At 72.8% G+C, this 115,343-nt stretch carries 88 protein-coding genes and 1 pseudogene (1 of these 89 cut by a window edge); 41 read left to right on the top strand and 48 right to left on the bottom strand.

What is annotated here, in order from left to right:
• Positions 1-219 precede the first annotated feature (219 nt).
• Both OG702_RS34060 and OG702_RS34055 read left to right on the top strand, forming a co-directional pair.
• Positions 220-975 carry an SDR family NAD(P)-dependent oxidoreductase gene (locus OG702_RS34060; RefSeq protein ID WP_327292819.1) on the top strand — a complete coding sequence of 252 codons (756 nt, stop codon included), beginning with the start codon at positions 220-222 and terminating at the stop codon, positions 973-975.
• A gap of 267 nt (positions 976-1,242) precedes the next feature.
• Complete coding sequence (locus OG702_RS34055) at positions 1,243-2,703, top strand: NCS2 family permease (RefSeq protein WP_327292818.1); 1,461 nt, start codon at positions 1,243-1,245, stop codon at positions 2,701-2,703.
• Positions 2,704-2,930: 227 nt separating this feature from the next.
• On the opposite strand, the gene OG702_RS34050 is transcribed toward OG702_RS34055, so the two are convergent.
• Positions 2,931-3,881 carry a DMT family transporter gene (locus OG702_RS34050; protein WP_327292817.1) on the bottom strand — a complete coding sequence of 317 codons (951 nt, stop codon included), beginning with the start codon at positions 3,879-3,881 and terminating at the stop codon, positions 2,931-2,933.
• 344 nt (positions 3,882-4,225) lie between these two features.
• Here OG702_RS34050 and pdxR point away from each other — a divergent pair, with 344 nt between their 5' ends.
• From pdxR to OG702_RS34035, 3 genes are read left to right on the top strand one after another with little or no spacing between them, the layout of a single operon-like run.
• Positions 4,226-5,656 (top strand): MocR-like pyridoxine biosynthesis transcription factor PdxR, encoded by a 1,431-nt coding sequence (gene pdxR, locus OG702_RS34045; RefSeq protein WP_327293471.1) that lies wholly within the window; start codon positions 4,226-4,228, stop codon positions 5,654-5,656.
• Positions 5,653-6,210: a GNAT family N-acetyltransferase gene (locus tag OG702_RS34040; RefSeq protein WP_327292816.1), complete on the top strand. Its 558-nt coding sequence runs from the start codon at positions 5,653-5,655 to the stop codon at positions 6,208-6,210. The genes pdxR and OG702_RS34040 overlap by 4 nt, the downstream gene beginning before the upstream one ends.
• 24 nt (positions 6,211-6,234) lie before the next feature.
• Positions 6,235-7,029: an integrase gene (locus OG702_RS34035; protein ID WP_327292815.1), complete on the top strand. Its 795-nt coding sequence runs from the start codon at positions 6,235-6,237 to the stop codon at positions 7,027-7,029.
• On the opposite strand, the gene OG702_RS34030 is transcribed toward OG702_RS34035, so the two are convergent.
• Entirely contained in the window at positions 7,002-9,962 is a 2,961-nt protein-coding gene (locus OG702_RS34030) for a tetratricopeptide repeat protein (protein ID WP_327292814.1), read from the bottom strand. The genes OG702_RS34035 and OG702_RS34030 overlap by 28 nt on opposite strands.
• On the bottom strand, positions 9,959-11,833 hold the full coding sequence (locus OG702_RS34025; protein WP_327292813.1) for an HSP90 family protein: 1,875 nt from the start codon (positions 11,831-11,833) through the stop codon (positions 9,959-9,961). Before OG702_RS34025 ends, OG702_RS34030 begins: the two co-directional genes overlap by 4 nt.
• A 263-nt stretch (positions 11,834-12,096) precedes the next feature.
• Here OG702_RS34025 and OG702_RS34020 point away from each other — a divergent pair, with 263 nt between their 5' ends.
• From OG702_RS34020 to OG702_RS34000, 5 genes are all read left to right on the top strand, one after another.
• Positions 12,097-13,503 carry a GNAT family N-acetyltransferase gene (locus OG702_RS34020; protein WP_327292812.1) on the top strand — a complete coding sequence of 469 codons (1,407 nt, stop codon included), beginning with the start codon at positions 12,097-12,099 and terminating at the stop codon, positions 13,501-13,503.
• Positions 13,504-13,682: 179 nt separating this feature from the next.
• The gene (locus OG702_RS34015) at positions 13,683-14,120 is read left to right on the top strand and encodes a hypothetical protein (RefSeq protein WP_327292811.1); all 438 of its coding nucleotides are present in this window, start codon (positions 13,683-13,685) and stop codon (positions 14,118-14,120) included.
• Positions 14,117-16,417: an FxSxx-COOH system tetratricopeptide repeat protein gene (gene fxsT, locus OG702_RS34010; RefSeq protein ID WP_327292810.1), complete on the top strand. Its 2,301-nt coding sequence runs from the start codon at positions 14,117-14,119 to the stop codon at positions 16,415-16,417. Before OG702_RS34015 ends, fxsT begins: the two co-directional genes overlap by 4 nt.
• A 105-nt stretch (positions 16,418-16,522) precedes the next feature.
• Entirely contained in the window at positions 16,523-18,211 is a 1,689-nt protein-coding gene (locus OG702_RS34005) for a DUF885 domain-containing protein (protein ID WP_327292809.1), read from the top strand.
• Between the two features lie 74 nt (positions 18,212-18,285).
• The gene (locus OG702_RS34000) at positions 18,286-18,810 is read left to right on the top strand and encodes a GNAT family N-acetyltransferase (protein ID WP_327292808.1); all 525 of its coding nucleotides are present in this window, start codon (positions 18,286-18,288) and stop codon (positions 18,808-18,810) included.
• A gap of 82 nt (positions 18,811-18,892) precedes the next feature.
• On the opposite strand, the gene OG702_RS33995 is transcribed toward OG702_RS34000, so the two are convergent.
• The gene (locus OG702_RS33995; RefSeq protein ID WP_327292807.1) at positions 18,893-19,396 is read right to left on the bottom strand and encodes a rhodanese-like domain-containing protein; all 504 of its coding nucleotides are present in this window, start codon (positions 19,394-19,396) and stop codon (positions 18,893-18,895) included.
• Between the two features lie 94 nt (positions 19,397-19,490).
• Between OG702_RS33995 and OG702_RS33990 the strand changes: the two genes are divergently transcribed.
• Positions 19,491-19,937, top strand: a complete 447-nt coding sequence (locus tag OG702_RS33990; RefSeq protein WP_327292806.1) for an Lrp/AsnC family transcriptional regulator — start codon at positions 19,491-19,493, stop codon at positions 19,935-19,937.
• 31 nt (positions 19,938-19,968) lie between these two features.
• On the opposite strand, the gene OG702_RS33985 is transcribed toward OG702_RS33990, so the two are convergent.
• Both OG702_RS33985 and OG702_RS33980 read right to left on the bottom strand, forming a co-directional pair.
• A complete protein-coding gene (locus OG702_RS33985; RefSeq protein ID WP_327292805.1) occupies positions 19,969-23,115 on the bottom strand; it encodes an SMC family ATPase in 3,147 nt (1,048 codons plus the stop codon).
• Positions 23,115-24,275, bottom strand: a complete 1,161-nt coding sequence (locus OG702_RS33980) for an exonuclease SbcCD subunit D (RefSeq protein WP_327292804.1) — start codon at positions 24,273-24,275, stop codon at positions 23,115-23,117. The genes OG702_RS33985 and OG702_RS33980 overlap by 1 nt, the downstream gene beginning before the upstream one ends.
• Before the next feature lie 525 nt (positions 24,276-24,800).
• Here OG702_RS33980 and OG702_RS33975 point away from each other — a divergent pair.
• Entirely contained in the window at positions 24,801-26,033 is a 1,233-nt protein-coding gene (locus OG702_RS33975; protein ID WP_327292803.1) for an enolase C-terminal domain-like protein, read from the top strand.
• Here OG702_RS33975 and OG702_RS33970 read toward each other — a convergent pair.
• Positions 26,018-26,644: a YigZ family protein gene (locus tag OG702_RS33970; RefSeq protein ID WP_327292802.1), complete on the bottom strand. Its 627-nt coding sequence runs from the start codon at positions 26,642-26,644 to the stop codon at positions 26,018-26,020. The two genes, OG702_RS33975 and OG702_RS33970, sit on opposite strands and share 16 nt — an antisense overlap.
• A 102-nt stretch (positions 26,645-26,746) precedes the next feature.
• Here OG702_RS33970 and OG702_RS33965 point away from each other — a divergent pair, with 102 nt between their 5' ends.
• Positions 26,747-27,154, top strand: coding sequence for a CoA-binding protein (locus OG702_RS33965; protein ID WP_327292801.1), 408 nt, complete (start codon positions 26,747-26,749; stop codon positions 27,152-27,154).
• Between the two features lie 24 nt (positions 27,155-27,178).
• Here the strand turns inward: OG702_RS33965 and OG702_RS33960 are convergent, their stop codons facing one another.
• Together OG702_RS33960 and OG702_RS33955 are read right to left on the bottom strand one after the other, a co-directional pair.
• Positions 27,179-27,709 (bottom strand): YbaK/EbsC family protein, encoded by a 531-nt coding sequence (locus tag OG702_RS33960; protein WP_327292800.1) that lies wholly within the window; start codon positions 27,707-27,709, stop codon positions 27,179-27,181.
• 44 nt (positions 27,710-27,753) lie between these two features.
• Positions 27,754-28,557, bottom strand: coding sequence for an acyltransferase (locus OG702_RS33955; RefSeq protein ID WP_442814671.1), 804 nt, complete (start codon positions 28,555-28,557; stop codon positions 27,754-27,756).
• Between the two features lie 57 nt (positions 28,558-28,614).
• Between OG702_RS33955 and OG702_RS33950 the strand changes: the two genes are divergently transcribed.
• On the top strand, positions 28,615-29,193 hold the full coding sequence (locus tag OG702_RS33950) for a gamma carbonic anhydrase family protein (protein ID WP_327292799.1): 579 nt from the start codon (positions 28,615-28,617) through the stop codon (positions 29,191-29,193).
• 90 nt (positions 29,194-29,283) lie between these two features.
• Here the strand turns inward: OG702_RS33950 and OG702_RS33945 are convergent, their stop codons facing one another.
• Together OG702_RS33945 and OG702_RS33940 are read right to left on the bottom strand one after the other, a co-directional pair.
• Positions 29,284-29,943, bottom strand: coding sequence for a DedA family protein (locus OG702_RS33945; RefSeq protein ID WP_327292798.1), 660 nt, complete (start codon positions 29,941-29,943; stop codon positions 29,284-29,286).
• 151 nt (positions 29,944-30,094) lie between these two features.
• On the bottom strand, positions 30,095-30,547 hold the full coding sequence (locus OG702_RS33940; RefSeq protein ID WP_327292797.1) for a DUF4442 domain-containing protein: 453 nt from the start codon (positions 30,545-30,547) through the stop codon (positions 30,095-30,097).
• Positions 30,548-30,619: 72 nt separating this feature from the next.
• On the opposite strand from OG702_RS33940, the gene OG702_RS33935 reads away from it, so the two are divergent.
• The gene (locus tag OG702_RS33935) at positions 30,620-31,771 is read left to right on the top strand and encodes a hypothetical protein (protein WP_327292796.1); all 1,152 of its coding nucleotides are present in this window, start codon (positions 30,620-30,622) and stop codon (positions 31,769-31,771) included.
• Between the two features lie 109 nt (positions 31,772-31,880).
• Positions 31,881-33,170, top strand: coding sequence for an MFS transporter (locus tag OG702_RS33930; RefSeq protein WP_327292795.1), 1,290 nt, complete (start codon positions 31,881-31,883; stop codon positions 33,168-33,170).
• 171 nt (positions 33,171-33,341) lie between these two features.
• On the opposite strand, the gene OG702_RS33925 is transcribed toward OG702_RS33930, so the two are convergent.
• Positions 33,342-34,193 carry a spermidine synthase gene (locus tag OG702_RS33925; RefSeq protein WP_327293469.1) on the bottom strand — a complete coding sequence of 284 codons (852 nt, stop codon included), beginning with the start codon at positions 34,191-34,193 and terminating at the stop codon, positions 33,342-33,344.
• Positions 34,194-34,450: 257 nt separating this feature from the next.
• Positions 34,451-35,629, bottom strand: a complete 1,179-nt coding sequence (gene tuf, locus OG702_RS33920) for an elongation factor Tu (protein ID WP_327292794.1) — start codon at positions 35,627-35,629, stop codon at positions 34,451-34,453.
• Positions 35,630-36,058: 429 nt separating this feature from the next.
• On the opposite strand from tuf, the gene OG702_RS33915 reads away from it, so the two are divergent.
• Positions 36,059-37,276, top strand: coding sequence for an MFS transporter (locus OG702_RS33915; protein WP_327292793.1), 1,218 nt, complete (start codon positions 36,059-36,061; stop codon positions 37,274-37,276).
• Between the two features lie 71 nt (positions 37,277-37,347).
• Positions 37,348-38,160 (top strand): TVP38/TMEM64 family protein, encoded by an 813-nt coding sequence (locus OG702_RS33910; RefSeq protein ID WP_327292792.1) that lies wholly within the window; start codon positions 37,348-37,350, stop codon positions 38,158-38,160.
• Here the strand turns inward: OG702_RS33910 and OG702_RS33905 are convergent.
• Positions 38,114-38,731, bottom strand: a complete 618-nt coding sequence (locus tag OG702_RS33905) for a flavin reductase family protein (RefSeq protein ID WP_327292791.1) — start codon at positions 38,729-38,731, stop codon at positions 38,114-38,116. The genes OG702_RS33910 and OG702_RS33905 overlap by 47 nt on opposite strands.
• Positions 38,732-39,211: 480 nt before the next feature.
• Here OG702_RS33905 and OG702_RS33900 point away from each other — a divergent pair, with 480 nt between their 5' ends.
• The 4 genes from OG702_RS33900 to OG702_RS33885 all read left to right on the top strand — a co-directional run bounded on the left by OG702_RS33900 (position 39,212) and on the right by OG702_RS33885 (position 42,805).
• Positions 39,212-40,390, top strand: a complete 1,179-nt coding sequence (locus tag OG702_RS33900; protein WP_327293468.1) for a Cmx/CmrA family chloramphenicol efflux MFS transporter — start codon at positions 39,212-39,214, stop codon at positions 40,388-40,390.
• Positions 40,387-41,397, top strand: a complete 1,011-nt coding sequence (locus OG702_RS33895; RefSeq protein WP_327292790.1) for an IS481 family transposase — start codon at positions 40,387-40,389, stop codon at positions 41,395-41,397. Before OG702_RS33900 ends, OG702_RS33895 begins: the two co-directional genes overlap by 4 nt.
• A 116-nt stretch (positions 41,398-41,513) precedes the next feature.
• On the top strand, positions 41,514-42,308 hold the full coding sequence (locus tag OG702_RS33890) for an enoyl-CoA hydratase/isomerase family protein (protein WP_327292789.1): 795 nt from the start codon (positions 41,514-41,516) through the stop codon (positions 42,306-42,308).
• A 119-nt stretch (positions 42,309-42,427) separates the two neighbouring features.
• Complete coding sequence (locus OG702_RS33885; protein WP_327292788.1) at positions 42,428-42,805, top strand: hypothetical protein; 378 nt, start codon at positions 42,428-42,430, stop codon at positions 42,803-42,805.
• A gap of 96 nt (positions 42,806-42,901) precedes the next feature.
• On the opposite strand, the gene OG702_RS33880 is transcribed toward OG702_RS33885, so the two are convergent.
• Positions 42,902-43,468, bottom strand: coding sequence for a TetR/AcrR family transcriptional regulator (locus tag OG702_RS33880; RefSeq protein WP_327292787.1), 567 nt, complete (start codon positions 43,466-43,468; stop codon positions 42,902-42,904).
• A 378-nt stretch (positions 43,469-43,846) separates the two neighbouring features.
• Here OG702_RS33880 and OG702_RS33875 point away from each other — a divergent pair, with 378 nt between their 5' ends.
• The 4 genes from OG702_RS33875 (at position 43,847) to OG702_RS33860 (ending at position 46,955) form a co-directional block, all read left to right on the top strand.
• Complete coding sequence (locus tag OG702_RS33875) at positions 43,847-45,079, top strand: epoxide hydrolase family protein (protein WP_327292786.1); 1,233 nt, start codon at positions 43,847-43,849, stop codon at positions 45,077-45,079.
• Between the two features lie 93 nt (positions 45,080-45,172).
• Positions 45,173-45,643 (top strand): nuclear transport factor 2 family protein, encoded by a 471-nt coding sequence (locus tag OG702_RS33870; protein WP_327292785.1) that lies wholly within the window; start codon positions 45,173-45,175, stop codon positions 45,641-45,643.
• A gap of 196 nt (positions 45,644-45,839) precedes the next feature.
• On the top strand, positions 45,840-46,229 hold the full coding sequence (locus OG702_RS33865) for a VOC family protein (RefSeq protein WP_327292784.1): 390 nt from the start codon (positions 45,840-45,842) through the stop codon (positions 46,227-46,229).
• A 198-nt stretch (positions 46,230-46,427) separates the two neighbouring features.
• Positions 46,428-46,955 (top strand): DUF5959 family protein, encoded by a 528-nt coding sequence (locus tag OG702_RS33860; RefSeq protein WP_327292783.1) that lies wholly within the window; start codon positions 46,428-46,430, stop codon positions 46,953-46,955.
• Here OG702_RS33860 and OG702_RS33855 read toward each other — a convergent pair.
• The 4 genes and pseudogenes from OG702_RS33855 to OG702_RS33840 form a co-directional block, all read right to left on the bottom strand.
• Positions 46,947-47,242 (bottom strand): annotated as a pseudogene (locus tag OG702_RS33855) (hypothetical protein); the annotation flags it as partial. The gene OG702_RS33860 and the pseudogene OG702_RS33855 overlap by 9 nt on opposite strands.
• Before the next feature lie 512 nt (positions 47,243-47,754).
• A complete protein-coding gene (locus OG702_RS33850; RefSeq protein ID WP_327292782.1) occupies positions 47,755-48,255 on the bottom strand; it encodes an RICIN domain-containing protein in 501 nt (166 codons plus the stop codon).
• A 307-nt stretch (positions 48,256-48,562) separates the two neighbouring features.
• A complete protein-coding gene (locus OG702_RS33845) occupies positions 48,563-49,585 on the bottom strand; it encodes an alcohol dehydrogenase catalytic domain-containing protein (protein WP_327292781.1) in 1,023 nt (340 codons plus the stop codon).
• A gap of 385 nt (positions 49,586-49,970) precedes the next feature.
• The gene (locus OG702_RS33840; RefSeq protein WP_327292780.1) at positions 49,971-51,101 is read right to left on the bottom strand and encodes an SMP-30/gluconolactonase/LRE family protein; all 1,131 of its coding nucleotides are present in this window, start codon (positions 51,099-51,101) and stop codon (positions 49,971-49,973) included.
• A gap of 383 nt (positions 51,102-51,484) precedes the next feature.
• On the opposite strand from OG702_RS33840, the gene OG702_RS33835 reads away from it, so the two are divergent.
• Positions 51,485-51,823, top strand: a complete 339-nt coding sequence (locus tag OG702_RS33835; RefSeq protein WP_327292779.1) for a putative quinol monooxygenase — start codon at positions 51,485-51,487, stop codon at positions 51,821-51,823.
• 84 nt (positions 51,824-51,907) lie between these two features.
• On the opposite strand, the gene OG702_RS33830 is transcribed toward OG702_RS33835, so the two are convergent.
• The 4 genes from OG702_RS33830 to OG702_RS33815 all read right to left on the bottom strand — a co-directional run bounded on the left by OG702_RS33830 (position 51,908) and on the right by OG702_RS33815 (position 56,782).
• Positions 51,908-53,800, bottom strand: a complete 1,893-nt coding sequence (locus OG702_RS33830) for a phospholipase C (RefSeq protein ID WP_327292778.1) — start codon at positions 53,798-53,800, stop codon at positions 51,908-51,910.
• A 276-nt stretch (positions 53,801-54,076) separates the two neighbouring features.
• A complete protein-coding gene (locus OG702_RS33825) occupies positions 54,077-55,372 on the bottom strand; it encodes an amidase domain-containing protein (protein ID WP_327292777.1) in 1,296 nt (431 codons plus the stop codon).
• Between the two features lie 11 nt (positions 55,373-55,383).
• The gene (locus OG702_RS33820; RefSeq protein WP_327292776.1) at positions 55,384-55,695 is read right to left on the bottom strand and encodes a WXG100 family type VII secretion target; all 312 of its coding nucleotides are present in this window, start codon (positions 55,693-55,695) and stop codon (positions 55,384-55,386) included.
• A gap of 151 nt (positions 55,696-55,846) precedes the next feature.
• Positions 55,847-56,782, bottom strand: coding sequence for an RICIN domain-containing protein (locus OG702_RS33815; protein WP_327292774.1), 936 nt, complete (start codon positions 56,780-56,782; stop codon positions 55,847-55,849).
• Between the two features lie 344 nt (positions 56,783-57,126).
• Between OG702_RS33815 and OG702_RS33810 the strand changes: the two genes are divergently transcribed.
• Positions 57,127-59,913, top strand: a complete 2,787-nt coding sequence (locus OG702_RS33810) for a P-loop NTPase fold protein (RefSeq protein WP_327292773.1) — start codon at positions 57,127-57,129, stop codon at positions 59,911-59,913.
• 151 nt (positions 59,914-60,064) lie between these two features.
• Here the strand turns inward: OG702_RS33810 and OG702_RS33805 are convergent, their stop codons facing one another.
• From OG702_RS33805 to OG702_RS33790, 4 genes are all read right to left on the bottom strand, one after another.
• Positions 60,065-60,484: a hypothetical protein gene (locus OG702_RS33805; RefSeq protein WP_327292772.1), complete on the bottom strand. Its 420-nt coding sequence runs from the start codon at positions 60,482-60,484 to the stop codon at positions 60,065-60,067.
• A gap of 491 nt (positions 60,485-60,975) precedes the next feature.
• Entirely contained in the window at positions 60,976-62,037 is a 1,062-nt protein-coding gene (locus OG702_RS33800) for an aldo/keto reductase (RefSeq protein ID WP_327292771.1), read from the bottom strand.
• A gap of 149 nt (positions 62,038-62,186) precedes the next feature.
• Complete coding sequence (locus tag OG702_RS33795) at positions 62,187-63,245, bottom strand: zinc-dependent alcohol dehydrogenase family protein (protein WP_327293467.1); 1,059 nt, start codon at positions 63,243-63,245, stop codon at positions 62,187-62,189.
• Between the two features lie 67 nt (positions 63,246-63,312).
• Positions 63,313-64,086 (bottom strand): class I SAM-dependent methyltransferase, encoded by a 774-nt coding sequence (locus tag OG702_RS33790; protein WP_327292770.1) that lies wholly within the window; start codon positions 64,084-64,086, stop codon positions 63,313-63,315.
• Between the two features lie 219 nt (positions 64,087-64,305).
• On the opposite strand from OG702_RS33790, the gene OG702_RS33785 reads away from it, so the two are divergent.
• A complete protein-coding gene (locus OG702_RS33785) occupies positions 64,306-64,800 on the top strand; it encodes a cupin domain-containing protein (protein ID WP_327292769.1) in 495 nt (164 codons plus the stop codon).
• A 28-nt stretch (positions 64,801-64,828) separates the two neighbouring features.
• Here OG702_RS33785 and OG702_RS33780 read toward each other — a convergent pair whose 3' ends face one another.
• Both OG702_RS33780 and OG702_RS33775 read right to left on the bottom strand, forming a co-directional pair.
• Positions 64,829-65,464 carry a TetR/AcrR family transcriptional regulator gene (locus OG702_RS33780; RefSeq protein ID WP_327292768.1) on the bottom strand — a complete coding sequence of 212 codons (636 nt, stop codon included), beginning with the start codon at positions 65,462-65,464 and terminating at the stop codon, positions 64,829-64,831.
• A gap of 114 nt (positions 65,465-65,578) precedes the next feature.
• Complete coding sequence (locus tag OG702_RS33775; RefSeq protein ID WP_327292767.1) at positions 65,579-66,316, bottom strand: SDR family NAD(P)-dependent oxidoreductase; 738 nt, start codon at positions 66,314-66,316, stop codon at positions 65,579-65,581.
• A gap of 392 nt (positions 66,317-66,708) precedes the next feature.
• Between OG702_RS33775 and OG702_RS33770 the strand changes: the two genes are divergently transcribed.
• Positions 66,709-67,953, top strand: coding sequence for an NAD(P)/FAD-dependent oxidoreductase (locus OG702_RS33770; protein WP_442814670.1), 1,245 nt, complete (start codon positions 66,709-66,711; stop codon positions 67,951-67,953).
• Between the two features lie 42 nt (positions 67,954-67,995).
• Here the strand turns inward: OG702_RS33770 and OG702_RS33765 are convergent, their stop codons facing one another.
• Positions 67,996-69,996 (bottom strand): FUSC family protein, encoded by a 2,001-nt coding sequence (locus tag OG702_RS33765; RefSeq protein WP_327292765.1) that lies wholly within the window; start codon positions 69,994-69,996, stop codon positions 67,996-67,998.
• A gap of 319 nt (positions 69,997-70,315) precedes the next feature.
• Here OG702_RS33765 and OG702_RS33760 point away from each other — a divergent pair, with 319 nt between their 5' ends.
• Positions 70,316-70,555 carry a hypothetical protein gene (locus OG702_RS33760; protein ID WP_327292764.1) on the top strand — a complete coding sequence of 80 codons (240 nt, stop codon included), beginning with the start codon at positions 70,316-70,318 and terminating at the stop codon, positions 70,553-70,555.
• 86 nt (positions 70,556-70,641) lie between these two features.
• On the opposite strand, the gene OG702_RS33755 is transcribed toward OG702_RS33760, so the two are convergent.
• The 6 genes from OG702_RS33755 to OG702_RS33730 form a co-directional block, all read right to left on the bottom strand.
• Entirely contained in the window at positions 70,642-72,321 is a 1,680-nt protein-coding gene (locus OG702_RS33755) for an FAD-dependent oxidoreductase (RefSeq protein WP_327292763.1), read from the bottom strand.
• Between the two features lie 10 nt (positions 72,322-72,331).
• The gene (locus OG702_RS33750) at positions 72,332-73,630 is read right to left on the bottom strand and encodes an NAD(P)/FAD-dependent oxidoreductase (protein WP_327292762.1); all 1,299 of its coding nucleotides are present in this window, start codon (positions 73,628-73,630) and stop codon (positions 72,332-72,334) included.
• Between the two features lie 126 nt (positions 73,631-73,756).
• A complete protein-coding gene (gene htpX / locus OG702_RS33745) occupies positions 73,757-74,659 on the bottom strand; it encodes a zinc metalloprotease HtpX (RefSeq protein WP_327292761.1) in 903 nt (300 codons plus the stop codon).
• 180 nt (positions 74,660-74,839) lie between these two features.
• Positions 74,840-75,307, bottom strand: a complete 468-nt coding sequence (locus OG702_RS33740) for an SAM-dependent methyltransferase (RefSeq protein WP_327292760.1) — start codon at positions 75,305-75,307, stop codon at positions 74,840-74,842.
• Between the two features lie 92 nt (positions 75,308-75,399).
• On the bottom strand, positions 75,400-78,291 hold the full coding sequence (locus OG702_RS33735; RefSeq protein WP_327292759.1) for a SpoIIE family protein phosphatase: 2,892 nt from the start codon (positions 78,289-78,291) through the stop codon (positions 75,400-75,402).
• A gap of 94 nt (positions 78,292-78,385) precedes the next feature.
• A complete protein-coding gene (locus OG702_RS33730; RefSeq protein WP_327292758.1) occupies positions 78,386-79,273 on the bottom strand; it encodes a LysR family transcriptional regulator in 888 nt (295 codons plus the stop codon).
• A 125-nt stretch (positions 79,274-79,398) separates the two neighbouring features.
• Between OG702_RS33730 and OG702_RS33725 the strand changes: the two genes are divergently transcribed.
• A complete protein-coding gene (locus OG702_RS33725) occupies positions 79,399-79,800 on the top strand; it encodes a carboxymuconolactone decarboxylase family protein (RefSeq protein WP_327292757.1) in 402 nt (133 codons plus the stop codon).
• Between the two features lie 18 nt (positions 79,801-79,818).
• Here the strand turns inward: OG702_RS33725 and OG702_RS33720 are convergent, their stop codons facing one another.
• The 4 genes from OG702_RS33720 to OG702_RS33705 form a co-directional block, all read right to left on the bottom strand.
• A complete protein-coding gene (locus tag OG702_RS33720; RefSeq protein ID WP_327292756.1) occupies positions 79,819-81,315 on the bottom strand; it encodes an IMP dehydrogenase in 1,497 nt (498 codons plus the stop codon).
• 160 nt (positions 81,316-81,475) lie between these two features.
• The gene (locus tag OG702_RS33715; protein WP_442814759.1) at positions 81,476-82,273 is read right to left on the bottom strand and encodes an AraC family transcriptional regulator; all 798 of its coding nucleotides are present in this window, start codon (positions 82,271-82,273) and stop codon (positions 81,476-81,478) included.
• A 115-nt stretch (positions 82,274-82,388) separates the two neighbouring features.
• The gene (locus tag OG702_RS33710) at positions 82,389-83,477 is read right to left on the bottom strand and encodes an alanine racemase (RefSeq protein ID WP_327292754.1); all 1,089 of its coding nucleotides are present in this window, start codon (positions 83,475-83,477) and stop codon (positions 82,389-82,391) included.
• 200 nt (positions 83,478-83,677) lie between these two features.
• Positions 83,678-84,889, bottom strand: coding sequence for a cytochrome P450 (locus OG702_RS33705; protein WP_327292753.1), 1,212 nt, complete (start codon positions 84,887-84,889; stop codon positions 83,678-83,680).
• A 454-nt stretch (positions 84,890-85,343) separates the two neighbouring features.
• Here OG702_RS33705 and OG702_RS33700 point away from each other — a divergent pair, with 454 nt between their 5' ends.
• Entirely contained in the window at positions 85,344-86,135 is a 792-nt protein-coding gene (locus OG702_RS33700; protein WP_327292752.1) for an AfsR/SARP family transcriptional regulator, read from the top strand.
• A 67-nt stretch (positions 86,136-86,202) separates the two neighbouring features.
• Here the strand turns inward: OG702_RS33700 and OG702_RS33695 are convergent, their stop codons facing one another.
• Positions 86,203-89,046: a helix-turn-helix transcriptional regulator gene (locus tag OG702_RS33695; RefSeq protein ID WP_327292751.1), complete on the bottom strand. Its 2,844-nt coding sequence runs from the start codon at positions 89,044-89,046 to the stop codon at positions 86,203-86,205.
• A 484-nt stretch (positions 89,047-89,530) separates the two neighbouring features.
• Between OG702_RS33695 and OG702_RS33690 the strand changes: the two genes are divergently transcribed.
• Positions 89,531-90,691 carry an LLM class flavin-dependent oxidoreductase gene (locus tag OG702_RS33690; RefSeq protein WP_327292750.1) on the top strand — a complete coding sequence of 387 codons (1,161 nt, stop codon included), beginning with the start codon at positions 89,531-89,533 and terminating at the stop codon, positions 90,689-90,691.
• Positions 90,692-90,709: 18 nt separating this feature from the next.
• Here the strand turns inward: OG702_RS33690 and OG702_RS33685 are convergent, their stop codons facing one another.
• Positions 90,710-91,318: a TetR/AcrR family transcriptional regulator gene (locus OG702_RS33685; RefSeq protein WP_327292748.1), complete on the bottom strand. Its 609-nt coding sequence runs from the start codon at positions 91,316-91,318 to the stop codon at positions 90,710-90,712.
• Positions 91,319-91,857: 539 nt separating this feature from the next.
• Here OG702_RS33685 and OG702_RS33680 point away from each other — a divergent pair.
• Complete coding sequence (locus OG702_RS33680) at positions 91,858-92,679, top strand: SAM-dependent methyltransferase (RefSeq protein WP_327292747.1); 822 nt, start codon at positions 91,858-91,860, stop codon at positions 92,677-92,679.
• A 95-nt stretch (positions 92,680-92,774) separates the two neighbouring features.
• Here OG702_RS33680 and OG702_RS33675 read toward each other — a convergent pair whose 3' ends face one another.
• Positions 92,775-93,551, bottom strand: a complete 777-nt coding sequence (locus OG702_RS33675) for an AfsR/SARP family transcriptional regulator (RefSeq protein WP_327292746.1) — start codon at positions 93,549-93,551, stop codon at positions 92,775-92,777.
• Positions 93,552-93,982: 431 nt separating this feature from the next.
• Here OG702_RS33675 and OG702_RS33670 point away from each other — a divergent pair, with 431 nt between their 5' ends.
• The 5 genes from OG702_RS33670 to OG702_RS33650 all read left to right on the top strand — a co-directional run bounded on the left by OG702_RS33670 (position 93,983) and on the right by OG702_RS33650 (position 99,054).
• Complete coding sequence (locus OG702_RS33670) at positions 93,983-94,210, top strand: acyl carrier protein (RefSeq protein ID WP_327292745.1); 228 nt, start codon at positions 93,983-93,985, stop codon at positions 94,208-94,210.
• A gap of 164 nt (positions 94,211-94,374) precedes the next feature.
• On the top strand, positions 94,375-94,944 hold the full coding sequence (locus OG702_RS33665; RefSeq protein ID WP_327292744.1) for an allene oxide cyclase barrel-like domain-containing protein: 570 nt from the start codon (positions 94,375-94,377) through the stop codon (positions 94,942-94,944).
• A 5-nt stretch (positions 94,945-94,949) separates the two neighbouring features.
• Positions 94,950-96,008 (top strand): 3-oxoacyl-ACP synthase III family protein, encoded by a 1,059-nt coding sequence (locus tag OG702_RS33660; protein ID WP_327292743.1) that lies wholly within the window; start codon positions 94,950-94,952, stop codon positions 96,006-96,008.
• A gap of 158 nt (positions 96,009-96,166) precedes the next feature.
• Positions 96,167-96,994: a 2-oxo acid dehydrogenase subunit E2 gene (locus tag OG702_RS33655; RefSeq protein WP_442814669.1), complete on the top strand. Its 828-nt coding sequence runs from the start codon at positions 96,167-96,169 to the stop codon at positions 96,992-96,994.
• A 44-nt stretch (positions 96,995-97,038) separates the two neighbouring features.
• Positions 97,039-99,054: an FAD/NAD(P)-binding protein gene (locus OG702_RS33650; protein WP_327292741.1), complete on the top strand. Its 2,016-nt coding sequence runs from the start codon at positions 97,039-97,041 to the stop codon at positions 99,052-99,054.
• Positions 99,055-99,103: 49 nt separating this feature from the next.
• Here the strand turns inward: OG702_RS33650 and OG702_RS33645 are convergent, their stop codons facing one another.
• From OG702_RS33645 to OG702_RS33625, 5 genes are all read right to left on the bottom strand, one after another.
• Positions 99,104-99,823 (bottom strand): SDR family NAD(P)-dependent oxidoreductase, encoded by a 720-nt coding sequence (locus OG702_RS33645; RefSeq protein ID WP_327292740.1) that lies wholly within the window; start codon positions 99,821-99,823, stop codon positions 99,104-99,106.
• Positions 99,824-99,936: 113 nt separating this feature from the next.
• Positions 99,937-101,145 (bottom strand): cytochrome P450, encoded by a 1,209-nt coding sequence (locus OG702_RS33640; protein WP_327292739.1) that lies wholly within the window; start codon positions 101,143-101,145, stop codon positions 99,937-99,939.
• Between the two features lie 80 nt (positions 101,146-101,225).
• Positions 101,226-101,471, bottom strand: a complete 246-nt coding sequence (locus tag OG702_RS33635; RefSeq protein WP_327292738.1) for a ferredoxin — start codon at positions 101,469-101,471, stop codon at positions 101,226-101,228.
• Positions 101,468-102,703, bottom strand: a complete 1,236-nt coding sequence (locus OG702_RS33630; protein ID WP_442814668.1) for a cytochrome P450 — start codon at positions 102,701-102,703, stop codon at positions 101,468-101,470. Before OG702_RS33630 ends, OG702_RS33635 begins: the two co-directional genes overlap by 4 nt.
• A 229-nt stretch (positions 102,704-102,932) precedes the next feature.
• Positions 102,933-104,456, bottom strand: coding sequence for an MFS transporter (locus OG702_RS33625; protein WP_327292736.1), 1,524 nt, complete (start codon positions 104,454-104,456; stop codon positions 102,933-102,935).
• Positions 104,457-104,755: 299 nt separating this feature from the next.
• On the opposite strand from OG702_RS33625, the gene OG702_RS33620 reads away from it, so the two are divergent.
• On the top strand, positions 104,756-115,343 hold the 5' portion of the coding sequence (locus tag OG702_RS33620) for a type I polyketide synthase (protein ID WP_327292735.1). It continues 4,316 nt past the right edge of the window; 10,588 of the gene's 14,904 nt are visible here — the first part of the coding sequence; it begins with the start codon at positions 104,756-104,758; its stop codon lies off the right edge, out of view.

The following is a 115,343-nucleotide window of genomic DNA, read 5'->3' as shown; positions in this document are numbered from 1 at the left end:
TTTATTAAAGGTCCTTGCACTACTAGGGACGATAGAGCCGGGCGCCGAACTTGGTCAAGACCAATCCTCGAACCGGTACACGCCGACCGGAAGGGGATATGTGTGCCGTTCACGCGATGTTGACGGAGTGCTGCGATAGCGTTCGTGATCATCGGGGTGCGCCGCTGACGGCAGCGACCACTGCGACGGCCGCGGTACGGCGCGAGGGAGCGGATGGCGATGGGCGAGGTCACGCTGGTCACCGGCGGCAGTCGCGGCATCGGGGCGGCGGTGGCCGTGCGGCTGGCCGGCGCGGGACACCGTGTCGGCCTCGGCTACGAACCCGCCGGGGACGCCGAGGAGGCGGCCGGGGAGGTCGCCCGGCGGATCCGCGAGCGGGGCGGCGCGTGCCTGCTCTTCCCGCTCGACACCGGCGACGCCGGCCAGGTCGACGCCTTCTTCGACGCGGTCAAGGAGCAACTGGGCCCGGTCACCGGGCTGGTGAACAACGCCGGGATCACCGGGCCGCTCGGCCGCTTCACCGAGACGCCGGTCGAGGTGATGCGGCGGGTGGTGGACGTCAACCTGATGGGCGCCCTGCTGTGCGCCCGGCGGGCGGCGCTGGAGATGTCCACGCGGTACGGCGGCGACGGCGGCGCGATCGTGAACGTCTCGTCGGGCGGCGCCACGTCCGGCAACCCCGGCGAGTACGTGCACTACGCGGCGAGCAAGTCGGCGGTGGACGCGCTGACCGTGGGGCTGTCGAAGGAGCTGGGTCCGGACGGGGTGCGGGTCAACTCGGTGCAGCCGGGGATGGTGGTCACCGGCGTCCACGCCCCGGCGGCCGACCCGGCGGGGCCGTGGCGAGATCCCGAGCACGTGCCGATGCGGCGCCCCGGCCAGCCGGAGGAGATCGCTGGCGCGGTCGCCTGGCTGCTGTCGGCGGACGCCTCGTACACCACGGGTGCGGTGCTGCGGATCGCCGGCGGCCTCTGACCGGCGGGCTCCGACGGGCGGGTTCCGCCGGCCGGCTCCGACCGGCGGGCTCTCAGTGCGGGCGGTCCGGCGCGGCTCATTACTGCGCCCAGGTGGGCGGGTCGTGTCGGGAGTGTTGACCTGAGCATGGCCGAAACCCGACGGTGATACCGGGTAACGCCGCGGAAACCCGCCCGGGCCCGCGGGCGAGGACAATCCGTGTGCCCCGCCCGCCGAGCACGTACGCGGCACCGCCGCCGCGCAGGTTCGCCAAACCAGAGGAGCACCATGTCAGGACCCGCCGTGGACACCGAGATGCCGGTGTCCGCACCGCCCCCCGGAGGCAACGCGCTGGACCGCTACTTCCGTATATCGGAGCGCGGTTCGACGCCGGGACGGGAGATACGGGGAGGCTTCGCCACCTTCTTCACGATGGCGTACATCCTCGTCCTCAATCCGATCATCCTGTCCGGGGCGACGGACAAGTTCGGTCACCACCTGTCGACCACCCAACTGGTCACCGCCACCGCCCTGGTGGCCGCGGTGATGACCGCGATCATGGGTGTCGGCGGCAATCTGCCGCTGGCGGTGGCGGCCGGACTGGGGCTGAACGCCGTGGTCGCCTTCCAGCTCGCACCCAAGATGAGCTGGCCGGACGCGATGGGCCTGGTGGTGCTCGAAGGCCTGCTGATCTGCGTGCTGGTCGCCACCGGGCTGCGGGAGGCGATCATGAACGCCATCCCGCTGCCGATCAAGCAGGCGATCAGCGTCGGCATCGGCCTGTTCATCGCTTTCATCGGCTTCATCGACGCCGGATTCGCCAGCCGTATCCCCGACGCGGCCAAGACCACCGTGCCGGTGCAGCTGGGCGGGACGGGCACGCTCACCGGCTGGCCGGTGCTGGTGTTCTGCCTCGGGGTGCTGCTGACCGTGGCGCTGGTCGCCCGCAGGGTCAAGGGCGCGATCCTGATCAGCATCGTGGTGATGACCATCGTGGCGATCATCGTCAACAAGGTCGCCGACCTCCCGGCCGGCGCCTGGGGGCTGACCGCCCCGAAGGTGCCCCACGACATCGTCGCCTCCCCCGACTTCGGGCTGATCGGCCACTTCAGCCTCTTCGGCGGCTTCTCCGAGGCCGGGGTGGTGACAGCGTCGCTGTTCGTCTTCACCCTCGTGCTGTCCGACTTCTTCGACGCCATGGGCACGATCGTCGGGATCTCCAGCGAGGCCGGACTGCTGGACGACAAGGGCAGGGTGCCGAACATCGGCCGGGTCCTCTTCATCGACGGCGCCGCCGCCGTGGCGGGCGGTGCGGCCTCCGCGTCGTCCAGCACCGCCTACGTGGAATCCGCGGCGGGCGTCGGCGAGGGCGCCCGGACCGGCCTGGCCAGCGTCGTGACCGGGGCGCTCTTCGCGGTGGCCCTCTTCCTGTCGCCGCTCGCGGCGGTGGTGCCCTCGCAGGCGGCCGCGCCGGCACTGGTCGCGGTGGGCTTCCTGCTGATGGCGCAGGTGCGCAACATCGACTGGACGCAGTACGACATCGCGATCCCGGCCTTCCTGACCATCGCCGCGATGCCCTTCACCTACAGCATCACCAACGGCATCGGGGCGGGCTTCCTGTCCTTCGTCGCCATCAAGCTGGCGCTCGGCAAGGTCCGGGAGATCCACCCGCTGGTGTGGGGCGTGTCGGTGTGCTTCCTGGCCTACTTCGCGATCGACCCGCTCCAGCAGCTGCTGGGCGTGAAGTAGCCCTGCGGCGCGGACCAGTTGTCCCGGGTCCGTACTGAACGCGCCTCCGCGCCGCGTCCGCCCGAGGAGGGGACAGGCAGACGCGGTGCGGCCGCGGGCGCCCCGACCGGGACGGGGGCGCCCGGTCGGGGCAGCTGGCCGGGCCGATGCCGCGCACCGGCCCGTACTGAGACAACTCCCCCCATCCCGCCGGAGTTCCCGCCGCCGGACAATTACCCCGGACGATCTCAGCGGCGCGCCGGGGCCGGCCGGGCCGCCGCCAAGGCCGGCGCCCTGACCTGCGCGGCCGGCCGCCCGGCGCGGTCCGGCCGGCGGCTCGCGCCGACCGCCACGCCGGCGGCCACCAGTGCGCTGCCCGCGAGTTGGGCGGCGCCGAGGGTCCCGAGCGCGACCAGCGGCGCGGTCAGCGCGGCCGACACCGGGATCAGGCCGGAGAAGAGCGTCGCGCGCTCCGCGCCGAGCCGCTGCATGCCGGCGTACCAGCACACGAAGCCGATGACGGTGGCGACCACCGCCTGCCACCCGAGCGCGGCCGCCTCGGCGCCGGTCGGCACCCGCAGGACGCCCGTGCCGTCCATGACCACGCCGATGACGGCGGCCTCGACGGCGGCCAGCCCGCACACGCACGCGGACAGCAACAGCGGCCCCAGCGGGGCCACCAGGGGTGCCGCGAGCAGCGCGAAGCCCACTTCGCCGCCGAGCGCGGCCACCGACCACAGCAGCCCTGGCAGGTCCGTACCGCCCCAGCCCTGGACGACGAACGCGCCCGCCGCCACCATGGCGGCGCCCGCGGTGCCGGCCGGGGTCGGCCGCCGCCGCGCGGCGAGCGGCACCAGCACCGCCACCACGATCGGCGCGCAGCCGACGAGCACGCCGGGCACGGCGGGTTGCGCGCTGCGCTCGGCGGCGAGCACGGACAGGTTGAAGCCGACCATCCCGACGCCCGCCACCGTTGCGGCCAGCACCCACTGCCGTGCCCGCAGCGCCGCCAGCCGCCCCCGCCCGCCGGCCCGCCGCGCGGGCCACGCAAGCAGCAGGCACGCGACGCCGTAGCGGACGGCCTGGCCGCCGGCGTGCGGATAGTCGACGAGCGCCCCGCCCGCGGTGAAGGACGCGCCCACAAGGACGCAGGCGAGGGCGGCGAGGAGGATCCCGGCGCGGTGGGAGGAAGAAGTCATGGGGGCAACGCTAGAAGCGGGAGTGGTCTGGTTTAAGGTCCAATTCCATGGGAGCGAAGAGGACCAGTGTGGCGGGTTCCCCGGCAGACGTGCAGGCGGACCCCGGGGCGCCCGCGCCCGGGGGCGGGCCGGACGGGGCGCGGTCCCCGCAGCACGGGGCCGGCGGCACGGCGGCCGGCGGCGGGGGCCACCCGGCCACCGCGCCGGGGGCGGGAAGCGGGGCCCGCACGGCGCCGAGCCCGAGCACCCGCCCCGGCACACCGCGGCACACCACCCACGACGCCGCCCCCGCGCCCGGGCCCGGGGGCGGCGGGGGCCACGGGTGGTCGGGGGCCGCGTGGGAAGTGCTGGTCGAAGGCGGGGGTGGGCGGGGGCGGGGGCGGGCCTTGCAGGCGGGGTTGCGGGAGGCTGTGCGGGACGGGCGGCTGGGCGCGGGGACGCAGTTGCCGTCGAGCCGGGAGCTGGCCGCCGACCTCGGGGTGTCCAGGGGCCTGGTCACCGACGCCTACGCGCAGCTCACCGCCGAGGGGTATCTGACCAGCAGGCAGGGTGCGGGCACCTGGGTGGCCGACCTGCGGCAGGGCCCTGAACCGCCGACCCCGCCCGCCTTCGCCGCCGACGACCGCGGCGGGCCGGACGACCTGCGGCCCGGGCTGCCGGACCTCGCGCTCTTCCCGCGGGCGGCCTGGTCGGCCGCGCACCGCCGGGTGATGGCCACGCTCCCGCACCGCGCCTTGGGCTACCCCGATCCCCGCGGGCTGCCCGAACTGCGGGCGGCGCTCGCCGCGCTGCTCGGGCGGCGGCGCGGGGTGGCCGCCGACCCCGACCAGGTGATGGTGACCGCCGGGGTGGCCCAGGCGCACACCCTGGTCGGCCTGGCGCTGCACGCGCGCGGGGAGCGCAGGACCGCCGTGGAGGACCCGGGCAGCCCGGAGCACACCGCGCTGCTCGCGGCCACCGGCCTGACCGCGGTGCCGGTCCCGGTGGACGGCGAAGGCCTCTCCGTCACGGCGCTGGAGGCCACCGGCGTACGGTCGGTGGTGGTCACCCCCTGCCACCAGTTCCCGTCAGGTGTGGCCTGTTCCGCGGCCCGGCGGGCCGCGCTCGCCGACTGGGCGCGGGATCGCGGCGGCGTGGTGGTCGAGGACGACTACGACGGCGACTTCCGCTACGACCGGCAGCCGATGGGCGCCCTCCAGGGCCTCGCGCCCGGCCATGTCGTCTACACCGGTTCCGCGAGCAAGTCGCTGGCGCCGGGGCTGCGGCTGGGGTGGCTGGTCGGGCCGCGGGATCTCGTCGCCGAGGCGGCGCAGATCAAGCGGACGATGGACCTCGGGCACTCGGTGACCGAGCAGGCGGCGCTCGCCGACTTCCTCGTCTCCGGGGCGTACGACCGGCAGCTGCGACGCTGCCAGCGGCTGTACCGGGCCCGCAGGGACGCGCTGGTCGCCGCGCTGTCGCGGCATGCGCCGGGCGCCGAGGTGAGCGGCATCGCGGCCGGGCTGCACGCGATCGTCACCCTGCCCGAGCGCTACGGGCCCGAGCCGCGCTTCCTCGCCGCGGCTGCCAGGGCCGGTGTCGCCGTCCGGCCGCTGTCGGACTACCGCACGGCGGCGCGGCCGGCCGGTGAGGGGGACGACGGCCGGGTGCGGCTGGTGGTGGGCTACGCCCATCTCCCCCCGGAGGCGGTCGCCCGCGCCGTACGCCTCCTGGTGCAGGGGCCGGTGCGCGATGCACGTAGATTGTCGGGCGAGGCAGGGGAGGCCGGCAGATGACCGTCGAACTCATCGTGCCCGCGCAGGCGGGCAGGCAGAGACTGGTGCTGCGGGCGTGGGCCGCGCGGGACGCGGAGGCGCTGGCGGCGGCGCACCGGGACACCGGCATGCGCCGCTGGCTGATGACCACCCTCGACGGCACGGAGGCGGCCGAGCGGTGGATCGAGCAGCAGGCCCGGCTCTGGGAGGGCGGGCTGCGCTACAGCTTCGCGGTACTCGACCAGGACGGCACCCGGCCCGTCGGTCATGTCGCGGTCAAGCGGAAAGCGGCCGGCGCGGTGTCCGCGGAGATCGGCTACTGGACGGCGGCGGCGGTACGCGGCCAGGGCATCGCGCCCCGGGCGGTGGACGCGGTGACCCGGTGGGCGCTGGGCGGCGGGACCGGCCGGCCTGCGCTGACCCGGCTGGAACTGCTGCACGCGGTGGGCAACGCCGCCTCCTGCCGGGTGGCGGTGAAGTCCGGCTTCCCGCTGCGCGAGGAACTCGCACCGCACCCGCCGAAGTTCCCGGAGGCGGGCCACGTCCACGTACGCGAGCCGGACGGGGACGCCTGACCGGCGCGGGGACGGGGGCAGCGCATGCGGGTGACGACGGCGAGCACGCGGAAGCGGGCGGGTCGGCCGAACGAGGACTTCGCCGGCGCGGTGCCGGCTGCCGTGGTGGTCATCGACGGGGCCGGCATCCCCGGCGGCGACTCGACCTGCCGGCACGGCTTGGCGTGGTACGCCGACCGCCTCGGGGGCTGCCTGCTTGGCCTGTTGGCCCTCCTGCCGGACCGCGGCCTTTCCGCGCTGCTCGCAGAGGCCATCACGCAGGTGACCGACAACCACCGCGACACCTGCGAGGTCGCGGACCCCATCAGCCCGTCCGCGGCCGTGGCCGTGCTGCGCCTGTCCGGCGGCCGGGCCGAGTATCTGGTCCTCGGCGACATCGTCGTCGTGCTCGACCGGGCGGACGCCGCGCCGCTGGTCGTCCACGACCCCCGGGAAGTGGTCGTCAGCGGGTCGTACGAGCCCGCGCTCAAGGAGGCGGGCGCCGGCAGCGACGAGTACCGCCGCGTCCTCGGCGAGCTGCGCGCCCGCCGCAACCGGCAGGGCGGCTTCTGGGTGGCCAAGGACGACCCCGGGGCGGCGGGCGAGGCGATCACCGGCAGCTGTCCGGTCGCCGCGCTGACCGGTGCCGCGCTGCTCAGCAACGGGGCCGCCCGGCTCGTGGACCGCTTCGGGCTCGCCGACTGGCCCGCGGTCATGGCGGTGCTGGCGGCCCGCGGCCCGGCCGAGATCATCGGCCGGGTCCGGCAGGCGGAGGCGCGGCACTCGGTGGCGCCGGACGACGCCACGATCGCCTACTGCGCCGAGCTGTCCGGGTCCTGATCCGCGGCGGCTGCCAGCAGGGTCGCCGCCTCCTCCCTACGCTGCTCGGCGACGGAGCCCTCGACGCCCTCGTATGCGGCGGTGACCGAGCGGGCGCGGGCCGTGGCCGCCGCCGGGCGGGACAGATCGAGTTCGAGCCAGCCGGCCATCAGGGTCACCGCGGTGCGCCGGTCGCGGACGGTGTCGCCCAGCGGGGCGAGGGTCGCGACGGCGAGGTCGAGGAGGCCGACGGCCTCCACGTAGCGGGATGCGGCCGACGGGTCCTCGGCGGGGAGCGCGTCGTCCGAGCGGACGAGCAACTCGGCCGTCTGGCGCTGGGTGTCGGCGAGGTCGAAGCGCTGCTCGGCGGCGAGATCGCTGCCGGCGGGGGCGGCCGCCAGCGCGCCGGCGGCCGTCTTCGCAGCGGCGTCCATCAGCGGCCGGGCGGCGGCCGGCCCGCCGCGGCCTTCCCGCAGTTCGAGCCAGCCGCGGGCACGCAGCGTCCGGGTGACGGCGTGCGGGTCGCCGATCTCCCGCCACAGCTCCTCGGCGCGGGCGTAGGCGCTGACCGCCTGGTCGGTGAGCCCGGGCGCGCGACTGAGGGCGTCGGCGGCGAGGTTGGCGAGCATGGCGTGGTCGTGCGGTTCCTCCCAGCCCTCGGCGATCGTGGCGGCGAGCAGGAACTGCTCGGCGGCCTCCCGAGCCTCGCCGAGGTCGAGTTGGCACTCGGCGATCCACCACCTGGCCTGGACCACGTCGCCCTCGCCGTGGCAGCGTACGAGGTCGGGCAGAACCGACTCCAGGACCGCGACGCACTCCGTGGTGCGGCCGAGCCGGCGCAGCGCGCCGCCGAACATCAGCCGGGCGGTGGCGCCGTCGCCCTCGCTGTCGTCGGCCTCGTCGGCCCACTGGCTCGCGTCGAGGGCGTGGCTCGCCGCCGCCTCGTGGTCGCCGAGGCCGCCGTGCGCCTGGGCGACCAGCAGGTGCAACTGGGCGCGGTACGCGGGTTCGAGCAGCTCGCCGCCGTGGTCGAGGGCGGCGAGGCCGTGGCGCACGGCGTCCGCTGCCTGTCCGTGGCGCAGGCTGAGGTCGGCGAGCACGCTCTCCGGATCGGCGGCGTACCAGGGACGGCCGGCCCGGTGGTACAGCGCGACGGCCCTGGTGAGCAGTTCGGTCGCGGTCTCGTGGTCGCCGCGTCCGGCGGCGAACCGGCCGAGCATGGCGGTCGCTTCGGCCTGCCTGGCCATCAACGCCGCCTCGCCGGTGTGCGGTCGGCACTGCTCGGCGATCTCCGCCGCCTGGTCGGCCGCGGCACTCAGGACCGCGTCCTGGTCGGCGGCGTCGGCCGCGCTCCGCGCCAGGACGCGGCTGCGCACCAGCAGCGCACCGGTCAACTGGCGGAGGGTGGCGCGGCCTTCGCCGTGCAGGGTGCGCAGCAGCGCGCACTGCTCGTCGACGTCGGCCAGGGCCGCCGCCGTCTCGCCGGACAGCGCGCGGGCGTAGCCGCCGCGTGCGCGGCAGGCGGCGGCCTCGCCCGGTTCTTGCGCCTCCTCGAAGAGCGCGGCGGCGCGGGCGAACAGCGCCGCGGACCGGCCGGTGTCGTTGATGGCGGCCATGCCCGCGTGGTCGGCGACCTCGGCGCGGCTCTTGGCGTCGAGCGGGGTGCCGCTGAGCTCCGCGGCGCTTTCCACCGCGGCCCATGCCGCCGTGGTGCCCGGGTTGCCGCTCTCGGTGAGCCGGCGGGCCTCGGCGACGAGTTCGGTCAGATCGGGCTCGGGCGCTCCGTCGCCGACAGGCGGGGCGGAGACCGGCGCCTCGGCGGCGGGTGCCAGCCTGGGGGCGCGGACGCCGAGCGGGAGCCGCGCGAGCAGCGGGCCGCGGGACATCCGGGCGCGTACCGCGGTGGAGACCGCGTCGGTGCCGTTGCGGCCGTCGAAGCGCGCCGCGAGGTCGAGCGCCCGGCTCTCCGCGTGGTCGTGCAGCGCGGTGGCGGTCCACAAGGTGCCGTCGGGGCCGGGGAGTTGCTGGTCGCCGTGGCCGAGCGCGCACAGCCGGGCGGTGAGCAGCGCGGCGACGGCAAGGTGGTCCATCAGGCTGTCGGGGTCGCCGGTGGTGGTGAAGTGCGCGGGGTGCTGGGCGAGGATCTCCAGCCCCCGGGCCTCGTTGCCGGACAGCGCGCAGAACTCGATGTGCCGGGCGACCGAGGCGCGCATGCTCTCCATCGTGCGCACCATGCGGTAGCCGCGCAGGTGGTGGGCGCGCGCCTCGTCGGAACGGCCGAGCCGCAGCAGCGGCAGCAGCGAACTGGCCAGCACCGCGTGCGGCTCGTGGGCGCAGGTCAGCTCGCCGCCGAGCACCGGCTGCCAGCTCTCCAGCGCCTGCTCGTCCTGGCCGAGATACGCCTGCCACTCGCCTTGGAGGTGGAGCTCGCAGGCGTGGCAGTCGCTCATCCGGTCCCGGTCGGCGGACTGCCAGGCGGCGTAGGCGCGTTCGGCCACCGGCAGGTCGCCGATGTGCCGGGCGATACGGAACTCGCCCTGCCGCACGGCCCGTTCCGAGTAGCCGGCGAGCCGGTAGCGGTGCGCCATCTCGGCCTGCCACTTCTGGATGGCGGCGAGCGGGATGTGCGGCTGGTCCAGCAGGCCGCTGGAGACCCATTTGAAGTACCAGTGCAGGCTGTGGGCGGCGAACCGGTCGAAGTCCGCGGGGTCCTCGTCCCACATCTTCAGCACTCTGGCGAAGGGCACGAACTTCTTGTCGGACTCCGAGCTGTAGTTGTAGGCGATCAGCAGGTTGAACAGCGCCTCCACCAGCAGCGGGCGGTCGCCGCTGCGTTCGGCCTCCTCCGCCAGTCGCTCCGCGCGGGCGTTGCGGGCCGCGCCCTCAGGCTCGGCCCGGTTCTCGCCGATCGCCCGGCGTATGTCGTCGGCGCCGCGCGGGGTCCCGGTGGTCACCGGCCCTCCTCCTGTTGCCCGTTGCGGTTCCCGTCCTGGTCCGTGGAGTGGTCCGGGGAGCGGTCCGCGGAATGATCGGTGGAATGGTCGGTGGCCCACTGCAGCAGGTCGAGGAACGCCCGGTTGAGCAGCGCGGTGTCGGCCGGGCGCAGCGGGCGCTGCGACATCAGCAGGGCCTGGCCGTAGAGCGCCTCGACGGCGGTGCCCGCCAGCTCACCGGAGTCGAGGGTGCCGATCCGGCGGACCAGCGGGTTGAGCTGGTTGAGCACCAGGCGGGCGCGGGGGGCGCTGCCGCGCAGCGAGCCGAGGATGCCGGCCCACAGGTCGTCGGCCTGCTCCTCGGCCTCCTCGCGGGCGCGTTCGTGCCGCGCGGCCCGGTCGTCGAGATGCAGCGCCGGCACCGTCAGCGGGTGGAAGGAGCGCAGCACGACGTCGCAGCCGAGCGGATCGAGGGCGGCCCGGGCGGCGGCGAGGAAGCCGGCCAGCGCCAGCTCCTGCGCGGGGTCGACGGTGTCGAGGTGCGCGGTGACCGTGTCGGCGTCGAGTTCGGCGACCTGGGCGCCGGTCCTGACCAGCGGCAGCATCTCGACCAGGTCGGCGTCGTAGGTGTAGCCGCCGTTGACCACGCCGATGCCCTGGGCCGCGGCGATCCCGGCGACCTGGCGGAACTCCTCGACGGTGCGGGTGAAGTGCACGACCGGGTGCCGGCCGGCGAACTCGTCGAGCGGCAGCCGTCCTTCGGTCGTCTCGAAGGGCAGCCAGGGCAGCATCACCCGCAGCAGGTCGGGGTCGTGCCGGGCGAGGGTCTTCACGCCGAGGTGGTGCACCGACAGGAAGTGGCCGAGGCGTTCCGGCTCGCCGGCGGCGAGCGCCGTCATCCACTCCTTGATCCGGTCGCCGAGCGCGTCACGGACGGCGGCCAGCGTCTCGTCGGCGTAGAGGTGCTCGCGGGACGCGGTCGGCCGCAGGCTGTCGGTGTCGATGACGCAGCGGACGAAGAAGGCCCATTCCGGCAGCAGTTCGGTGGCCTGCTCGGTGAGCAGCATGCCCTTGAGGTGCACCCGGTGCCCGGCCCGCTGGGCGGGGCTGACCGATGACGGCAGCACGTAGGCGACGCCGCGCAGGCCCGCGACCGGCACGTCGAGTTCGATGCAGTCCAGCGGCAGGAAGCCGAACTGCCGCTGGCAGTAACGGGACAGCTCCAGCCGCCGGGCGCCGGGACCGGAGTAGGCGCGGTCCCATACCGGCGGCCGTTCGGTGATGACCGTGCCGTCTACCCGGACCTCGTAGGGCAGCAACGCGCCGAAGTCCGTGGCCAGTTCGGTGACCCGCTCGGAGCCGAACCACTCGCCGGAGCCGCGCCGCGCGGTCAGGTGCACGGTGGTGCCCGGCTCCGTGCGGGCGTCGTCGGGCAGGGTGCGTACGGTGTAGGAACCGTCGTCGCGCGCGGTCCACTCGACCGGCGGCGCGCCCGGCGTGCGGGCGGAGCGGCTGACCACCCGGATGGTGTCGGCGACCACGAAGCAGGCCAGCAGGCCGATGCCGAACTGTCCGAGGAAATCGGCCCTGGCCGACTCCAGGCCGTCACGTTTGGAGCTGCGGCCGATGGTGGCGAGCAGGTTGTGGACATCGGCCTCGGTCAGGCCGATACCGCAGTCCTCCACCCGCAGGCCGCCGGGGGCGGTGTGCAGCAGGACGTGCCCGGGCGGGGCCGCGGGATCCTCGGCGCGGCGGGCGGTGACCGCGTCGACGCCGTTCTGCAGCAGTTCGCGCAGGTAGACCCGGGGGCTGGAGTAGAGGTGATGGGAGAGCAGGTCCACCAGGCCACGGAGATCGACCTGGAAGGTGTGCGGTGTCTGTTCGGCAGTCATCGTCGCAGCGCCGGTGGGGGTGATGCGGCGCGGGTAGGGCGGCACGGGTCCGCGGCGGGGGAGGTCGGGCCATCGTAGGGGGCGGGGGCCGTGGTTGACCATGGTCCCCGGCAGGTTGTGGCCGGCGGGCGCGATAATCGGTTTCGAACCTGCGGCGGACGGCAAAGAGGTTGAAAACGTAAGTTAACCGAGAAGATCCGCCCTTTACCGTCTGGTCACGGCATGTTCGTGATCACGCAACACGAGTTCGCCATTCTAGGCGTATGCCTCAAACGACTCCTGTGCCTCCTGTTCGGGCCGCAACCCGGCGCCGACACTGGGGCCGCGACCTCACCGAAGTGGCCGCGCTCTTCGCGGCGATGGCGACCGCCGACCTGATCGCCGATCTGGTCAACCACGGCCCGGACGGCGGGTTGTTGCTGATGACGTCGGCGGCGGCGCTGCTCGCCGCGGCCGGTGCGCACCTGTGGTGGACCCGGCGGCCGGGCCGCCCCGTGGCCGCCGCCGCCCCGGCCGAGCCCGCCGTCCAGGAGGCCGCCGCGCCGGAAGCCGCGCGAGAGGCCCCTTCGCATCAGGACCCGGAGCCGACGCTGTGGCGGCTGCGCACCACCGTGCAGGACGCCCCGGGCAGCCTCGGGGCGGTGTGCACCGCACTCGCCCGGAGCCGGGTGGACATCGTCACGCTGCAGACCCACCCGCTGGCCGAGGGCGCCGTCGACGAGTTCCTGCTGCGGGCACCGGCGGCGCTGCCGGCCGCGGCCCTGGTGCTGACCGTCGCCGACGCGGGCGGTACCGACACCTGGCTGGAGCGGGCCGACGCGCACGACCTGGTCGACACCCCGACCCGGATGCTCACCCTCGCCACCCGTACGGCCCTGGACGCCGCGGAACTGCCGCTGGCGCTGCGGCAGTTGTTCGGCCGCTGCACCATCAGGTCCACCCCGGCGCCGCCTGCCGCCGACCGGGGCGGCGAGCTGCCGCAGGACGCGCTGCTGCACACTGTGATGCGGCTGCGGGACCCGTCGGGCGGCACGATCACCGTGCAGCGCGACCACCTGCCCTTCACACCGACCGAGTTCGCCAGGGCCCGCGCCCTGGTGGAGCTCGACGCCAGGCTCGGGGTGCGGATGCCGGAGAGCCGCCACGTGGTGACGCTCCCCGAGGGCAACGAGCTGACCGTACGGAGGGCCGGCCCCGAGGACCGTGCGGCGGCGCTCGCGATGCACGAGCGCTGCTCCCCCGGCACGCTGGCGCTGCGCTACCACGGCCCAGCCGAGGACGCCGACCGCTACCTCGGCCACCTGCTCAGCCCGCGCTTCGGTCAGTCCCTGGCGGTGGAGACCGCATCGGGCCGGCTGGTGGCCCTGGGCCACCTGCTGTGGGACGGGGACGAGAACGAGGTCGCGCTGCTGGTCGAGGACGGCTGGCAGCGCCGCGGCATCGGCGCGGTGCTGCTGCGCAAGCTGGTCGAACTGGCGGCGGAGGCGGGGCGCGAGAGCGTCTACGCGGTGACCCGCGCGACGAACACCGGCATGGTCGCCGTGATGCGGGAGCTGGGCCTGCCGCTCGACTACCAGGTCGAGGACGGCACGCTCGTCATCACGGCGACCCTCCCGCGGACGCCCACCCCCTCCTCGTCGGCCCTTCCCTGGGTCGCGGGCCGCCGCTAGGACGCGTCCGACGCCCCGCATGGCCCCGGCGTCCGGCACTCACCGTCGGTCGTCGGCGCGGCGCCTCGCGCGGTCCGCCTTTGCCGGGCCCGCAGTGGGTTTCGGCGTTTTGTGCACGTGAGGTGTGGTGCCTTCCTAGGCTTGGCATCACCGGGGTGATGGCGTCAGGGGGGTTTGCGGTGGACACGGAGATCGTTCAGCTGGTGGAGCAGGCGGGACCGTATCTGACGGCCGCGGTCGGCGCCTACGGGGCGGCGGTGCTCGGCCGCGCCGAGGACGCGGCGACGTCGGCGGCGGCGGACGCGACCGCGAACGTGGGGCGGCGGCTGCTGCGTGCGGTGTGGCACCGGGGGGACGCGGCGGAGCAGGCCGCGCTGGCGACCGCGGTGCAGGAGGTCGCCGAGGAGTCCGGCGACGAGGACGCGGCGGCGGCGCTGCGGCAGCAGGTCAAGCGGGCCTTGCGGGATGACGCGGCCCTGCGGGCCGAGGTCGCCGCGCTGCTGGGCACGGCGGGCGGGGTGACGGTGAACGTGTCGGGGGCGCGGGCGATCGGCGCGCAGCACATCGGGATCGCGGTCTCGGGCGACAACGCCACGGTCCACCCGCCCCGGTCATGAGCGCGGCGGGTCCGGGAGAGCCGGTGCGGGTCGAGGCCTCCGGCGACCGGTCGATAGGCGCGGCCGGCTCGATCGCGGTGGCCGTCAGCGGGGACAACGCCCGGGTGGTGACGCTGCCCCAGGAGGCCGTGCACTGGGCGCGGGAGGTGCAGGTGCCTCCCGGGACCGGCAGCCTGCCGGGGGCCGCGTCGGGGCTGCTGGTCGGCCGGGAGGACGACCTGGCCCGGGTGCACCTCATGCTGGCCTCCGGCGCGGGCGCGGCGGGCGGCGTGGTGGTGACGCAGACCGGGGCGATCCACGGGCTGGGCGGGGTCGGCAAGTCCACGCTGGCGCTGCACTACGCGCACCGGTTCCGGGCGCGCTACGGCCTGGTGTGGTGGGTGACCGGGAGCTCGCCCGAGGCGATCGTGTCCGGGCTGGCGGCGCTGGCGATGCGGCTGTGCCCGCAGTGGGCCGGCACGGCGGCCGTCGACGAGCGGGCGGCCTGGGCGATCACCTGGCTCGGCTGGCACACCGGGTGGCTGCTGATCTTCGACAACGTCGAGGACCCGTCCCACCTGCACCCGTATCTGGGCTCGCTGACCGGCGGCCACGTCCTGGCCACCAGCCGCCGGGCCGTCGGGTGGCACCGGGTGGGTCCGGCGATGCCACTGGGCCTGCTGGCCCCGGACGCGGCCGCGGACCTGCTGTGCCGGCTGGCCTTCGACGGGCGGGCGGCGACAACCGCGGAACGGGAGCAGGCGGACGCGCTGGCCCGGGACCTGGGGTTCCTGCCACTGGCGCTGGAGCAGGCCGGCGCCTATGCGTACGAGACCGGCACGCCGCTGGAGGACTACCGGCGTTCGCTGGGGCTGATGCTGGGCGAGACGGCGGGCGAGATCGACTCCGAGCGCACCATCGCGCGGATCTGGGACCACACCCTGCACGCCGTCGAGGCCCGCGAACCGGTGGCGGTGGAACTGCTGTACGCGATGGCCTGGCTGGCCCCCGACGACATCCCCCGCACCCTCCTCGCCGCCCTCGCCCCGGATCCGCTCACCCTGGGCAGGGCGCTCGGGGCGCTGCACGCGTACAACATGATCTCCTTCACCCCCGACCAGGGCATCAGCGTCCACCGCCTGGTGCAGACCGTTCTGCGCGCCCGCAGCACCCGGCTCGGCCCGCCTCCCCAGGGCCGGCACGAGGCCGAGGAGGCCCTGGGCAAGGCGCTGCCGCCGGGGCAGGACGCCCGGCACACGGCCCAGTGGGAGCGCCTCATCCCGCACGTGCTGGCCGTCCTGGACTCGACCCCGCCGGACCACGTCACCTCGTCCGAGGCCGGCGACACCTTCTACGCCTGCGCGCAGCATCTGAGCCGCCAGGGTCGGGACGCCCAGTCGCTGCCGCTGCGCGACGCGATCCTCACCCAGCGGGAACAGGCGTTCGGCGACACCCACCCGGAAACCCTGTCGGCCCGGCACAACCTCGCTGTCGCCTACCGGGACGTGGGTGATCTGCGGCGGGCCATCGCCCTGTTCGAGACCACGCTCGCCCAGCAGGTGCAGGCGCAGGGCGACACCCACCTCCACACGCTGATCACCCGCAACCAGTTCGCCATCACCTACCGGGTGGCGGGCGAGCTGGACAAGGCCATCCCGCTGTTCGAGACCACCCTCGCCCAGCAGGTGCAGACGCTCGGCGACACCCACCCCACCACCCTGATCACCCGCAACCAGCTCGCCATCGCCCACCGGCTCGCGGGGGATCTGGAGAAGGCCGTCCCGCTGTTCGAGACCACCCTCGCCCAGGAGATCCAGGCACAGGGCGAGACGCACCCGGACACCCTGATCACCCGCGCCAACCTCGCCGGCGCCTACCGGGACGCGGGGCAGGTGGCGCGGGCGATCGCGCTGTTCGAGACCACCCTGGTCCAGCAGGTGCAGACGCTCGGCGACACCCACCCCGACATCCTGACCACCAGGAACAACCTGGCCGGTGCCTACGGGGACGCGGGGGAGGTGGACAGGGCCATCGCGTTGTTCGAAACCACCCTCGCCCAGCAGGTGCAGGTCCTCGGCGACACCCACCCCACCACCCTGATCACCCGCGCCAACCTCGCCTCCGCCTTCCGGCAGGCCGGGGATCTGAAGCGGGCGATCGCCCTTTTCGAGGCCACCCTCGCCCAGGAGGTGCGGGTCCTCGGCGAGACGCACCCCTCCACGGTGATCACCCGCGCCAACCTCGCCGCGGCCCGTGAGCGGGCCGCCAACGCCCGGCAGGGCATGACCGCCGGCCCGCCGCCGCTGCCGCCCGGCTGACCGCCGCCGCCCGGCTGACCGCCGCCGCCCGGCGACACGCCCGTGTCAGGCCCGAACGTCACAATGATGGTGACGCGGCACCCCGTCTCGTATGAGGATGGCGCCATGTCCAATCTCACCAGTTCCTCGCTCCCCCGCCAGGTCGCCGACGCCTACGTCGACGCCCTCGTCGAACTCGACCCGTTGCTCGGCACCTATCTCGGTGTGCCCGGCGCGGGCCGCCGGCTCCCCGACTTCTCGCCTGCCGGAGCCGACGCGCTCGCCGCGCTGGCCCGCGGCACCCTGGACCGGCTCACCGAGTCCGAGGCGGTGCCGGGGGCGGACAGCGACGCCGAGCGGCGCTGCGCGCGGCTGCTGCGCGAGCGGCTGACGGCCGAACTCGCGGTGCACGCGGCGGACGAGCACCTGCGGGCGGTGAGCAACATCAACTCCCCCGCGCACCACATCCGCGAGGGGTTCACGCTGATGGCGACCGAGACCGCCGAGGACTACGCGGACCTCGCCGCCCGGCTGCGGGCGGTGCCGGCCGCGCTGGCCGGCTACCGCGCCGCGCTGGCCGAGGGCCTGGCGCGCAAGCTGCCGGCCGGGCCGCGGCAGGTCGAGACGATGGTGCGGCAGCTCGGCGAGTGGAGCGGCGAGGACGGCTCGGGCAGCTGGTTCGTCGGCCTCGTCGCGGACGGTCCGCAGGAGCTGCGCGACGAGCTGGACGCGGCCGCGGCCGAGGCCACCGCCGCCTTCGTCGAGCTGCGCGACTGGCTGCGCGACACCTACGGCCCGGCCGTCGCGGGCGCGCCTGACACCGTCGGCCGCGAGCGGTACGCCACCTGGTCGCGGATGTGGAACGGCACCGACCTGGACCTGGACGAGGCGTACGCCTACGGCTGGTCCGAATACCACCGGCTGCGCGGTGAGATGGCCGGCGAGGCGGAGAAGATCCTGCCGGGCAAGGATCCCTGGGAGGTGCTCGCGCACCTCGACGAGCACGGGCAGGCCATCGAGGGCGTGGACGCGGTGCGGGACTGGCTGCAGGCCCTGATGGACGAGGCGATCGAGGCGCTCGACGGCACGCACTTCGACCTGGCCGACCGGGTCAAGAAGGTCGAGGCGCACATCGCGCCGCCCGGCGGCGCCGCGGCGCCGTACTACACCGCGCCATCCGAGGACTTCTCCCGGCCGGGCCGCACCTGGCTGCCGACGATGGGCCGCACCCGCTTCCCGGTCTTCGACCTGGTCTCGACCTGGTATCACGAGGGTGTGCCCGGGCATCACCTGCAGCTCGCCCAGTGGGCGCACGTGGCCGGCGACCTGTCCCGCTACCAGGCCAGCATCGGGCTGGTGAGCGCCAACGCCGAGGGCTGGGCGCTCTACGCCGAGCGACTGATGGACGAGCTGGGCTTCCTGTCCGACCCGGAGCGGCGGCTGGGCTATCTGGACGCGCAGATGATGCGGGCGGTGCGGGTGATCGTCGACATCGGCCTGCACGCCGGCCTGGCCATCCCCGCGGACTCCCCCTTCCACCCCGGTGAGCAGTGGACGCCGGAGCTGGCGCAGGAGTTCTTCGGCCGGCACAGCGGGCGCAAGCCGGAGTTCATCGAGAGCGAGATCATCCGCTATCTGGGCATGCCGGCCCAGGCGATCGGCTACAAGCTCGGCGAGCGTGCCTGGCTGGTCGGCCGGGAGGCCGCGCGTGCCGCACACGGCGACGCCTTCGACGCGAAGGCGTGGCACATGGCCGCGCTGTCGCAGGGCTCGCTCGGCCTGGACGACCTGGTCGCGGAGATCTCCGCGCTGTAGCCCGCGCCTCGCCGCGCCCGCCCGGGCGCGGCGCACCCCGTCCATCCCGTGACCCGACAAGGCGGTACGGCCAGATGACCCTGCACGCTTCCCTCGACGGCGGCCGGCTGGTCCTGACCCAGGGCCGGCTGACCCTGCGCGAGCAGCTGCCGCAGGATGCGGCGCAGTTGGCGGACGGCAAACCGGCCGGGCTGACGTGGATCGACGGGGTGCCGGGCGAGGGCACGATCGGGGCGGCCTCGATGACGGTCGCGGCAGCCGTGGCCGGGCTCTACCGGCCCGGCTGGGGCGTCTTCGCGATCCAGCGCACCATCGACGGCACCGCGCTGGGCGGCGCGGGCTTCCACGGGCCGCCGGACGGCGGGGCGGTAGAGATCGGCTACGACCTGTCCGTATCGGGCCGCGGTGCCGGCTGGGCCACGGAGGCGGCCCGCGCGCTGTGCCAGTGGGCCCTGGGCCAGCCGGAGGTCGACTTCGTCATGGCCACCACCGAGCCGGCGAACGCCGCGTCGCAGGCGGTGCTGGACCGTGTCGGCTTCCACCGGGTCGCCGACCGGGGCGAGCTGTGGGCGTACGAACTGCGCCGGCGGCCCGCCTGACCGCTGGAGCGCCGCCGGCGGTACGGGCGGGCGACGTATCCCACCTGCGTTGCCGCTGCGCCCGCCGGCCGCACGGGCGCGGTCAGCAGCCGCACGCGTCGGAGCCGAAGGGCGCGGTCAGGTCGTCCGGTTCGCGGCGCGCCGGGCCGGCGGCCGTCTCGTAGCCGAAGCCCTCGCGGATCCAGTATTCGATGCCGCCGAGCATCTCCTTGACCTGGTAGCCGAGCCCGGCGAGGGCGGCCGCCGCGCGTGCCGCGCCGTTGCAGCCGGGGCCCCAGCAGTGGACGACGACCGGGACCGCGGGGTCGAGGAAGGCGGTGCTCGCGGTGAGGCGGCCGGTGGGAAGGTGGACGGCACCCGGAATGTGGCCCTGTTCCCACGCCTCGGTGCTGCGGGTGTCCACCAGGACGAAGCCGGGGTCGCCGCCGGCGTCGAACGCGGCCGCGACATCGGAGACGTCGGTGTGGAAGGCGAGGCTCGCCGTGAAGTAGGCGGCGGCGTCGGCGGGCGTGGCGGGCGGCACCCGGAGGACCGCGTTGACGCTGGTCACGGCGGGCTCGCCGGCGACGAGGTGATCGGTTGTCATGGCCGAGAATCTACGGTCCGCGGCACCCACCGGGAAGTGGGATTCCCCGGGCTTCAACTTGATCGGCCGGGCTTTGCACTGGTAATCCTGCCAGATGACCGCTTATTCCCTGGACGCCACCGACTGGCGGCTGCTGGAAGCCCTGCAACGCGACGGCCGGGCCAGTTACGCGGAGCTGGCGCGTACGGTCGCGATGTCGCCGAGTGCCGTCACCGAGCGGGTGCGCCGGCTGGAGGAGGCCGGGGTGATCACCGGCTACTCGGCGGTCATCGACCACGAGCGCATCGGCCTGCCGATCCTGGCGATGGTCAGGCTGCGCTATCCGACCGGCAACTACAAGCCCTTCCACGACCTGCTGGCCGGCACGCCGGAGATCCTGGAGGCGCACCACGTCACCGGCGACGACTGCTTCGTGATGAAGGTGGCCGCGCGCTCGATGCGGCATCTGGAGGAGACCACCGGCCGGATCTCCGGGCTCGGCGCGGTGACCACCAGCATCGTCTACTCCTCGCCGCTGGAGCGCCGCCCGCTGGTGCTGTGAAGGGGGCCGGCCGGCGCTGCCGCCCCGGGGGTCAGCGCGTGCGCAGCCGTACGGTGGAGCCGTCCCGGCCCTTGGTGATGTGCAGTTGGGCGGGGATCCGGTCCCGCAGGTCGGCGACATGGCTGACGATGCCGACCGCCCGGTCGCGTTCGCGCAGCCCGTCGAGGACGTCAAGGACCTCGTCCAGGGTCTGCTCGTCCAGGCTGCCGAAGCCCTCGTCGATGAAGAGGGTGTCCAGGCGCATGCCGCCCGCCTCGTCGGTGACCACGTCGGCCAGGCCGAGGGCGAGGGCGAGCGAGGCGAAGAAGGTCTCGCCGCCGGACAGCGTCGAGGTGTCGCGCTCGGTGCCGGTCCAGGCGTCGACCACCATCAGGCCCAGCCCCGACTTCGTCCTGCCGCCGCCGCGGGCGTCGCTGTGCACGAGGGTGTAGCGGCCGCCCGACATGCGCTGCAGCCGCAGGCCGGCCGCCGCGGCGACCTGTTCCAGCCGGGCCGCCAGGACGTAGGTCTCCAGCTCCATGCGGTACTGGTTCTCGGCGGAGGTGGCCGAGGCCAGGTCGGACAGCCGGGCCACGCGGTCGTACGCGGCCCGGGCCGGGGCGAGTTCGCGGACGGCGGCGGTGGCCTCCGCGCCCAGCCGGTCGAGTTCGGCGCGGCGGGTGGCGGTGGCGGACTCCGCGGCGGAGGCCTGCCGCAGCCGCAGGTTGGCGGCGTCGAGCGCGGCCTGCGCGGCGGCCGGGTCCGCGGCGGGCAGCGCCGCGGCTGCCGCGGGTTGCGACGCGGCGAGGTCGGCATCGGCGGCCGCCTCCTCCTTGGCCCACGCCTGCACCTCCCGTTCGGCCTCCCACAGCCGGGCTGGCGGCAGCACGGCGGCCGACGCCTCGTCCGGGGAGCCGAAACCGGCGCGGCCGGCGGCGTCGGCGAGCGCCGACTCGGCGTCCGCGAGCCGTTGTTCGCTGTCGGTCCGCTCCCTGACCGCGTGTGCCGCGCGGTCCAGCAGGGCGATGGCGGCGGTCAGTTGCTCCCTGCGGGCGGCGACGCTGGGATGCCCGTCGCGCGCCATGGCCACTTCCTGGCTCAACCGCTCGTACTGCTCGTCCAGTTCCTCGCGGCGTGAGGTGCGGGCGGCGGCGCGGTGCAGCGCGTCCTGCTGCGCGGCGGTACGCCGGTCGCGTTCCTGCTCGGCGCGGTCGAGGTGGGTCCTGGCCTCGGCCACGTCGGCCGTCGCGCGGGCCGCGGCGCCGTACTCCGCCTCGACCACCGTAAGGGCGGCGGCGAGTTCGGCCTGCGGGGTGTCGCCTGCGGTGGCGGTGGCCGCGTCGAGTCCGGTGCGCAGCCGGGTGACCCTCTCGCGTGCGGTGTCGTGGCCGGCGGTCCGGCGCTGGAATTCGGCGGAGGCGGCCTCCTCGTCGGCGCGGGTGACCCGGTCGGCGGCGGGGCGGGCGGGCGCGGGGTGCACGGCGGACCCGCACACCCGGCAGGGCTCGCCGTCGGCCAGTCCGGCGGCCAACTCGGCCGCGATGCCGGAGATCCGGCTCTCCCTGAGGTCCTGCCACGCGTCCCGTGCGTCCGCAGCCCGGTCGCGCGCCTCCCTCGCGGTGTGCTCGGCGCGGGCCAACTCTCCTGCCAGCGCGTCCCGTTCCGCCGCCGCGGCACGCCGCCGCCGGACCTGCTCCAGCTCGCCCGCCAGCTGCCCGGCGCGCGCGGCGGCCGCCAGCGCGGTGTCGAGCCGCGCCTGCAGGCCGGCCCGGAGCCGTGGCCACTCGGCCAGCCAGCCCTCGGCGTCCCGTACGGCCTCCTCGTCGGTCCGCTCCTCGCGCTCCAGCCGCTCCCTGCGCGCGGCGACCTCGCGTACCCGCGCCTCGCCCTCGGCGGCCGCCACCAGGCCGCCGAGCACCTCCCGCAACTCCCCGGCCCGCCGCGCCAGCACCTCGACGCGCAGCCCGGTGCGCGCCTGGGTCGCGGCGTCGGCGACTGCCTGCGTCCGGCCCTTCGCGATGGCGGTGCCGCGCACCGGATCAGCGAGGTCCGCGCCGGCGTCGGGAACCGGGGCAGACCGGGCCCGGCCTGTCACGGTCGCCGGGTGGTGACCGGGGGTGCGGGCGGCAGGCACCGCGCCCCGCGCCGGCTCGCCGGCCGCGTCGAGGGCGGCCTGTGCGTGGCGCTCCAGGGTTCGCGCCTCGGCGTACTGCGAGGCGGCCTTGTCGCGGTGGGTGAGAGCCGGGTCGACCGTGGTGGCGCGCTGGGCGCGGGCCACGGCGGTACGGGCCGCGTCACGGGCGGGCTGCTGCCCGGCCAGCGCGGCGGAGCGCAGGACGGCCTGCCGGTGGCGCTCCTGGAGCGCGTACAGCTCGCGGGTGCGTTCTGCGGCAGCCGCCGCGACCGCGTGGGCCCGCTCGGCCTGGTCGAGGGCCGCGCGGGCGATGTCGTGCTGCTCGCGGGCGGTGCAGCGCAACACGGCAGCGTGCCCGAGGAATTCCGCTGCCTGGACGGGCTCGGCGTCCGTGCCGGTGTCGCCGGCCGCCTGCCGCATCCGGGCGGCGAGCCCGGCGAACTCCCGGTCGCCCTGGCCGAGTCGCTGGGCGGCGTCCTGCTTGCGGTCCCGCAGCCGGTGCTCGACCGCCTTGAAGCGGCGGGTGTCGAAGAGCCGGCCGAGCAGCGCGGCCCGCTCGGTCGCACCCGACCGCAGGAAGGTGGCGAACTCGCCCTGCGGCAGCAGCACCACCTGGCAGAACTGCTCGCAGCTCATCCCGACCAGCTGCCGGATCTCCTCGCCGATCTCCTGGTGGGACTTGGACATGGCGTGCCACTGCCCGTCGCGCTGCTCGCGCAGCAGCGTGACGGCCTTCTCGGTCGTCACCCCGCTGCCGCGTTTCTTGGCCCGCGGCTGCTCCGGACGCCGGGTGATCTCCAACCGACGTCCGGCGAGGGTGAGTTCGAGCAGCACCTCGGTCGGTGTGCCCGGTGCCGCGTGGTCACTGCGCAGCCGGGTGGCGGGCCGGGCGCCGGGGACCTGGCCGTAGAGGGCGAAGCAGACGGCGTCCAGGACGGAGGTCTTGCCGCCGCCGGTGGGGCCGTGCAGCAGGAAGAGGCCGGCGGTGGACAGCTCGTCGAAGTCGACGCTCTGCTCCGCGGCGAACGGGCCGAAGGCGGCGAGCCGCAGCCGGTGCAGCCGCATCAGTCGCGCTCCGCCGTGGCGGCGGTGGCGCGCACGCCGTCGAAGGCCTCGCGCAGCACCAGGCGCTCGCGCGGGTCGGGCGCGCTGCCGCGGACGTGGGCGACGAAGTCCTCGGCGATCTGCTGGTCGCTGCGCCCGGCGAGCCGGCGGGCGTAGGACGCGGCGGGGTCGTCCGCCCGGCCCTCGGGGTCGAAGCCGAGGCTGAGGATGTGCGGGAAGCGCGCGGCGAGCGCGGCCATCGGTTCGTAGGGGCGCACCGGATCGGTGAGGGTGGCCTCGACCCAGGCGTCGGCGTGCGGTTCGTGCGCCGGGTCGGCGAGCAGGTCGTCGAGCCGGCCGCGCAGCCGGGCGAGCGGGCGCGGCACGGGAGTGTCGAGGCGTTCCGCGGTGATCTCGCCGCGCGCGCCGAGGTCGACCAGCCACATGCTCTTGCGGTGGTGCTCCTCGGAGAAGGAGTAGGCCAGCGGTGAACCCGAGTAGCGGACGCGCTCGGTGACGGTCTGGCAGCCGTGCAGATGGCCCAGCGCGGTGTAGTCGAACCCGTCGAAGAGCGCGGCGGGCACCGACGCGACGCCGCCGGCGGTGATGTCGCGCTCGCTGTCGCAGGGCGCGGCGCCGGTGACGAAGGCGTGCGCCAGCACGACGGAGCGGGTGCCCGCGGGCCGGGCGGCCAGGTCGGCCCTGACCCGGTCGGCCGCGGCGCCGAGCACCGCGGTGTGGTCGGCACGCTCGGCGCCGACCGCCTCGCGGACCAGGGCGGGTTCGAGGTACGGCAGCCCGTAGACGGCTACGTCGCCGTGCGTGTCGCGCAGCATCACGGGCCGGTCGCAGGTCGCCGGGTCGGTGCGCAGGTGGATACCTGCCCGGCCCATCAGGCCCGCGCCGACACCGAGCCGGCGGGCCGAGTCGTGGTTGCCGGAGATCATCACCGCGGGCACGCCGAGGTCGGCCAGGGCGTGCAGCGCGCTGTCGTACAACTCGACCGCGGACAGCGGTGGTACGGCCCGGTCGTAGATGTCGCCGGCGACCAGCACGGCGTCGACGTGCTCGGTACGGACGGCGGCGACAAGGTGGTCGAGGAAGGCCCGCTGGGCGTCGAGCAGGCTCACCCGGTGGAAGGACCGGCCCAGATGCCAGTCCGATGTGTGCAGCAGTCTCACTCGGCCGCCCCGACGTGCACGCTCGTCCTCGCCGTTCCTCGATGTCCGCGGTGATCCGGATTCTAGGCGGTGACGGTACCGCTGCGGGCCGAACCCCCGCAGACGACCACCCCGAACCTTTCGTCGGAGGTATCGAAAAGTGTCGGGCTGGATCCGCGCCAACTCCGCGCATATTCCGGGCAATTCACCGGATTCAACGAAGCGCTCACCGCGCGGCGGTCCGATGTCCCGCCGTCGGCTTGCCGCTTCCCCCACACCCCTCAACGCGCGGAGCAACCAGGGGCGGCGGAGCGGATCCGGCCTGGCCATTGACCGGTTGGCAGGCGCGGCCTACAGTCTCTGAATATTCGCATTCATGACGAGCGTTCATATGTATGGTCAATGTGAGGCTTCCGTGCTCGACAGCGCACCCCTCTCCCCGGCGGTCACGCTCACCTCAGTAGATTCGGCTGATCTTCCGATACTTTCGGATCGAGCGGCCGGTGGCGAGCCGGACGGAGCGGTCGGCCGCGCGGAGGCCGCCCGGTGAGCGGCCGGATCCGGGTCACGGGCGCCGACATCACCCCGGTGGCCTTCCACGACCTGTCGCTGCCGCACGGGGCCGGCCCGCACCCGCCGTACGCCCTGCGGGCGATCGTCGAGGTCCACACCGACCAGGGCGTCACCGGCCTCGGCGAGACCCACGCCGACCAGGAGCAGCTGACGCGGCTGCGGGCGGCCGTCGGGACGATAACCGGCATGGACGTCCACACGCTCGGCGGGATGCACCGCAGGATCGCCGAGGCACTGCACGGTGACACCGTCGCCGGCGCGCACGGACTGGCCGCGACCATCACCAGCAGCGCCGCCGACCGGGTCTTCGCGCCGCTCGAGGTGGCCTGCCTCGACATCCAGGGCAAGGCGGCGGGGCTGCCGGTCAGCGACCTGCTCGGCGGCGCGGTGCGCGAGAGCGTGCCCTTCGGCGCGCACCTGTTCTACCGGCGGGCCGGCGGCCCCGGCGGCGAGCCCGACCCGTGGGGCGAGGCGCTCGACCCGGACGGCATCGTGGCGCAGGCGCGGCGGATGGCCGAGGAGCACGGCTTCGGCGCGATCACCCTCAGGGGCGGGGTGATGCCACCCGAGGAGGAGATCGAAGCGGTACGGGCGCTGCACAAGGCCTTCCCGGGCGTTCCGCTCCGGCTGGACCCCGGCGCGGCCTGGACCGTGCCGACTTCGGTAAGGGTCGCCGGCGAACTCGACGGCGTCCTGGACTACCTGGAGGACCCGACTCCCGGCCAGCAGGCCATGGCGGAGGTGGCCCGACGCTCGCCGGTGCCGCTGGCCACCAGCAGGTGCGTGACCGCCTTCGACGAGCTGTCCTCCGCGGTGGCCCGCGAGGCGGTACAGGCCGTGCTCGCCGACCACCACCGCTGGGGCGGCCTGCAGCGCTCCCTGCTGCTGGCCGGCATCTGCCGCACCTTCGGCCTCGGCCACTCCCTGCGGTCCGGATCCCACCTGGGCGTCAGCCTGGCCGCGACGACCCACCTGGCGGCCGCCACCCCGAACCTGACCTACGCCTGCGGCACCCGCAGGCCGTGGACGCCGGAGGAGGTCGTCGTCCCCGGCGCACTGGAGTTCACTGACGGGGCGGTAGGGGTGCCGACGGCGCCGGGGCTGGGCGTCGAGCTGGACCGGGACGCGCTGGGCCGGCTGCATGAGCGGTACCGGCGCCGCGCACCGCGCGGGCAGCAGCAGCCCGCGCCTCACACGTCCACGTAGGCGCTGCCCGCCGTCTCGCAGGACGCCGCGCCCGAGGTCACGTCGGCCAGCCAGGATCTGAAGGCGGGCACCTCGCCCTCCGGGACGCCGAGGGCGAGGGTCACTGCGGCGCCGTAACCGACCTCGCGCAGGGTGTGGCCCGCGGAGCGCAGGTCGTTCTCCAGCCGGCCGGCGTGCGCATGGCCGACGGTGACGGTCAGCAGGGTCAGCCGGCGCCGCTCGACCGTGCCGATCTCGTCCAGCGCCGCCGACACCGCACCCCCGTAGGCGCGGGCCAGGCCGCCCGCGCCGAGCTGGACGCCGCCGTAGTAGCGGGTGACGACGGCCACGGTGTCGCGGACCTCCCGGGCGAGCAGCACCTGCAGCATCGGGGTGCCCGCGGTGCCGCCGGGTTCGCCGTCGTCGCTCGCCCGGTGCAGCCGCCCGTCGGGGCCGATCACGTAGGCGAAGCAGTTGTGCGACGCGGTGGGGTGGGCCCGGCGTACGTCACGGATGACGGCCTGCGCGGCCGCCTCGTCGGGGGCGGGGGCGAGGGAGCACAGGAAACGGGAGCGCTTGATCTCGCTCTCGTGGACGCCGACCCGCGCCACCGCCAGATACCGGTCGATCATCGCTCCAGCCTAGGCCGTGTCCGACAGATCCCGCCTGGCCCGGGGAATGCCGGCGGGCGTCCGCCGGTTCGAAGGGGACAGGACGAGAGTGCGGAGGACGGCGTGTACGGCGACGCGGCGGAAGTACGGAAGATCCTGCTGGAGACGGGCGACACCTGGGCGGTGGTCGGCCTGTCCAACAACACCTCGCGGGCGGCGTACGGCGTCGCCGCGGTGCTGCAGCGGTTCGGCAAGCGGGTCGTGCCGGTCCACCCGAAAGCGGAGCCGGTGCACGGCGAGCAGGGCTACGCCTCGCTGGCCGACATCCCCTTCCCGGTGGACGTGGTGGACGTCTTCGTCAACTCCGCCCTCGCCGGCCAGGTCGCCGACGACGCGGTGGCGGCCGGCGCGAAGGCGGTGTGGTTCCAGCTCGGCGTGGTCGACGAGGCGGCGTACGAGCGGACCAGGGACGCCGGGCTCGACATGGTCATGGACCGCTGCCCCGCGATCGAGATCCCGCAGCTGGACTGACGCGCCAGGTGTACGCCGGCCGGCTCAGACGCCGAGGCCGTCGAGGACCACCGCGCCCGGCAGCCCGGCGAGGTCCTTGCCCGGCACGATGAGCTTGCCGCGGCGTGCCCCGCTGCCGATCAGCACCCATGAGGTGTCGGCCACCGCCGCGTCGATCAGCAGCGGCCAGTCCGCGGGCAGGCCGACCGGGGTGATGCCGCCGTACTCCATGCCGGTGCCGCCGACCGCGGTGTCCATCGAGGCGAAGGACGCCTTGCGGGCGCCGAGGTGGCGGCGGACCGCGCCGTTGACGTCGACGCGGGCGGTGGACAGCACCAGGCAGGCGGCGAGGGTGACATCTCCGCCGCGCTTGCCGGCCACCACCACGCAGTTGGCGGACTGCCGCAGCAGTTCCTCGCCGTAGGTCGCCACGAAGGCGGCGGTGTCGGCCTTCGCAGGGTCGGTGTCCACATGGATCATCCCGGCGCTGACGGCTGCCGCCACCGGTGGCGGCAGCAGGTCACGGCGCTCGGTGGCGGGCAGGGCGTCGTCGAAGGGTCCGATCGGGGCGCGCATACAGGGGAATCTAACAAACCGCAGCGGCACCCGCGTGCCGCCCCTCAGGCCTGCTGTTCCAACTCCCCGGTGTCCAGCAGCTGTTCGGGGGCGGCCTCGGCCGGGAAGGGGACCGGCGCCGGAGTGCGCAGCGGCGGCTGCCAGTTGGCGGTGCGCTCGTCCCAGCGCCGGACGATCCGGGCCGGTGCGCCGGCCACCACCGCGAAGTCCGGCACCTCGCCGCGGACCACGGCACCCGCCGCGACCACCACGTTCCTGCCGAGCCTGGCGCCGGGCAGGATCACGCAGCCGGCCCCGAGCCAGCTGCCCGCGCCGATCTCGACCGGGGCGGTCCGCGGCCACTGCTCGCCGATGGGTCGCCCGATGTCGTCGTAGGAGTGGTTGATGCTGGTCAGATACACGTACGGGCCGCAGTAGACCTTCTCGCCGAGGGTGATGGGGGCGAGCGCCACCACGTGGCTGCCGCGGCCGAGCACCACCCCGTCGCCGAGCCGCAGCACCGGGTCAGGGCCGAAGCCGCTGCCGGCGTCACCGTCCGGGAGGGCGTCGGTGGGCATCAGGCCGACGGTGAGGGTGACCTGCTCGCCGATGATGCAGTAGTCGCCCAGCTGGATCCAGCGCTCGCCGAAGACGGTGCCCAGCGGGTGGGCGAGCCGGGTGCCGGGGCCGATCCGGCCGAAGTGCAGCAGTCCTGGCCGCTCCGCGGTGACCGCGCCGGCGTTCTGCGCCCAGCGCCGGGCCCGGTGCACCAGCCGTGAGGCTGCCCGCCGCCGCCAGGCCGCGGCGGCGGTCGCGGCCGAGGTCACAGCCGCGGTCGCGGAAAGGAACACGTTCTCATTCCTGGGCACGGATTCACCGTATACGGTGCCGGAGGACAGCGGCGGACCGGCATGGAGGCGTGTGCGATGACAGACCGGACGAGTGAGCCGGCCGACCCGCCGCGCACGGCGGCGGGCGCGCTGGTCGCCGGCATCCTCGGCGTACGCCCGGAGATCGACCCGGCCGCCTACGTGGCACCCACGTCGGTGGTGCTGGGCCGGGTGACGCTCCGTGCCGGAGCGAGCACCTGGTACCACGCGGTGCTGCGCGGCGACTGCGAGTCGATCTCCGTCGGGGCGGGCTCCAACATCCAGGACAACTGCTCGGTGCACGCCGATCCCGGCTTCCCGGTGGTCGTCGGCGAGGGCGTCTCGGTCGGGCACAACGCGGTGCTGCACGGCTGTGTGATCGAGGACGGGGTGCTGGTCGGGATGGGCGCGACCGTGCTGAACGGTGCCCGGATCGGCGCCGGTTCGCTGGTCGCCGCGCAGGCGCTGGTGCCGCAGGGGATGCAGGTGCCGGCCGGTTCGCTGGTCGCCGGTGTCCCGGCCCGGGTGCGGCGGGAGCTGACCGAGGAGGAGCGGGCGGTGGTCCGGCTCAACGCCGAGCACTACGTGGCGCTGGCGGCGGCGCACCGGGACGCGGTCGGCGACGGGCGGGGCTGAGGGCCCGGCGGAGGCCCGTACGCAGCGTCCGGTGGAGGCCCGGGGGGTGGGCCCAGGGGCGGGAGTGTGGCCCGGGTCACTCGGACCAGGTCACTCGCCGGGCTGCGCGGCCGCCACTTCGATCTCCTCGGCGGGCGCTTCCAGCTCGGCCTGCACCCTGGCGGCGCGGCGCCTGACGAGGACCAGCGAGCCGATGCCGAAGAGCACGGCGATGCCGAGCCCGACGTAGCCGAACCGCTTGAGCCACGGCTCGGCGACCTGGCCGACGTAGTAGATGACGGCGGTGATGCCGCCGGCCCAGACGATGCCGCCCAGCGCGTTGGCGACGAGGAACCTGCCATAGGGCATCTTCAGCACGCCGGCCAGCGGCCCGGCGAAGATCCGCAGCAGGGCCACGAAGCGGCCGAAGAAGACCGCCCACATGCCCCAGCGCTGGAAGGAGCGCTCGGCGGTGGCGACATGGCCGGGTGAGAAGTGCGAGGGGAATCTCTTGCCGAGCTTGTCCAGCAGGGGCTTGCCGCCCTTGTGACCGATGGCATATCCGATGGAGTCGCCGCCGATCGCGCCGATGATCGCGCTCGCCGCGACCAGCCACGGGTTGGCGTGGCCCTGCGAGGACATGAGGGCGGCGGTCATCAGCACGATCTCGCCGGGCAGCGGGATCCCCAGGCTCTCCAGGCCGACCACCACGCCCACCATCAGGTAAACAGCGACCGGTGGGACGTCGTTGAGCCAGTCCTGGACGTGCACGGCCGGTCCCTCCCCACGACAACGCTCTGACGGTGCGCGCGTGGCGCACTTCCAGGAAGACTAACCGACGGGCTGCGCAAAGCATTCCGGGCACGGCGGCCGCTCAGGACGGGCGGCGGCCGGGGTGCGGTTGCCCGGCACGGCCTCTTCGTCAGCTGTTGGGGCGCAGCGTCCAGATGATCGTCATGTGGGAGGTCTCGGCGCCGTCGGCCCGCTGCACGGACACCTCGACGGGGAACTCGGGGCGGGTACCAGCGTCGAGTTCCGCGACGACCTCGGCGGCCGGGCGGCCGAGCACGGCGGTGGCCGTGAGCGGACCCCTCGCCAGCTTCGTCCAGCCGATCTCGGCGCGCACCGGCAGCGGTACGGCCCTGCCGAGCTGGTCGCCGAACGCCGCGAGCACGACGGCGCCGCTGGCGGACTCGGCGAGGGTGAACATCGCGCCTGCGTGCGGTCCTGCGACGTGGTTGTGGTAGTCGGGGTCGTCGGGCAGCGCGAGCATCGCGCGCTCCGGGGTGGTCTCCAGATATTCCAGCCGAAGGGTGCGGACCATCGGCACGGTGGCCGTCAGGAGTTCGCCGATCGAGGGCAAGGTGTCGGACATGCCCGCATGTTACCAGCCAGTAGGACGATCTGGCGTGGAACCCGTGGCCCTGCTCCCCTAGTGTTTCCAGCCATGTGGCCAGGAGAGCAGCAGCCGGGGGGACAATCCGGCGGACAGCAGAACCCATCGGGCAATCCCCCTCAGCAACCGCAGTCACCGTACGGGCCGCCGCCCAACCCGTACGCCCAGCCCGGCTATCAGCAGCCGGCCCAGCCCCAGCCCGGGCAGCAGCCTCCGGCCCAGCCGTACGGGACTGCGCCGGGCCCGCAGCCGTACGGGACGCCGTCGCCCTACGCGCAGCCCGGCTACCTGCCGCCCACGCAGCCGCCCGGCGGCTATCCCACCCCGCAGGCCTGGGGTCCGCCGGCGCCAGGCGGCCCCGACGGCCGCCCGCCCCGCGGCCGCGGCCGCGGCAAGGCGACCGTCTGGGTCGCGGTCGGCGTGGCTCTCGCGGTGGTGGCCGCCGCGGTGGTCACGGTGGCCGTGGTCTCCGGCGGCGGCAAGAAGAACGACGCTCAGGACCACACCACGCCGCCTGCCACCGTGACCACGAGCGCGCCCGCACCGGCGCCGACCGGCACCCTGGAGCCCGGGGCCACCGGCGGTGACGACGGGGCGCGCGGCCCGGCCGGGTCGACCGACGTCTCGCCGGTCATCCCCGGCTGGCAGGCGGTCAAGCGCCAGGAGCGCAACTCGGTCTTCGACGTGCCGCCCGACTGGACCGTGGACAGCGAGAGCATGAGCATCGGCTACGGGGACGAGTCCGGCAAGCCGCAGGTCGCGGTGGGCGCCCCCGCGTACTTCAAGAAGGACGTCTGCACCGACGGCAAGAACAGCGTCTCCAGCGCGAGCGCCGGCACCAAGGGCGGAGCCGGGGCGTCGAGCCTGCAGGCAGCGGCCGAGAACGAGGCCAGGGCCTGGGCGAAGTGGGCCTTCCAGGAAAAGGGCAAGGGCACCGTCTCCAAGGCCCTGAACAGCAAGGCGTTCCACAACTCCTACGGGATCACCGGCTGGCAGGCGCAGGCCACCACCACCGCGGTGCCCAAGGCCGACAAGTGCTCCTCGAACGGCATCGCGTACACCGTCGCCTGGCTCGACCCGTCCCAACCCGACAAGCCCACCCCCGTGGTGTGGGTGCTGTGGGCGCGGCAGGGCGTGCCCGACCAGATCGCGCAGTCCGTGGTCGACAAGATCAAGAGTTCCATCCGGCCGATGAAGAAGTGAGCGGGTCGGCCGGGGAAGAGCTGAGCGGGAGGCAGCGCCCGTACGCGGCCGCCCGCTGACGTCGCCTTAATGGGTTGGCAGTCCGCCGGGGGTCGGCGATAGTCCCCTGATGGCAGAACACCACGACCCGCGCCGGCCGGGTTTCCCGCCTTGGGCAGGGCGGAACTTCCGGTTGCTGGTGGGTGCGTCGTTCATCACCGGCATCGGCAACTCCGGTGCCACCGTGGCCGCGGCCTTCGCGGTCATCGAGTCCGGCGGCAGCGCCACCGACGTCGGTCTGGTGGCGGCCGCCCGCACCGCGGGGATGGTGGTGCTGCTGCTGGTCGGCGGCGCGGTCGCGGACCGGCTGCCGCGGCAGCGGGTGATGGCGGTTGCGAACATCGTCAACGCCTGCTCCCAGGCGCTTTTCGCCGCGCTGGTGCTCACCGGGCACGCCACGCTGTGGCAGATGGCGGCGTTGACCGCGGTCGGCGGCGGGGCGCTGGCCTTCTTCTCCCCCGCCGCCCAGGGCCTGCTGCTCGCCACCGTCGAGCCGGCGCACGCCGGCCAGGCCTTCTCCGTCTACCGGCTGGCCACGAACGCGGCGACGATCGGCGGCTCTGCGGTCGGCGGCGCGCTGGTGGCCGCCTTCGGGGCCGGCTGGGTGCTGGCGGTCGACGCCGCCGGCTTCGCGGTGGCCGCGGCGATGCGGGCCCGTATCGACGTCGCGCACGCCGACCGGGGACCGCGGTCCGGCGGCATGCTGCGTGAACTGCGGGAGGGCTGGCAGGTGGTGGCCTCCACATCCTGGCTGTGGGGCATCGTGCTGCAGTTCGCCGTCGTCAACGGCATGGTGAACGCGGTCGAGGCGGTCTACGGCCCGCTGGTCTCCAGGGAGAGCCTCGGCGGCGCAGGACCGTGGGGACTCGCGCTGGCCGCGGGCGGGGCGGGGACGGCGCTGGGCGCGGTGCTGATGATGCGCTGGCGGCCGCGCCGGATGCTGGTCGTCGGCACCCTCGGGGTGTTCCCGCTGGCCCTGCCCTCGGCGGCGCTCGCGCTCACGCTGCCTGCCTGGGCGCTGGCCGCGGTGATGTTCGGCGGCGGCGTGGCGATCGAGGTCTTCGCGGTCAACTGGATGCTCGCGCTCCACCAGGAGGTCCCCGAGGACCTGATCTCCCGGGTGTCGGCCTTCGACTGGCTGGGCTCGGTCGCGCTGACCCCGCTGGCGCTGGCGCTGGCAGGACCCGCGGCGTCGGTCTTCGGCCGTACGCGCGCACTGTGGGGGTCGTCGGGGCTGGTCGTCCTGCTCAGCCTCGCGGTCCTGCTGCTGCCTGACGTCCGCCGGATGGAGCGCAAGCCGCGTCCGGCGAGCCCGCAGCCGGTACGGACACCGGCGCAGGACAGCAACGCGGCGTTGTGACGACGCCTTCGCGGACCGGCCGGGGCCGCACTCGGCCGGGTGACGCGCTCACGGCATGGGCGGAGGTCCGTCCGCGAAGCCGGACGCGCCACAGGTACGTACGCGAGCCCCGGCCTCCCGCCAGTGGCCCGGCGCGGCCCCGTGTGACCGCGCCCACTCGCCCGGGCCCGGTCAGCCGACGGTGAATGCGCCCTCGGGCGGCCGCGGTGAGGCTGTCGCCGAGGCGTCGTCGACCGGGTCGGCGCCGCCGGTGAGCCGGGACAGCGCGGCCCCGTGGACGACGCGCGCCGGGAAGGCGTCCGCGGCGCACAGCCGGGACAGCGCCTGGACCGGCAGCGGGCGGCGGCTTGCGACCAGCACGGCGTTGCCGAAGCGGCGGCCGCGCAAAACCCCCGGCTCCGCCAGCAGGCACAGGTCACCGCCATCGGCGCCGTCGTACGCCAACGCGGCCCGCAGCGTGGCCAGTTGCGAGCGCAGGAAGGTGAACGGCGCAGCGTCGGCGACATTGGCCAGGTAGACGCCGTCGGGGCGCAGCACGCGCAGCGCCTCGCGGACGAACTCCACCGACGTCAGCGCCGCGGGCGCCCGGGAGCCGCCGAAGACGTCCGCCACCACCAGGTCCGCGGTGGCGGTGCCTGCCGCCGCGAGCCAGCCCCGCGCGTCGGCGGTGTGCACGGTCACCGAGGGATCGGGCAGCGGCAGCACCTCGGCGACCAGCGCGGCCAGCCGCAGATCGGCCTCCACCACCTGCTGGGCCGACCCCGGCCGGTCGGCGGCGAGCCAGCGGGCCAGCGTCATCGCCCCTCCCCCGAGGTGCACCGCCCGCAACGGTTCGCCCGCGGGGAAGGCGGCCGCGACGGCGTAGGCGATACGCCGTACGTACTCGAACTCCAGGTGCGCCGGGTCGTCGAGGTCCACGTACGACTGCGGCGCTTCGTCGACGGTGAGCAGCCAGGCCCGCTCGCGGTCGATGTCGGGGAGCAGCCTGGCCGTCCCGAAGTCCACCGTACGGACCACCGGCACCGGTTCCGGGGTCGGCGCGGCTTCGGGCGCCCCGGCGGGCGCGGGGTCCGCGGTCGGCGCGGGGTCCGGGCTCCGCGGCGCGTCCGGCGCCGATGCGGGATCCGGCGCCGATGCTGCGTCCGGAGTCCGGGCCGGTGTCTGCGCCGACGTCGGGGCCGGGCGGTCCTCGTGCTGATCCACCGGCCCATTGTCGCCTGTCCCGCACGCGGGACCTGCCGCTGCCCGGTACGTGATCACGTACCGGGCAGCGGCAGGGCTCAGATCAGTGCGGTCACCGTGCCGGCGCCGACCGTGCGCCCGCCCTCGCGGATGGCGAAGCCGAGGCCCGGCTCCAGCGGCAGCGCGCGCCCGAGGTCGACGACGACCTCGGCCGTGTCACCGGGCAGCGCCATCGCGGCACTGCCGAGGTCGACGTCGCCGGCCACGTCCGCGGTGCGGATGTAGAACTGCGGCCGGTAGCCGGTGGTCACCGGGGTGTGCCGGCCTCCCTCCGCCGCGGGCACGATGTAGACGCGCGCGGTGAAGCGGCGGTGGGGTGTGACGCTGTCCGGCGCCGCGACGATGTCGCCGCGCCGCACCTGGCCGCGCTGCACACCGCGCAGCAGCAGCGCCACGTTGTCGCCGGCCTGCGCCGAGTCCATCGGCCTGCCGAAGGTCTCAAGACCGGTGACCACGCTGGTCAGCACCTCCCCCGCCGCCGTGTGCAGCTGCACCCGGTCACCGGGCGCCACCGTCCCACGCTCGACCGCACCGGTCACCACGGTGCCGCGCCCGGTGATGGTGAGGACGTTCTCCACCGACACCAGGAACGGCGCGTCGGTGTACCGCACCGGCACCGGCACGTATCCGTCGACCGCGTCGAGCAATTCGCCGATCGTCGCCGTCCAGCGCGGGTCGCCGTCCAGCGCGCGCAGCCCGGAGACCCGCACGACCGGCAGCTCCTCGCCGGGGTAGCCGTGCGCGGCCAGCAGTTCGCGCACCTCGAGCTCGACCAGGTCGGTCAGCTCGGGGTCGCCGGCGTCCGCCTTGTTCAGCGCCACCACGATGTGCCGCACCCCGATCTGCCGGGCCAGCAGCACGTGCTCCGCGGTCTGCGGCATCACACCGTCGAGCGCGGAGACCACCAGGATCGCGCCGTCCAGCTGGGCCGCGCCGGTGATCATGTTCTTGACGTAGTCGGCGTGTCCCGGCATGTCCACGTGCGCGTAGTGCCGGGTCGCGGTCTCGTACTCGACGTGCGCGATGCTGATGGTGATGCCGCGGGCCGCCTCCTCCGGCGCCCGGTCGATGCGGTCGAACGGCACGAAGGTGCCGCTGCCGCGGTCGGCGAGGACCTTGGTGATGGCCGCGGTGAGGGTGGTCTTGCCGTGGTCGACGTGACCCATGGTGCCGATGTTCAGGTGCGGCTTGGTGCGTACGTACGCCTGCTTGGGCATGACGGTGTCTCCTCCTGGGACGCCGATCTGTCGTGGACCCCTGGGCCTGGCCGACCCTCCCCGTGCGGGGTCCTGCCGGACGTCGGTCCGGGGAGGGTCAGCGTCGGGCGCCGTCGAAGGATGCGTTCCGGAAGGCGGCCCGGGCGGCGGATGCGGCCGGGGCGGCGCAGGCAGCCTTCGACGCGACCGCTGCTGCGGTGGCGTCTGCGAGGAAGGCGAGCCGGAACATGTCACCGATGATGACGGGCCAACGCCCGCGCGTCGAACGGTTTTACCCGCCGGGCCCGTAGGTCCGACACCTGCGTGTCGGTCTACCGTCACCCGCCGGTGACGTGGGGGAATCCGCAGGGTGAGAGAATTTGTTCCGCGGTTGAACTTAGGCCGTCCCACCGGCGGCCCGCCGTCCCCACCCCGTTCGAAGGAAGCTCCATGCCCCTGGCCATCCTCGCCCTCGCGGTGAGCGCCTTCGGTATCGGCACCACGGAATTCATGATGATGGGCCTGCTGCCCGACGTCGCCGACGACCTGGGCACCTCGGTGCCCACCGCCGGGTATCTGGTCTCGGCCTACGCGCTCGGCGTCGTCGTCGGCGCCCCGCTGCTCACCGGGCTCGGCGCCCGCATTCCGCGCAAGCGGATGCTCCTGCTGCTGATGGCGCTGTTCACCGTCGGCAACGCGGCCTCCGCGGTCGCCCCCGGCTACGGGACGCTGCTCGCCGGACGGTTTCTCGCCGGACTGCCGCACGGCGCCTTCTTCGGCGTCGGCGCGGTGGTGGCGGCGCGGCTGGTCGCGGAGGACCGCAGGGCGCGCGCGGTCGCCGCGATGTTCCTCGGCCTGACGATCGCCAACATCGTCGGCGTGCCCGCCGCCACCCTGCTCGGCCAGAACCTGGGCTGGCGGGCCACCTTCCTGGTGGTGACCGTGATCGGGCTGCTCTCGCTGGCCGCGCTCGCGCTGCTCGTGCCGCAGCAGCCCGAGGAGGAACACGGCGGCGTCCGCCAGGAGTTGCAGGCGCTGCGCGAGCCGCAGGTGCTGCTCGGGCTGCTCACCGCGGTGTTCGGCTTCGCCGGGGTGTTCGCCGTCTACAGCTACCTCGCCTCGATGATGACCGAGGTCACCGGTTACGCCGACGCCACCGTGACCGTACTGCTCGCGCTGTTCGGCATCGGCATGACGCTCGGCGCGCTCGCCGCCGGCTGGCTCACCGACCGGGCCCTGCGCCCGACGCTCTACGGCTCGCTGGCCGCGCTCGCCGTGGTCCTCGTCGGCTTCCACTACGCCGCCCAGTCCAAGGCGACCGCCCCCGTCGCGGTCCTGGTCCTGGGCGCGGTCGGCTTCATGACCACCACACCGCTGCAGATGCTGGTGATGAACAAGGCCCGCCGCGCCCCCACCCTCGCCTCCGCCTCCAACCACTCCGCCTTCAACCTCGCCAACGCCGGCGGCGCCTGGCTGGGCGGTGCCGCCATCGCGGCCGGATGGGGCTGGACCTCGCCCGCGCTGGTCGGAGCCGCGCTCACCGTGGTGGGCCTGGCGGTCGCGGTGACCGCGGGAGTCCTGGACCGCGGTGCGCCCTCCGGTGCGACGGTGGTCGCCGCCGTCGCACCCGCCGGGAGCAGGGAGCCCGCGGCGGCGGAAGGCCCGTAACGGCGTGCGCGGGGCCCCGGCCGGCGCCGGTGCGTCAGCAGGACGGCAGGCGGAACGGTTAGGCTCCCCAGGTGCCGCACCGCGTAGGTCTCACCGCCCGCTGCTCACGCGTCCTGCTGTCGCCGTGGGCCAGATTCGCGCTGCTCGTACTGCTGCTGGCCGCGGCCGCCGCCGGGGTGCTGGCCTGGCACCCGCAGCGGCTGATGACGGCGCACGGCTGGCAACCGCACGCCTCGGGCGGTACGGCGGTGCTGCTCTTCGCTGTCGCCTACGGCCTGTGCACCGTCGCCTTCGTACCCCGCCCGCTGCTCAACGCCGCTGCCGGGGCCCTCTACGGCATCCACGCCGGGCTGCCCGCCGCGATCGGCGGCACCGTCCTGGGCGCGGGCCTGGCCTTCCTGCTCGGGCGCTTCCTGGGCAGGGACGCGGTACGCCCGCTGCTGCGCGGCCGGGTCGCGCTGTCCCTCGACCGGCAGTTGAGCAGGCACGGCTTCCGCAGCACGCTGGCACTGCGGCTCTTCCCCGGGGTGCCCTTCGCCGCCGCGAACTACGCCGCTGCCGTCTCCCGCATCCGGCTGCTGCCGTTCCTCGCCGCGACCGCCGCGGGCAGCGCCGCCAACACCGCCGCCTACGTGGTGGCCGGCAGCCGCGCCGCGTCCCCGACCTCACCGGTCTTCCTGCTGGCACTCGGCTTCCTGGGCGTCACGGGAGTGGCCGCGGCGGTCGTGGCCCGCGGCGCACGCGCCCGTTCCCGTACCGCGGCCGATGCGCCGGGCGACGTGCCCGACGGGCCGGGCGGCGTACGGGTCCCGGCCGCATGCACGCAGGTCCCGGCGGTCAGCGACGCCGTCCCTCCTGCCACTCCGGCAGAGAGATCCGCTTGATCTCCGGCAGGTCGCCGAGGGTGCTCCACTCGTCCTTGCCCAACCGGGCCAGCGGCCGCAGCTTGAGCGCGTCCGGCAGCCCGCCGGTCATCACCGCCTCGGACACCGCCGCGTGCACGACCCGCCCGAAGACCACGGTGGAGTCCCCGAGCCTGACGGTGCTGTGCAACTCGCACTCCAGGGCCACCGGCGACGCGGCGACCCGCGGCGCCTTCACCCGCGTGCTCGGCTCCCTGGCGATCCCGACCTCGTCGAATTCGCTCACCCCGCGCGGGAATTCGGTACCCGTCGCGTTGATCTCCTCGAAGAGGTGCTCGGGCGCGAGGTTGACGACGAACTCCCCGCTCTCCTCGACGTTCCGCAACGAGTCCTTCCGCCCCACCGAGGTGAACTGCACCACGGGCGGGCTCACACAGGACACCGAGAAGAAGCTGTGCGGCGCGAGGTTGTCGCACGAGCCGTCTTTGTTGGTCGTCGACACCCAGGCGATCGGCCGAGGAACGACCACCGAGGTCAGGAGCTTGTAGAAGGCTCCACGGTCCAGTTCGTTCGGATCGAAGTCAATGCGCATGCCAGCCAGTATCCACGCGGGGCCGGCGGAACCTCACTACGGGCGGCAGCACGAATGAACCCGGTCCTCCCGGGTGCCGCAGGGCACGAGTCCCGGGCCTGACCACCTGCCCGTCCCCGGGACGATCTCGTCCCACCGCAGGCGCGAGGCGCGGCATCACCCTTGACCTGCGCGGCCCGTTCGTCACGAGTTGCACGGGTTCCTTACGGCGCCTAGCTGTTGCGGGACATGACGTTGGTGACACAGGTCGATGTGGTGCAACCCAGGTGCCTAGACGGGTATCGGTCGGGTAGCGTGCAGTCCATGTCGAGTCCTGAGTCAGACAAGTTGGGGGCTTTCGGTCACGCCGTCAGCCCCCTGAAGCCCTGAGCTCGTAGCCCTGTCGTTGCGCCGCATTCTGTGGTGGGACGAGTGTGCCCGTGGGGCTGGCCGCGGTGACGAGATGACCTTCTCGTGCTTCTCCTCACCTCGGAGCCTTCGATGCCTTTCCCGCTGTACCTGCTTGCCATGGCGATTTTCGCCATGGGCACGTCGGAGTTCATGCTCGCTGGCCTGTTGCCCGACATCGCCTCAGATTTCGACATCACTGTCGGGACAGCAGGTGTGCTCACCTCGGCCTTCGCAATCGGCATGGTCATCGGCGCTCCCCTTGTGGCCGCGCTTGCCCGCAACTGGCCCAGGCGCTCCAGCCTTCTCGGATTCATCCTTACTTTTGCGGCAGCTCACGCTGCGGGGGCCATCTCCGGGAGCTTCCCGGTCCTGTTCGCTACCCGAGTCGTCGCCGCGCTCGCGAACGCAGGGTTCCTTGCGGTCGCTTTGACGGCTGCCGCTGCCCTGGTGCCGCCCGACAAGAAGGGACGTGCGCTGGCCCTGCTGCTGTCGGGCACGACGGTGGCCACGATCGCCGGTGTCCCTGGCGGGTCGGTACTCGGTGCGGTGCTCGGCTGGCGAGCCACATTCTGGGCCGTCGCCCTTCTCTGCCTGCCTGCGGCGCTCGGCATCCTGAAGGGCATCCCGGCGGGATATGTGAAGGAAGAAGTGACGGGCGGGCCGGCCTTGCGAGCGGAGCTCGCCCTGCTCCCAAGGCCACGGTTGATCATGGCGATGCTGCTCGGCGCGCTGGTGAACGCGGCAACGTTTGGAAGCTTCACCTTCCTCGCCCCCGTGGTGACCGATACCGCCGGGCTGGGCGAGCTGTGGATCTCTGTAGTTCTGGTGCTCTTCGGTGCTGGTTCCTTCGTCGGCGTCACCGTCGCCGGGCGACTGTCCGACCAGCATCCCGGTCTGGTCATCGCGGGCGGTGGTCCGCTGCTCCTCGTGGGCTGGCTGGCCCTGGCGGTGCTGGCCGACAGGCCGGTCGCCCTGTGCACCCTCGTGTTCGTGCAGGGCGCGCTGTCGTTCGCACTGGGCAGCACGCTGATCACCCGGGTTCTCTACGAGGCGGCGGGAGCTCCCACCATGGCCGGCTCGTATGCGACCGCGGCACTCAACATCGGCGCCGCCGCCGGCCCCCTCGTCGCCGCGACCACCCTCAGCACCGAGGCCGGGGACCTCGGACCGATGTGGGCAAGCGGGCTCTTGGTCGCTGTCGCACTACTCATCGCAATCCCCCTCCGCGCTGTCGTCACGGCCGGCCAAAGCGCCGAGGTGCTCCAGTGACACACGCGAACGCTCCCCTGAACATTGAAGGACGCCGAAGGCTCGTGGAACGCTGCCGCAGCCGTCCAATCGCCCATGTGGCAGCCGAAGCCGGCGTCTCCCGCGCCTGCCTGTCCAAATGGAAGAACCGATACGACACATACGGCGAGGCCGGGCTGCAGGACCGCTCCAGCGTCCCGCACTCCTCACCGACCCAGACCCCACCCGAGATTGTGGAAGAAATTGAGCGGCTGCGACGGGACAACAAGTGGTCCGCCCGAAGGATCACGCTCGAACTCGCGAACTGTGGCGTGCGGATCAGACAAGGCACCGTGGGCCGGTGGCTGACCCGCCTGGGCATCAACCACCGCCGGTTCCTCGACCCCGACGGGTCCATCAACCGGCGCCCGTCAAAACGGATCACGGCCCGCTACCCAGGCCACATGGTCCACCTGGACGTCAAGAAGGCCGGACGCATCCCAGACGGCGGCGGGTGGCGAGCGCGCGGCCGTGGCTCGGAACATGCCCGGAATGCACAGCGAGCGAAGGCCGCCGGCGCCAGGGGCGGATACATCTACCTGCACTCCGCTGTCGACGGGTTCTCCCGCCTGGCCTATACCGAGCCCCTACCCGATGTGAAGGCCACCACCACCGTGGCGTTCTTCAGCCGCGCCCGAGCGTTCTTCGCCGCCCACGGCATCCACCGGATCGTGCGCGTGGTCACCGACAACGGCGCCAACTACCGCGCCGCCGTCTTCGTGCGCTCCGTGACCTCGGGGGCCTCCCGCCACCAGCGGACCAAGCCCTACACGCCCCGGCACAACGGCAAGGTCGAGCGTTACCAGCGCACCCTCGCTGAAGAGATGCTCTACGCCCGCACCTGGACCTCCGAAGCAGAGCGGGCCCGGGCGATCGCGGTCTGGAACGTCCACTACAACTACCACCGGCCTCACACCACCGCAGGGAACCGTCCTCCAGCCTCACGCCTCCGCACGAGCGTCACTAACGTCATGGCCAGCAACACCTAGCGTTGAATTTTCCTCGGTGCCCACATCGCGGTAGTGGCACGGCGGCATTGTCGCAGCGGACGGGACCACGCAGGTGCCGAGTTCTGCGCCGCAGAAGCCGGAACGGAAGTGATCGTGTGACGTTCGTAGCGGTGGAAACCGACGATCCGGTGGCGACGATAACCCTGGACGGCCCTTCGGGAAACCGCATCAGCTTTCAGATGCGGGAGGAGCTCGACACGGCGGTGGACAAGGTGGCGGCCAGCGGGGCGAGGGCGCTCCTCGTCACGGGCGCCGGCGCCGACTTCTGCCTCGGCGGCGATGTGCGCCAATGGGTGGGTGTCCCACCGAAGGAACTGCAGCCGAAAGTCGCCGTCTACTTCCGCGCGCTGCAGAAGCTGGAGCGCCTTCCCCTCCCCACCATTGCCGCCGTTCAGGGGACCTGCGCCGGCGGCGGCTTCGAACTCGCGCTGAGCTGCGACCTGATCCTGGCGGCGGAATCCGCGCGCTTCACCTTCCCCGAGGCGCATCTGGGCATCATGACGCTGCAGGGCGGAGTTCTCCAGCTCGCCGAGCGCATCGGGCCCACCAAGGCGTTCGAAGTGGTCGCGCTCGGCGATCCGCAACCCGCGCACCGCCTCGCCGGGTGGAACCTCCTCTCCAAGGTCGTGCCGGACGCGGACCTGACGGCGGAGGCCGTGGCCTGGGCCGACCGCCCGAGCCAGGGCCCCACCGCGACCTACGCCGCGACGAAGTCCTTGTTGGCCTTGCGCCGTTCTGCGGGTCACGAGGCCGCCCTGAGCCAGTTGTACGCACTGTCCATGCCGCTGTTCGCGCGTGATGAGGTGCAGGAGGCGATCCGCAGGGCCGCCGAGGCGGCGAACGCCGGCCAACCGGTTCCCGCCGCTCCGTCCGGCTGGACGTGGCCATGACGGAGGCATCTCCTGCCCTGGTCTGACGTGCCAGGCAAGACGCCTTCCGCAGAACTGCCCGAGGAGACACGCCATTTGTCCGATGGCAACGGGCGCCCACCGGGTCAGCCTGGGGACTGATGGCCGGCTGGCGGGACATGTTCGTCGAGGTCATCGAGGAGGGTACCGCCCGCGCCCTCGCGGGGGACTCCGGAGAGCCCCAGGACGGGGCACTGGCCACCCACGCGGCGCCCTTCACCGAACGGGAGCGGGTGCTGGACATCGCCGAGCCGGTCTCAGTGCTCCGCCGCAAGGTGGCAGCGCTGAACGTCCTCGCACCGCAGGCGAGGATCGAGCTGGCCGGCCACACGGGCACGGTCCGAGAGGCCACCGCGGTGTCGCCCCGCGGCCAGGCGGCAACCCCGGGGCCTCCCGGCACTGTGCTCGCCTCGCACGCAGACGGCTGGACGGTCCAGGCTGGGGATGGCCCGGTCCGTCTGGTCGTCGACCCGAGCTGATCCGTCCGACCTGCGGAAACCTGGCCGCTGGCGCGTCACTGACGAGTCCGTCCGCGGGCTGTACCGACCGCCATGGCGGAGCGGGAGGGCGGCCGGCTACGCGTGCTGCATCGGCTCGATGGCGAGAGCGAGGGCCCGGTCGAGGTAGTCCATCCGATTGGTCGCCCTGAGCAGGGCCACGCCGCCCTGGATGGCCGCCAGGATGCTCTTCGCGCAGTCGGTCGCCCTTTCGTGGTCGGGGATCAGCGCGGTGGTGCCGCGGAGCAGGGCCGCTTCCCAGGACACGAAGAGCTCCGTGACGATGTGCTCCGCCTCGGGGGAGGTCTTGCCGAGTTCGGAGGTCAGACTGCCCAGGGGGCACTTGCGCCCGTACATGTCGTAGTGGCGCAGCACTGACTGGCGCCATGCCTGCCAGGACTCCCAGCTACCGAGGTCGTCCAGGTGGGGCCGCTGGGACTCCAGGACCTGTTCCGCCTCGTATCGGGCCACCGCCACGAGCACGTCGATCCGGCCGTTCGGGAAGTAGTGGAACAGCTGACTGCGACCGGTGGAGGTGGCAGTGCCCACGTCGCTCAGTGTCGTCTCCGCTGTGCCCTTCTCACGAATCAGCAAGGCGGCGGCCAGGACGATGCGCTGGCGCGTGGCCAGTCCTTTCGCCGTCATCCCACGATTCATCCATTCATCCTCACACGTCGCCGGTGAGAAAGGTGAAGCCGGCCGGCGCCTCGACGAGTGGCGCACGGTCGTGCGACGGTCCACGCGTAGCGCACAGTGTTGCGGTCGATGCGGATGGACCGGTTCAGCTCAGGAGGGTGGGGGCGTAGCCGGCGTCCAGAGGCCGACCCTCCCGCGAAGTCGTCGCCGCTCGGCCCGGTGTGGGGATGCGCACATATTTCTGTACTTGACGGTCCAATCTGCGCGGTGGATGCTGGGTGCTGACCGCCGAATGTACTGAACGGTACATAGTGTGTGGCATTCCGCGCAATGGCCCCTGTCGCGGCCCCGCAGCGCGCATCTCCTCATCAGAAGGAACACGCCGTCATGACCACCGATTCCGGCCTCGGCCGCCCCCTGGAGCCGTACGCCGTCCACATCGAGCAGAACGTCCTGGACGATTTGCGCTCCCGCCTCAGGACCACCCGTTTCGCCTCCGACCCGGAGAACGAGGACGAGGTCTACGGGCTGAGCACCGCCTACCTCAGGCCTCTCGTGGAGTTCTGGGCCGACGGCTTCGACTGGCGTGCCGTCGAGGCGAAGCTGAACTCCTTCAACCAGCACCGCCTGGACGTGGACGGCACCCCGGTGCACTTCATCCACGAGCGCGGCAAGGGCCCGGCCCCGGTCCCGCTGATCCTGATGCACGGCTGGCCGTGGACCTACTGGCACTGGAACAAGGTCATCGGCCCCCTGACCGACCCCGCCGCCCATGGCGGCGACCCGGCCGACGCCTTCGACGTGATCGTGCCGTCCCTGCCCGGCTTCGGCTTTTCCACCCCGCTGACCAATCCGCGCGAGAACTACGCGAGCATGGCGGAGCGGTTTCACACCCTGATGACCAGGGTGCTCGGTTACGAGAAGTACGGCGTGGGCGCCGCCGACTACGGCGCGCTCGTCGGCGCCAGGCTCGGCCACAAGTACGCCGACTCGCTCTACGGCATCCACCTTGCCAAAGACATGCCACCTGCGATGTTCCAGGGCGACCGCTACTGGGACCTCACGAACGGACAGCGGACCGAGGACCTCCCCGAGGACTCACGGGCCCGGACCCTGAAGTTCCATGACACCTACGTCTCCCACGTCGCCGCCCACTTGCTGGACGGACAGACCCTCACCCACGGTCTGAACGACTCCCCTGCCGGCATGCTCGCCTGGATACTGCGGCGGTGGAAGAAGTGGAGTGACCGCGACGGCGACTTCGAAGCGACCTGGCCCGTCGACGACATCCTGACCTTCGCCACCATCTACTGGGTCACGGAGTCCATCGGTACCTCGATCCGGGCGTACAAGAACGCGAGCCTCTACCCGCCGCAACCCGCGAACAAGCGGGAGCCGTACGTCCAGGCACCGGCGAGCTTCACGATGCAGCTGGGCGACGCTTTCCCCGGTGTGGACAGCGCCGAGGAGCGCATCGCGATCTTCAAGGCCGGCGGTGGCAGGTTCTACGGGGATGTCCGCGACTTCTACGTCCACAAGGAGGGCGGCCACTTCGGCCCCTACGAGAACCCCGAGTTCTGGGTCGACGACCTGCGCGATTCCTACCGGAAGCTGCGCTGAACGCCCTCCCCGAGGTGTGCGGGATCCGCCGCAACGGTCCCACTCGGCCCCTTCCGGGCCGACATGCCCGACCAGACGCAAGAGGAGAACCTCATGAACGACACCGACCGGCTGATCGCCATCGAAGACATCAGACGTGTGATGGCACGCTACGTCTACAACGCCGATCACCATCGCTTCGAGGACCTGGCCGGCCTCTTCACTCCGGACGGCACGTTCACCCCCTACAAGCCCGACGGCTCCATGTGGATGCGCATGGAGGGGCGCGAAGGGATCGCCACATCCATCGGCAGCCGTAACATCCCCGGTGATGTGCTCATCCACCACCTCTTCTCCGACGAGATCGACGTGGAGTCGGAGAACACCGCACGCGGCACCTGGGCGATGGAGGACATCGTCAACCGGGTCGAGCGCGAGGAGAAGGCGGTGGGCCCCGACGGCGCGCCTGTTCCCATGGGCATGCACGGATTCGGCCACTACCACGGGCGCTTCGTGAAGATCGCCGGCACCTGGTACATCGCAGAACTGAAGCAGACGCGGCTGCGCATCGACTTCACCTACTGATCCCCCCAAGGCGGTGGCGCTCGCGGCCCGGAGGCCCCAGCGTCCAGCCGTGACCCGCGCCCCGGCCGCCGCCGCCCTCATCAACTACCCCCGACCCACTAGGTAGACGACAGCGACTAGGGTTACGGCGACATCGCGTGTCGGTCACCGGCTGGGTGAGGCATGGAGGTGTCGGGACATGCCTTCGGAGCATTCCTTGTCAGTCGAGTTGAACCATACGATCGTCCACGCCCGGGACAACCGGGAGTCCGCGGAATTCTTCGCGAAGCTGCTCAGCCTTGAGATCACCGCCGAGTGGGGCCCGTTCATCGCGGTCGGCCTGAGCAACGGCGTCACGCTGGACTTCGCCACGATCCCTGCGGACGGCATCACCTCCCAGCACTACGCCTTCTTGATCTCCGAGGAGGAGTTCGACGCGGCGTACGCGCAGATCAGGCAGCACGGCATCGAGCACTACGCCGACCCCTACCGGAAGCAGCCCGGCATGATCAACCACAACGATGGTGGCCGCGGCGTGTACTTCATGGACCCGGCGGGCCACGCCATGGAACTCATCACCGTGCCGTACGGCGGCTGGACCTCGTAACCCCACGCACCAAGGGCCGCACCCCAGCGTGGAGTGCGGCCCTCATCGCCCTGGTCGACGGCCGGGTCGGGCACCCGCGCAAGCAGCCCGACGCCCTGCTCGGCGACAAGGGCTACGACAGCAACGCCAACCGTCTCTCGCTCATCCGCATGAGGATGCCAGTCCACACCCCGACCGGCCTGTCCACTCCACGGGCACATGATCGTGGCGAGCTCTTGGAACTTCTCACAAAAAGAGATGAAGGATGGGCTCCGTCCAGGCGAGGATCGCTCAGTACTCGGCGATGAAAGGGCAACTATGGACGACAGTTCTCCGAGGGAGCTCATATCCCTCTCAGATGACGAGGGGAACAGCGTCACGGTCAACGTCCTGGGACGTGATACCAGGTGGACCGCAGGACTCGATGCCGAGATCGTCGTCAGGACGCCCTTCGTGTCCGGCCGCATCGATCTGGCGTTGTCCGTTTCCAAGCTGGAAAGCTGGGCCGACGCACTGGGCCGACTCGACGCCGGCGAAGACGTCGCCTGGATGAAGATGAGCAGGGGGCCGTCCATCTTCATCCAGCTCACCGGTGAGCGTGACTGCCCGGAGGTGGTCGTTGACGACGAGTCGGGGTCGATGGTCACCGTGCGCGTCCCCCTCGTCCCGCCGGACGACTGGATTGCCGACCACCGGCAGCGGCTGCACCAGGTGATGAGCTACTGGGTGCCGTTGCTGTCAGGGTAGGGAGACAAGCCGCCGCCAGCAGATGAGCGCACAGCCGAGGGCCAGCAAGGCTTCGTGGATGTCGTCGCGGATCTCCCACCGGATCCGCAGCCGACGAAACCAGTGCAGATGGGCGAACGCACGCTCCACGACCCAGCGTTGAAGCAGCGGGACGAGCTGGGTGACCATACCGGTGGCGTCGGTGGTCAGGTGGTGCTTGCTGCCGGTTCTGCCGCTATCGACAGGGCTTCGTCCTGCCTTGGGGCCCCCCTTAACGCCCGGATGTGGGAGCCGTCGACCGCGGCCCGGCCTCACCGCCTGCGGCGAAGAATGAGATAGAGAGCAGCAACGATCACAAAGAAAAGCACGGTGAACACCAGCGCCGACTGCCCACTGTTCACTGTTCTGGAGTAAAGCCCCCCACCTGCAGCTATGGTCACATGCTCTGCATCCATTGCAGACTCACCACTCCCTGCGAACGTGTGCACGGAAAGAGGACCGAACCCTGACAGCAGAAGTTGCGCCGCAGGTGTGGTCAGCCGGGCGTTACTTCCCCTGGTCAGTTCTCCCCGCGCGGGCGGGGGGGGTAGTCCGCCGTGATCCGGCAGCGGTGATCTGGACAGCGGTGGCGGGAGCAGGCCATCGCCCTCACCCCACGTCTGATGGTGCTTGGCCCGCCTCCGCCCCGCTGTTCCGGAACCTGGCCGCCCGAACGCTCCGAGGGGCTGGAAGCGCAGGTCCGCTCCGGGCTCGGCATCTCGCCGCCGACAGCGCTACTGGACGCGGTTCTTCCGGACAGCGGGGGGCGGAGCCGGGCGGCTCAGTGCTCGGCGAACCACTGCTGGCCGGGGCTCGCGTTCACGTCCGACTGCTGGGTGAGGTAGGCACCGTTGGACTTGCTGTTGCCGGCCGTGGAGATGATGCGGCCCGAGACGGCGTTCATGAGGGTCTGGGTTCCCACGCCGAACCACTTCTCGTTGGCGGTGAGATTGCAGTCCCACAGGACGAGGTTGGCGCCCTGGCTGGAGCTGCCGCCGTACGGGATCAGACACATTCCGCTCTCGTAGTTCATGAGCTCGTAGCCGGTGCTCGAGAGCACCGCGAACCACTTCTGGGAGGGGTCGCCGTTGCAGGTCCACTGGGTCACCTGCGTGTTCCGGGCCCCGCTGCCACCCTTGGGCGTGGCGCACATGCCGAGCTTGTCGTTCTTGATCAGGTAGATGGTGCTCGCAGCTGACGCGGTGTCGGCTCCGGAGAGTGCGGTGCCGAACAGCGCTGCGGCGGACACGAGAAGGGCGGTGACTCTGGCCGACGTGCGCATGTTTCCTCCGACTTATCACCCCGCGGCACCAACGCCGTTGCGGTGGCCACCTACTGGGAACGAATGTTGATACCGTCGGGACTTTAAGGCGTCATGGACATGGCTGTCTACCATTTGACTTACCGTGAGGTAATAGCCGCTGAGCGTACTCGGAGCCGGAAGGGAAATTCGGCTCACAGGTGGGCTTTTTTGACCCATTCAGTATGGGTTTCATAGTTGTGGTGGCCGCCGGAGTAAGGCCCTTGGCACGTTCACCAAGAGGGCGACCACTTCTCCAGGCGCGTCTGCGTACCCGTCGGCGGCTCGACTACCTTCCGGCGGTGAGGACCATCCTGAATGGTGCTTCTCCGGCCAGCATCCTGGCGTAGGCCGTGGCCGCGTCCTCCAGGGGGACCTCTTCGCTCCAGGGACGAATCCCTGAGCTGACGGCGAATCGGAAGGCCTCCTCGCGGTCGAGAGGGGTGCCCGAGATGATGCCGTAGACGCGCTTGGTGCCGAAGATGAGGTCCAGTGCGCCGAACGTCAGATTGTCCTGCGGGAGGCCCACGATGATGAGCTCACCGCGGCGGCCCAGGCCCCCGACCGCGGATGAGATCGCCTCCGCACTGGTCGCGGTGGCCAGGATGACCTTCGCGCCGCCGAGTTCCCGCAGGGACTGCGCGACATCCTGCGTCTCGCTGTCGATGTAGTGGTCCGCGCCGACGTCGCGGGCAGGGCCTGCCTTCTGGGGGCCACGGGCGATCGCCACCGTGACGAAGCCCATCGCGGCAGCCGTCTGGACGCCCAGGTGTCCCACGCCGCCCAGGCCGAGAACCGCGACGAGATCCCCTGGTCTCGCGGCGCTGTTGCGGAACGCGTTGAAGGCGGTGAGCCCCGCGCATGCCAGCGCCGCCGCGTCGGGAGCCGCCAGCCCCTCTGGAATGCGGGAGAGCCCGTTCGCCGGCACCACGACGGTGTCGGCGAAACCTCCGGGATACGAGACGCCGGGCGTCTTGGCTTCGGGGCAGTTGATGCTGTCACCGTCGCGGCAGGCGTCGCAATGTCCGCAGGTACCGGCGATGTAGCCCAGTGCCACACGGTCTCCCTCCTGCCACTCCTCCACCCCGGCGCCGACCGCGTCCACGCGGTCGGCGATCTCGTGGCCGGGCGTCATCGGAAAGGTCGTTCCTGGAAGGTAGCCGGCGATGATCGGGACGTCCGAGTGACAGATCCCGCACGCCTCGACGGCGACTCGCACCTGCCCGGCTCCTGGCTCAGGGGCGTCGATCTGGGTGAGTACGAGGTCTCCACCGGGCTCCGAGACCTGGACGGCTCGAAAGTGTGCACTCATGGGGATCCTCGCTTCGTCAGGCTGCGCGGCAGCTCAGGCAGCTGCGCACGAAGAGAATAACGGTCTTAACCGTCTATCCACCCACAAATGAGCGCAGACTATACGCCAGGTGCACCGCAGATGGACGGATCTCATCCGGCAACCCTGCAGCGCCTCCCGCAACGTCATCTGCGTGTGCGAGGTGAGCGGCGGCATGGCCGGGCGCCCGAACGCGGCCAAGCCCGATCAGCCCTTCACCCGTTTGCTCGAAACGCACCTTCGCCGGCTGCCTGATGGGCGAGACCGCCCACACCATGGCCACCGCAGGAGTGAGAGCACGTCCGCCCGGTTGCCTGTGGTGCCGTTTCCCGCCGGCGGTCCGGCCGGCCGGCGGGAAACGACAGCATTACGGGTGGTAGAGCCGCTCCGCGCGGTCTGGGACTCGGGTTTGCAGCACGACCTGGTCGCTGGTGGGACCGCCGAGAAATGCCTGATTCGTGATCACGGCACGGCCGTCGGCGAGAATGGCAACGCTCGCCGGATTGTCATAGGGAACGGGCAGCGCGCCTGCCTCGGTCGGCGTCGCGGGGGTGCGGGTGATCTCCTTGCCGGTGGAGTCGAGTGTCAGCAGCGCGTTGCCGAGGGCGAGGGCGACGTAGATGCGGCCGCTCTGGCCGATGGCGATTCCGTCCGAGGCCTCGCCGGGCTCGCCCTGCCAGATCTGGTGCAGGGCACCGGCGGTTCCGTCGTGGTTGATGGGGAGGGTGTAGATGCGGCCGGTGCCGGTGGCGATCTGCGCGGGGTCGGTCAGCCCGTAGGTGCACTGGGCCAGCACGATGGTGCGCGGGTCGGCGAGACGGATCCCGCACGGACCGAAGAGGCTCTCCAACCGCTGGTCGGTCAGCCAGACGCGGGCCGGCCCGCCGCCGGGCGGGACCCTCCACACCAGCGCCTGGCTGATGTCGGTGACATACGCTGATCCGTCCGGGCCGAACGCGATGTCGTCGGGGTAGGCGGGCGCGTCGGCCTGGGTGTCCGAGCAGTTGCCGGGCTGAGCGCCAGGCGCCGTGCAGGACGGGACGTCGCCGAAGGTGGCGTAGGTCCGCTGGGCGCCGGTGACCGGGTCCAGCGTGATCATGCGGGCGGGATGGCGGTCCAGGATGTAGAGCAGGCCGTTGCGGCCGGTGGCCATGTTGGTCAGGCCCTGCCCGGTCGTCGCCTGGCCGGTGATGGAGTAGTCCCGGAGCAGCTGCCCGGACTGGGCGCTGTACCGGTAGACGTGGCTGGGCAGGTTGGGGCTGCCGTCGGCGGCCTGGTGGGTCCCCACGTAGACGGACCCGCGGTCGGCCGCTATGCCGACCAGGTGCCCCGGGCTGCCGGCCGGCGGCGCCGCGAAAACCGTGGTGGCCGGGACGCCGGCCGGTGTCTGGCCGGCCGCGATCGCGGCCGACCCCAGCGCCAGCATGGCGGCGATCGGGGCGATCACCAGGGCCCCGCGGCGCCGTGATCTGCGCCTGTCCTGTCGGGTAGTTCTCATCTGACTCCCTCTTGTTCGGTCCTGCCGGGGCCCGAGATGCCCGCCGGAGCGGAGCGGTCTCCCACCGGCTCGTCGCGAACCCGCGGCGGCCCGCAGCAGTCCGCAGCCGGTCACGGCTTTGCGCCGTGCCACGCGAGGATGTTAGTACGCCAACCATATTTCTTCATCACCGATGATCAAGGGTTGGCCTGGTGAGCGTCATGTGCCCGGCTGCCACTTCGGCAGGAGGTCGCGACGGCAGGTGCGGCCCTCCGCCGTAAAAGACCGGGTGTCTCCTTCGTGCCGCCGAACGGGTCGCTCAGGTGCGGCATTGGAGGGGAATCGACACGTCCGGGCACTCGGCTGCCGCGCGTCACCGAGGAGGGAGGCGATCCTTTCTGCCCGTGCCGGAGGGCCGCGAGGCGGCCGAGCGAGAGGACATGCTGATGGCGGTCAAGTACGGGCTGCTCGTGTTGCTTGAGGCGCAGAAGGGGAAGGAGGCTGAGCTTGCCGCGTTCCTGGAGCAGGGGCGGGAAATGGCGGTCGCCGAGCCCGGCACGGTGACGTGGTACGCCTTCCGCACCGACGAGAGCCGGTTCGGGATCTTCGACACCTTCGAGTCGGAGGACGGCCGTCGGGCCCATCTGTCCGGCCCGATCGCCTCGGCGCTCGCCGACGTCACCGAGACCTTGCTGGCGCACCCACCCCGGATCCAGCAGGTGGATGTGCTGGCGGTGAAGTGACGGTCGTCGCGGACGTCAGGAGCGACGCGGAGGGGCCGCCCCGGGCGCCGTGCCGGGGCGGCCCCCGGGGGACGGTGTCCCGGGTCAGGAAGCGGGGCCCCCGTGGCGGTGGCGCCGGGCGAGGTACAGCGCGCCGCCGCCGACCAGCAGCACGCCGCCGGTGACGCCGAGCGCCAGGGCCGCCGAACTGCTCCCGGACTCCGCGAAGTCCTGGGCGGCGGCCGGGCCGCCGCCGCCAGTGGATACGGCCGGCGCGGCGTTCGCGGCGGCCTCCACGGCGGCCGAGCGGTGGACGGGCCGGACGGACTTCACCGAGCCGTCGGTTTTGAGCAGCACCTGACGGTCGTTCGGGTGCCGGAAGTCGAAGGCGCCGTCCAGGCTGCCCGCACGGGTGTCGAAGGATCCGTCGCCGATCCGGCCGGTCTTCCAGTTGTTCTCGATGAAGCGGGTGATCGAGGCCTGCTCGGTGCGGGTGTGGTCGACCGAGTTGACCCTGCTGTAGGGCGAGATGACCAGCAGCGGCTGGCGGGTACCAGGGCCGCAGCGGTCGGCGTAGCCGCCCACGGGGGCCGGGCCCGCCTGGCATGCCGGGCTGTCGACGGACTTGCCGTTGGAGCCGAGCGTGGTGTCCCTTGAGCCGTTGGCCACCTTGGCGTAGGCGTGGTCGTACCAGCCGTCGGAGTCGTCGTACGCGATGACGACGGCGGTGTCCTGCCACTGCGGGGAGGACTGGATGGCGTTGATCTCACTGACCAGGAAGTGCTGCTCGTCGATCGGGTCCGAGTAGCCCGCGTGGCCGTCCTGGTAGGAGGCGGCCTTCAGGAAGCTCACGGCAGGCAGCCGGCCCGCCGCGAGGGCGGCCGAGAAGTCGGTGAGGTCGTAGTTGTGGTTCGCCTGGCCGTTGTGGCCGATCTCGGCGGTGTTCTTCGGCGGCAGGTGGTGCGGGTTCGCCGTCGACTTGTAGTACTGGAACGGGGCGTGGTGCGAGCTGTAGTCGACGGAGGCCGCGCCGCCGACGTTGGGGTGCGTGGCGCCCTGGCAGTCGGCGTAGTCGCCCTGCTTGCCGTCCCACGGGGTGGAGGGGCGGAAGCCGCCCTGGAACCAGCCCCAGGACACGCCCTTGGCGTTGAGCAGGTCGCCGATGTTCTTGCCGGTCAGCGCCGCCAGCGCGTTGGTGCTGGTGTGACTGTTGTCGGCGCAGTCGTCGTAGGCCGGGTCCGGGTCGTTGATCATCGTGCCGACGCCCTTGGCGTCCGGCGAGACGACCGCGTACGGGTCTGGGGTGGCGGTCTGCTCGGGGTTCTCGGTGCCGGTCGACGGGTCCATCGAGATCACGCCGTGCGTCTGGCCGGAGACGAGCTCGATCGCACCTGGGGTGGACGGGCCGTACGCCGAGCTGAAGGAGTTGTCGCCGAGCGTGTAGTGCTGGGCGTAGTTCCACAGCGCGGTGACGGTGTTGCCGTCGTAGTAGTCCATCACGAGGCCGGGTTCACCGAAGAGGTTGCCCGAGCACCTGCTGGTCTCGGTGTTCTCCACGTACGCGTCGGACTCGCCGCCGTTGGCCGCGTACTGCTCAGGACCGTACGAGTGGTTCTGGTCGCAGGTGACGGCCTGGGACGGGCTCAGCCGGGTCGGCGGGTACTGGTTCGGGTTCTTCGTCAGCAGACCGGCGTGGCGGGCGGTGTCGATGTCCCTGGGCGTGTGCCGGTCGGCCGTGAACCGGGTGCCGTCGGTGTTCGCCGCCACGGGATACGAGCCGAAGTAGTGGTCGAACGACTCGTTCTCGTCGTAGATGACGACCACGTGCTTGATCGGGGTGGCGGTCGCGCCCCCTCCCCCGTGGTGCGCGGTGTCGGCCCCGGCCGGCGCGGCGCCGCCCAGCAGTACGAGCGCCGCCGACCCCGCCAATGCCGCCCAGCGTGCCACTCGTGGCCGGGAGCCCCCCGTTTTTCTGGTCGTACCGCTCGTCTCGCTCATACCTGGTCAGCCTCCGCAGTGTGGTGCTCTTCGGCGTGCCGTCGATGGATGTTCACCTGCCGTACATGATCGTCCCAAGGGGCCGAGCATGACAATGTCCCGACAGGCCCATCTGCCACACCGGTTACCGTGGGCGGTGCTGCCGTCGCGGTGGCCGACCGCCCGGCTTCCGGCTGGCGGCATACGTGCGCCGCTCACGTCAGCGACTCGTGCGGCCGGGCCCGTTCACCCTGGCCGACGGCGCGGGCGGCGGGCAGTTCAGGCGGCGATACGGGGTCAGTCCTGGTGCGGGCGAACGATGATCGGTGGGCTCGGTCCGTCGGTTCTCTCGATGGTCGGCTGCCGGAGGTCGAGGTCAGCGTTCTGCGCGGAGCCGCTGTGCTGGGTGTAGTAGACGTGCCCGTCGACCACGGCAGTGACGACGGCCGCGTGGTGGATGGTCGACGGAGAGCCGTCCCCGCGTCCCCAGAAGATGATGTCTCCGGGCTTCGCATCAGCCGGATCGGGAACGGGCTGACTGTTGTTGCTCGTCAGGAAGTCGTTCAATTCCCTGGACCCGGCCCACGAGTAACTGTTGTTGGTGCTGCCTTGGTACCATTTGTGGTCGCTGTCCGACCTTCCCCAGAACTCTGTCTCGTGCCCCTTCTCGTGCAGTCCGGCCGCGAGAAGCGCATGGGACACGAAGTTCGTACAGTTGTCCTGCCCCTTGACATCGATGCCGGAATTGCCCCAGTTGCCGAGGGCGTAGTTGACAAGTTTCACCCTGTCGATCCCGTCACTGCCACGCAATTCCGCCTGCACGCCGGACGGAATGCCGTTCAGCGTGCCGAGGACGCCGGGGGCGGCGAGCTTGAGCCTGTCCTGTTCCTCGGGGCTGAGACCGGCCCACCATTGGTTGACCAGCGCGGGCGGGCCCTTGGGAATCGAGCCCAGGATCATCTGCAGTTCCAGGCGCGAAGCGTCGTTGACGTCGATGTCCTTGAAGCCGCCCAGATATTCCTTGAGTTCCTTCGCGTCCTTCGCGCGGGCTGCGATCTTGCAATCCACGTTGCGGCTGTCAGCGGCGAGCCGTTCCAGTGCGGCCTGCGCCGTCCGGTCAGCCTGGGTGGCCTCGCGAAGAGCCTCCGCGATGAGCTGGGTGACCTGCTGGACCTTCGGATCGGGCAACACCCCCAGCGGGGGCGACGGCTGTGCCCCACGGGCCAACGGCGGTAAGGAGTCGAGCCGGACGGAACCGTCCGCACCGATCAGGATGTTGTTCCGCCCGGCCAGTTCCCTGGCTTCCTGGAGGGTCTCTTGCGCCAGAGTCACCGCGTGGAAGAGTCCCCGGACGATCTCGGCGACCGCGGAGGTGACGACTCCACCTGCCAGGAGGGTGTAGTACGCGACCTGGATCTGCCGGTTCGCGGCCTGCGCGGCCGCGCCGCCCCAGGTGCCCGCGGTCATGTGCTGGACCTCGGTGGCCAGATCGTCGGCCGCGGTGGTCAGGTTCCGGCTCAGCACCGTCCAGTCCTCCGCGGCGCTCGACCACAGACCGGGCTTGGCCGAGGCCAACTGACCGAAAGTGACCATCAGTTCCTCTCTCAGTCGAGCTCGCGGGCCAACTGGCGGAACAACCTGGCGACCTTTTCGTCGGTCTGCTGGTAGTCGTCCGCGGAGTTGTGCAGACCGGTGCCCAACCGCTCTATCTCGCCGCTGATTGCGGAGAGGCGGTCTTCCCAAGTGGTGAGGCATTCCTGCAGAGCGCTGCTGGCCGCCCAGCCTCCGTGGGCCGAAACCGCAGTCGGAGTCGTGCCCTTCAAAATCGCCTTCGACGTGGTGACGTCGTCATTGATCTTTCCTGCACCCGTCCCAGCCTTGTGCAAGGTCGGCGGATGAACGTTGAACCCGGTCATCTCATCAGGATGCCAGCGGCCGGGCGCTCGGGCCATAGCGGGAAGCGGGGTGCTGAACCACCGCCGCACGAGGGGCCGATGGCGCCGGGCCGGGATCACGCCGCCTGCGCACGGATGCCGGGACGGACTTTCCACGAGGCCCGCAAAGCGCTCAGTCCGCTCGGATGAGGAATCTCTGGTCGGCTGCGTGCGTACATTGTTCCTCGGTCGCCTCGGCCCCCTCGGAGGTGTCGTCCCCGGCGATGCCGATGCACCGGCTGCTGTTGACCGGGCGAAAGCGGAAGTCCTCGGCGCCGGCGCTGCCGGCGGGCTCCAGGCGGAACAGCGTGGCCTTGGCGCAGTCGTTCAGGGGTTGGAGCATGCCCTTGACCGGACCGGTACTCATGACCGCCAGGCACCCCTTCCCTTCCACGGGGTGGAGCCATTGGATGCGGTAGAGGCCCTCTCCGACCGGTTCGAGATAGGTGCGCGGCACGGCGGCCTGGGCGCAGGGGAGTTGCACGGCGACGGCGTTGTCGTAGGCCCCTTTGCGGTCCCGTCCGTCGGTCAGGCAGAGGTCGGGCGTACGGGCGGGACGGATGGTGACCCAGCCGTCGGCGGGAAGCCGGGAGGAGGTGCCCGGGCTGTCGGGGAGGAGCGCCCAGGCGGCCAACGCGAGCCCCAGGACCACCAGCGAGGTCGCGCCCGCCACTTTGCGGCGCTTGGTCAGCCGCTTCCTCGGGGTTGCGGGGTCTGCACCTGATGGTCGGGCCGTGGCTTCGCCGTCGGCGGCGGGACCCGGCACCGCGGCAGGCCCGGCAGCGGGGTCCGCGGCGGCGATCCGAGACCTGGCCTCCAGCCAGGCGCCGACCCGCGGCTCGTCCCCGCAGGCGCGGACGAACGCGACCAGCAGGTCAGGGCGCGGCAGGCTGGTCCTCTTGAGGATGTCAGCCAGGGTGCTGCGGGCCAGCACATCTCCGTTTCTGGCGGCCCGTTCCTCCAGGTCGCGGTATGTCAGTCCTGAACGCTCCTTGAGTTTCTGCATCGACTCGACAAAGCCGGCTGCGTCCCGGGCGCTGTGCGGCGACAGTTCCTCCTGGTACTCCACGAACCGCAATCCTGCCGTGGCTGTTAGGCACGGGACAACGGCAGATTCCGCCACGCCCCGCCGGTGCGGGGCCCTTTCCGGACAGCGGCCTGACCAGTGCCGTTGCGGCACCGGGAGGGTGAGGGCGCCAGGAGAGAGGAGGATCAGCCGTGAAAAAGAAGCTCTCGGTTTTTCTGGTGCCTTTGGCCGCATCACCCGGGCGGGTGGCGCTGCCGTCCTCGGCGTCAGCCACGACGGGCTGCCTCAGCGGCACGAGCCACAACAACTGTGCCCGCGGCACCCACGGCCGGAATAGCCATGTGTGACCCCGGTTCCGCCGATAGCGTGGCGGGGTGGAGCCTGGGATGAGCGAGGCGGCGGCGGACAGCCGGGGCGGCCGGGGGCGGGTACGCGTGTCGGTCGCAGTGACGGAGGAGCCGTGGGGACTGGATGTCGACGCGATCGTGGTGTCCGTGGGGGGCGGCTTCGGGCAACTGGCCGCGGTCGTGGCCGGCTACTACCCCGAGGCTCCGTTCGGCTCGGTGGATCTCACGGAGCTGACGCCGAGCCGGCCGGGCCTGGTCAGGCTGCGCGAGCCGGGGACCCGGGGTCGCGGGCCATGGCTGGCGGTCCTCGCCACCCCGCATGACGAGCAGAACGGCTCGCTGAACGTCGACTCGCTCACCACGGCCACCAGGGCAGCGCTCCGGGCGGCCGCCGACATGGGCGCCCTGGCAGTGGCCCTTCCGCTGCTGGCCACCGGTGCGCTGGGGCTGGAGAAGAGCGTGGTCGCGGCGGTGCTGGTCCCTGCCGCGACGGACATGGCCGCCGGGCTGCCGCTCCAGCACCTCGTCCTTCTGACGAACGACGAGGCGGACGTGCCGATCCTGCGGGCGGCTCAGGTGGGTGAGCTGCCCGCCCCCCGGACTCCGTGGCTCGACGGGCGCCGGCCGGCGCAGGCCGCTCTGGTGGGCGGGATGTCCACCGACCGGGTGGATCCGAACACCGGGATCCCTCTCACCGAGGACCGGCTCGGCGCGGCACCGTACGTGTCGATGCTTGCCGCCGTCATCAGCGACCGGAAGACACCCACCCCGCTGTCCGTGGGGATCTTCGGCGAATGGGGCTCGGGCAAGAGCTACTTCATGGGGTTGCTGCGCAGCCGCGTGGCGGAACTGGCCGCGTCGGGGAATCCCGGGTACTGCCAGGAGGTCACGCAGATCGGCTTCAACGCGTGGCACTATGCCGACACCAACATCTGGGCGAGCCTGGGCGACGAGATCTTCCGGCAGCTCGCCGGGCCCGGGCCGAGCACGGAGGACCTCCGCAGGCAGTTGCGGACCGAGCTCGCCCAACGGATGCATCAGCGCAGGGAGTACGACGCGGTCAGGCGGCAGGCCCGGTCGGCCGCCGCCGAGTTGCAGGCCGACGTGGACGCGGCCGCCGCGGACCGGCAGTTCCGGGTCCGCGCCCTCGTCGACGCGCTGAAGGGGTCGCCGGCGTTCGCCCAGCAGGTGCAGAGCCTGTGGCGCAAGCTGGGCGTCACGAGCGACGTGGAGCAGGCCAGGCTGCTGGCCGACGAGTTGCAGGGCACCCTCTCGGAGGCCGAAGCGCTCAGGCGGGCCCCGCGGGACCGGGCGGGCCGGGCTGCGGTCGCGGCAGCCGCGCTGGCGCTGCTCCTCCTGCTGGTCGTCGGGGCCTTCGCGCCCGGGGTCAGGGCCTGGCTGGCACCCGGCGGGGGCGTACTCGCCGCTGCCGCCGGGCTCGGGCTGACGATGCTGACGCGCGCCCGCTCCGGCATACGGGCGCTGCGCTCGCTCTCGGACGACCTTCGCGCAGGCCTCGACCGATCCGCGACGGGCGACGCCGAGCCCGCGGTCGCCGACGCGCTGCACGCCCTGCGGCAGGCAGAAGCGGACCGGCGGGTCGCCGAGGCGCAACTGGACGACGTCATGGCGCACATCGGCGGCCTCGGCCGCCGGCTGACCGAGCTGAGCCCGGGACGGCGGCTCTACAGCTTCCTGAGCGAGCGGGCCGGCGGCGACTCCTACACGGGGAACCTCGGCCTGATCTCCGTGCTGCGCAAGGACCTTGAGCAGCTGGTGGAGCTGATGGCGGACTGGCGTGCCCATCCGGAGCAGGAACGCGCGGGGCACCGCCCGATCGACCGCATCGTCCTCTACATCGACGATCTGGACCGGTGCAGTTCCCGGCAGGTGGTCGAGGTGCTGCAGGCCGTCCACCTGCTGCTGGCGCTCGACCTGTTCGTGGTCGTCATCGGCGTGGACCCCCGCTGGCTGGTGCGCTCGCTGTCCAGCCACTACGGCGAGCTGCTGGACACCGGCGTGCCGCCCGCGCCCGACGAGCCCGACCGCCGGCCGGTGACACCGGAGGACTACCTGGATAAGATCATCAACATCCCGGTCCTGCTGCCCGGCATGCCGGCGCGGGGGCTGCGCTCCCTCCTGTCGTCGCTGGCCGACGTCGGGGACCGGGCCGCGCCTGCCGCCGGGCCCGCGTACGGCGGCCCTGGCGGATCGGCCGACTTCTCGATGACGATCGAGGCGGGCTCGGAAGCCGACAGGGCGCCGGGCGCGACGAGGAGCACACCCTTCCCGCTCCCGCCCCGGCCGCTGACCGAACCGGAACTCGCCGTCCTGTCCGGCCTCGACCTGCTGATCGACACACCGCGCAAGGCGAAGAGGCTGCTCAACCTCTACCGCATGCTCAGGGCGACCCGTGACCTCTCCAGCGCCTCCCGCTTCCTCGGCGAGGACGGGTCACCCGGCGAATACCAGGCGGTGGCGGTTCTGCTGGGGCTCGTCATCGCCGAGCCCGGGCTGCTGCCGCAACTCCTGGACACCCCGCCCGATCCCACCGGGTCCGTCCCGGGCGGCCTGATGCACCGTCTCCCCGACACCTCCTGGCCCGATTTCGTCGCGAGCCTGGAGGTCCGTGACTTCGCCAACGGCGTCGCCGGTGACGTCGGCCTGCGAAATGCCGCCGCGTGGGCCCGCCTGCACGCCGGGGTGCTGCGCGCGTCGGCCGAGGTGACGCTGCCCGACCTGAAGAGTTTCCGCCTCTGGGCTCCCAGAATCCGCCGCTTCTCCTATGTCCTGGCCCGCCCGGACGTCCAGGACCCCCAGCGCTGAGCCGGGCGGCGCCCGCCCGGCAGACGCCTCGCATGGACGCCGAGCCGGTGGGCCGGGTCACGCCGATAACCGCCCGCCGAGCAGCCACTCGATCCATTCCGGCAGACCGACAAGAGGCGGCCGTTTCCGGCCGCCCCTTGTCGCCCCTACATCAGCTGTGAATGGTGAAACAGACCATGTCCTTGTAGTCCGTCCACGAACTGCTGGAACTGATACCGCCGCAGAAACTGCTGTTGTTGGAGAAGCTGCGATTCACGGTGAGCTTCTCCGAGCCGCTGCTTGCGGCGACCCAGGCCGATGCCTTGTGCCAGCTGTCGTCGTCGTCCTGCGCCGTCACGTAACCGACCATGGCGCCGTTGTTTATCTCGGACACCGTCTCGTAGTCCACGTGCAGCCCCGAGCCGACGACGCTGACACACCACTTCGCACCGCAGTGGCTGGAGCTGAACGGCCGCGCGACGACGTTCGGACCTGCTGCCGCGTGGGCGGACGGCGCCCCCGTCAGCCCGATGAGCGCGGCGACCGCGCCGGCGGCCAGGGCACCGGACGCGCGCTTCGTGATCATGTTCATGGAGTACACCCTCTCAGAATTCGGACAATCGAAAACGAGCGGGAAAACAGCGGACACCTAATCCTTGAAATCGATTGACCTGAATCCGTCAAACGATCCGAGATCCGTACCACTATTCCCCCCTCTGCTTCAAAACAGTAGCCGCAGCCAGGTCCGATCTCCACCCGCACATCCAGCAGAAATCGACCCAAAGCATAGGGAAGACGGATTTCGCGATCACAACAAGAAGTAGGAATTCCGCTTGACTCGATATTATTTACCAAAAATTGAGGCAGGGATTCGGAACCCACTCGCCGCGGCGCAACTGAGCCGACCAGGAGGACACCGGGCGGGCGGAAAAAGGGTGCACAACACCCCTTCGTGGGCGGCGGAGGGCCGGGCCCCCGCCGGGTGCCGTGCGGGGGCGACGGCCCGGACGTGGGACACCGGGCGCGGCCGGACGCCGGCTGCGCCCGCCGCCTGAAGGCGATTTCGCGCGCCCGGGGCGCCGGTCAGCCCCTGCTGTACGGCTCGGACGGCACGTCGTCGATGGTGGTGCCGCCCTGCTGCCAGGGGATCGCGACGTCGTTGACGAAGTCGGCCGGGAAGTCGAGCTTCGGCGCGGTGAGTGCGGACAGCTCGGCGAGCTGCTCGTCCGGAACGCTGACGTCCAGGGACGCGAGGTTGGCGTCGAGTTGCTGCACCGTGCGGGCGCCGATGATGGTGGAGGTGACCTCCGGCCGGGCCCGTACCCAGGCCAGCGCCACCGCGGCGACGGAGGCGTTCAGGTCGGAGGCGATGCGCTGCAGGACGTCCAGCAGCGCGAAGGTCGACTCGTTGAGGCGGCCGGCGGTCCAATTGGCCCGGCCGGACCCCTCAGGCGCGGGATTGTCGCGTGAGTACTTGCCGGAGAGCACTCCGCTGGCCAGCGGGCTCCAGGGGGTGACGCCGAGGCCGAGTTCGCGGGCGACGCCGAAGAGCTCGCCTTCGACGGTGCGCTGGAGCAGGGAGTATTCGACCTGGATCGCGGCCACGGGTGACCAGCCGCGGAATTCGGCGATGGTGCCGGCCCGGGCGACTTCCCAGGCGTGGGTGTCGGAGAGCCCGATGTAGCGGATCTTGCCCGCGCGCACCAGGTCGTCCAGGGTCGCCATGGTCTCCTGGATCGCGGTGTGGCGGTCGAAGTTGTGCTGCCAGTAGAGGTCGATGTAGTCGGTGCCGAGACGGCGCAGGGACGCCTCGACCTGCTGCATGATCGCCTTGCGGCCGGCGCCGCCGCCGTTCGGGTCGCCGGGGAACATGTTCCCGCCGAACTTCGTGGCCAGGACCAGGCGGTCCCGCACGCCGGGGTGCTTGGCGAGGTAACCGGCGATCGTCTCCTCGGACTTGCCGTCGTTGTATCCGTTGGCACTGTCGAGGAAGTTCCCGCCCGCTTCCACGTAGCGGTCGATGATGCGGTGGGAGGTGTCGGCGTCGGCGCCCCAGCTTGCGTCGCCGAACGTCATCGTCCCCAGGGCGAGCGGGCTGACCCGCAGGCCGGAGGGGCCCAGGGTGCGGTAGGAGTCGAGTCCCAATGTCTTCTGCCTTCCTCCGTCGACCGAACCTCTGATCCTTCAGAAACCTACCTCCGACGCCCTGCGCTACCGGTGCGGGCCGATCGGCGAGCCGGGTCGACTTTCGGATGCCGTGACCGGGCGCTCTCGAACCCGCGGGGCCGGTGGGGTCAGGCGGGCCGGGCCGCCGGTCGCCGGGGTTCGATCACCGTGACTCCGGCGGGCGAGCCGTCGCTCAGCGCGGCCAGGGCGTGCGGTGCGTCGTCGAGACCGATGACGTCGCCGACCAGCAGATCGGGCCGCAGGGTGCCCGCTGCGAGCTGGCGCATGAGTTCGGGGTAGGCGTGGGCGGCCATGCCGTGGCTGCCGAGGAGTTCCAGTTCCAGGGCGACCACCCGGTCCATCGGCACCGGAACGCCGCCCGCCGGCAGCAGCCCCACCTGCACGTGCCGGCCGCGGGACCGCAGCCCGGCCACCGAGGCCGCCAGGGTGGCCGCGGAGCCCAGCGCGTCGAGCGAGACGTGCGCGCCGCCGCCGGTCGCCGCGCGGACCGCACCGGCCGTGTCGCCGCCGGCCGCACGCGGGTCCACGCACGCCGCCGCACCGAACCGCCGGGCCGACTCCAGCGCGCCCGGCGCCGTATCGACCGCGACGACCCGCGCCCCGCACGCGACCGCCACCATCACCGCGGACAGCCCCACTCCCCCGCAGCCGTGCACCGCCACCCATTCGCCGGCCCGGACGCGGCCCTGCGCGACGACCGCGCGATAGGCGGTGGCGAACCGGCAGCCGAGCGAGGCCGCTGCCACGTACGACATGTCCTCGGGCACCGCGACCAGGTTGGTGTCGGCCGCGTGCAGGGCCACGTATTCGGCGAAGGATCCCCAGTGGGTGAACCCGGGCTGCTGCTGGCGCTCGCACACCTGCTGGTCACCGCGCGCGCAGGCGGGGCAGCGCCCGCAGGCGCAGACGAAGGGGACGGTGACCCGGTCGCCCGCCCGCCAGCCGGTGACCCCGGCTGCCACTGCCACCACCTCGCCGGCCAGTTCGTGTCCGGGCACGTGGGGCAGCGCGATGCCGTCGTCGTGGCCCATCCAGCCGTGCCAGTCGCTGCGGCACAGGCCGGTGGCCCCGACCCGCACGACCACCCCGCCGTCCGGCGGCACCGGATCGGCCACCTCCCGCACCTCGGCCGGCCGCCCGAACTCCTCGAAGACCACAGCCCGCAACTCCGCCACCCCGATCATCGCTCCACGACCCCAGCCAGCACCCTAAGGGGGCCGGGCGGCCGGGCCGCTACCGGTTCCTGAGGGCCAGCACCGCGGGGTCGGCGCGCTCAGCGAGCGGTACGAACCCGTGCTCGCGCAGGTCGTCGGCCATCTCGGCGCGGGGGGTGGGCCACATCCAGAAGGTCTCGCTGTTCTCGATGAGGACACCGTCCTCGGCCCTCGCCCAGTAGTCGAAGCGTGTACGGATCCGGTCCGCCTCCGGCGAGGTCACCACGCGCCCGCCGTACTCGTGCTCGCCGACCCGCTGGCTGGTGAGGACATGCGTGCTCTCACCCTCGGGCAGGTCGGCCGGGGGGAGTTGGAGCAGGAACGTGCCGCCGGGTACGAGGGCGTCGGCGACAGCCGGCCACAGCCTGTCACGGGAGGCGGGCGGGACGCAGGCGATCATGTTGTGGCAGATGGCCACGTCGGCGACCTCGTCCAGTCCCGTCTCGTCGAGCGGTCGCGGGTGCACGGTGACGCGCTCCCGCATGGCCGCCGGCAGGGATGTCAGGCGGGTCATCAGCGGTGCGCGCATGGATCGGGCCGGCTCCACGGCGTGCACGCAGACCCGGGACCCCAGCAGGCTCATCAGGGTGACCCGTCCCGTCCCTGCGCCGACGTCCAGCACGCCGAGGCGGGCGTCCTCCACGTCCTCGCCGTAGAGGCGGCGCACGCATTCCGCGTCCTGGTCGGCTTGCAGGACGTCGTAGAATTCCGCGCTGACCGCATAGCTCCCCGACCGGTCACGGTCGGTCAGCGGCACGGGCGGTCGAGTTCGGTGATTTCCGATGTGCGTCATTTCCGAGCACTCCCGGGGCGGCCTCATATGAGCGCGCCGTCCGGCGCGGAGGCACCTGTCACCCAAGGGTAGTCAGCACATGCGTAGGCCGTGTGCCCGGCGCGCACGATGCTCGCCCGCCCGCGCCCTCGCTGCCCGGCCGTGCATGCGGAGCACCGACCCGCGCTTTACGATGGCGCTGGGGGAAAATGCGCCTACCCGATACCGAGGAGATGGCTCATGTCCTACCCACCGCCGCGTTATCTCGCGGAAGACGGCGAGGTCAACGCCAAGTTCAGGTCCGCCGACACGCCCGCCGAGCTCACGGCGGAGTCCGGCAACGAGACGCACTATCTCGCCACCCAGTCCTTGACCGGAGGCGAGTTCGGCCTTTACCGGATCGACATGGGTCCCGGGTCGCCGGGGCCGAGCACCCATTTCCACCGGTCCATCTCGGAGTCTTTCTTCATCCTGTCGGGAACGATGCAGCTCTTCGGCGGCGAGAAGTGGATCGCCGCGGGGCCGGGCGACTTCCTGTACGTGCCGGTCGGGGGTCTGCACGCCTTTCACAATGAGTCCGATGAGCCGGCGTCGATGCTGCTGCTCTTCTCGCCCGGAGCCCCGCGCGAGGAATACTTCGAGCAGGTGGCCGAGATGGCGCAGCGCGGCGGTGAGGAGTTCAAGGACTTCCTTGTCCGCCACGACAGTTTCTTCGTGGACGAGCCACCGGCCTGACCTGCCGGGCGCGGGGCTGCGTCGCCGGTCAGGCCGGTCCGGCGGGGTCGAGGTCGAGGCGGCCGGGGAGCGGATGCGGCAGTTCGCGGCCGCCGACGACGCGCAGGCCGTCGAGGGCCAGCTGGAGGAAGCGCCGCCACGCCTGCGGATCCGCGCCGAGTACGGGCGCTGCCGTCTGCTGGATGCCGCCGAGCAGCAGCACGATGTCGGTTCCGGTGACGTCGGCGCGGACGGCGCCCGACTCGCGCGCCCTGGCGGTGAGCGCCTCGGCGGCGTCGCAGAGGCGGTCGATGGCATCCCGAACCTCGACGTGTTGCAGTGACGGGCGCCCGATGACCTCGCAGAAGGCACGGTCCGCGGCGAGCACTTCGACGCCGTCGGCCATGAACTCCTCCAGCGCCGCATCCGCGTCATCCGCGGTGACAAGCCGGTCGGCCGTATCGAGGAGCTGGTCGAGCATCCGGAGGGTGATCGCCGCGAGCAGATCCTCCTTCGAGGCGAAATGCCGGAAGACGGTGCCCTTGGCGAGGCCTGCGCGCTGGGCGATCTCGCCGATCGGCACATCCACCCCGTGCTCGGCGAACGCCGCGGTCGCCGCTTCGAGCAGGAGGCGCCGGTTGCGCACCATGTCCGCCCTGGGGCCGGGAGTGACCGCTTCTGTCATGCCTGGCTCCTCCGCTTCCGGTGAGCCAGGCTAACACCAACCTGACCGATCGGTCAGGTTGGCTACGGAGGCGCCGGGACGCAGGGTCAAAGGGAGGTCGCTGGGCTCGTGAGCTCAGCGTGTCTGGTCGGTCGGCCGGACAAGGATCTCGTCGACGGCGACATGATCGGGCTGCGTGACGGCGTAGCGGACGGCGCCGGCGATGTCCTCGGGCTGCAGGGTCCGCATCGAGTCGGCCATGCTCTTGGCCATGGCCTGGATCGCGGGGTCGGTGATGTGGCTCGCCAGCTCGGTCGCGACGAATCCGGGTTCGATGACGATGACGCGTACGCCCTGCGTGGCGACCTCCCGCCGCAGCGCCTCCGCGAAGGCGGTGACGCCGAACTTGGTGGCCCCGTAGACGGCGCCGGCGGCCGACGCGGTACGCCCGGAGGTCGACGAGATCTGCACCACGGCACCCTTGCGGTCCAGCAGATGGGGCAGGGCGGCGTGGACGGCGTACATCGACCCGAGCAGGTTGGTCTCCACCATGCGCGTCCACTGCGCCGTGTCGGCGCCCAGGATCGGGCCGCTGAGCATGACGCCCGCGTTGTTCACCAGGATGTCGAGGGCTCCGAAGTGCTCGACGGTCGCCGCGACCGCGTCGCGCACCGACTGCTGGTCGGTGAGGTCCAGCTCAAGAACCAGCATCCGGTCCTGGTGGTCCTCGGCCAGAGACTTCAGCCGGTCCGCCCGGCGGGCGCCGACGGCGACGACGGCGCCCGCCTCCGCCAGGGCGACCGCGGTCGCCCGCCCGATGCCCGACGACGCGCCGGTGACCAGGACGACCTTCCCTTCCAGGGTGCCGCTCATGTCTTCCGCCAAGGATGTCGTGGACCGGGAGCCCGGCGGGCGGGCCCCGGTCGGCAGTGGCCGGCGCAACAAGATGACCACCGGGTCAGGTTGAGCGCAACAGGCAACATGACCCGCCGGTCATGTTGTGACGCACGTCATCGGACCCGCTCACCGGCCGGAACCACGTAGGAGCCGGCAAGTGGCGCGCCGCCGGAGGGCCGGGCACCCTCTGCCTTGTTTTGCACCCGCCGCGGGGGGAGGTTACGTTCGAAAAGAGGTGGCCCACCGGGCCGACCGCCCGGAGCCGCGAGTCCTCGGCTCCTCCCCCTCACCTGCCCCCTTGCTGACGGTCGCGGTCGCGCGGACCGGCGGGCGACTCCCCCGCACGTGGATCCCACCAGTCATCTGAGATGAGGAACATCGTGTCTTCTGTGCAGACGTTCGTGATCGTGGGAGGCGGCCTGGCCGCGGGCAAGGCCGCCGAGGCGCTGCGGGAGAACGGGCATGGCGGCCCGATCCTCGTTGTCGGCGACGAGGAGGAGAAGCCGTACATCCGTCCGCCGCTGTCCAAGGGATACCTGCTGGGCACGGACGAGCGTGATTCGATCTTCGTCCACCCCGACGACTGGTACCGGGAGCACGACGTCGACCTGCTGCTGGGCTCCCAGGTGCGCGTGGTCGATCCGCAGGCCCGGGAGGTGGAGTTGGACGGGGGCCGCCGCCTGCAGTACGCCAAACTCCTGCTGGCCACCGGCTCGTCCCCGCGCCCGCTGCCGGTCCCGGGAGCGGATCTCGAGAACGTGCTGTATCTGCGCCGGGTGGGCGACAGCGACCGCCTCAGGGCCGCCTTCGTCGAAGGGGCCAGAATCGTCGTGGTCGGCGGCGGGTGGATCGGTCTGGAGACCGCCGCCGCGGCCAGGACAGCCGGCGCGGACGTCACCCTGATCGACCACGGTGAGCTGCCGCTGGTGAAGGTGCTGGGACGCGAGGTCGCCGAGGTCTTCGCCGGACTCCACGCCGATCACGGTGTCCGTTTCCACCACTCCGCCCAGGTGGAGCGCGTCACCGGAACGCAGGGCCGGGTGGACGGCGTCGAGCTCGCCGACGGCACCCGGCTCGACGCGGACGCCGTCGTCGTCGGTGTCGGCATCACGCCCAACGTCGAACTCGCCCAGCAGGCAGGCCTGGAGGTCGACAACGGCATCGTCACCGACGCGCACCTGCAGACCTCGGCCGCCGACGTCTACGCCGCAGGCGACGTCGCCAACGCCTACCACCCGCGCCTCGGCCGGCGTATCCGTGTCGAGCACTGGGCCAACGCCCTCAACCAGCCGCACACCGCGGCGCTGAGCATGCTCGGTCAGGACTCCGTCTACGACAAGCTGCCGTACTTCTTCACCGATCAGTACGACCTCGGCATGGAGTACACGGGCCACACGGAGCCTGGCGGCTACGACCGCGTCGTCTTCCGCGGCGAGAAGGCAGAACGGAAGTTCGTCGCCTTCTGGATGTCCCGCGATCGTGTGCTGGCGGGCATGGGCGTCAACGTGTGGGACGTGATGGACCCGATCCGCTCGATCATCGAGTCCGGCGCCGCCGTCGACGAGGCGGTCCTCGCCGACCCGGAAGTCCCCCTGGACCACATCGCCACGTGAGGACGGGCGTCACGTGAGGACGCGGAGGGACCGTGTCGTCCCTCAGCCGCCAGGGCGGCTCGGCCCGGTGGAGGCAATCGCGCACGCCGCCTCGACCTCGTCCCGCAGGCCTGCGAGGGTGCCTCCGCCGCCGCCCTTCCCGATCGCCGTCACCTCCTCGGCGCGTGGCGTCCGCACCCGGCGCGCGAGGTGGCGAAGCCGTTCCTGGAGCTCGGCCACCTCCGTCATCTCGGGTGGCGCGGCTCCGTAGTTCACCCGGATCCGTGCCGCCGTCGTGGCATCGACGATCCGCTCGACGGCGACGACCAGCGGCAGCCAGGCGGCGGCCTGCGGGCCGGCCGGCGGCGGTTCTGCCAGGGCCCGCTGGAACTCGGAGCGGACGACGGACAGGGCACGGTAGACGCGCCGCCGCGTCCTGGCCCGTTCGGCCTCGTCCTCGTCGCTGAGCACCGCGGTCCCGAAGGCACTCGCCAGGTAGCCGGCCGCGTCGTCGACGGTGTCGGCCAGCCGGTCGCCGATACGCGCGTGCCAGCTCTCCGGCCACAGCAGGTAGCCCATGACCAGGACGATCGCGCAGCCGATCAAGCTGTCGACGAAGCGCGGGAGCACCAGATGGACGCCCTGGTGGCTCAGCAGATCCGTCAGCATCAGCACCACCGGTGTGATCGACGCGGTCTGGAAGCCGTACCCCTTCACCGACGCCGCGGGGATGATCCCCGCCAGGACCGCGATCACCGGGACGTCCACCCAGCCCTCCGCGATGTTCGGCACGATCGCGGCGGCGACCACCAAGCCCACCACCGTGCCGATCGCCCGTGTGACGGCCCTGGAGAAGACCGAACCGAAGTCGGGCTTGAGCACGTAGGTGACGGTGACGGCGATCCAGTACGAGCGGGGCAGCGCCGCGACCGACACGAGGGCCTGGGCGATGCCGATGCAGAGGGCCAGGCGCAGCCCGTAGCGCCACGAGGCCGTGGAGAGCAGGACGTCGAAGGTGGCGCGGCGGGCCCGGAACCGCAGGGTGTTGGGTCTGCCGAGGAGGTCGGCGACGCTGTCCAGGACGGGCGCCCGCTCGTTCACCACGGAGGCGGCGTGGCGCAGTGCGGTGTTGAGCGCACGTTCTGCGGGAGTCCGGGCGGGCGGCGGTTCCGGCGGGCGCCTGCCGGTCCTGCCCTCGGCGACGGCCTGCGCCAGCTCCCGCACCATGCCGGGGATCTCCGGGGCCGCTACGTGGTCGGGCAGGCGCGCGGCCGCCGATGCCTCCACCAGCGGGGTGACCGCATTGAGCTGAGCCAGCAGGCGCAGCCGCGGGCTGCGGGTGCCGATGTCACGGGTGCGGCGCGACAGGATGCCGTCGTAGGCCTCGTTCATCGACGTCGTGACGGCCTGCCGCCGCAGGTCGTAGTCGCCCGGGTCGCCCGCCTCCAGCAGGTCGGCCACGGCGCGATAGCTCCCGGCGATCGCGTTGCGCTCCGGGGCGCCGCGCCGGAACGGCCAGCCGGTAAGCGTCAGCGCGAGGACGAGGGCACCGCCGAGGGGGAAGAGCAGCGGCGCCGTCCAGTGGGGCTCGGGAAAGGTGACACCTGCTCCCAGGACCGCGTTGAGCAGCAGGAGCAGCCCGCAGTAGGAGGCCACCGAGCCGATCGACGAGATCATGCCCGAGACGAGGGCGAGGACAGTCAGCGTCACGACCGCCACCCAGCCCCGGCCGTGGACCAGGATGCCCAGCGCGACGCCGGCCGCGCCGAACGGCTGCGGCACCGCGATGTTCAGGACCCGCAGCCGGTAGGCGTCCGCGCTGTCGCACAGCACCGCGAAGACGGCACCGATGCCCACCAGGGCGCCGTAGTCCGGGCGGCCGACCGCCAGACCCACCGACAGCGGTGCCGCGAGCGCGACAGCGGCTCGTGCGACGGCGGCCCAGGGAACGCGCGCGGGCCGCGGCCGCACCGCGTCGAGCAGCCATCCCGGCGGCGACACCCGCGCGGCTGCCGTGCTCCATCCCCAGCGACGACCGAGCTTCGAACCGGCGGGTTTGACCATGGCCCCCACCATTTCGCACCGCACCCACCGAGGGTCCCGCGGCGCATCCGAGAGACGGACCGGTCACCCGGGAGCCGCAACCGTGCCGGCGCTTCGCCGCCCCCGGCCCACAGCGGGCGCCCTGGATCGCCAGGCCCGCCCGCAACACGGCGTCCGGTCCACGGATCGCCTAACGCCGCGGTTCCACAGATCCGCGCATCCCATCACAATGAGTGTCATTACGGGCGTGCCTCGGTGTCGGGACCGCCGCCGGGCGGGACGGTTGCCCTGTTCGACCCCTGCAGGCACCAACGGGTGCCTGCTCCGACAGGAGATCCCTATGCGTGTTTCCCGCTTTGCCGCCGCGCTCGGCGTGGCAGTCGTCGCCGTGCTGGGCGGTGCGACGGTCGCCTCCGCGGCCGCGCCGTCCGTGGCCGCCGCGTCCGCGTCGCATCACCGTGACAGCCGGAGCGACCACCGCTCCGCGCACCACCACAACCGCCACCACGACAGTGCCCGGTGGAACCACCACCGCCACGACCACCGCTTCGCCGGCCACCGCCACCACTACGGCCGCTGACCCGCACCACCACTGACAGGGCGCCCTCCGGACCTCCGGAGGGCGCCCTCCTGTCGTCACGCCGCGTGTGAGAACAGCGACGGCCGTCAGACGCGGAGTCCGGTGGCGGCGTGGATGGAGCGGACGGCGCTTGCTCCTTCTCCGACGGCGGAGGCGACGCGCTTCATGGATGCGGCGCGTACGTCGCCGGCGGCGAAGACGCCTGGCACGCTCGTTTCGAACGGGAGGGGGGACCGGCCCAGGTCCGACCACACCGGGCTTAGGTCGGCGGCGTCCAGCTGGACGTCGGTGCGGATGAAGCCGCCGGCGTCGAGGGTGATGCCGTCGAGCCAGGCGGTGGCCGGGGCGGCGCCGATGAAGCAGAACAGGCTGCGGCACGGCTGCTGCGTACGGGCGCCGGAATCACGGTCGAGGAGCGTGACGTCCTCCAGCACATCGGCTCCCGACAGCGCGGCGACCTCCGTCGAGGTCCGCACGGTCACCCGCGGATCGGTGGTGAGGCGGTCGACGAGGTAGGAGGACATGTCGGCCTCCATGGTGCCGCCGCGGATGGCGAGGGTGACCTGGCATCCGTTGGAGGCGAGGTAGAGGGCGGCCTGGCCTGCCGAGTTGGCGCCACCGACGACGGTGACGGGCTGCCCCGCGCACATCTGCACCTCCAGGTGGGTGGCGGCGTAGTAGATGCCGGCGCCTTCCAGCCGCTCCCAGTGCTCCAGGGGGAGTTTGCGGTAGCGCGCGCCGGTGGCGACGAGGACCGTGCGGGCGTCGACGGCGGCCCCGTCGTCGAGGAGCACGCGCAGGTGGTGGCCGCCGGTCTCCAGCGCGACGGCCCGGCACGGGCTGGACAGCCGGGCCCCGAACTTCAGCGCCTGGACGGCGGCGCTCTGGGCGAGGTCCGCGCCGCTGATGCCGGAGGGGAAGCCGAGGTAGTTCTCGATCCGGGAGCTGGCGGCCGCCTGGCCGCCGGTTCCCACCGCGTCGAGGAGTACGGTCTCCAGGCCCTCGGAGGCACCGTAGACGGCCGCGGCCAGGCCGGCCGGTCCCGCTCCGACGACGGCGAGGTCGACCGGGTCGCCGCTCTCGGACCGGTAGGACAGGCCCAGGGCCTCGGCCAGCCGGCCCGGTGTGGCGTTGCGCAGCACGCGGTCGTGGATGACGACGGCCGGCAGGTCGGAGGCCGACAGCGGCGTCGAGGCCATGACGCCGCGCCCGGCGGCGCTGCCGGCGTCCAGCCAGATGTGCGGGAGCCGCTGGCGGGCGGCGTAGGTCCGCAGGGCCAGCGCGCCGGCGGAGACGCCGAGGCCGACGATCTCCAGGCGGTGGGCCGCGGCTCCGGTCCGCAGCCGCTCGCGCCGGGCGAGGAAGGTCCGCAGCAGCACGTCGGACAGTTCCGGCTCGTCGGCCATCAGGCGCCGGAGCTGCGCGGGGGAGATGCGATGGATGCGGCCCGGGCTCACCACCCGGGCCAGGAGATGCATCGTCTGCCCGGTCAGCAGGTTGAGCTCGCCGAGGAAGCCGCCGGGGCCGTAGGTGGTGACCAGTTCCTCGTCCCGGTCCTGTGCCGGCGGGATCAGCAGGTCGATCGTTCCGGTGTCGATGACGATCAGGTCGTAGGCCGGGTCCCCGGGACGGAAGACGACGTCCCCGGCGCGGATGTCCTGGACCACCCCGTAGGCGACGAGGCGGGCCTTGAGCGCCTCGGTGAGCTGGGGGGAGGCCGGCGTCCCGGTGGGGTGGTCGGGAGGGTCGTTCCCTGACGCGGTCATACCGGACCTCTCAGGAGGGGGGTGCCGCGGTGTCCAGCGGGACCGCGTACGAGCGGACCAGGCCGAGCTGGACCGCCTGCTTCGGCAGGATCGCGTCGAGCAGCCAGTCCGCGGCGACCCGGGTGCGGTTGCCGGGCATCGCCCACAGGTGGTAACCGCGGGTGACAGCACCGGCCGCGATCCCGGACAGCGGGACGCCCAGCGGGTTGGCGGCCGCTTTCACACCGCCGAGGTCGACGACGAAGCCGAGGTCGTGGTGCTTGTACGGGCGCGGGCTGCCGTAGCCGAAGGAGGCCGCGATGTTGCGCGCGAGGGTCTTGCCCTGCCTTCCCGCGTGCTGGGCGGTCATCGGCGTGTACGAGCCGGGCCTTGCCCGGTCCGGCACGGCGGCGGCGTCACCGGCCGCGTAGACGTCGGGAAGGCCGGGGACCTGGAGGTCGTCGCCGACGACCAGGCGGCCGTTCTGCGTGGACAGGCCGATCACGGCGACCAGCGGGTCGGGGCGGACTCCGACACACCAGATCAGGCTGCGGGTGGCGATCCTCTCGCCGGTACTCAGCAGTACTCCCCCGCGCGTGGCCTCCTTGACCGACTGGCCGGTCCGCACCTCGACGCCGCGTTGCCGCAGCACCCGGTCGGCGGTACGGGACAGGTGGGGGTCGAGCTCGGGGAGCACCCGGTCGGCGATGTCCACCAGCAACCAGCGCGGCGGGTCCCGGTGCTTCAGCACCCGGTGCCGCTTGACCAGGGCGTCGGTGTGCAGCTTGCCCAGGGCGGCGACCTCCGTGCCGGTGTAGCCGGCTCCGACCACCACGAAGGTGCAGCGTGCGACGCACTCCGCCGGGTCGTCCGTGCCGCCCGCCAGCTCGATCTGGCGGGTGGTGTGGTCGCGCAGATAGAGGGCCTCGGGGATGCCCCGGAAGCCGTGCGCGTGCTCGGCGACGCCCGGGATCGGCAGCAGCTTGTTGACGCTGCCGACGGTGAGCACCAGCCGGTCGTACGACATCGTGCCCGGATCGCCTTCAGGGCCGGTGTACGACACCGTGCGCCGGTCCAGGTCCACTCCGTCGACCTCGCCGAGCACCAGCCGGGCCTGCGGCAGAGTGCTCGGCAGCGACACCGCGACCCGGCGGGGGTCGAGCACGCCGGACGACACCTGGGGCAGCAGGGGCAGGTAAAGGAAGTAGTCCGTCGGGTTGATCAGGACGACCTCGGTCTCCTCGCGCAGACCTCGGTGGCGGGTCAGAGCTCGGGCGGCCTCGTATCCGGCGAATCCGGCTCCGACGATGACAACACGGGATCGGGACATAAGTGCTCCCTTCCTCTCGGCGTGCCTGCCCGAGGGGGCGACGCGCAAACAAGAGGGCGAGGCCCGGACGAGCGGTTTTCCGGCACTTGCGCGCTGCTCGCCGCACAGGCGGCGAGCAGCGGTTTCTCAGGCCTGCAGCCCCATCTCGGTGGAGAGCTTGGCCAGGTTGTCCAGCCGGCGCTGCAGGCTCGGGTGGGTGGAGAAGACGGTCGCGAGAGCCGACCCCTCCTTCAGCGCCGGGCTGAAGAAGAAGGCGTTGAAGGAGCGCGCGGTGCGCAGGTCCTCGGTGGGGATCCGGGAGATCGTGCCGCTCACCTTGACCAGCGCCGAGGCAAGCTCCGCGGGACGCCCGGTCAGCTCGGCCGCGCTCCGGTCGGCGGCCAGCTCGCGGTAGCGGGACAGCGCCCTGACCAGCAGGAAGCTCAGCGCGTAGACCAGCAGTGACACGGACAGGACGATCCCGAGCAGCGCGGCGGTGTTCTGGTCGCGCCGGCCGCCGCCGAAGAGGTCGGAGTAGAAGGCGAAACGCACCAGCAGTCCGGCGAGAACGCCGAGGAACGAGGCGACGGTGATGACCGCGACGTCCCGGTGCGCGACGTGCGAGAGCTCGTGGGCGAGCACTCCGTCCAGTTCCCCGGGCTCCAGGCGTCGCAGCAGGCCGGTGGTCACGCACACCACCGCGTGGTCGGCGTTGCGGCCGGTGGCGAACGCGTTCGGCAGGTCCATCTGGGACACGGCCACCCTGGGCTTGGGCATGTCGGCGAGGGCACAGAGCCGGTCGACCGATCCGTGCAGCGCGGGCTGCTCGGCGGGGGTGACTTCCTTCCCGTGCATCGCGAACAGCGCGATCCGGTCGGAGAACCAGAACTGCGCCGCCACCAGGCCGACGGCGATCACCGCCACCAGCACCAGGGATTTCAGCAGCACGATCAGTACGGCGATGAAGGCGACGAACACCAGGCCCAGCAAGAACGTCACCGCCAGCATCCGGACCGTCAGCTGCCGGTCGGGGGCGAATCTCGACTGCACGACCGCTCACCACCTCACTCATGAACCGGGGTCTGTGCACCGGCCCTGGCCGCCGCCGCACCGGACCTCCGGTCGGCGAGCGCCGGAACCTCACCACCAGTGTGCTCCGCTTTACCGGGATACGGCATCACAAATCCCCCCGGCGACGGGGCCAGGGGCTCCCCGGGGCCCGGGGGCGGCCTACGGCTGGAAGTATTCCGCCATCATGCCGGTGACCCATTCCGGCTGCCTGATGTCCACCGGGCTGAACTCACGCATCGCCGGCTTCAGGTCGATGACCGGGGTGCCGGAGACCGCGTCGAGGCCCACTACCGTCAGTTCGCGTCCGTGCACGGATTCGACGGCGCAGCAGGTGACCCCGATGCGGTTGGGACGGCGGGGGCCGCGGCCGGCGAAGACACCCACCGGCGGGAGGTCGGGGCGGCCGCGGTAGGGGGCGGGCTCGCGGTACTCGTCGCGTTCCGGGAACTGGTCGAAGACGAAGAGGACCTCCACGTGCGAGAAGCCCTCCAGGCCCAGGAGGCACGCCTCGCCGAAGCGCTCGTCGACGGTGATCGTGCTGCGGACGGCACCCCAGTTGTCGGTGTTCTGGACGTCCGTGCGGTCGTTCCGGACGGTGCCTATCGGTGTGACCTCGAAGCTCGGCATGGCAAGGTTCTACCGCCTCGCCCGGCGCCGTGCCCAGCCGGGGACGGCCCGTGTGCCAGGGGCGTCCGGTCCGCTGTCCGCGCCGGACGCGGTCATGCGTCAGGGGAGGCGACCGTCGCCCAGATGCATTTCCCCGCGTGGGTGTAGCGGGTGCCCCAGGACTGCGCGCTCAGCGCCACCAGCAGCAGGCCGCGGCCGAACTCCTCCTCGAAGGAAGGGTGCCTGACCTGCGGGGTCGCCTTCGAGCCGTCGTAGACCTCGCACACCGCCCCGCCACCGGCGTCGTCAGCGTCCTCGCCGCCGCCCCCGTCACCGATGTTCAGCAGCCGGACCTGGATGGTGTCGCCGGGCAGTCCGCCGGCGTGCCGCACCGTGTTGCCGACGAGTTCGGACACGATCAGCGTGGTGGCGTCCGCCAGGTCGGGCAGACCCCAGTCGGCCAGGGCGTCGCTGATCAGGTCGCGGGCCTGCCCGGCGGACTCCGGGTCGTGCGGCAGGGTCCACTGCCGGACGTGGCCCTGCGGCAGCCGGTCGGTGACCACGGTGAGCAGCGCCATCTCCGGCAGGGCGCCCGGCAGGTCGTCGGTGACGGTGTCGCACAGGCGCTCCAGCCATTGCGCGCGGGCGTCGCCGCGGGTGGCCTCGATGGGCGGCGAGGCCGCCTGATGGCGGGCAACGGCGTCGATCAGGGGTTGCACGGCTCCGTCGGAACCGTGCAGCAGCCCGGAGGTGTGCAGGAGCAGCAGGGTGCCGGGCGGCAGCGGCAGCGTCGTGGCCTCGGCGGGCACCCGCGCGGCGCCCAGCGGCTCACCCACCGGCATCCGCACCGGTTCGGGGGGCCGGCCCGGCGAGAGCAGGACGGGTGGGGCGTGACCGGCCGAGGCGAGGGTGCAGACGCCGAGGGTGGGGTCGTAGTGCGCCAGCAGGCAGGTCGCGGTGACGGCGGCGCCGCCGAGCCGGGTGCCGAGCCGCTGCGCCACGTCCCCGACGTGGGCGAGGAGTTCGTCGGGCGGCAGGTCCTGGGAGGCCATGGTCAGCACGGACTGGCGCAGGATCCCCATGGCCACCGTCTCGTCCGGTCCGGCGGTGACGTCGCCGACCGCGAGCAGGACCCGGCCGCCGGGCAGGGGTACGACGTCGTACCAGTGGCCGCCCACGCCGGTGGCGTCGCTGCGGTAGCGGACGGCCGAGGCCAGCCCTGGCAGGTGCGGCAGCGGGCCGGGAAGGAGTTCCTGCTGCAGGTGCTCGGCCCGGCGCTGCGCCTCCTCGTAGGCGGCGGCCGCGCGCAGCGCGTGTGCGATCACCACGCCGACGGTTCCCAGCAGCGCCCGGTCGTCCGGGGTGAAGTTCCGTGGCTCGCGCCAGGTGTAGACCGCCGAGCCGACCGTCTGCTCGCCCACGATGAGCGGGGTGACCGCCCAGGCCTGCCGGCCGCCGAGGGTCGCCAGCGGCAGCAGGTGCGGCCACTGGCGGCCCAGCTCCGTCACGGAGGAGATGAACTGCGGCCCGGCGGCAAGCGCCGTGGCCTCCAGCCGCTCGGGCCAGGCGACAGCCTCCATCGCGTCGAGGAAGCCCGCAGAATGGCCGGTGATGCCGGCCAGCCGTGGCGCCGGACCGGTCAGCGAGTAGACGACCAGCCCGTCTGCGCCCACCATCGGCAGCACGTGGTGTTCGACCGCGGCGACGACGTCGGAGGTGTCCACCGCCCTGATGAGCGCGTCGTTCAGTGCCTCCAGCTGCCGGCTGCGCCGGGCGGCGGCCTGCTCCGCCTCGGTCTGGGCCGTGATGTCCGACCACTGGGTGGCGACCAGGCCGCCGACGTCCACCGCGCGTACCGCGTACCAGGAGGTGCGGTCACCGGACCACTGCACCCGCACCGTCGTGCTGCTGTCGGAGTCCGGGACCGAGCGGACCCGGTCGAGGAGTTCGGGCAGGCCCTGGCCGCGCAGTTGCGGGATCTCCTCCCAGGGGACCCGCCCGGTGATCTCGACTCCGGTGCGCGCGGCGAGCCGGTTCGCGGCGGCGTTCGACCATTCGGCCCGGTCGTCGGCCGCGTGCACGTAGACCGGGTCGGGGTGCCGTTCGAGCAGGCCGACGAGCCAGGCGTCCTGCTGCTGCTGGGCCGAGACGTTCCATGCGGTGCCCACCATCTGCGCGGGGCCCTCGTCCGTGCGCTCGAAGGCCGCCCGCAGCTCCAGCCACGACACCTGTCCCTGCCGGTCGAGGACCCGGTAGACCACCGCGAACGGCCGGCCGTCCTCGAAGCTGCGCTGGATCGCGGCCTCGACACCCGGACGGTCGTCCGGGTGGATCCGGGCCATCCAGCCGCTGATGTGCCGGTCCCAGGTTCCGGCGTCCAGACCGGCGAGCCGGATCAGGCCCTCGGTGATCTCGTCGAAGTCCAGCAGCCCCGACGTCAGGTCCCAGCGCCACAAGCCGACGCTGACCTCCCGCATCATCCGGCGCCTGGACGCCCCGCCCGGCTGCTGCCACCAGGGGGTGGCGCCGCTGCGCCAGTGGTGCACCTTCGGCAGGCGGGCGCTGGCGGCCGCCGCGAACGCGCGCAGCGCCTGCCGGGCCGCGTCCTCCGGCGGGCCGTCCAGCAGGATCGACAGGGCTCCGATGGGCGTCCCGTCGGAAGAGGTCAGCGGCGCGGACACCACACCGGCGGGGCGCCGCCCCTCGACCGTGCTGGGCCAGTGATCCGACCAGACCACCTCGCCCAGTGCCACGGCACGAGCCGGCGCCACCGAGGAGGTGCTGCTCAGCTCGTCCCACAGGCGCGCGATCCCGGTCGGCACCCCGCTGACCGCCGCCAGCCGCAGCCCGCCCTCCGGGCCGCCCAGATGTGCCAGGCCGCCCAGACCGCCCAGCGCGCCCACCGCCTGCGCCAGGGTGAGCAGCAGCAGGGCCGAATCGTCCATGTCATCGTCCCGCAGGCCGAGCCACTCCAGCCTGGTGCGGACACCGCCGCTGTCGCTCATGACACCTCGCCCCCTGCCGGTAGGACTCACCACATCCGCGGAGCTCTCCGTACAAGTGTGGATGAACCGGCCGCGTGGTGCGCCTGGGGCGGTCCTACCCGGGGCTCAGCGCGTCGGTCAGGACGGTGCGGATGCGTTCGGTGAGCGGGTTGGCGTCGCCGGTCCGCCACGCCAGGTGCAGGGTGGTCGTGGTGCCGGCCAGCGGGCGGGGGGTCACGCCGACGCGGCGCAGCGCGCGGTGCGAGTCGGCGAGCACGGCGGCACCGAACCTGGCGGCGACCAGGGCCAGCAGCGTCTGCACGCTGCGGCCCTCCGCGCTGATCTGCGGCACGACGCCCGCGCTGTGGCACAGCGCGATGATCTCGTCGTAGGAGCGGGGGGAGACGTCCCGGGGCCAGACGACCAGGGGGATCTGGCCCAGTGCTGCCAGCGGGGCGGGTTCGGCGGACTGCGCCAGCGGGTGGCCGGCGGGCAGGAAGAGGGTCAGCGGCTCCTGCCACCAGACCTGGGTGGACAGCCGGGCGTCGCGCATCGGCAGCCGCTGGACGGCCAGGTCGAAGCGGCCGTCCAGCACACCGGCCGACATCTCGGCGTCGTTGAAACTCTCCTGCAACTGCAGTTCCACGCGCGGGAGTTCGCGCCGCACCCGGCTCAGCGCACCGCCCAGGGGCCCGTTGATGCCCGACCCGGCGAAGGTCACCGTCAGGTGACCGCTCATCCCCTGCGCCGCCAGCCGGACGTCCCTCAGCGTGGACTCCGCCTCGGCGAGCAGGGTGACCGCGCGCCGCACCAGGACCTCGCCGGCCGGCGTCGGCGCGAGACCGCGGCCCTGCCTGGCGAACAGCACCACCCCCAGCCGGTCCTCCGTCTCGCGCAACTGGCGGCTGAGCGTGGGCTGCGTCAGGTGCAGCCGGCGCGCCGCGCCGCTGATACTGCCCTCTTCCGCGATCGCGACGACGTAGGCGAGTAGCCGCAGCTCCATCCATACCTCCCAGGCATGGCAAGTATAGCGAATATACCTCCGGGGCAGATCGGGGGCCGGCTGTCGGCCAGGCTGGTGGCAACGCACCGGACGGACCGGAGCGGTACGGCACCCGAGGAGAATCCATGAACCGCGAAGAGCGCTACGCATACGGAATGAAGGTCCTGGGCGACGTCGACGGCGAAGCGGGCCGGCGGGTTGTCGAGACCCTCGCCGACACCTCACCGGAGCTGGGGCACCAGGTGGTGGCATGGGCTTTCGGCGACATGTACTCCCGCGCCGAACTGCCGCCGCGCGACCGGCAGTTGGTCACCCTGGGCGTACTCGCCGCGCTCGGCGGCTGCGAGATCGAACTCGACGTGCACATCAACGCCGCGCTCAACGTCGGCCTGACCGCGACGGAGGTCAGCGAGGCTCTGCTGCATTCTGCCGTCTACTGCGGCATACCGCGATCGATCAACGCGACTCTCGTCGCCAAGAAGGTCTTCGCCGAGCGCGGTCTGCTGCCCATCACGGCTGCCGGCTGACCGGCCCGCCCGCTGCGTTCAGGAGGCCGTCGCCGGGGTGTCCCGCAGGGTGACGCCGGCGTGGCTCTCCTGGAAGCTCTGCTCCGACACGAGGGTCAGCCTGGCTGTGGACCGGAACTCCGGCAGGCTGGTGGAGCCGCAGGAGACCATCGTGGTCTTGAGTTTGACGACGGTCAGGGCGAGCCCCTCGTTGAGGTCGCCGGCGTAGGGGACGTAGCCGTCCACGCCCTCCTCGAAGACCAGCCCCTGGCCGCCCTGGCCGTAACGCTGCCAGTTGCGGGCCCGGTTCGAGCCCTCACCCCAGTACTCCTTCACGAAGCCGTCACGGGTGGGGAGTTTCGCGCCGGCCGCCTGATCGAAGCGCGCGAAGTAGCGCCCCATCATGACGAAGTCGGCGCCCATCGCGAGGGAAAGCGCCACGTGGTAGTCGTGGCCCAGCCCGCCGTCTGAGCAGATCGGCACGTACTCGCCGGTGCGCTCGCGGAAGGCGTCCCGGGCCGCGGCCACGTCCAGCACCGCGCTGGCCTGGCCGCGGCCGATGCCCTTCTGGTCCCGGGTGATGCAGATGGCGCCGCCGCCCACCCCGACCTTGACGAAGTCCGCTCCCGCCTCGGCGAGAAAGGTGAACGCCTCGCCGTCGACCACGTTGCCGCCGCCGACCGGGATCTCCGGATGGTGCTTCTTCACCCACGACAGGGCCTGCGCCTGCCAGTCGCTGTATCCGTCGGAGGAGTCGAAGCAGAGCACGTCCGCGCCGGCCTCCACCAGGGCCGGGACGGGCTCCTGGTAGTCGTGGGTGTTGATGCCCGCACCGACACGCAGACGCTTGGCGGCGTCCACCACCTGGTTCGGGAAGCGCTTGTTGTCCGCGTAGTCGGAACGGAACACCAGATGCTGCAGGCGGCCCTCGGCGTCCAGCACCGGCAGGCAGTCCAGCCGTTCGTCCCACAACCGCGCGTTGGCTTCGGACAGCGTGACGTCGGGCCCGGCGTGGGCCAGGTCGGCGACGGCGATCATCCGGCCGCTGACGGGTCCGGCCAGATCATGGCGCTGGGGGTGGAAGTCCCGGGACGTCACCAGCCCGAGCAGGCGGCCGGTGGCCGTCCCGTCGTGGGTGACCGCCGCGGTGCTGTGGCCGGTGCGGCGCATGACATCGACCAGCAGGCTCAAGCTGTCGCCTGGGCGGACGTTGGTGTCGCTGGTGACGAACCCGGCCTTGAAGTTCTTCACCTGGCGCACCGCCGCGGCCTGGTCCTGGATCGGCTGATTGTGGTGCAGGAAGCTCAGACCCCCGTTCCGCGCGAGCGCGATCGCGAGGTCGGGCGTACCGACGGCCTGCATGATCGCGGACGTGAACGGGGACTGCAGCTCGATCGCCGCCGCCTCCCCCGCGATGAGCCGCACCAGCGGGGCGCGCAGGTCGACCGTGCCGACCGAGCAGTCCGTCCGGGTCCGGTTCGGCAGGAGCAGGAACTCGTTGAACGTCCGCGAGACCTCGTCGATGATCTGTGCCACTCGTTCCTCCTGACCGGTCGGCCGGGGCCGACTGCCCCGCCGTGAGGATCGCCCCCATGGCCGTGGGCCCGTGGATCGGACGGGGGCGGTCGTGACACGGCACCTTATCGATCAGCGGGGCCTGGGCACGAATCGTGACGTAGGAGGCACGGGGGACGCGTCACTGCGGGGGCTCGACCGCCGGCGCAGGCGGAGCCGGGTGGGCGGTGCCCGCGCCACGGCTCCGGTAGCGGCCGGGGGTCGTTCCCATGATGTGGGTGAACGCCGTGATGAAGCTGCTGGGGTTGGCCCATCCGCAGGCGTAGGCGGTCCGGACGGTGTCGTGGCCGTCGGCGAGGAGCACCAGCGCGTGGTGGAGGCGCAGTTGGGTGCGCCACTCGTAGAAGGTCATGCCGAGCTCGTCGCGGAACAGCCGGCTGAGGGTGCGGGTACTGGCTCCGGTCCGCTTGCCGAGCTCGGCGAGCGTGGCGTTGTCCGCGGGTGTCTCGTGCAGCATCCGGGCGATGGCCTGCAGCCGGTCGTCCCGCGGCTCGGGCAGGTGCAGTGGCTGTTCGTGTGCTTCGACGAGCTCGTCGACCAGGACCCGCAGGAGGCGGGAGCGCGCGGCGGGGCTGTAGTCGGGCACCGCGTCGTCGTAGCTGCGGGGGCCGGTCAGGGCCAGCAGGGCCTCGCGGGCGAGGTCGGAGGCCAGGAACACGACCGGACGGTCCGGCAGGAGCCGGGCCAGGGACGGTGCGAGGAAGACGATGCGCATGTCGGTGTCGCCGTGCGCGCGGTGCTGGTGCGTGAAACCGGCGGGGGTCCAGGCGGCCCGGTTGGCGGGAACGACCGACGTACCGCTCTCGGTGTGGAGTGCCAGGACCCCGCTGGCCGCGTACACCAGGTGTCCCCGCTCGTGCGACTGCGCCGCGCTCATCCCGCCCGACCGCCACAGGTGGCGCCCGCCGGAGGGCCACATCAGTGAGGTCACACCGGCGGTCGGGCGGGGCTGGCGGCGAACGGGCATTTGCTGCCAGCCTAGCGCCGGCACGCCACGCCGTCATCCGGCGAGTCGCCACCGGTACGGGGAGAGCTCAGGTGTTGGCGCCGCGCGCCGCCACCGGCCAGCGGTCGACCACCTCGCGGCCCTGGACGACCACCAGCTCGTCGGCGAGATTCACCGGCGTGCAGACGTGGTTGGGGACGACGGCGACCACCGAGCCCAGCCGCGGTCCCTCGACGCCCGCAGGCAGCCCGACGACGGCGTGGTGCTCCCACAGGCCGCCGACGGTCGCCTGCGGGAAACGGGGGAGGTAGCCGTGGCCCGTCACCCAGGGGGAGGCGTCGGCGCCCAGGACCTTGCTGCCGACGTCCAGGACGAAGCGGTCCGGGGCGGGAACGCTGATCACCGTCGCCGCGGCGGCCAGTGCCAGGTCGTCGGCGCCACAGGATCCGAGGGCCAGCTGGGTGGCGTCGTTGAAGACGTAGACACCGGGACGCAGCTCGTTGACCGGGCCCGGCTGCCACCGGCCCACCGTGGGAGTCGACCCGCCGCTCACCACCTGGATGTCGAGGCCGAGGTCCCGCAACGTCCGCGCTGCCTCGGACAGCGCCCGCTCCTCGTCCCGGGCGGCGCGCTCGCGGGCCTGCGCGTCGTGACCGTAGCCGTGTCCCGGGAAGGTGAACACACCCGCGACGGCCAGGCCCGCGTCCATCGCGGCCTTGCCCACCTCACCGGCGGAGCCGGGCGGCACCCCGGTCCTGTGGTTCCCGCTGTCGACCTCGACGAGCACCTCCACCGGCCTGGCGCTGCCGCGCACCGCGTCACCCAGCCGCTGTACTCCTTCGACCGACTCGGCGCCGACGCGCAGCGCGACCTCGTCCGCCAACCGCCGCAGCCGGCGCGCCTTGTCGGCGTCAGGCCAGACGGGAAAGGCGATGAAGAGGTCGTCCACGCCGCCGCGGGCGAACGCCTCGGCCTCGCTGATCGTGGCCACCGACAGCCCGCGGGCACCGGCCAGCAGCTGGCGGTCCGCGATCTGCAGGCACTTGTGGGTCTTGGCGTGCGGCCGCAGCGCGAAGCCCTGGGACAGCGAGGCCTCAGCCATTCGGCGGATGTTCCGGTCCAGGACGTCCACGTCGACCATCAGCGCCGGTGTGGCCAGCCCTTCGGGCAGCGACATCGCCATCTCCTGCCTCCCGCACTCGAAGCTGTCGGGGCGATCATCGCAGGTCCGGCAGTGGCCGGGGCAGCCGGGCGGCGGGGGCGGCGACCGGGTCACAGGCCGCCGCCCACGCCGTCCGGGGGGCCGGCCGGTGGTCGCGGGGCGGCACTCGGGGAGCCGTACGGCCACCGAGGCGGGTCAGTTCGGCGGCGCCCCGCTCACCACGTGACCGGCAGTGACGTGGGGCCGTAGACCGCCATCTGACCGCGGAACTCCAGCTCCCGGGGCTCCTTCACCAGCCGCAGACCGGGGAAGCGGCGCAGCAGCGCGGCCAGCGACGCCTGCATCTCCACCCGCGCCAGCGGCTGCCCGAGACACTGGTGGACCCCGAAGCCGAAGCCGAGGTGGCGGTTGGCGGTGGCGGGGCGGCTGACGTCGAGCCGGTCGGCGTCGGTGAAGGCGCCCTCGTCGCGGTTGGCGGCCACCAGGGAGACCAGGACGCCCTCCCCGGACCTGATGTCGACACCGCCCAGGGTCAGATCGGCCCTGGCGATCCGGGGCAGGCCCGTCTCCAGGATGGTGTGGTGCCGCAGCAGTTCCTCGACGGCGCCGGGGATCAGCCCGGGGCGCTCGCGCAGCAGCTCCCACTGGTCACGGTTGTCCATCAGGTCCAGGACGCCGAGGGCGGTGCTGTGCGCGGTGGTCTCGTGGCCGCCGAACATCAGGATCATGGCGACGCCCACCAGGTCGCGGCGGGTCACACCGGCCGCCTCGTCCTCCTGCGCCACCATCCGGCTGAGCAGGTCGTCGTCCGGCTCCTCGGCCTTGCGGGCCAGCAGCGCCTGGAGGTAGCCGAGCATGTCCATCCGCGCGGCGCGCACCTCGTCGGGGGTGGCGGTCTGGTTGGTCATCACGGCGGCGCGGGTCTGGAACAACTCCGCGTCCTCGTACGGGATGCCGAGCAGCCGGCAGATGACCAGCGAGGCCAGCGGCAGGGTGAGCAGCGCGGTGAGGTCGCCGGGCGGACCTGCCGCCTCCAGCCGGTCGAGCATGACCGCCACGTCGGACTCGATCAGCGGGCGCAGCGCCTCCATCCGCTTGATGGTGAACTCCGGTACCAGCAGCCGCCGGAAGACGCTGTGGTCGGGCGGGTCCATCCGCGGGAACGTCGGTGGCATGTCGCGGATCTCGGTCTGGGCCGCGGACAGGAACGGGAAGCCGGGCGTGCGCGAGTCCACGCTGAGCCGGGCGTCGCGCAGTGCCTGGCGGGCCTCGGCGTGCCGGGTGACCAGCCACGCGTGGCTGCCGTCGTAGAGCCGCACCCGGCTGACCGGGCCCTGCTCGCGCAGTTTCCCCAGGACGGGGGAGGGATCCAGCGGATGCCCGTCGACGCGCGGCGACGGGTAGGACGGTGCGAGCGTGTCAGACATGTCGGGGGTCTCCGGATCGGCGGACGAGTCGGTGGACGGGTCGGCGGGCGGGGTGCGGCAGCGCGCGCGTGGCGGGATCGCGACGGCTGGAACAGGCGGCTGCCGGAGGCCGCACGGGGACCGTGCGGCATGGCGGACATCCGTCCGGGGAACGGGGCGAACGCGGGCGACTGCGGCGTTTTCGCAGTATGCGGGCACAACGGGCGAGTGCGGTGTACGCACCGTGGGATGTCGTCACCATCCGAGGGTGCGAGCCGGCGCTAAAAGAGCCGTTAAGCCAAGGGGGATTTCACGCCGTTCCGCGCGGAGGCGCGCAGGTACGGTTCCGGCCGCTCTCACCGCCGTAGGCACTTCTGACGATGCGCCCGCCCCGTCGCTCGGGCAACAGTGGTCGCAAGGCGCACGTCCGCCGGGGTCCCTGACGCGCCCGGCACAGCGGAAGACGGAGGTGTCCATGCGCTTCGAGGTACTCGGTCCGCTCCAGGTCTGCGGACCGAAGGGAAGCTTCTCACCCAGTGCCCCGAAGATGGAGGTGCTGCTGACCGCGCTGCTGATCAGAGCCGGCCGGCTGATGTCCAAGGAACAGCTCACCGTGGAGTTGTGGGGTGAGAGCCCGCCACGCCGGGCGGCCGCCTCGCTCCACGTGTACGTGTCCCAGCTGCGCAAGTTCCTCAACTCGGCCGCCGGTACGCAGGAGGGGGCGGCCGCGGCGGGCTGCGAGCTCGTCACGCGGGCGCCCGGCTACCTGCTGCACATCGGCGAACGCGGCCTGGATCTGCACGACTTCCAGGAGGCCGCGCAGCGTGGCCGCCGGCAACTGCGGTCCGGCCGGCACGAGGCCGCGGTCACGTCGTTCGAGGCGGCGCTGTCGCTCTACCGGGGTCCCCTGATCGAGGGACTCGGCGAGGGACCCGCTGTCACCGGAATGGCCACCTGGGTCGAGCAGGAACGCCTGGAGTGCCTGGAGTTGATGGTCGAGGCGTGCATCGCGCTGGGCCGGCACCGGGAGATGGTCAACCTGCTCACCTCGCTCACCTCCCGGCATCCGCTGCGGGAGACCTTCTACCGGCAGCTGATGCTGGTGCTCTACCGCTCGGAGCGGCGGGCGGAGGCGCTGCAGGTCTATCGGTCGGCGCGGGCGGTGCTACGGGCCGACCTCGGCCTGGAGCCCGCGCAGCAGTTGCGCGACCTGCACCAGGCGATCCTGTCCTCGGACCAGGCGCTCGACGTCCCCACGGCGGTGTGACGCGGGGGCCCGGACAGGGCGGCGGCGTACTCGCGACCTCCGCGAGTACGCCGCCGCCGTCCGCGGGTCAGGCCACCTGGGCCATGAGGCGTGCCAGGGCGGCGCGCGAGCCGACGTTCAACTTCGCGTAGATCCGGGTGAGGTGGACGCCCACCGTGCGCGGGCTGATGTGCAACTGGACAGCGATGTCACGGGTCTTGAGCCCCTCGCCGGCCAGCTGGGCGATCTGCCGTTCGCGCTGGGTGAGTTCGCCCAGCGCGGCGGTGCCGCCGCCGGACAGCACCGCGGGGCCGTCGCCGGCGAGTTCGCGGCGGCAGCGCCTGGCCTCCTCGCACATCGCGACCACGCCGTGCCGGCGGCCCAGCCGTTCGGCGTTGTCCAGCATCCGCAGCGCCCGCGGGCCCTGGCCGGTGCGGGCGGCGTGCGGGGCGGCGGCGAGCAGGGCGCGCATCTGCTCGCAGACCATGCCGGCCTCGGCGAACAGCTCGAAGGCGGCCTCGTAGTCGCGCAGCGCCTCCGGGGACCGGTCGGCGCGGGCGTGGCCGGCGGCCATCAGGACGTAGGCCCGCTCGGCGGGCAGGTCAGCGGAGACGGCGGCGGCCCGCTCGGCCCACTCCTCGCCGCAGTCCACGCCGTGCACGGCCACCGCGGCGAAGACCTCGTAGGCGTGCGCGGTCATGCCGGGGATCATGGTCGGCAGGTTCGCCCCGCCGCCGCCCGCGAGCACCAGGTCCTGCGCGGTGCCGGGGTCGCCCTTGACCATGGCGGCGTCGGCCAGCAGCAGCGCGGCCAGCGGGCGCCACCAGGCCTCGGGCCCGCACAGGTCGTCCAGGTCGCCGGTGATGCCGCCGACGTCCGGGATCCGCAGCAGGGCGCCGGAGGTCGCGCTCATCACCCGGGCCAGCCCCGCGTGGTCGGCGGCGCCGGTGGCGGAGGCCACGGTCTGCGCCTCACCGGCGAGTTCGTGCGCGGACGCGACGCCGCCCAGCCGGCAGCGCACCAGGGCGAGCCCGGTGAGCAGGATGGTCAGCAGGTGGACCTCGCCGGTGCTCCTGGCGGCCGCCACGGCACGCTCCAGATGCCCGGCGGCCGCGCTGTAGCGACCGATCAGCGCCTCGCCCCAGCCGAGGACGCCGAGCCGTTCGGGGCCGAGGCCGATGCCCTCGTCCTGCGAGGCGTCCACGGCCCGGGCGCACTCCGACAAGGTGGCGGCGGCGCGGGCGCGGTCGTCGGACAGCGCCTCGGTCAGGCCGCGCAGCGCCAGCGCGCCGCCGCGGGCGTGCGGGTCGGCCGCGCTGTCCCGCAGTACCGCCTCCAGCTCGCCGGGCAGGGGCGTCAACCCCCGTAGCGCGCGGGCCAGTCCGTGCTGGACACCCAGGCGCGCGGCGGTCGGTGCGTCGTGGTCGCGCAGCCGGTAGGTCTCGCCGTGGACCAGCGAGCGGGCCTCGGCCGGGTTGCCGAGCAGGGTCTCGACGGTGGCGAACCAGGCGACGGCGGCAGCGCGTTCGCCGTGGTCGTCGGCCGGCAGGGTGAGCAGGGTCTCCCGCCGCACCTCGCGCACCGATGCGAGCCGGCCCTCGGCGGCGAGCGCCCGTGCGACCGGGAGGCGTATCCGCGCGGTCACGTCGCCGCCGCCGGCCTGCCGGGACAGCCGCATCGCCATGGCCAGCCAGCGGCCCGCGTCGCGCAGCCGGTCGCGGTGCAGCGCCTCCTCGGCCGCTGCGGCCAGGATGACGGCGTCCCCGGCCTCCATCTCGCTGCTTGCGCCCTCGACGTGCCGGACCAGTTCCAGCGGCGGCTCACCGCGGCGGCTCAGGCAGTTCAGCGCTCTGCGGTGCAGGCCGCGGCGCTTGCAGGCGTCCATCGCCTCGTAGAGGCACTGGCGCAGCAGCGGGTGGCGGAAGACCAGGGAGCCCTCCTCCGAGGTGCGGATCAGGTCGTGCTGGACGAGGGAGGCGACGCTGTCGCACGCCTCGCCGAAAGGGATCCGGCCGGCCTGGGCGACGGCGTCGGTGTCGAAGTGGTCGCCCAGGACGGCCGCGGCCGCCAGCACGTCGCGATCCCGGTCGGCGAGCGCCTCGGTCTCGGCCAGCAGCCGGGCGCTGACGCGCTGCCAGGCCGGCACCTCCGACTGGCAGGTCTCGGCGGCGGCCAGCGCGATCAGGTAGAGCGGTATCCCGTCGCCGCGGCGGTGCAGTTCGCGCAGCTCGGGAGCGCGCAGCGGCAGGTCGAGGAGCGCGGCGCTCTGCGGCAGCGACAGCGCGCCCAGTTCGACCAGGCGCAGAGCGCCGGTCTCCGACCCGCGGTCCAGCAGCGCGTGCAGCCGCAGCGGGCTCTGCCGGGGCCGGTGCGCGACCACCACCGCGAGCGGCTCCTCCACCGGCCAGTCGAGCAGGGTCTCCACCAGGTCGACCGATCCCGGGTCGGCGCCGTGGAAGTCGTCGAGCAGCAGCAGGACACCGCGGTCGGCCTCGGCCAGCGCCTCCGCGAGCTCCCGGCGCATCCCGGCGTAGAAGCGGCAGCGACCGCCGCCGTACTTCGACCAGTCTGCGTCCTGGGCGCCGGCCTCCGAGCCCTCGGTGAGGCACTGCACCAGCCGGGCCGCCGCGGGGTGCAGCACCATCGACCGGCTGCCGCGCCAGCCGCCGAGCGCCTCGATGAACGCCTGGTACGGCCGGCCGGCGGTGAGCGTGCCGCCGCACCCGGCCCGCAGGACCACCAGCCCCTTCCGCTCGGCCTCGTCGCTCAGCGCGGTCAGCAGCCGGGTCTTACCGGTTCCCGGGTCACCGGCAATCGCGGTGACGGAGCCGTGGCCTTCCGCCAACTCCTCGAGGATTCCCGTTAATCGCCGATATTCGCTGCTGCGGATTGTGCGGCCGTGGCTCGACTCACCAGGGATGGTGGAGAGCATCTCGAATCCTCCGATGCGACGTTCGGCGGTCGGCTCACAGAGTGACCATTCAGCAGGTTGTCACATGTTCCCAAAATCATACGAAGGATAACACCGCACATCATCGCCGCTCGGGGCGTCAAATACCTGAACGGCTTTCAGCCGCCGCGCGGCGCGGGCGTGACAGGGCCGCGGAGGGCACACCGGGGTAGGGACACCGGCACTGCGACAGCAGGCACGGTCGCGGAAGCGGAACGGCCGCCGGACCCTCGCAGGGCCGTCCAGCAGCGCACTCACCTCCCCCGGCGCGGCAGGACGCCCCCTCGGCGTCAGCCGCGCGAACACTCCGACTTCGCGGCGGACCCCACCCGACACACCGGTAACAGTGCCCAAAGTCGTCCGGTTAAACGCCTTGATTGCATTAACGGGGACAGTCCCCGTATCGTTGCGCTCCGGTACCGCCGCTGGTACCGGCCCTGCTCCGCACCCGTGGAGGACCGACCGCATGAACACCCGCCCCGCCCCCCGTCTGTCCGTCCTGGACGTCTCCCCCGTCTTCGCCGACTCCTCGCCGGCCCGCGCGCTGCGCGAGACCGTCGAACTGGCCCGGCGTGTCGACGCGTTGGGATACCACCGGTTCTGGGTGGCGGAGCACCACGGCATCGACAACATCGCCAGCTGCTCGCCCCCGGTGCTGATCGGGCTGATCGCCGGCGCCACCTCGCGGCTGCGGGTGGGCTCCGGCGGGGTGATGCTGGCCAACCACAGCCCGCTGATCGTAGCCGAGCAGTTCGGCACCCTGGAGGCGCTGCACCCGGGCCGGATCGACCTGGGGGTCGGCCGGGCGCCCGGTGCCGACCGGATCACCGCACACGCGCTGCGCAGGGCCGGCGACGCCGACGACTTCACCGGGCGACTGGGCGAACTGCTCAGCTACTTCGGCCCGTCCGAGGGGTCCGCCGCCTCCACCGACGCGCCCGGCGGCGGCCACCCCGCGGTGCGCGCGCTGCCCGCGCTCGACGCCAGCCCCGAGATGTGGCTGCTCGGCTCCAGCGGTTACAGCGCCGAACTGGCGGGCCTGCTCGGGCTGCCGTTCGCCTTCGCCCAGCACTTCTCCCCCACCCTGGCCGCCGCGGCCGTGCAGTTGTACCGCGAGCGCTTCCGACCGTCGGCGGTGCTGGGCCGGCCGTACGTGGTGATCTCCTCCATGGTGGTGGCGGCGGAGACCGACGAGGAGGCGCGGTGGCAGGCCGGGCCGATGATGCTCACCTCGCTGCTGCAGCGCACCCGCGGCATCAGCGACCTGCACGCGACACCGGAGCAGGCCGCGAAGTTCCCCTACTCCCGCGAGGAGGCGGCCTTCGTCCAGGACCGACTGGCCTCCCACCTGGTCGGCGGCCCGCAGACGGTAGGTGCCAAGGCGCGGGAACTGCTGGACGCCACCGGCGCGGACGAGCTGATGGCGCTGACGATGGTGCACGACCTGGAGACCCGGGTCCGCTCCTACCGGATCCTGGCCGACGAGCTCCTCCCGGACCGGGCGGACACGGACGGCGCGAGCACCGGCGCTACGGACACGGACACCACGGCCACGGACCCCGCGGGCACGGACACCGCGGCCACGGACACCGCGGGCGGTACCCGGGCCGGTGCCGGCGGCGCCTGACGGCTCGCGTACGACCCGTCAGCGGGTCCGCAGCCCGTCGACGACCAGTGACATCATCTGCTCGGCCTGGTCGGGGCCGCCGCTCTGCTCCGACGCGATGGTGATCGCGTTGACCAGCCGCAGCAGCGTCAGTGCGTCGAGATCCTGGCGGATCGCCCCGGTGCGCTGCGCGCGGGTCAGCAGGAAACCGGCGGCCGAGGTGATGGTCTCCCGGCACCAGGAGCCCAGCTCGGCACCCTCGTCCCGCAGCACCAGGACGAACAGGCCCTTGAGCCCGTTGTGCGCGCCGCTGCGCGACATCGAGGCCCGCAGCCACCCGGTGAGGGCGTCGACCGCCTCCTGCGCACCGGCGTCCTCGGCGGGCGCCGAGGTGTAGGCGAGGTCGCGCAGCTGCGAGATCTCGTCGCGGTAGACCGCCTCAAGGAGCGTCTCCCGGTTCGGGAAGTGCCGGTAGAGGGTGGCGTTGCCGACACCGGCACGCTTGGCGATGTCGTCCAGCGAGGCGTCCGCGCCGTGCTCGGCGAAGGCCAGCCCGGCCTCGGTCAGCAGCCGCTCGTAGTTGCGGCGCGCGTCCGCCCGCATCGGTCGCGGGGTCGCGGGCCCCGCGGTGCCGGTGGTGGGCGTCATGTGCACTTCCCCTGCTGCGTGGCTCCGGAACGGGTCGGAAGGGCTGGAGAGGGCCCGCCGGCCCGGCGATCACGCCGGTCCGGCTCGTCCCCATGATAGACGGACCCCGCCCGAAGAGCCTTCTCAGCTCGGACCTTGAGTAAACGGGGGCAGTCCCTGTATCGTCGGTAGCCCGCCGCCCGTGCGGATCGTCCGGGCGAAGACGCCCGGCGGTGCACCTCAGGCGCCCGGCCCCGGCGGTCGTGCGGCGCGTCGCGCCCGCACCACTGCCGCAGGCCGGTCCCGCGGGCACCCATCGGCACTCGACCGGCCGCCACACCGGCCACCGCCTCGTACCGGAACACCGCGGCGCCCGCGCCGCGCCACCCCGAGCACCACGCCGTCGTAGGCGGCAGGGCGCCGTACGGCTCTGCCTCCCTGCCCCGGCATCCCGCAAGCCGTGGCTATTCCGGTATTCCCGTCCCGGCGCGGGCATTCCCTCTCCTGCCCCGCCCGTGCCTTCCCCCTCTTACTCCCCGTCCCTTTCCGGAGGATTACGAATGCGTTCAGGTCTGGCACGCACCGCCATCGAAGTCGCGCAGGTCCGGGCGAACGAATCCGCCCGCGCGGACCGGTTATTCGACGACCCGTTCGCCCGGGTTTTCCTGCAGGCCGCACTCGGCGACGAGCCGGCGGCCGAAGAGCCGACGCCTGAACTGGCGGCGTGGAAGGCGGTCATCGAGTTCAACGTGGTCATCAGGACGCGTTTCTTCGACGACTACCTCACCGAGTCCGCGGCGGCCGGCTGCCGGCAGGTGGTGATCCTCGGCGCGGGCGTGGACATGCGGGCCTACCGGCTGGAGTGGCCGCCGGAGACGCGGATATTCGAAGTGGACCTCGCCGAGGTGCTGGACTTCAAGGAGGAGGTGCTGGACGCCGGGGGCGCCAAGGCGGCCTGCGTGCGCACCCCCGTTCCCGCCGACCTGCGCGGGGCATGGGAGGACGACCTCAAGGCGGCCGGCTACGACCCCGCGGTGCGAACCGTGTGGCTGCTGGAGGGGCTGCTGATCTACCTCAGCGCCGAGGAGGCGGCCGCGCTGCTCGAAAAGATCGGCGCGCTGTCCCCGGCCGGCAGCCGCATCACCTTCGAGCACGCCAACACCGGCCGCGCGTCGGCCGCCACCGAGGCGAAGGCGGTGCCCGCGCTGCGCAAGCTCAACGAGCTGGTCAAGGGCGGCCTCGGCGACCACACCCTGGAGTGGCTGGCCGAGCACGGCTGGGCGCCCTCGCTCCACGACCGCGCCCAGGCCGCCGCCGACTACGGCCGGGCGGTGACCGGCCGCCCGAACGGCGGGCTGGCCACGGCGACGAGGACCGTGTAGCCGCGCCTCCCCGCGGCCCGCCGCACACGGAGCGGGCCGGACGGCGTGAGCGCCGTCCGGCCCGCTGCTGTCCGCGGCTCAGGCCGCGGCGTCGCTCAGGCCACGGGCGCCAGCGGCTGGTCGCCGTCGCGGACCGTGGCGTACAACTCCCGCAGGCCGCGGCCGGGTTCGAGCCCGAGCTCGCGGTCGATGGTGCGGCTGACCTCGCGGTAGGTGGTGAGGGCCTCCGAGGAGCGGCCGGCCAGGTGCAGCGCCAGCATCAGCTGGCGGGCGAAGCCCTCCCGCAGCGGGTGCTCGGCGGTGAGGGCGCGCAGCGGAGTGATCAGGCGTTCGTAGCGGCCCAGTGCCAGCTCCTGCTCGATCCGCAGCTCCTCGCACTCCAGCCGGGCCTCCTCCGCCCAGCGCACGAACTCCTCCACGATCGGACCGCCGCCGAGCCCGTCGAGCACCGGGCCGCGCCACAGTGACAGCGCCCGGGCGAAGGAGCGGGAGGCGGCCTCGTGGCGGCGGGCGGCCGCGTGGGCCCACCCGTCGGCCGCGAGCTCGCGGAAGTCCACCACGTCCAGCTCGCCGGGGTCGACCCGCAGCACGTACCCGCCCGGGCGGGTGGTCAGCCGCTCGTCCTCGTCCTCGGCCGAACCCGACCAGGACGCAAGGGACTTGCGCACCTGGTAGACGTACACGTGCACCGCGGCGGTGAAGCGGCGCGGCGGGCGGTCGCCCCATATCTCGTCGGCCAGTCGGGTGGTCGAGGTGACCTGACCTGCCCGGATGAGCAGCACGGAAAGCAGCGTCTCGACCTTCGGCGCGCTGACCGACTCCGGTCCTTCTCCGGTGACGGCGCGCAGACTGCCCAGCATCTCGAATCTCATAGCGCACTCCTGACGGTCCAGGGCGTGCAAACAGCGCCGGCGGCGTCCCCCGCTTCGGCTAACCTGCGCCCCGCGAACGGTGGTCTGTTGCGGTGCGAGGCGTACCGCCGGTGCCCCGCTCCGCCGTGCAGGGACCCCGCGACGTCCTCGTCGGGGGTCCGGTCCGCTCTCCCGGCGCGGGGGCCGACCCCCGCGCTGCGGCGACCCGGCCGGCCGTCTCCGGGCGCCGCGGGTTGCCGGAAACACCATGGCAGACCGCCCGGCGGGGCCACATCCGAGAAAGTACCTACGTCCGTTCGAGATGCGTATACGCGTTCCGGACCGGCGTGCTCCGCAAGCCGCCGCGGGCTGCGGCTTCAGTACCGCCCAAGGCCCTTCGCCCAAGCTGCCGTCGATCATGCCCACCGCCCTGGTTGTGGAGGACGCCTCCGGTGAACGACATCGACGAATTCCTCACGCTGGTACGTGACGAGATCGGCCTTCCGGTGACCAGCGCGCACGCCGCGGTGGACCTGGACCAGGTGCCCGGCTGGGACTCGGTCCACCTGCTGTCGCTGCTGGCGGTGCTTGAGCGTGAGACCGGCCGGCGCGTGCCGCTGCCCGCGGTGCTCGAGGCGCCGACGCTGGGCGACATCTACACGCTGGCCGTCGGCGGCTGAGCGCCCCGATCACCGCTCCGGTCCGCTTTAGGTCTGCCCAAGCCGCCGCTTCGACCATGGACGGGCGGACCGCCGGTCGCCGCAGCGCGCCCCGCGGCCGACCGCGCCCGCTCGTGTCCGAACGCCGCCCGCCGGACTGGAACCGGCCCGTCCTAAGGATGTTCATGAGGCTCTGGTCAGCCCGTCGTCGTACACACATCGCCCTGGCCACGGCACTGCTCGGCTGTTCGGTCGCCGTGGTGTCCGAGTCGTCCACCGCCAGCGCGGCGGTCGGCCTCGGCGGCCGGCACGGGTCGTGCGTGAACGTGCGAGGTATCACCGAGCAGACCGTCAAGTACGACACGGTGGGTTCGGGCGCCGACGGCACCAGCCCGCCGATGCAGAAGGTCGGCGACACCGCCGTCTACACCGACACCATCTTCGGCACCGGCGGTTCGGTGGTCGGCAAGGCGCTCGGCTACGTCACGATCGTGGCGATCCGGCCGTCCGACGGGCACCTGCTGACGGACTACCAGGAGACGGTGCAGCTCCCGCAGGGCACCCTGAGCGACACCGGGACGCGGCTGGACCGCAACGGGATGATCGGCGGCAAGTGGCTGGACTTCAAGGCCTCGGGCACCGGCGGCGAGTTCGCCGGAAAGCAGGGTTACCGCCGCTGGCGCCTGCTGCCGCCGCTGTCCAACCCGCCGGTGCCGAGCGAGATCGCACAGGTCGAGATCACGTTGTGCGGCTGACGGCGATGAGCGCCCTGACCGCGAACGCCGCGCCGGGCACCGGCGCCGCCCACATCAGGTCGGTCGGCACCGCCCTGCCGGGGCCCGCCATCGACAACGCCACGCTCGGGCAGCGGCTGCGGATGCCTGGCCAGTGGGAGGAGTGGGTCGACACCTTCATCGGCACCAGGACCCGCCACCTGGCCATCGACCTGGACAGCGGCAAGCAGGCCGCCACCCTGGCCGACCTGTGCGAGACCGCGGGCCGCCGGGCGCTGGAGCGGGCCGGGCTCGCGCCGGAGCAGGTCGACCTGGTGGTGATGGGCACCGCGTCCCCGGACGCGCTGATGCCCGCCACCGTCAACGTGGTCGCCGACCGGCTGCGCGTCAACGGCGTACCCACCTACCAGTTGCAGTCCGGCTGCACGGGCGCGTTCCAGGCGATGCACGTGGCGCAGCAGTTGCTGTCGACCGGCGCGTACCGCAACGCGCTGGTGCTCGGCGGCGACGTGACGGCCCGCTTCTACGACTTCGACGTCGACTTCGCCACCCTGCCGCCCGAACACCTCGTGCACTACGTGCTGTTCGGTGACGGGGCGGGCGCGATGGTGCTTGACGCCCAGCCGGTGCCCGGATCGCTGGCCATGCGCCGGCTGTTCACCCAGCTGACGGGTCTGGACCGCGCGCCGGGGCAGACCGTGCACTGGTTCGGGCCGTCCGACCGGGACTCGGCGCGCACACCGGCCGAGGAGGACTACAAGGCGATCGAGCAGTCGGTGCCGGTGATGGCCGCCGAGATCCTCGACGACCTGCTGGACGAGACCGGCTGGGACCGCGACGAGATCGACTTCCTGCTGCCGCCGCAGCTGTCCGGCCGGATGACGACCAAGATCGTCGACCTGCTGGCGCTGCCGTCGGCGACCGAGGTCTCCTGCGTCCGCGACGTCGGCAACAACGGCAACGCCACGCCGTTCTTCCAGCTCGAACAGCTGCTGGCGCAGATCTCCCCCGGCCACCGCGCGCTGGGCGTGTCGGTGGAGTCGAGCAAGTGGATCAAGGCCGGCTTCGCCGTCGAGATGGTCTGAGACGAGTCGCTGAGACGAAGGGAACCCACGATGCACGCTCATCCGACGACGCGGAGCCCGGCAGGGCCGCACGGCCCGCTGGCGCCGCCCGCGGCCTCGGCGGCAGGCGCCCGGCGCCGTCCGGCCGGCCGCGCCCTGACACCGGTCGGCCCGACCGGATGCGGGGTGCGGCGGTGAGGATCGGTCCCGAGGTCCGGCAGCGCCGGCACACGCAGTACTTCACCGGTGCCATCCGGGCCTTCTCGCCGGTCTTCCTCGACACCGACGTCGACATGGCGGGGGTGCTGGCGCACCGGGCCACGCACCCGGGCTTCTCGGTGGTCAGCTACATCGCCCAGGCCACCGGCCGGGCCCTGGCGGCGCACCCGGAGGCCAACGCGGCGCTGCGCGGGCGGCTGTGGCCCCGGCTGGCCCGCTACGAGGGCGTGCACGCGAAGGTCACCCTGGACAAGACGCTCGACGGGCACCGGGTGGTGCTGGCGACGGTGGTGCCCGACGTGGACACCGCGGGCCTGCCCGACATCCAGCAGCGGATCTCGCACTTCCGGGACGGCGACCCGCAGACGATGGCGGAGTTCGGCGCGGTCCGGGTGCTGCACAAGCTGCCGCGCTTCGTGGGGCTGCCCCTCTTCCGGCTCACCATGCGCTCACTGCGGCGCCGCCCGCAGACCCTGGGCACGGTGGCGATCACCTCGCTGGGCCACCGCCCGGTCAACGGCTTCCACTCGGTCGGCGGGACCACCGTCACCCTGGGCGTCGGGCAGATAGCCGACCGCCCCGTGGTACGGGACGGCGCACTCGCCGTCGCCCCGGTGATGCGGCTGAACCTGGCCTTCGACCACCGGGTGATCGACGGGGCGGAGGCGGCCGACCTGCTCACCGCGATCAAGGAGGGCCTGGAGGGGTACCCGCCGGACGACCTCCCGGCCGGACCGGCCACCGGCGCACTCGCCGACCTCCCGTCGGGCTCCGCCCGCACCAGCTGACCGGCGCTCGACGAAAGGCGGACCTCGCGGACATGGGGGACACGGTGAACACGGCAGACACGGACACGGACGTCGCCGGCAGAACGGACACGGCGGAGCGCCCGGGAACGGCGGGCGTGCCCGATACCGGCGGCGCGCCGCCCTTCACCGTGGTAGTCGTCGGGGCGGGGCCCGCGGGCACCTCGCTGCTGGAGCGGATCTGCGCCAACATCCCGGACCTGGTGCCCGACCGCCCGGTGCGCGTGCACCTGGTGGACCCGCACCCGCACGGCGGGGGGCGGGTCTGGCGGCAGGAGCAGTCGGCCCTGATGTGGGCCAACACCCCGATGGCGGCGATCACCGTCTTCCCGGACGAGAACATGGCCTGCGAGGGTCCCAAGCCGCCCGGTCCTGCGATCCTGGACTGGGCCCGTGCGGCCGGCCCTGAGGAGCTGGCCGACCCGGTGGTGGCCGACGAGGCGGCCAGGGCGCACCCGCGCTTCTACCCCTCGCGCCGCACCCTGGCGGCGTACCTGTCCAGCGTGGTGCGGCGGCTGGTGGCCGGCGCGCCGGCCAACGTCGAGGTGGTCACCCACACCGGCACCGCGGTCGAGCTGGTCGACGCCGAGGACCGTACGACCGTACGGCTGGACTCCGGCGTCGAGCTGGCCGCCGACGCGGTGCTGCTGGCGCAGGGCCACCACGACGTGGAACCGGCGCCGCCGGCCCGCGAACTCGCCCGTTTCGCGCAGGAGCACGGCCTGACCTACCTGCCCGCCCAGTACGCCGCCGACGCCGACCTGGACGTGCTGCGGCCGGGCGAGTCGGTCATCGTCCGCGGTCTGGCGCTGTCGTTCGTCGACTACGTGGTGCTGCTGACCGAGGGCCGCGGCGGCTCGTGGACCCGGGACCCGGACGGCACCCTGCAGTACGTGCCCTCCGGCCGCGAACCGGTGCTCTACGCGGGTTCGCGGCGGGGGGTGCCGTACCGGAGCAAGCTCGGCTACAGCCAGCTGCTCGGCGACAAGCCCGCACCGCACTTCCTGACCGCGCAGGTCGCCAAGGAGCTGATCGCCCGGGCCGAGCCGGTGGACTTCGGGATCGACATCCGCCCGCTGATCCACGCGGAGATGGAACTGGCCCACTACCAGGAGCTGTTCACCGGCCACCCCGACCGGGTGACCCGTCCCTGGGCCGAGGTCGCCGGCATCTTCGAGCTGCTGGGCGGCAGGCAGCCCGGCGACCGGGCCCGGGTCGACGCGGTGATCGCGGAGACCGTGCCCGATCCCGCGGACCGCTTTGACCTGCCGGCGCTGGAGTATCCGCTGGAAGGGGTCCAGGTCGACAGCGCCGAGCAGTTGCACGAGCTGATCCTCGGCCATGTCGCGGCCGACCTGGCGCGGCGCGGCGACCAGCGCCACAGCCAGGATCTCGCCGCGATCCACGCGCTGATGAACAGCATGGGGCCGATCTTCCAGCTCCTCAGCTCCAACCGGCTGTCGGCGCGGTCGCGTACCAGGGAACTCGACCCGTGGTTCCACGACTTCTTCGGCTACATCGGCAGCGGCCCGCCCGGGCCGCGCGCCGAACAGCTGCTGGCCCTCGGCCGGGCCGGGGTGGTGCGCTTCCTCGGCGGCGGCCTGGAGGTCGTGCCCGACGCCGGCCGCGGGGTCTTCCTCGCCCGGGGCGTCAACGCGCCCGGCGAGGTGGCGGGGACGGCGCTGCTGGAAGCGCGGTTGCCGACCGCCAGCGTGGTGCGCAACAGTGACGCGCTGATCCGGCGGCTGTACGCGCGCGGGGCGTGCACCGAGGAACAGCTGCGTGACGCGCCGGGGCAGCCGGCGTACAGCTCGGGCAAACTCGCCGTGCACGCCACCGACCAGCGGGTACTGGCCGCCGACGGCAGCGCCCATCCGCGGCTGTTCGCGGTGGGCGCGTGGACGGCGGGCTTCGGACCGGCCGGTTTCCCCCGGCTCAACCCGATCGGGTTCATGCGCTGCGACGCCATGGTCCGCTCGATGCTGCGGCTGGGTGCGCAGGCACCCGCGGCCGCCGGGCGGGCGGGGCAGCAGGCCGGCTGACGGAAGGCGCCTGGGCCGCGGCGGGCGCTGCCCGCCGCGGCCCGGCGTGTCAGTAGGTGCCGACCGAGTCCTCGTAGCGGTCACGCTTGACGTACATGTCCCAGAAGGTGTCCGCGAGGTCCTTCGGCCAGACCCGCTCCGGCTGGAAGCCGACCGCTTCCGCGCTGGTCGGGCGACCGTCGAACTGGCGCTGGGCCTCGCTGAGTTCGATGAGCGCGCCGATGGTCAGGCCGCCGGCGTAGACCCCCTTGGGGGCCAGCGACTCGTTGAGCGTCTTGAGGTAGTTGCGCAGGCCCGCGAAGGCGATGCCGACGTTGCTCATGAACGACAGCGGGTTGGTGCCGGCCGCGCCCAGGCCGAACAGCAGGGCGCCGTCGCCGCGTTCGAGCATCTGCGGCAGCACCAGGTTCACCAGGCGGATCGGTGCGAGCAGCCGGACGTCGAGCTGCGGCTGCAGCCCTTCGAGGTCGAGGTCGAGGGTGGCGACCGGCCGCTCGGCGATGCCTGCGGGGCTGTACTCCGTCACGTCGATCCGGCCGAACCGCTCGTTGATCGCCGCCACAGTGCCGGCGAGCGCACTGTGGTCGGCCAGGTCCTGGGCGAAGGTGTCCGCCTCGATGCCCTCGTTCTCCAACTCGGCGCGTAGTGCGTCGAGTTTGGACTGCGTACGGGCGACGAGCGCGACACGGAAGCCCTCCTGGCCGAAGCGCCGGGCGACGCCCAGCCCCAGGCCGGTGCCGGCTCCGAAAACGGCGATGGTCTTGGACATGCGCTGTGTGTCCCTCTCTGCTGCGGTGCTCGGGCGGTGCGCCCGGGAGGTCTTGCCCGGGTCCTGTGCTCGGATCGTGTGCTCGGCCGGCGCCCTTCGGGGGCGACCGGATGTCACCAGGTGACGGGCAGCTCGTGCAGGCCGTACATGATGGTGTCGTTCTTGAACGGCAACTCCGCCAGCGGCGTGGCCAGTTGCAGGTCCGGCAGCCGGGCAAGCAGGGCGGTGAAGACGACGTCCAGTTCCAGCCGGGCCAGGTTCTGCCCCAGGCACTGGTGGATGCCGTAGCCGAAGGCCACATGGGAGGGCGACTCGCGATGCGGGTCGAACTCCTCGGGGCGGTCGAAGGCGCGGGCGTCGCGGTTGGCGGCGGCGTTGGACAGCAGCACGCCCTCACCTGCCTCGATGGTGATGCCGCCGACCTCGATGTCGGCCAGCGCCACCCGGCCGGTGGAGTGGTCGGAGATGCTGAAGTAGCGCAGCATCTCCTCGACCGCCCGCGGCACTTGCGAGGGGTCCTTGATGAGCGCCTCCCTCAGCTCGGGGTGCTCGATCAGGTAGGCGGTGCCCAGCGCGATCATGTTGGCGGTGGTCTCGTGGCCCGCCACCAGGATGAGCAGCGCCATCCCGGTCAGGTGCTCGGCGTCCTCCACGCCCGCCTCGCGGTACTTCACCGCCAGCCGGCTGAGCAGGTCCCCTTGCGGGTCGGACTGCCGGCGCAGCACCAGGCCGTGCAGGAAGGCGCGCAGCTCCACCAGCGAGGTGAGCCGGTCGGGTCCGCTGGTGTTGCGGTCGGTCATCAGCTGTGCCCGGGACTGGAAGACCTCCCGGTCGGCGTACGGCACGCCCAGCAGCTCGCAGATGGTCAACGAGGGGACGGGCAGGGCCAGTTCCTGCACCAGGTCGACCGGGCGCGGTCCGGCCAGGATCCGGTCCAGGCACTCCTGCACGGTGGCGGTCACCGCGGGCCGCAGCGTCTCCACCTTGCGGACGGTGAACTCGCTGATCACCATCCGCCGGTAGGTGGTGTGCTCCGGCGGGTCCATCCACGGCAGGAAGCCCCTGCGGTCGATGGCCTGCTGGCCGCTGAGCAGCGCGGGGAAGCCGGGGTGCACCCGGTCGGCGCTGAGGTCGGCGTCGGTGAACAGCCGGCGTACGTCCTCGTAGCGGGTCGCCAGCCACGCCTCCCGCCCGGTGGGCAGGCGGACGCGGGCCAGCGGCTGCTCCTCGCGCAGCCGGGCGTACTGCTCGGGCAGCGCGAACGGGCAGGTGCGCGGCATCGGGTAGGACGGGGGTCCGGGAGCGTCGGCGGTGTCGGTCACGTGAAGGGCCTCCAGACGGGGGCTTGGTCCTCGGGCGGGGGGCGGCCGGGACGGGTCCAGGCCGGGGACGGGCCGGTGGGCTATCGGTCGGCGCTCCCGGCTTCGAGCCGGACGGCCCTTGCAGGGCAGCGGACGGCCGCGTCGCGCACCGCCGGCGCCAGCTCCGCGGGCACCCGGTCGACCAGCACGTACGACAGGCCGTCCTCGTCGCTCTGGTCGAACACCTCGGGCGCGGCGAGCACGCACTGGCCCGCCCCGACGCAGACGTCGCGGTCCACATGGGCGCGCTGCACGGTGGCCGGCGGCCGGCCGGCGGGGGCGGTCACCAGGTCACCGGCAGTTCGTGGATGCCGTACATGATGGCGTCGTCCTTGAACGGCAGGTCGTCCACGGGCACCGCGAGCCGCAGCCCCGGCACCCGTTCGAGCAGGGTGCTGAAGACGACGTCGAGTTCGAGCCGGGCCAGGTTCTGGCCCAGGCACTGGTGGATGCCGTAGCCGAAGGCCATGTGCTGGCGGGCGTCGCGGTGGACGTCGAGCGTCTCCGGCTCGGGGAAGACGGCGGCGTCGCGGTTGGCTGCGGCGTTGGACAGCAGCACGCCCTGGCCTTTGCGTATCGTCACGCCGCCGATCTCGACGTCCTCCAGCGACACCCGGCTGGTGACGTTGTCGGCGACGCTGAAGAACCGCAGCAGTTCCTCGACGGCCTTGGGCGCCAGGGACGGGTCGGCGCGCAGCGCGTCTGCCTGCTCGGGGTGTGCCAGCAGCGCCACGGTGCCCAGCGCGATCGTGCTCGCCGTGCTCTCGTAGCCGCCGATGAGGATGAGCAGCGCCAGGCCGGTGAGGTGGTCGTGGTCGTCCGCGCCGGCCGCGCGGTGCCGGGCCACCAGCCGGCTGAGGGTGTCGTCGGCGGGCTCCGCGGCCTTGCGGTGCAGCAGCTCGCCGAGGTAGGTGCGCAGGTCGCGCAGGGCGGCGGCGCGCTCCTCGGGCGGGTGCACCTTGCTGACCATCACCTGTGCGCGGTCCTGGATGTGGTCCAGATCCTCGTAGGGGACGCCGAGCACGTCGCAGATGGTCTGCGAGGGCACCGGCAGGGCCAGCGCCTGCACCAGGTCGGCCGGGCGCGGCCCGGCCAGCATCCGGTCGATGCAGGCGTCCACGACGGCCTGCACCCGCGGCCGCATGGCCCGGATCCGGCGCACGGTGAACTCGTTGATGAGCATCCGCCGGTAGCGGGTGTGCTCCGGCGGGTCCATCCACGGCAGGAAGCCCTTGGCCTGCTCGTCGAAGGACTTCCGGCGCGGCGCGAGGATGGGGAAGGTCGGGTGAGTGCCGTCCGCGCTGAGCCGCGGGTCCAGGAAGAGCGTGCGGACGTGCTCATGGCTGGTCACCAGCCAGGCGTCCCGGCTGCTGGCGAGGGCCACCGGGGTGATCGGCGCCTCCTCGCGCAGCTCGGCGTATTGCTCGTTGAGGTCGAACGGACACCGGCGGGGCATCGGAAAGCCGGGGAGTTCTGCCGTGTCCTCGGTCGGTGCGGCCGAGTCGGCGGTGTCGGTCACGAGTGCCTCCATGCTGAAGCCGATCGCAAATGGCTCCCAGGATCGGCGGCACCTCTAAAGCGGGCCTTGCGTGCCCGCGGGGGTGCGCGGGTTTCGGCCATGCGGTGGCCTCCCGGCGCCCCCGCCGGCGCGTCACCGGGCCACCGCGGGCGCCACGGCACGCAGACCGGCGCGGCCCCCGTGGTGACGGGGACCGCGCCGGTGTCGTCGTACGTACGGGGTCGGCCGCTCACTCCGCCTTGGGCGCGCCGGCCTGGGCAGGCGGGGCCGCCGTGACGGCCGCCGGCGCCTTCTTCGGCGCGAAGACGACGATGGACACGACCAGGGCGATGGCCACGAAGACCACCCCGACGGTGAACGCGGACTGCAGGCCGTGGGTGAAGGCGTACCGCGCCTGCTCCCCGGCCGAGGCGCCGGCCGGCCTGCCTGCCGCGTTCTTCGAGGACGTGCCGAACACGGTGACCAGGATGGCCAGGCCCAGGCCGCCACCGAGCTGCATCAGGGTCTGCAGCACGCCGGAGGCCGAGCCCGAGTCCTCGCGGGCGACTCCGGTGAGGATCGTGACGTTCAGCGGCATGAAGCTCAGGCCCATGCCGACGCCGAAGATCAGCAGCGGGCCGAAGACCGAGCCGAGGTAGCTGCTGTCGGTGGAGATCTGCGTCAGCCACACCATGGTGATCGTCATCAGCGTGGCGCCGGCGATCATCAGCCGCTTGGCGCCGAACTTGGGCAGCAGCTTCGCCACCTGCGAGACCGTGGTGAACATCGCCAGGGTCATCGGCAGGAAGGCCAGGCCCGCCTTGGCGGGGCTGAGGTCCATGGCGTCCTGGACGAACTGGCTGAGGAAGAAGAACAGCCCCATCATCGTCGCGGTGAGCAGCAGGATGTTGAGGTAGCCGCCGGAGCGGTTGCGGCTGCGGAACAGCCGCAGCGGCACGATCGGCTGCCGGATCCTGGTCTCGATCACCACGAACGCCGCGAGCAGCACCGCCGAGGCGACGAAGCACAGCACCGTCAGGGGGTCGCCCCAGCCGTCGGTGGGCACCCGGATGAAGGCGTAGACCAGCGCCACCATGCCGGCGGTGACGGTGAGAGTGCCGCCGTAGTCGATACGGGCCTGGTGCCGCTCCGGCTCGCGGATGAAGAGGGGGGCGCCGATCACGACCGCGAGGCCGAGCGGCACGTTGACGAACATCACCGCGCGCCAGCTGACCCAGTCGGTCAGCACACCGCCGAGGATGAGGCCGACCGACGCGCCGGCGCCGGCGGTGGCGGAGTAGACCGCGAGCGCGCGGTTGCGCGCCGGGCCCTCCTCGAAGTTGGTGGCGATCAGCGCCAGGGTGTTCGGCGAGGCCATCGCCGCGCCGACGCCCTGGCCGATCCTGGCGGCCACCAGCAGCCCGGGGCTGTTGGCGAAGCCCCCGACCAGGGAGGCGACGGTGAACAGGGTGGTGCCGGCCACCAGCATCCGCCGCCGGCCGAGGATGTCGCCGAGCCGGCCGCCGAGCAGCAGCAGCCCGCCGAAGGCGAGGGTGTAGGAGTTGATCACCCAGGACAGGCCGACCGAGGAGAAGCCCAGAGCGCCCTGGATCTTGGGCAGCGCGATGTTCACCACCGTCGCGTCCAGGCCCACCATGAGATACGCGGTCGCGATGAGCGCGAGGGTGATCCCGGGGTGGCCGCTGGGGCCGCTGTCCGCCGGAGGAGGCGGCTCGGCCACAGCCGTCCGCGGGGAGTTGGTCTGGTCGCTCATGGCTCTCCTTCGGCTCCGGCGTGGACCACCGGGGGGGGTACGCCGGGAAGCAGTCGAGATGGGGCGTCAATCGGCCTACGGACGTGTCCCGTTGACTCCCTGGCGATTATACGGGGACAGGCCCCGTTTCCTCAACACGGGCATCCCGGCGTGGCGGCGCGGGCGGGATCAGGACAGGCAGCCCGCTTAAGAGTGCGGAAAGCCCCACCTAAGGGACGCCCCGAACGCTGTGGGATCGACGGTGGTCCCGCCACCGCCGGCCCCTTCGCGGGCGCGCTGGAGAAGGGCGACGACACCCGATGTCACTTGGCCACACCGCTGCACACGCGACCCCCGATGACACCGGCACCGCGAACACCGTCGACACGACCGAAGCCGCCGACACCAGCGGCCCGGCCGGGACGGCCCTGGGCGTCGACGCCGGCTCCGACGCGATCGCGGTGATCGGGCTGGCGTGCCGCCTGCCCGGCGCCGCCGGCCCGGCGGAGTTCTGGCACCTGCTGCGCGAGGGCCGCAGCGCCGTGGCCACCGCACCGGCCGAGCGCGGCTTCACCAGGACGCTGATCGCGGAGACCGGCCCGGACGCGGCCGCCCGCTTCGGGGCCTTCCTGGCAGACGTCGGCGGCTTCGACGCGGACTTCTTCGGCATGTCGCCGCGCGAGGCCGCGGCCGCCGACCCGCAGCAGCGGCTGGTGCTGGAGCTGGCCTGGGAGGCCATGGAGGACGCCGGCCTGCGGCCGGCGGCGCTGCGCGGCAGCCGTACCGGGGTTTTCGTGGGCGCCATCGCCGACGACTACGCCGCCCTCACCCGTGCCCGCGGCCCGCGGGCGCTTGGCCGGCACACGCTGACGGGGCTGAACCGGGGCATCATCGCCAACCGGGTGTCGTACACCTTCGACCTGCACGGCCCCAGCCTGACCGTGGACACCGCGCAGTCGTCGTCGCTGGTGGCCGTCCACCTGGCCTGCGAGAGCCTGCGCAGCGGCGAGTCGGAACTGGCGCTGGCGGCCGGCGTGAGCCTGGCCCTGGCGCCGGAGGGCGCGCTGGGCGCCGCACGCTTCGGCGCACTGTCCCCCGACGGCCGCTGCTTCACCTTCGACGCCCGCGCCAACGGCTACGTGCGCGGCGAGGGCGCCGGCCTGGTGCTGCTCAAGCCGCTCGCCCGGGCGCTGGCCGACGGCGACCGCGTGGTGTGCGTGATCCGCGGCAGCGCCACCAACAACGACGGCACCACCGACGGGCTGACCGTCCCCGGCGAGGCCACCCAGACCGACGTCATCCGCCGCGCCTGGTCCGCCGCCCGGCTCGACCCGGCGACGGCCGGCTACGTGGAGCTGCACGGCACCGGCACCCGGGTCGGCGACCCGATCGAGGCGGCCGCGCTCGGCGCGGCCCTCGGCGCCGCGCGCCCGGCGGGCGACCCGCTGCCGGTCGGCTCGGCGAAGACCAACGTCGGCCACCTGGAGGGTGCCGCGGGCATCGTCGGCCTGCTGAAGACCGCGCTGGCCCTGCGGCACCGCACGCTGCCCGCCACTCTCAACCACGACACGGCGCACCCCGGCATCCCGCTGGCCGAGCTCGGCCTGCGCGTACAGGTCGAGCCCGGCCCCTGGGCCGCTGCCGCCGACCGTCCGCTCGCGGCGGGCGTCAGTTCCTTCGGCATGGGCGGGACAAACTGCCATGTGGTGCTGACCGAGGCGCCGGGCGGCTCCGACGAGGCGGGTGCTCCCGGGGCGGACGCGGGGGGCGGCGCCTCGGTGGCGGCGGACGCCTCCTACGTGGGGGCAGGTCCCCGCGCCCTACGGCCCGCTGCCGCCGCGACGGAGGGCGGCGGGGCCGAGCCGGCCGCCGCGTGGACGGCGTGGACCCTCTCCGGGCGGGACCCGGACGCCCTCCGCGACCAGGCCAGGCGCCTGCACGAGCAGCTGGCGGGCCGTCCCGCCGACGGCACCACGGGCCCGGTCCCCACCGACCGCGAGATCGCGGTGGCCCTGCACCGTACGCGTACGGCCTTCGACCACCGGGCGGTGGTGGTCGGGCAGGGACGCGACGCGCTGCTCGACGGGGTCGCCGCGGCCGCCGCCGGTGAGCGGGCGGCGCGGGTGGTCGGCGGGGTGGCGCAGTCGCCCGGCGAGGTCGCGTTCGTCTTCAGCGGCCAGGGCAGCCAGCGGATCGGCATGGGTGCCGGCCTGTTCGCCGCCCATCCGGCCTTCGCCCGCTCGCTGGAAGCCACGCTCGCCGAGCTGTCACCGCTGCTGCCCCGGCGCATCGACGACCTGCTGCTCCGCTCCCCCGAGGCCGTCGACGCCGCGGACGCGGCGCTGCTTGACAGCACCGACCTGACCCAGCCGGCGTTGTTCGCGGTCGAGGTCGCGGTCTACCGGCTGCTGGAGTCCTGGGGGGTACGGCCCGGGCTGCTGCTCGGGCACTCGGTCGGCGAACTCGCCGCCGCCCATGTCGCCGGAGTCCTTTCGCTGCCCGACGCGTGCGCGCTGGTCGCCGCGCGCGGCCGGCTGATGCGCGCGCTGCCGGTGGGCGGCGCCATGGCCTCGATCGACGCGACCCCCGACGAGGTCCACGAACTCCTCGCCGTCGATCCGGACTTGGCGCGCTCGGCGGATCTCGCCGCCGTCAACGGCCCGCGGGCGGTCGTGCTCTCCGGCGACACCGACCGCGTACTGGAGCTGGCCGGCGTCTTCGAGGCCCGGGGCCGCCGCACCCGCAGGCTGCGGGTCAGCCACGCCTTCCACTCGCCGCACATGGATCCGATGCTCGACGAGTTCCGGCAGGTCGCCGCGTCGCTGTCCTACACGCCCGCCCGCGTCCCGCTGGTCTCCACTGTGACCGGCGCCCTCACCGCCCCGGACGAGACGGCGTCCGCTGACTACTGGGTCGGGCATGCCCGCCGGACGGTGCGATTCCTGGACGGGGTGCGCGCGGCCGAGGCCGCAGGCGCCTCCGCGTTCATCGGCGTCGGGCCGGACGCGGCACTGCCGGGCCTCGCCCGCGACAGCCTCACCGGGCAGTCACGGCCGGCCACCGACACCGTCTCCGCGCCGACCCTGCGCCGCGGCCAGGACGAAACCGAGACGGTGCTGACCGCGCTGGCCCGTCTGCACACGCACGGCGTCGATGTCGACTGGCCGGCCGTCCTCGGCGCGGGACCGGCGGCCGCCGGCTCGTACGTGGCCCTGCCGACATACGCCTTCCAGCGCCGGCGGCACTGGCTTGCGGACGGCGGGCCGGAGGCGCCTGCGGAGTACCCGACCGTGGAAGCGGCAGGTCCCGAGGCTGCGGCCGCCGAGCCGGAACGGGCAGCCGGCGGTGACCGTACGGGCCTCGACGCGCTCCTTGACGTGGTGCGCGCGAACGCGGCCGTCGTGCTCGGGCACGCCTCGGGCGCCGAGGTCCGCGCCGACCGCAGCTTCAAGGACCTGGGCCTGGACTCGCAGGGCGCGGTGGAGCTGCGGGACCGCCTCGTCGCGGAGACCGGCCTCGCCCTGCCCTCGACCCTCACCTACGACTACGCCAACCCGACCGTCCTCGCCGCCCACCTGCACACCGAACTGCGTGGCGACACCGAGGACGCGCCCGCCGCGGTCGCGGACGGCGTGCCAGGGAACACCAATCAGGGCGCCGAGGCCGACGATCCGATAGCCATCGTCGGGATGGCCTGCCGCTACCCTGGCGCCGCCGTCACCCCGGACGCCCTGTGGGAGCTGGTCGCCGACGGCCGTGACGCGATCGGCCCGATGCCCACCAACCGTGGCTGGAATATTGCCGAGTTGTACGACCCGGACCCCGACCGGCCCGGCACCAGCTACGTCAAGTCCGGCGGTTTCCTGCACGACGCGGGCGAGTTCGACGCGGCGTTCTTCGGCATCAGCCCACGCGAGGCGGCGGCCATGGACCCGCAGCAGCGGCTGCTGCTGGCCAGCTCCTGGGAGGCCCTGGAGCACGCCCGGCTCGACCCGACCGCGTTGCACGGGACCAGCACCGGCGTCTTCGTCGGCGCCACCGCACAGGAGTACGGTCCGCGGCTGTACGAGGCCGCGGCGGGTCACGACGGCCACATCTTCACCGGCACCACCACCTCGGTCGCCTCAGGGCGGATCGCGTACACCCTCGGGCTGGAAGGCCCGGCCCTCACCGTCGACACCGCGTGCTCATCCTCGCTGGTGGCTGTCCACCTCGCGGTCCAGGCGCTGCGCCGCGGCGAATGCACGCTCGCGCTGGCCGGCGGCGCCACCGTCATGGCGGGGCCCGGCATGTTCATCGAGTTCAGCCGGCAGCAGGGCCTCGCGGCGGACGCACGGTGCAAGGCCTTCGCCGACGCCGCCGACGGCACCGCGTGGGCCGAGGGCGTCGGCATGCTGCTGCTGGAGCGGCTCCCGGACGCCGAACGCAACGGACACCGCGTGCTGGCCGTCGTCCGCGGCAGCGCGGTCAACCAGGACGGTGCGAGCAACGGCCTCGCCGCACCCAGCGGACCTGCCCAACAGCGGGTCATCCGGGCTGCGCTGGCCGACGCGCGGCTCACCCCGCAGGACGTCGACGCGGTCGAGGCGCACGGCACAGGCACCGCGCTGGGCGACCCCATCGAGGCGCAGGCGATCCTCGGCACCTACGGCCGTGAGCGCCCCGCCGACCGCCCGCTCCACCTCGGCTCGCTGAAGTCCAACATCGGCCACACCCAGGCCGCCGCAGGCGTCGGCGGCATCATCAAGATGGTGCAGGCGATGCGCCACCAGGTGCTTCCGCGCACGCTGCACGTCGACGCCCCCTCCCACCACGTCGACTGGTCCGCGGGCACGGTCGCCCTCCTCACCGACTCCCTGCCGTGGGCTGCCGGCTCTCCGACCCGCCCCCGCCGCGCGGCCGTCTCCTCCTTCGGCATCAGCGGCACGAACGCGCACGTCATCCTCGAACAGCCGCCAGAGGCGGCCGCGTTACCCGTCACCGCGAACGGCGAAGAGATCTCCGAGGCGAGTGCCGAGGAGAAGGCCGTGGCCGGCCCGGGCGAGAGCGTGGCGGATGAGCGCTTTCCCGCGCCGAGCGGCGAGCCGGCTCTGCCCGTGCTGGTGTCGGGGCGCAGCGACGAGGCCCTGAAGGAGCAGGCTTCACGGCTGCGGGAGCATCTGCTGGCGCGGCCCGGTGTGGCGTTGGCGGACCTCGCGCTGGCGACGCTCACGACGCGGACGCATTTCGAGCACCGGGCGGCGATCGTCGCGTCCACCCGGGAGGACCTGACCGAGGCACTGGACCGCCTCGTGAAGGGCGAACCCTCACCCGACCTCTACACCGCCATCGCCCCGCCCGAAACACCGAAGACGGTGCTCGTCTTTCCCGGGCAGGGCTCGCAATGGCCCGGCATGGCGCAGGAGTTGCTGCGGACCGACCCGGTATTCGCCCAGCACATCGAAGCCTGCCACCACGCCCTGGCACCCTTCACCGACTGGCACCTCATCGACACCCTCAACCAAGCCCCCAGCTCCGCAGACCCGGAACGTGTCGACGTCATCCAGCCCATGCTCTGGGCAACCATGATCTCCCTGGCCCGCCTCTGGCAACACCACGGCCTCACACCCTCAGCCGTCATCGGCCACTCCCAAGGCGAAATCGCCGCAGCACACATCGCCGGCGCCCTCACCCTCAACGACTCCGCCCGCATCATCGCCCTCCGCAGCCAGACCTTCAGCTCCATCGCCGGCCGAGGCACCATGCTCCACGTCCCACTACCAGCAGACGAGATCACCACCCGACTGCCCCAACACCCCGGCGTCACCATCGCCACCCTCAACAGCCCCATCAGCACCACCCTGTCCGGCGACACCCACGCCATCCACCACCTCCACCAGGCACTACAAGACGAGCATGTCGACAGCCGCCTCGTCCCCGTCGACTACGCCTCCCACTCCCCCCACATCGACCCCCTACGCGAACGCATCCTCACCGACCTCGCACCCATCACCCCCCACGCATCCACCATCCCCTTCTACTCCACCACCCGACCCCAACCCGACCCCACCGACACCACCACCCTCAACCCCACCTACTGGTACGACAACCTCCGCCAACCCGTCCAACTCCACACCACAACCACCCACCTCATCACCACCGGACACACCCTCTACATCGAACCCAGCCCCCACCCCGTCCTCACCCACGCCATCCACCAAACCGCCGAAAACCACCCCCACGGACAACCCATCACCGCCCTCGGCACCCTCCGCCGCAACCACGGCGGACCCACCCAACTCACCACCGCCCTCGCACACGCCCACACCCACAACGCACCCCTCACCTGGACCACCCACTTCACCGACACCCCCACCACCGACCTCCCCACCTACGCCTTCCAGACCACCCACTACTGGCTGACGCCGCCCGCCCCGGCCGGGGACCTGGCGCGCGTGGGGCTGTGGGAGACCGGCCACCCCCTCATTGCCGCCGCCGTCCATCTGCCGGACGGGGGCGCCCTGTACACCGGGCGCATCTCCCTCGCCGACCATCCGTGGCTCGCGGACCACGCCGTGGGCGAGACCGTGCTGCTGCCGGGCACCGCCTTCGTCGAACTCGCGCTGCACGCAGGCGAGCACACCGGGCACGACACCGTCGAGGAACTGACCCTCGAAGCCCCCCTGCTCCTCGACACCGATCGGACCGTCCAGCTCCAGGTCACCGTCGGCGCGGCGGACGACACCGGCCGGCGCGGCCTCTCCGTCCACTCCCGCCCCGAACGCGGAGCCGGCACGGCCCACGACGACTCCGACGCCACCGCCTGGACCCGGCACGCCGCCGGCACCCTCATCCCCTCGCAGGGGCCCGCGTTGAGCCTGGCGGACACCGACTGGCCTCCGGCGGCCGCGCACCCGGTGGACACCGACATCCTGTACGCCGAGCTCCTCGCCTCCGGTTACAGCTACGGCCCGGTCTTCCAGGCGGTTACCGCGGCATGGCAGGACGGCGACGAGCTGTACGCCGAGTTGCGGCTGGCCGCCGAGCAGCGGGATTCGGCGGCGGACTACGGCATCCACCCGGCCTTGCTCGACGCCGCCCTGCATCCGGGTCTGGGGACCCCCGCCGGGGACGGGGCCACAACGGGGCCCGGAGCGGGTACGGGCCTGCCGTTCGCGTGGCGCGGAGTGCGGCTGCATGCCGCAGGCGCCACGGCCGTGCGGGCGCGGATCGCGCGTACTGGTTCCGACGCGGTCTCCTTCGTCCTGGAGGACGTCGACGGCCTGCCGGTGGTCTCCGTGGAGTCGGTGGCGCTGCGGCCGGTACAGCTGGCGGAACTTGAGCGGCTGGCGGGCGAACGCAGCGGTGTCGGCGACCTGTTGCGTGTCGAATGGCCCCATGTCCAGCTGCCGGCGGGCGAATCGGCCCCATTGTTCGTGCTGGACGACGGCGGCGACGGGATCGCCGCGGCGCTGTGCGCGCATGTCCCGGGCGTAAGGGTGCTCACCGATCTGCCGGCGGGGCCGGGAGGCGCGGGCGAAGGGGTCCCCGGTGAGCCCGTGTTGCCGGAGGGGGCCGTCGTCGTCGTACCGGGGCTGTCGTGCGTGGCTCTGGTGGGCGGGGCCGAAGGCGAGGACCCGTGGCCGTGCGCGGCTCCGTCACCTGGCGGGGTGCCGGAGCGTACGCATGTGATGGTGCACCGCTTCACGGCGCTGACGCGGCGATGGCTGGCCGACGAACGGTTCGCGGGAGCCCGCCTGGTGGTGGCGACCCGGGGAGCGGTGTCGGTGGACGGCGACGACGACGTACGCGACATGCCCGCGGCGGCGCTGTGGGGCCTGGTCAGGACCGCCATGGCCGAACACCCGGGCCGCTTCGGGCTGGTGGACGTGGACCACGACAGTGCCTCGTATCTGGCGCTCTCCACGCTGCTGGCGGGTCCGGTGCCGCAGGCCGCCCTGCGCGGCGGGCGGGCGTACGTACCCCGGCTGGTCCGCGCCACGACGCGGCCGCAGGTGAGGCAGCGGGGGCGGGAAGCCGCCGCGGAGGCCCCGCAGTTCGGCAGCCCGGACGGGACGGTGCTGGTGACCGGCGGCACCGGGGCGCTGGGCCGGCTGACCGCCCGCCATCTGGTGGCCGTGCACGGCGTGCGGCACCTGGTGCTGACCAGCCGGCGCGGCGAGGGGGCGCCAGGAGTCCGGGAGGCTGTCGCGGAACTGACCGCGCTGGGAGCACAGGTGAGGGTCGCGGCCTGCGACGTCGCCGAGCGGGACCAGGTGGCGGCGCTGCTGGACTCGATCCCCGCGCTCCACCCGCTGCGGGCGGTGGTGCACCTTGCGGGCGTGCTCGACGACGGCGTGCTGACCTCGATGACACCGGAGCGCACCTCCGCGGTCCTGCGGCCGAAGGTCGACGCGGCCTGGCACCTGCACTCGCTGACCCGCGACCTCGATCTGGTGGCCTTTGTGCTCTTCTCCTCGGTGACGGGGGTGCTGGGCAGCGCGGGCCAGGGCAGCTACACGGCGGCGAACGCGTTCCTCGACGGCCTCGCCGGCCACCGCCGGGCCCGCGGGCTGGCCGCGACCTCGCTGGCCTGGGGGCTGTGGGCCGACCAGGACGGTGCGAGCATGACCGGCCACCTGGACCGTACGGACCTGGAGCGGATGGCACGCTCGGGTATCGCGGCCCTCACGCCGGAAGAGGGCACGGCGCTGCTGGACGCGGCGCTCGCGGACGGCGGCGCGGACGCGGTTCCGGTCCGGCTGGAGTCCGCGGCGCTGCGCCGGCGAGCCGCGGACGGCACGCTGCCGGACGTACTGCAGGGGCTGACCCGGGCTCCGGTACGCCGCGCGGCGGCCGGTCCGGCCGCTGACGGTGCGGGTGCGGCTCCCGGCGGCCTCGCGGGCAGGCTCGCGGCGCTGCCCGCGGAGCAGCGGGCCGCCGTGGTGCTCGACCTGGTGCGCACGCACGCGGCGACGGTGCTGGGGCTGGGCGCTCCCGGGTCGGTGGCGCCGGACCGGGCGTTCAAGGAGGTGGGCTTCGACTCGCTCACCTCGGTGGAGTTGCGCAACCGGCTGGCCGAGGCGGCCGGGGTCCGGCTGCCGGCCACCCTGGTCTTCGACCACCCCACCCCCGCCCGGCTCGCGGCGTTCGTGCTGCGCGAGGTGGCCGGTGGCGCCGAGGAGGTCCCCGCGCCGCGCGGCAGCGTCGCCGGGGGCTGGCGGCCGCGGCCGGCGGACGCCGAGGACCCCGTGGTGATCGTGGCGATGAGCTGCCGCTATCCCGGCGGCGTGGACTCCCCCGACGCCCTGTGGGACCTGGTGCTCGAAGAGCGCGACGCCATCGGGGAATTCCCGGCCGGGCGCGGCTGGGACGCCGAGGCGCTGTACCACCCGGATCCGGAGCATCCGGGCACCAGCTACGCCCGGCACGGCGGTTTCCTCTACGACGCCGACCGCTTCGACGCGGCACTCTTCGGGATCAGCCCGCGCGAGGCGCTGGCCACCGACCCGCAGCAGCGGCTGCTGCTGGAGACCTCGTGGGAGGCCTTCGAGCGGGCAGGGATCGCGCCGGACGCCCTGCGCGGCAGCAGCACCGGGGTGTTCGTCGGTGTGATGTACAACGACTACGGCTCGCGGCTGCACCGCGTACCCGAGGACGTCGAGGGATACGTCGGCAACGGCAGCCGCGGCAGCGTGGCGTCGGGCCGGCTGGCGTACACCTTCGGGCTCGAAGGTCCGGCCGTCACCGTGGACACCGCGTGCTCCTCCTCGCTGGTGGCACTGCACCTGGGCGCGCAGGCACTGCGCCGCGGCGAGTGCTCGCTCGCGCTGGCGGGCGGGGTGACGGTGATGGCCACACCGCAGGTCTTCGTGGAGTTCAGCCGGCAGCGCGGCATGGCTGCCGACGGCCGCTGCAAGGCGTATTCGGCTGCCGCGGACGGCGCGGGCTGGAGCGAGGGCGCCGGGCTGGTGCTGCTGGAGCGGCTGTCGGACGCGCGCGCCAACGGTCACCCGGTGCTCGCGACGCTCCGCGGCTCCGCGCTCAACCAGGACGGGGCCAGCAACGGCCTGACCGCCCCCAACGGGCCGGCGCAGCAACGCGTGATCGAACAGGCCCTCGCGGACGCCGGGCTGACCACCGCGGAGGTGGACGCCGTCGAGGGGCACGGCACGGGTACGGCCCTGGGCGACCCGATCGAGGCGCAGGCACTGCTTGCGACGTACGGCAGGGGCCGCCCCGCCGGACAGCCGCTGCTGCTGGGCACGGTCAAGTCCAACATCGGGCACACCCAGGCGGCGGCGGGCGTGGCCGGCGTGATCAAGATGGTGCAGGCGATGCGGCACGGTGTGCTGCCGCGCTCCCTCTACGCCGAGGAGCCCTCGCCGCACGTGGACTGGACAGCGGGCGCGGTGACGCTGCTGGCCTCGGCCGAGCAGTGGCCTCCGCTGTCGCGTCCGCGCAGGGCAGGAGTCTCCTCCTTCGGGATCAGCGGCACGAACGCGCATGTGATCCTCGAACAGGCCCCGCCGACCGAGGATGTGAGGCGCGCGCCGACCCCGCCGACGGTCGCACCCGAGGGTTCCGGGGACTCCGGGCGGCGCGACTCGGCGGGCGAGTCCGCGGAGGCCGGCGCCGGCGGCACGGAGGACGAGGTCGTGGCCGTTTCCGCCGCCGACGACGGAGCAGCGGCCGGCCAGGCGGCGCGGAAGGCCGCCGGCCGTGCGGTTGCCGCGGACGCCGCGGGGACAGCGTCCGTGGCGGGTGACAGCACCGCCCGGAGCGGGCCGGTGCCCTGGGCGCTGTCCGCCGCGTCCGGCCCCGCGCTGCGCGCGCAGGCGGAACGGCTGCACGCGTGGGTCACCGAGCGGCCCGGGTTGGCCCTGCCGGAGGTGGGCGGGGCGCTCGCGCTGTCCCGCTCGACGCTGG

This window comes from Streptomyces sp. NBC_01198, from assembly GCF_036010485.1.
In the GTDB taxonomy this organism is placed as follows: Bacteria; Actinomycetota; Actinomycetes; order Streptomycetales; family Streptomycetaceae; genus Actinacidiphila.
This window is presented reverse-complemented; position numbering and strand designations above follow the sequence as displayed.

Coding starts and splice junctions, on each gene's coding strand:
- OG702_RS34060 (WP_327292819.1), top strand. CDS start 220: ATGGGCGAGGTCACGCTGGTCACCGGCGGCAGTCGCGGCATCGGGGCG.
- OG702_RS34055 (WP_327292818.1), top strand. CDS start 1,243: ATGTCAGGACCCGCCGTGGACACCGAGATGCCGGTGTCCGCACCGCCC.
- OG702_RS34050 (WP_327292817.1), bottom strand. CDS start 3,881: ATGACTTCTTCCTCCCACCGCGCCGGGATCCTCCTCGCCGCCCTCGCC.
- OG702_RS34040 (WP_327292816.1), top strand. CDS start 5,653: ATGACCGTCGAACTCATCGTGCCCGCGCAGGCGGGCAGGCAGAGACTG.
- OG702_RS34035 (WP_327292815.1), top strand. CDS start 6,235: ATGCGGGTGACGACGGCGAGCACGCGGAAGCGGGCGGGTCGGCCGAAC.
- OG702_RS34025 (WP_327292813.1), bottom strand. CDS start 11,833: ATGACTGCCGAACAGACACCGCACACCTTCCAGGTCGATCTCCGTGGC.
- OG702_RS34020 (WP_327292812.1), top strand. CDS start 12,097: ATGCCTCAAACGACTCCTGTGCCTCCTGTTCGGGCCGCAACCCGGCGC.
- fxsT (WP_327292810.1), top strand. CDS start 14,117: ATGAGCGCGGCGGGTCCGGGAGAGCCGGTGCGGGTCGAGGCCTCCGGC.
- OG702_RS34005 (WP_327292809.1), top strand. CDS start 16,523: ATGTCCAATCTCACCAGTTCCTCGCTCCCCCGCCAGGTCGCCGACGCC.
- OG702_RS34000 (WP_327292808.1), top strand. CDS start 18,286: ATGACCCTGCACGCTTCCCTCGACGGCGGCCGGCTGGTCCTGACCCAG.
- OG702_RS33995 (WP_327292807.1), bottom strand. CDS start 19,396: ATGACAACCGATCACCTCGTCGCCGGCGAGCCCGCCGTGACCAGCGTC.
- OG702_RS33990 (WP_327292806.1), top strand. CDS start 19,491: ATGACCGCTTATTCCCTGGACGCCACCGACTGGCGGCTGCTGGAAGCC.
- OG702_RS33985 (WP_327292805.1), bottom strand. CDS start 23,115: ATGCGGCTGCACCGGCTGCGGCTCGCCGCCTTCGGCCCGTTCGCCGCG.
- OG702_RS33970 (WP_327292802.1), bottom strand. CDS start 26,644: ATGATCGACCGGTATCTGGCGGTGGCGCGGGTCGGCGTCCACGAGAGC.
- OG702_RS33960 (WP_327292800.1), bottom strand. CDS start 27,709: ATGCGCGCCCCGATCGGACCCTTCGACGACGCCCTGCCCGCCACCGAG.
- OG702_RS33950 (WP_327292799.1), top strand. CDS start 28,615: ATGACAGACCGGACGAGTGAGCCGGCCGACCCGCCGCGCACGGCGGCG.
- OG702_RS33940 (WP_327292797.1), bottom strand. CDS start 30,547: ATGTCCGACACCTTGCCCTCGATCGGCGAACTCCTGACGGCCACCGTG.
- OG702_RS33935 (WP_327292796.1), top strand. CDS start 30,620: ATGTGGCCAGGAGAGCAGCAGCCGGGGGGACAATCCGGCGGACAGCAG.
- OG702_RS33930 (WP_327292795.1), top strand. CDS start 31,881: ATGGCAGAACACCACGACCCGCGCCGGCCGGGTTTCCCGCCTTGGGCA.
- tuf (WP_327292794.1), bottom strand. CDS start 35,629: ATGCCCAAGCAGGCGTACGTACGCACCAAGCCGCACCTGAACATCGGC.
- OG702_RS33915 (WP_327292793.1), top strand. CDS start 36,059: ATGCCCCTGGCCATCCTCGCCCTCGCGGTGAGCGCCTTCGGTATCGGC.
- OG702_RS33905 (WP_327292791.1), bottom strand. CDS start 38,731: ATGCGCATTGACTTCGATCCGAACGAACTGGACCGTGGAGCCTTCTAC.
- OG702_RS33900 (WP_327293468.1), top strand. CDS start 39,212: ATGCCTTTCCCGCTGTACCTGCTTGCCATGGCGATTTTCGCCATGGGC.
- OG702_RS33885 (WP_327292788.1), top strand. CDS start 42,428: ATGGCCGGCTGGCGGGACATGTTCGTCGAGGTCATCGAGGAGGGTACC.
- OG702_RS33880 (WP_327292787.1), bottom strand. CDS start 43,468: ATGACGGCGAAAGGACTGGCCACGCGCCAGCGCATCGTCCTGGCCGCC.
- OG702_RS33875 (WP_327292786.1), top strand. CDS start 43,847: ATGACCACCGATTCCGGCCTCGGCCGCCCCCTGGAGCCGTACGCCGTC.
- OG702_RS33870 (WP_327292785.1), top strand. CDS start 45,173: ATGAACGACACCGACCGGCTGATCGCCATCGAAGACATCAGACGTGTG.
- OG702_RS33860 (WP_327292783.1), top strand. CDS start 46,428: ATGATCGTGGCGAGCTCTTGGAACTTCTCACAAAAAGAGATGAAGGAT.
- OG702_RS33850 (WP_327292782.1), bottom strand. CDS start 48,255: ATGCGCACGTCGGCCAGAGTCACCGCCCTTCTCGTGTCCGCCGCAGCG.
- OG702_RS33845 (WP_327292781.1), bottom strand. CDS start 49,585: ATGAGTGCACACTTTCGAGCCGTCCAGGTCTCGGAGCCCGGTGGAGAC.
- OG702_RS33840 (WP_327292780.1), bottom strand. CDS start 51,101: ATGAGAACTACCCGACAGGACAGGCGCAGATCACGGCGCCGCGGGGCC.
- OG702_RS33830 (WP_327292778.1), bottom strand. CDS start 53,800: ATGAGCGAGACGAGCGGTACGACCAGAAAAACGGGGGGCTCCCGGCCA.
- OG702_RS33825 (WP_327292777.1), bottom strand. CDS start 55,372: ATGGTCACTTTCGGTCAGTTGGCCTCGGCCAAGCCCGGTCTGTGGTCG.
- OG702_RS33820 (WP_327292776.1), bottom strand. CDS start 55,695: ATGACCGGGTTCAACGTTCATCCGCCGACCTTGCACAAGGCTGGGACG.
- OG702_RS33810 (WP_327292773.1), top strand. CDS start 57,127: ATGAGCGAGGCGGCGGCGGACAGCCGGGGCGGCCGGGGGCGGGTACGC.
- OG702_RS33805 (WP_327292772.1), bottom strand. CDS start 60,484: ATGAACATGATCACGAAGCGCGCGTCCGGTGCCCTGGCCGCCGGCGCG.
- OG702_RS33790 (WP_327292770.1), bottom strand. CDS start 64,086: ATGACGCACATCGGAAATCACCGAACTCGACCGCCCGTGCCGCTGACC.
- OG702_RS33785 (WP_327292769.1), top strand. CDS start 64,306: ATGTCCTACCCACCGCCGCGTTATCTCGCGGAAGACGGCGAGGTCAAC.
- OG702_RS33780 (WP_327292768.1), bottom strand. CDS start 65,464: ATGACAGAAGCGGTCACTCCCGGCCCCAGGGCGGACATGGTGCGCAAC.
- OG702_RS33775 (WP_327292767.1), bottom strand. CDS start 66,316: ATGAGCGGCACCCTGGAAGGGAAGGTCGTCCTGGTCACCGGCGCGTCG.
- OG702_RS33770 (WP_442814670.1), top strand. CDS start 66,709: ATGAGGAACATCGTGTCTTCTGTGCAGACGTTCGTGATCGTGGGAGGC.
- OG702_RS33765 (WP_327292765.1), bottom strand. CDS start 69,996: ATGGTCAAACCCGCCGGTTCGAAGCTCGGTCGTCGCTGGGGATGGAGC.
- OG702_RS33760 (WP_327292764.1), top strand. CDS start 70,316: ATGCGTGTTTCCCGCTTTGCCGCCGCGCTCGGCGTGGCAGTCGTCGCC.
- OG702_RS33755 (WP_327292763.1), bottom strand. CDS start 72,321: ATGACCGCGTCAGGGAACGACCCTCCCGACCACCCCACCGGGACGCCG.
- OG702_RS33750 (WP_327292762.1), bottom strand. CDS start 73,630: ATGTCCCGATCCCGTGTTGTCATCGTCGGAGCCGGATTCGCCGGATAC.
- OG702_RS33740 (WP_327292760.1), bottom strand. CDS start 75,307: ATGCCGAGCTTCGAGGTCACACCGATAGGCACCGTCCGGAACGACCGC.
- OG702_RS33735 (WP_327292759.1), bottom strand. CDS start 78,291: ATGAGCGACAGCGGCGGTGTCCGCACCAGGCTGGAGTGGCTCGGCCTG.
- OG702_RS33730 (WP_327292758.1), bottom strand. CDS start 79,273: ATGGAGCTGCGGCTACTCGCCTACGTCGTCGCGATCGCGGAAGAGGGC.
- OG702_RS33725 (WP_327292757.1), top strand. CDS start 79,399: ATGAACCGCGAAGAGCGCTACGCATACGGAATGAAGGTCCTGGGCGAC.
- OG702_RS33715 (WP_442814759.1), bottom strand. CDS start 82,273: ATGTGGCCCTCCGGCGGGCGCCACCTGTGGCGGTCGGGCGGGATGAGC.
- OG702_RS33710 (WP_327292754.1), bottom strand. CDS start 83,477: ATGTCGCTGCCCGAAGGGCTGGCCACACCGGCGCTGATGGTCGACGTG.
- OG702_RS33705 (WP_327292753.1), bottom strand. CDS start 84,889: ATGTCTGACACGCTCGCACCGTCCTACCCGTCGCCGCGCGTCGACGGG.
- OG702_RS33700 (WP_327292752.1), top strand. CDS start 85,344: ATGCGCTTCGAGGTACTCGGTCCGCTCCAGGTCTGCGGACCGAAGGGA.
- OG702_RS33695 (WP_327292751.1), bottom strand. CDS start 89,046: ATGCTCTCCACCATCCCTGGTGAGTCGAGCCACGGCCGCACAATCCGC.
- OG702_RS33690 (WP_327292750.1), top strand. CDS start 89,531: ATGAACACCCGCCCCGCCCCCCGTCTGTCCGTCCTGGACGTCTCCCCC.
- OG702_RS33685 (WP_327292748.1), bottom strand. CDS start 91,318: ATGACGCCCACCACCGGCACCGCGGGGCCCGCGACCCCGCGACCGATG.
- OG702_RS33680 (WP_327292747.1), top strand. CDS start 91,858: ATGCGTTCAGGTCTGGCACGCACCGCCATCGAAGTCGCGCAGGTCCGG.
- OG702_RS33675 (WP_327292746.1), bottom strand. CDS start 93,551: ATGAGATTCGAGATGCTGGGCAGTCTGCGCGCCGTCACCGGAGAAGGA.
- OG702_RS33665 (WP_327292744.1), top strand. CDS start 94,375: ATGAGGCTCTGGTCAGCCCGTCGTCGTACACACATCGCCCTGGCCACG.
- OG702_RS33660 (WP_327292743.1), top strand. CDS start 94,950: ATGAGCGCCCTGACCGCGAACGCCGCGCCGGGCACCGGCGCCGCCCAC.
- OG702_RS33655 (WP_442814669.1), top strand. CDS start 96,167: ATGCGGGGTGCGGCGGTGAGGATCGGTCCCGAGGTCCGGCAGCGCCGG.
- OG702_RS33645 (WP_327292740.1), bottom strand. CDS start 99,823: ATGTCCAAGACCATCGCCGTTTTCGGAGCCGGCACCGGCCTGGGGCTG.
- OG702_RS33625 (WP_327292736.1), bottom strand. CDS start 104,456: ATGAGCGACCAGACCAACTCCCCGCGGACGGCTGTGGCCGAGCCGCCT.